This is a genomic window from Antarctobacter albus, from assembly GCF_900101505.1.
Taxonomy (GTDB): domain Bacteria; phylum Pseudomonadota; class Alphaproteobacteria; order Rhodobacterales; family Rhodobacteraceae; genus Antarctobacter; species Antarctobacter albus.
The window spans coordinates 223460-333058 of record NZ_FMZI01000003.1 but is presented as its reverse complement, the minus strand read 5'-3'; the positions used below and the strand labels follow the sequence as shown (position 1 = coordinate 333058).

Below are 109599 nucleotides of genomic sequence, written 5' to 3'. Positions count from 1 at the left end.
CCAGGATGTGCAGCCCGTAGATCTCGGCCGCGAGGTCCGATGCCAGCACGCCCTCATCGCGCAGTTCCGCCTTGGCCAGCTCGGCGGCTGCCCCGGCGCTGTCCGCCGCGGCGATTCCCTGGATGCCGTATTTCGACAGGAAACTCTGCGCCTGCGGCAAGAGCACCAGGTGCGCGCGCACCCGCTCCAGCTCCTCGATCTGCACGCCGGGCAGTGCCATTAGGCTGATGTGCACGCGCACAAAGGCCTCGTCGACAATGCGCAGGCCCGATTCCGGCAGCAGCCGGTGAATGTCCGCGACGCGCCCGTAGGTGGAATTCTCGACCGGCAACATGGCAAGGTCCGCCCGGCCCTCGCGCACCGCGGAAATTACGTCCTCGAAGTTCCGGCAGGGCAGCACCTCGGCGCCCGGACGGGCCTCGGTGCAGGCCTGGTGGGAATAGGCGCCAAGCTCTCCCTGGAAGGCGATCCGCTGTGTCATCTGTGGCCCTCGTCGCAAATCCCGCCGCACGCGGGCGATTGGTCGCGCCTTCTACCGCTTGCCCAAGGGGATGGAAAGCAATAGATACGCGCCCGACAGAGATCCAAGCAGACAGGGCTTCCCATGTTCGATACCATGACCTTTACCAAGATCGTCGGCGGCCTGTGCGGCGCCTTGCTGATCTTCCTGATGGGCAAATGGGCTGCGGAGAGCCTGTACCACACCGGCGGCGGCCACGGCGGCGAGGAACATGCCGCAGGCTTTGCGATCCAGGTGGAAGACGGCGAACCCGTCGAAGAGGAAGAGGTTGATTTCGCCGCGCTGATGGCCTCGGCCGATGCCGGCAAGGGCGAACGCGTCTGGGGCAAGTGCCGCGCCTGCCACAAGCTGGACGGCTCCGACGCCGTCGGCCCGCACCTCGACGGTGTGGTTGGACGCGCTGTGGATGCCGTGGAAGGCTTTGGCTATTCGGGCGCCCTGGAACAGGCGGCGGACGTGTGGACGCCGGAAAACCTGTTCCACTTCCTCGAAAACCCGCGCGGCTTCGCACCCGGCACCGCGATGGGTTTTGCCGGCCTGCCCAAGGCCGAGGATCGCGTGAACCTGATCGCCTACCTGCAGACGACCGGCGGCTGATCCGACCGCATCGCGCGCTTTCAAAGGGCCGCCCCGACCGGGCGGCCTTTTTCATGCGCAATTGCCGCGCAGGCTGCCGCAGACACGGTGGCGGAGCCCCCTTAAGGCGTTGACGTTTCCGTAATCTCGTCTTGAATGTGGTCGCGCGGAAAACTTAGCTTAGAATTAACAAAGAATACCGCTCAATTACCGGGCCGAACCGCCGGTTGACAGGGAGATGACCATGACGATCCAGGCCAAACGACCACATCGCCGCAGCACGACCCGGGCCCGCGCCCTGCCGGACCTTCGGTTCGTCGCCACCGGGGCCCTTGCCATCGGCGTGGCGTTGCTGGGCGTGGCCGCTCTGGCTCAGGACGGAGACGAAAAGATCGTCACCTCGCATGGCTATTCCTATTTCGGCAACCTGGACTACCCGGCGGACTATGCGCATTTCGATTTCGTCAACCCGGACGCCCCCAAGGGCGGCGAACTGGTGATCGGCGCCACCGGCACCTTCGACAGCCTCAACCCCTATTCGCGCAAGGGCCGCCCCGGCACCCTGACCACGGTGATGTATGACCAGCTGATCGAGTCGGTCGAGGATTCGGTTGGCCAGTACTACTGCATCCTCTGCGAGAGCATCGAATACCCCGAAAGCCGCGACTGGGTGATCTTTCACATGCGTGAGGACGCCAAGTTTTGGGACGGCACCCCTGTCACAGCCGAGGACGTGGTCTATTCGCACAAGCTGTTCATCACCCAGGGCCTGCCGTCCTACGCGCAGGCGGTCGGTCGCATGGTCACCAGCGCCGAGGCGCTGGACACTTACACAGTGAAATTCACCTTCAACCCCGAGCTGACCAAACGGTCGCGGATCGAGACCGTGGGCTCGACCCCGGTGTTTTCAAAGGCATGGTTCGAAGCCGACCCGGAAAACCGCCGCCTGGACGAGCCGCGGCTGGAGGTGGCGCTGGGGTCCGGCCCCTACAAGCTGGAAACCTACGAGGTGAACCGTCACATCGTCTATGAACGCGATACCGAGTACTGGGGCAAGGACCTGCCCTACAACGCCGGCCGCTACAATTACGACAGCATCCGGGTCGAGTATTTCGCCGACCAGACCGCGTCTTTCGAGGCGTTCAAGGCCGGGACCTATACCTTCAAGGTGGAAAGCGATCCCAAGCAATGGGCGACCGCCTATAACTTCCCCAAGGTCGATGAAGGCGTCGTCAAGCTGGAGGAAATCCCCGACGGCAGCCCGCCGAACCCGACCGGGTTCGTCTTCAACCTGGCCAAGCCGCAGTTGCAGGACAAGCGCGTGCGCGAGGCGATTGCCCTTGCCTACAACTTCGAGTGGTCGAACGAGTCGCTGCTCTACGGGCTGTATTCCCCGCGCAGCTCATTCGTCGAGGGCACCCCGGTCGAGGCCAAGGACGTGCCCGAGGGCGCGGAACTGAAATTCCTCAAGAGCCTGGGTGACATCGTGCCCGCGGACCTTCTGGAAGAACCGGTGCGGGTGATGCACTCTTCCGACCCTGCCCGCCTGCCCGACCGTGGCAACCTGCGCGCGGCCTCGCGGCTCTTGTCCGAGGCCGGCTGGGAAGTGGGCGACGACGGCATCCGCCGCAATGCGGATGGCGACACGCTGAAGGTCAACATGCTGATCCCGACCAATATCGAACCCTCGGTCGAGGCGATGCACGAGTCCTTTGTCCGCAACCTCGTCCAGATCGGTGTCGATGCAACCTTTGAACGGATCGACCCCTCGCAATACACGCTGCGCCGCCGTGAACGCGATTACGACGTGCTTTACTCCACCCGCTATGGCGCCTTCCTGTCCACCGGCGGCGGGTTGACGCAGATGTACGGATCGCGCGAGGCCGAGTTCAGCCTGTTCAACCCCGCGGGCCTTGCCAGCCCGCTGGTCGACGCGATCATCGAGGCCAGTTTCGACGCCCAGAGCCAGGCGGATACCGACGTCGCGCTGATGGCGCTGGACCGCGCGCTGCGCTACGAGTTCTTCGTGATCCCGACCGGGTATATCGCCGACCACTGGGTCGCCTACTACGACATGTACGAACGCCCCGAACAGATCCCGCCCTACGGACTGGGCTATCTGAGCTTCTGGTGGGTGAACCCCGAGAAGGAAGCGGCGCTCAAGGCGGAAGGTCAGCTGGACTGACATGGGAGCCTACATTCTCCGACGCATACTGCTGATCATCCCCACGCTGCTGGGGATCATGATCATCAACTTCGTGCTGGTCCAATTCGTGCCAGGCGGCCCGATCGAGCAGATCATTGCCCAGATCGAGGGCCAGGGCGACGTGTTCGGCGGCTTTGCCGGCGGCTCGGACTCCCCCGATGCTGGCAGCATGACCCCGGGCGATGAAACCTATGCGGGCGCCCGGGGCCTGCCACCGGAATACATCGCAGACCTGGAACGGCAGTTCGGCTTCGACAAACCGCCGCTGGAACGCTTCCTGAACATGATGTGGAATTACATCCGCCTCGATTTCGGCGAGAGCTATTTCCGTTCGATCGGCGTGATCGACCTGGTGCTGGAAAAGATGCCGGTCTCGATCTCGCTGGGGCTGTGGTCGACCCTGCTGGCCTACCTGATCTCGATCCCGCTGGGCATCCGCAAGGCCGTCCGCGACGGCACCAGCTTTGACACCTGGACCTCCAGCATCATCATCGTCGCCTATGCCATTCCCGGGTTTCTCTTTGCGATCCTGCTGCTGGTGCTTTTTGCCGGGGGCTCCTACTGGCAGATCTTCCCGATCCGCGGGCTGGTCTCCGACAACTGGGAAGACCTGAACATCTTCATGAAGGTCGCGGACTACTTCTGGCACATCGCCCTGCCGATCACCGCCTCGACCATCTCTGCCTTTGCGACGCTGACTCTGCTGACCAAGAACAGCTTTCTGGACGAGATCAAGAAGCACTATGTCATGACCGCCCGCGCCAAGGGCCTGTCGGAGGATCGCGTTCTGTATGGCCATGTCTTCCGCAACGCCATGCTGATCGTCATTGCCGGTCTGCCGGGCGTCTTCATCGGCGTCTTCTTCGGCGGCTCCATCATCATCGAGACGATCTTTTCGCTCGACGGCCTTGGGCGCCTTGGCTTCGAGGCGGCGGTGGCACGCGATTACCCGGTGATCTTCGGCACGCTTTTCATCACCTCGATGATCGGGCTTGTCGTCGGGCTGATCTCTGACCTGATGTACGTGGTCGTCGATCCGCGCATCGACTTTGAAAAGCGGGAGGGCTGAGACATGGTCGCGAATCCCCAGCCCGAGACCACCCCGGACACGCAGCTCGCCGTCACCGTGCCGCCGGAGCCGAAAAAGGGCTTGTTTTCCCTGTCGCCGCTGAACCAGCGGCGCTGGAACAACTTCAAGCGCAACCGCCGCGCCCTCTGGTCGCTGTGGATCTTCGTGATCCTCTTCGGCCTGTCGCTCTTTGCCGAGTTCATCGCCAACGACAAGCCGATCATGGTGCGCTATCGCGGTGAGACCTTTACCCCGATCTTCAACTTCTACCCCGAAACCCAGTTCGGCGGCGATTTCCGGACAGAGGCCGCCTATCGCGACCCCGAGGTGCGCTGCCTCATTATCACCGGCGGGCTGGATGCCTGTTTCGACGATCCCGACGGGTTGATCGAGAACGCCGAGGCCGGCGTGCTGACGGATGACAATTTCCACAAGGGGATGATCCTCTGGCCGCTGATTCCCTACAGCTATGACACGCCCGTGGACCGGCGCGGCGCCGCGCCTCTGCCGCCGAACGAGCAGAACTGGCTGGGCACCGACAAGGGCAAGCGCGACCTGCTGGCACGGGTCATCTACGGGTTCCGCCTGTCGATCCTGTTCACGCTGATCGTCACCGCTTGCGCCTCTGTCATCGGCATCGTGGCCGGGGCGCTACAGGGCTATTTCGGCGGCTGGCTGGACCTGATCTTTCAGCGGGTGATCGAGATATGGGGGGCGACACCGTCGCTTTATATCATCATCATCCTCTTCGCGATCCTGGGGCGAAGTTTCTGGTTGCTGGTCTTTCTCACCATCCTCTTTGGCTGGACGGCGCTGGTGGGCGTGGTGCGGGCGGAATTCCTGCGTGCGCGCAACCTGGAATACGTCCGCGCGGCCAAGGCCCTGGGAGTCTCTAACTGGACCATCATGTTCCGGCACATGCTGCCCAACGCGATGGTGGCGACGCTGACCTTCATGCCCTTCATCGTCACCGGCACGATCTCGACGCTGGCGGGGCTCGACTTCCTCGGCTTCGGCCTGCCCTCCTCGGCGCCGTCGCTGGGCGAAATGACCCTGCAGGCGAAACAGAACCTGCAGGCGCCCTGGCTGGCCTTCACCGCCTTCACGGTCTTCGCGATCATGCTGTCACTGCTGGTCTTCATCTTCGAAGGTGTCCGCGACGCATTCGACCCCAGGAAAACCTTCTCATGAGCGCATTGCTTCAGATCAGCGACCTCAAGGTCAGCTTCCGCCAGGATGGGCAGACCATCCCGGCGGTCAAGGGCGTGTCCTTCGACATCCAGAAGGGCGAAACCGTCGCGCTGGTGGGCGAATCCGGTTCTGGCAAGTCGGTCACCGCCTTGTCGACCGTCTCCCTGCTGGGGGACTCCGCCCGTGTCGAAGGCTCGGTCCTTTACAACGGGGCCGAGATGATCGGCGCCGCGGACAAACGCCTTCGCGACGTGCGCGGCAATGACATCAGCTTTATCTTCCAGGAGCCGATGACCTCGCTCAACCCGCTGCACACGCTGGAAAAGCAGATCCGCGAGAGCCTGGAACTGCACCAGGGGCTGACCGGCGCCAAGGCCCGCGAACGGATCATCGAACTCTTGACCAAAGTCGGCATCCGAGACCCCGAAAGCCGGCTGGGGTCCTACCCGCACCAGTTGTCGGGCGGGCAACGGCAGAGGGTCATGATCGCGATGGCGCTGGCCAACGGGCCGGAACTCTTGATCGCGGACGAGCCGACCACCGCGCTCGACGTGACGATCCAGGCGCAGATCCTCGACCTCTTGGGGAACCTCAAGACCGAGGAGGACATGAGCCTGCTGTTCATCACCCATGACCTTGGCATCGTGCGGCGCATCGCCGACCGGGTCTGCGTGATGAAGGATGGCGAGATCGTCGAACAGGGCCTGACGTCCGAGATCTTCGCCGCGCCGAAACATCCCTATACACAGATGCTGCTGTCGGCGGAAAGCACCGGCAAACCGGACCCCGTGGACGAAGGCGCCGAGGAAATCGCCCGCACCGACAACCTCAAGATCTGGTTCCCGATCCAGCGCGGGCTGATGAAACGCACCGTGGGCTACGTCAAGGCAGTCAACGACGCGACCATCGCCGTGCGTGCGGGTGAAACCGTGGGCATCGTGGGCGAAAGCGGCTCGGGCAAGACGACGCTGGCGCTGGCGATCATGCGGCTGATCAAGTCCGAGGGCGGCATCACCTATCGCGGCCAGGACGTGAACGCCTGGTCGACCAAGCGGCTGCGCAAGCTGCGCTCGGAAATGCAGATCGTGTTCCAGGACCCCTACGGCTCGCTGAGCCCGCGGATGACCTGCGAACAGATCATCGCCGAGGGGCTTGAGGTGCATGGCGCCCCTGACGGGCGCCCCCACCGCGAACTGGTGGCCGAGGTCATGACCGAGGTCGGCCTGGACCCGATGACCATGCACCGCTACCCGCACGAGTTCTCGGGCGGCCAGCGCCAGCGCATCGCGATCGCCCGCGCCATGGTGCTGCGGCCCCGTCTGGTGGTGCTGGACGAACCGACCTCGGCGCTGGACATGACGGTGCAGGTGCAGATCGTGAACCTGCTTCGCAACCTTCAGCGCAAGTATGACCTCGCCTATCTGTTCATTTCGCATGACCTGAAGGTGGTGCGCGCGATGAGCCACAAGGTCATCGTGATGAAACAGGGCGACGTGGTGGAATATGGCCCCGCCGAGGCGATCTTCGAGGCGCCGCAGACAGACTACACCCGGGAGTTGCTGGCCGCAGCCTTCGACGCGGCCTGAGCCGCGTCAGATCGCGCTGGAATGGCCTGCCTTTGACAGGTCATAGGCGTCAAAGGCGCGCGCGATGATACGGGTGAGCGGCCGCACTTCCTGCGGGATGAACAGCCCGTCGTCGCTGATGACCAGCATGTTCTCGAACCGGGCGTTGGCCTCACGGAACAGGGTGAACAGCGCCTCGCGCGAGATGGCGAAATCGCGCAGGATCTCGGCGGCATTGATGCGGAAATCGCACATCAACGCCTCGATCAGGCGGGCGCGCAGACGGTCGTCGCCCTTGAAGGTATGGCCGCGCGCGGTGGCGAATTGGCCGTCCCTCACCGCGGCGATGTATTTCGACGTACCAGGCGCGTTCTGGGCGAACCCCTGCGGAAACTTCGAGATCGACGACGCCCCCAGCCCGATCAGCACATCCGAGGTGTCATCGGTGTAGCCTTGGAAATTCCGCCGCAGGTTGCCGTTGCGCTGTGCCACGGCCAGCCCGTCGTCGCGGGTGGCGAAATGGTCGATGCCGATCTCGGCATAGCCATCCCAGACGAAAAGCCGCCGCGCCGTATCGAAAAGCTCCAGCCGCTCTTGTGGCGTGGGCAGCGCGTCCGAGGGCAGCATCTGCTGCCGCTTGGCCATCCAGGGCACATGCGCATAGCCGTAAAGCGCCACGCGGTCCGGCGCGAAGCTGAGCAGCTTTTGCACGGTTTCGGTGATGCGGGCACGGGTCTGGTGCGGCAGGCCGAACAGGATGTCGGCATTCAGGCTTGCAACGCCACGCGCACGGATCAGCTCGACCGCCGCACGGGTCACGTCATAGCCCTGTTCGCGACCGATCGCGCCCTGGATCTGCGGGTCGAAATCCTGCACCCCGATCGAGGCGCGGTTCATGCCGCCTTCGGCAAGGGCGTCCAGCCGCGCCGCGTCGATCTCGTTCGGGTCGATTTCGACGGAAAACTCGTAGCCCTCCGCAAAATCGGCGACCCGTCGGGTCGCCGCGATCAGGCGTTTCATCAGGTCAGGTGACAGCAGGGTCGGCGTGCCACCACCCCAGTGCAGTCGCGACAGGCGCACCCCCTGCGGCAAGGCACCGCGCAAGAGCCCCAGCTCCTGTTCCAGAACGGTCACATAGCTTTCGACTGGGCCTAATGTCGACGTTCCCTGCGTTCGACAGGCGCAGAACCAGCACAACCTGCGGCAAAAAGGTACATGCAAATATAGGGATATGTTACCATCTACAGGAACAGAGCGAATCCACTCTTCGAATCGCGCCGGCCCCACGTCGCCATCGAAATGCGGTGAGGTCGGATAAGACGTGTATCGCGGCACTTTGGCGTCAAAGAGTCCAAGCCGCGCGAGTTGAGTTCGGTTCGCCATAAGCGTACGGTTAGGGCACGGAAAAGCGCCGGGCTTTGACGCAGATCAACATAAGGCAAGCGATATGCTGAATGAACGAAGCTTGAGTGTCGCGCCCGACTGTGGCGATTGCCCGATCCGCCACCGGGCGGTCTGTGCACGATGCGAAAGCGACGAACTCGAGCGCCTTGAGCAGATCAAGTATTACCGCAAGTTCGAGGCCGGACAGTCGATCATCTGGGCCGGCGACCGCATGGATTTCGTGGGGTCCGTCGTGTCCGGAATCGCAACCCTGAGCCAGGCGATGGAAGACGGTCGCACGCAGATGGTGGGCCTACTGCTGCCCAGCGATTTCGTTGGCCGCCCCGGGCGCAACACCGCCGCCTACGACGTGGTGGCCACGACCGATGTCGTCATGTGCTGTTTCCGCCGGTCCCCTTTCGAGGACCTGATGACACGCACGCCGCATATCGCCCAGCGCCTGTTGGAGATGACGCTGGACGAACTGGATGCCGCGCGCGAATGGATGCTGGTTCTGGGGCGCAAGACCGCGCGCGAGAAGATCGCCTCGCTGTTGTCGATCATTGCCCGCCGCGACGCCACCCTGAACAAGCGCGGTGCCGCCGCCGGCCCGATCGTCTTTGACCTGCCGCTGACCCGTGAGGCGATGGCCGACTACCTGGGCCTGACGCTGGAAACCGTGAGCCGGCAGATCTCGGCCCTGAAAAAGGACGGCGTGATCCACCTGGAAGGCAAGCGCCACGTCACCGTGCCGGACATGTCCCGCCTGATGGACGAAGCCGGGGATGACGCGGACGGGGGTCTGCTTGTCTGAGGGACTGCCCTTTTTCACCTGCGACGTCTTCACGGAAACCGCCTATGCCGGCAATCCGCTGGCCATTGTCGAGGATGCGGATGGGTTGAGCGATGCCGCGATGCAGACCATCGCGCGCGAGTTCAACCTGTCCGAGACGATCTTTGTCCGGTCTCCCGCCGATCCGGCGCACACCGCCAGCGTCCGGATCTTCTTTCCCACGGCAGAGATCCCCTTTGCGGGGCATCCGACCATTGGCTGTGCCATCCACCTTGCACTGAAGGATGCACCCGAAGGCGATTTCGAGATCCGCATCACGCTGCAAGAAGTGGCCGGGCTGGTTCCGGTCCAAGTCTGGCGCCGGGACGGACGCCTGGGCGCAGAGTTCCGCGCGCCGGTCCTGCCACACGCGGCCAACACCGGCGAGATGCCCAGCAGGAAAGCGATCGCCGCCGCGCTTGGCCTCTCGGCAGAGCAGATTGGATTTGAAGGGCACCGCCCCGCCCTTTGGCAGGGTGGACCGGCCTTTGGGTACGTCCCGGTGCGCGACCGCGCCGCCCTGGCCGCCGCGCGGCCCAATGGCGCCGCATGGGAGGCGCTATGCGCCGCGACCGGCCTTGGCTCGCATTACCTTTATGCGCCGGGGCAAGAGACGGATTTCTCCGCACGCATGTTCGCCCCCGGAGAAGGCATCCCGGAGGACCCGGCCACCGGATCGGCCTCTGCCATCCTCGCGGCACAACTGCTGGCTTCGGGCGCGCTGTCGGAAGGCGAAACACGGTTGGTGCTGGAACAGGGGGTCGACATGGGCCGCCCCAGCCGAATCGGGTTGCGTATCCAGGCCACCGGCGGCGCCCTGGACAGCATCCATGTCCAGGGCTCTGCGGTGCCGGTCAGTTCGGGACGACTTGTGTCGCCCGCCGCCTGAGCCCCCTCACGAAAAGGGGCCGCCCGTGCTCCCGACACGAACGGCCCCGATCCGGTCATGGCATCCGCATCAATGGGCCATGAAGACCGACACACCCGCCTGTTCCAGCATGTTGCGTGTGGCGCCGCCCAGGATGGCCTCGCGGAAGCGCGAGTGGCCATAGGCGCCCATCACGACCATGTCGGCGCTGATGTCCGACACATGCCGCAGCAGGACATCGGACACGCGCGGCATCGTCTTGGCCAGCACGTCGACCTCTGCCTTGACGCCGTGGCGGGCAAGGAATTCCGACACCATCCCCCCCGGGTCCGACCGGTTCGGACCGTGTTTCGGCGGGTCAATCACCACCACATGCACCGTATCTGCCTGCTTCAGCAGGGGCATGGCGGACCGTACCGCGCGCAGGGCCTCGTTGCTTTCGTTCCAGCCGAGCACGATACGCTTGGGCTTGGCCGCTGGCTCGACATCCTCGGGCACGACCATGACCGGCACCTGGCCCTCGAACAGCGCGCCTTCGAGGACGGGTTCCAGTTCCACGCCCTTGCCCTCGCCATAGGGCTGCGGCAGCACCACGAGGTCGGTGAAGCGTGCCCGCGAGGCCACATGCCGGCCGATGTCGGCCAGCTGTGCCACGCCGTGATCGACGCTCCACAGCGTGTCGGTTTTTTCCAGCTCGCCGCGGGCAGCTTTTGCCAGCGCCTCGGCCTCGGCGGTGGCCCGTTCCAGGGTTTCCTGCAGGACCATCGCGTTGGCCCCGGCGTAGTAGTACCCCGTCTGGGTGCGATCCACGCCAAGACACAAGGCGCCAAGATGCGCGTCATGGATCTTGGCCACCGTGGCGGCATGGGAAAGGGTCGAGGTCATGAGATCATGGTCGGTGACCACGGTCAGTATGGATTTGAAGGACATTTGCGTCTCCGTCGCTGCGTGGCCCGAGGCTAACCCCGCGCCTTTCGTCGCACCTTGACCCGCGTCAAGGTTAGCGTGGCCATCCATTGATGCAGATCAAGGATGCCTTTCGGCGAACATAGCTAACACGTCCCCAGTCTAAAACCGCCCCTGCGGACAACGAATCGCGCGGGTCAGACGAAGGGACGAAAAATGTTGAATTATCTCAAGCTCATCGTGCTTGGATTGATTGCGATATTCTCGATGATCGCAATCAACTACGCACGAGATGTGGCTTACCTGATCCATGCGATCATTGTCCTGGCGGTCTCCGCCGGGCTGTTTCTGTGGGTCCTGCGCCACACCGACGAGCCGGCGGCACCGGCTCCGCAAAACGAATACATGGACGATGTCGTCCGCTTCGGCGTCATCGCGACCGCCTTCTGGGGCGTGATCGGTTTCATCGCCGGGACCTTCATCGCCTCTCAGCTGGCCTTTCCCGCGCTGAACTTTGACTGGGCGCAGGGCTACCTCAACTTCGGCCGCCTGCGCCCGCTGCACACCAGCGCGGTGATCTTTGCCTTTGGCGGCAACGCGCTGATCGCGACGTCCTTCTACGTCGTGCAGCGCACCAGCGCCGCGCGCCTCTGGGGCGGCAACCTGGCCTGGTTCGTGTTCTGGGGCTATCAGCTGGTGATCGTTCTGGCCGCGACCGGCTATGTGCTGGGGTCGACCCACGCCAAGGAATACGCCGAGCCGGAATGGTACGTCGACTGGCTGCTGACCATCGTCTGGCTTGCCTACCTTGCGGTTTTCGTCGGCACCATCGTCCGCCGCAAAGAGCCGCACATCTACGTGGCCAACTGGTTCTACCTGTCCTTCATCCTGACCGTCGCGATGCTCCACGTCTTCAACAACCTGGCTATCCCGGTCTCGATCTGGGGATCGAAGTCGGTGCAGGTCTTCTCGGGCGTGCAAGACGCGATGACGCAGTGGTGGTACGGCCACAACGCCGTGGGCTTCTTCCTGACCGCCGGCTTCCTGGGCATGATGTATTACTTCATCCCGAAACAGGCCGAACGTCCGGTGTTCAGCTACAAGCTGTCGATCATCCACTTCTGGGCGCTGATCTTCATCTACATCTGGGCCGGTCCGCACCACCTGCACTACACCGCGCTGCCTGACTGGGCCTCGACCCTGGGCATGGTGTTCTCGGTCGTGCTGTGGATGCCGTCCTGGGGTGGCATGATCAACGGCCTGATGACCCTGTCGGGCGCTTGGGACAAATTGCGCACCGACCCGGTGATCCGGATGATGGTGATCTCGGTCGGCTTCTACGGCATGTCCACCTTCGAAGGCCCGATGATGTCGATCCGCGCGGTGAACTCGCTGTCGCACTACACCGACTGGACCATCGGTCACGTCCACTCCGGCGCGCTTGGCTGGAACGGCATGATCACCTTCGGCGCGCTCTACTTCCTGGTGCCCAAGCTGTGGAACCGCGAGCGTCTGTATTCGCTCAGCATGGTCTCCTGGCACTTCTGGCTCGCCACCATCGGCATCGTGCTCTACGCCGCCTCGATGTGGGTGACCGGCATCATGGAAGGCCTGATGTGGCGAGAAGTCGATGCGAACGGCTTCCTCGTGAACTCCTTCGCCGACACCGTGGGCGCCAAGTTCCCGATGTATGTCGTGCGTGCCCTTGGTGGCCTGCTCTACGTCGCCGGTGGCCTCATCATGTGCTACAACCTGTGGATGACCGTGAAACGCGCACCGGCTGTCGAAGCCAGCGCCGCCACGGCCCATGCCACTCCGGCCGAATAAGGAGGACCGGACATGAGCATTCTTCAGAAACACGCCGTCCTTGAAAAGAACGTCACCCTGCTGGCCATCTTCGCCTTTCTCGTGGTGACGATCGGGGGCCTGGTGCAGATCGTGCCGCTCTTCTACCTCGAAAACACCATCGAGGACGTCGAAGGCATGCGCCCCTACACGCCGCTCGAACTGGCGGGCCGCGAGGTCTACCTGCGTGAGGGTTGCTACGTCTGTCACAGCCAGATGATCCGCCCGATGCGGGACGAGGTCGAACGCTATGGCCACTACAGCCTTGCGGTCGAGAGCAAGTACGACCACCCGTTCCAGTGGGGATCGAAGCGGACCGGGCCCGACCTGGCGCGCGTCGGTGGCCGCTACTCGGACGAGTGGCACGTCGACCACCTGCGCAACCCGCAGTCGGTGGTGCCGGAATCGGTCATGCCCAAGTACGGCTTCCTCGAGGCCAAGCTGATCGAAGGAACCTATATCGGCGACCTGATGAGCACCAACCGCATGGTGGGCGTGCCCTACAGCGACGAGATGATCGAAGCTGCGCAGGCCGACTTCCTGGCGCAGGCCGATCCGGACAGCGACTACGATGGCCTGCTGGAGCGCTACGGCGAGAACGTGAACGTGCGGAACTTTGACGGCGCCCCAGGCGTCTCGGAGGCGGACGCGCTGATCGCCTATCTCCAGATGCTGGGCACGCTGGTCGACTTCTCGACCTTCACGCCCGACGCAAGCCGCTGAGGAGGAACCTACATGGAAACCTATTCCTTCCTTCGGCAACTGGCCGACAGCTGGGCACTTCTGGCGATGTTCGCCTTCTTCGTGGGGATCGTGATCTGGGCCTTCCGGCCCGGATCGGGAAAGGTCCACTCGGACACGGCCAACATCCCGTTCCGCCACGAGAACCGCCCCGCGCCCGCTTCGGGCGACGACACACCCGCCGCAAACTGAGGAGGCCGGGAAAATGAGCAACAACAAGAAGAACGACGATCTCGACTACGAGACGACGGGCCACGAGTGGGACGGCATCCAGGAATACAACAAGCCCCTTCCCAAGTGGTGGCTGTGGACCTTCTATGCCTGCATCGTCTGGGCGATCGGCTATACCATCGCTTACCCCGCCTGGCCCGGCATTTCGGGGGCGACCCCGGGGCTCTTGGGCTTCTCGACGCGGGGCAACGTGGAAAAGGCCATCACCGACCACGAGGCGGAACTGGGTCCGATCAACGACAAGCTCGCCTCGGTCGAGTTGACCGCCATCGCGGATGACCAGGAACTGCTGCAATACGCCAACAACGCCGGCGGCGCGGTCTTCCGCACCTGGTGCGCACAGTGCCACGGCTCTGGCGCAGCGGGCGCCAAGGGCTATCCCAACCTGCTGGACGACGACTGGCTTTGGGGCGGCTCCATCGAGGCGATCCACGAGACCGTCAGCCACGGCATCCGCAACGAGGTGGACGACATGGCCCGCTGGTCGCAGATGCCCGCCTTTGGCCGGGACGAACTGCTGGTCGAGGAAGAGGTCGTGCAGGTCGTCAACTACGTCATGCAGCTGTCGGGGCAGGAGCCGCGTGATCCCGCTGCCGCAGAAGCGGGCGCCGAGGTCTACGACATCAACTGCTCGGGCTGCCACATGGAAGACGGCACTGGCGACCGGTTCCAGGGTGCGCCCAACCTGACCGACCGGATCTGGCTCTACGGCGGCGACTTCGACTCGCTTTACCAGACGGTCTACAACTCGCGGTTCGGCGTGATGCCCCCGATGGGTGGCGCCGACCTGACCGAGGCAGAAATCCGCGCCGTGTCGGTCTATGTGCACGGCCTGGGCGGGGGCGAAGCCTCGGAAGAGTGATCGCCCGCACAAGGTGAAACAAAGCGATCCCCTCGCCGAAAGGCGGGGGGATTTTTTCATGCACAGGGTCTGGCTATTCCGCCCTCGCCGCATGTCGAAAAAACATTGTTGGACATCAAAAAAACCGCGCGGAGGCCCGGCGGTTTGATGCAAGTCAAGGCTGCCGTGCGACGGCCTGTTATTGTCGGGTCAAGGTCGTCGGGAACACCAACCCGACGCAGTCTTCCCGGCCTGATAGGTCGGGCATGGCGCTGGTGTCCTGTCCTGTTCGCGCGTTTCCTGGGACACCAGCGCCCTTTTCATTCCCCTCACCGACGATCCACCGGCAAGGTTCCCGCAGGCGCTCCACCAGCCGGGCGCGGTGCGCTGCATCCGGTCGGCAATGTGACCACCCGCCAAAGGTCGGGGCGATAGACGATCGGGTCAATCATCGCGCCCGCTCCGGCGTCCGGCATGATTGCGGAAGGGCATGTCCTCGTCGAGCCAGCCCAGCTTGGGCAGGTCCTGCGCGTTGCGGTGCGGTGCCCGCGGCTCGTTCCGGGTGGCGGTGAGAAAACTCTTGGCGAAAATTCCGAACATCTCGGTCTCCTTTGCGTGTCCTGTTCTGCCCTCAACTTGACGGAAGGGACCGCCTCATGCGACTCAGGAATAAATCCGCAGTGTAATCCTGGCTTACATATGAACTGGTCCTCCCTGCCCCCGCTGGCCGCCCTGCGCGCCTTTGCAGCCTACACGGAAACGCGATCTGTCAACGCGGCCGGGGGTTTGCTAAATGTTAGCCACGCTGCCATAAGCCAGCAGATGCGGGCGCTGGAAAGCCACCTGGGCGTTGCCTTGCTGGACCGGTCCGGGCGCAAGCTGGCCCTGACCCACGAGGGAGAGACCCTGGGCCGCAGCCTGATCGAGGCCTTCGGGTCGATCACCCAGACCGTCGAGGCACTGACCGGCGCCGATGCCTCGCGTCCCTTGCAGATCTCGGTCACGCCGACCTTTGCCGCCGCCTGGCTGATGCCGCGGCTGAACGGGTTCCGGGAAAAGCACCCGGACATCAACCTGATGATCGACCCTTCGGCGCTGGTGCAACCGCTGGAACCCGGCGGCATCGACATGGCGCTGCGCTATGGCGACGGCAACTGGCCCGGGCTGGAATCGGATCTGCTGATCCGGTCGCCCATCGTGGTGGTCGCCGCGCCCGACCTTGTCGGCACCCGCGACATCACGTCACCCGCCGACCTGCGCGATTATCACTGGCTCCAGGAGCTCGGTACCAACGAGGCGACGGAGTGGTTTGCCCAGCACGGCGTCGACCGCGACGCCGGGCGCGGTTTCACCGCCCTTCCGGGCAACCACATGCTGGAGGCCGCCCGCGCAGGACAGGGCGTCGCCATTGTCGCAGGGGTTTTCGTGGAAAACGACGTCCGCGCCGGGCGTCTGCGCAAGCTCTTCGAAGACAAGCGAAAAAAGGGGTATCACATCGTCACGCGCCCCGGCGTGCCGCGTCCCCCGCTCAAGGCCTTCCTGACCTGGCTGCGCCGCGAGGCGGGCAAAAGCTGAGTCACAAACTCAAAAATTGATACAGGTCAAAGCTGTTGTCCTGCCGCACTGGGTAAACCCCTCGCGAACCCGAGTCCAACGGAGCGATTCCCCGTGTCCGACAGTACCCCACCGTCCCTTTACGCAGCGCGCGAACCGATCTTCCCCAGGCGGGTCAGCGGCAAGTTCCGCAACCTCAAGTGGGTGATCATGATCATCACGCTGGGCATCTATTACATCACGCCCTGGCTTCGTTGGGACCGCGGACCGCAGCTGCCGGACCAGGCGGTGCTGATCGACCTTGCCAACCGCCGTTTCTTCTTCTTCTGGATCGAGATCTGGCCGCATGAGTTCTACTTTGTCGCGGGCCTGTTGATCATGGCCGGGCTGGGACTGTTCCTGTTCACCTCGGCGCTGGGCCGGGTCTGGTGCGGCTATGCCTGCCCGCAGACCGTCTGGACCGATCTCTATATCCTCGTGGAACGCTGGGTCGAGGGCGACCGCAACGCGCGCCTGCGCCTGCACCGCCAGGAAAAGCTGGATTTTCGCAAGGTGCGGCTGCGGCTGACGAAATGGACGATCTGGTTCCTGATCGGCCTCGCCACCGGCGGCGCCTGGGTGTTCTACTTTACCGACGCGCCAACGCTGCTTGTCGACCTCGTGACCGGGCAGGCGCATCCCGTGGCCTACACCACCATGCTGATCCTGACGGCGACCACCTTTTTCTTTGGCGGCTTCGCACGCGAACAGATCTGCATCTATGCCTGCCCCTGGCCGCGCATCCAGGCCGCCATGATGGACGAGGACACGCTGACCGTCGGCTATCGCGAATGGCGCGGTGAACCGCGCGGCAAGCACCGCAAGGCCGAGGGCGCCGAGAACCTGGGCGACTGCATCGACTGCATGGCCTGCGTCAACGTCTGTCCGATGGGGATCGACATCCGCGACGGGCAACAGCTGGAATGCATCACCTGCGCGCTTTGTATCGACGCCTGCGACGACATGATGGCCAAGATCGGCAAGCCCCGCGGTCTGATCGACTACCTCGCCCTGTCGGACGAGCCGCGCGAGCGCGAGGGCAACACGCCGCGCCCGGTCTGGCAGCACGTCTTTCGCGTCCGGACGATGATGTACACGGCGCTGTGGTCTCTCGTCGGCATCGGGCTTGTCTTTGCGCTCTTCATCCGGCCGGACATCGAGATGACGGTCGCACCGGTCCGCAACCCGACATTCGTGACCCTGTCGGACGGCTCGATCCGGAACACCTACGACGTGCGTCTCCTGAACAAGCACGGCGAGGACCGTCCGTTCCGGATCTCCCTGATCGGAAACGAATACCTGCGGGTCCAGCTGGAAGGCACGCCCTATGAAACCGTGGACGTGCCCGCCAACGAGACCTACCTCCAAAGGGTCTACGTCATCGCGCCGCCCGACTCCGGGCCGGCAGAGGCAGAACGCACCGAATTCCGGTTCTGGGTCGAGGATCTGACCAACGGCGACCGGGCCCATAGCGACACGATCTTCAACGGAGCGGCGAACTGATGGCCAGGAAAGAGTTCAAGCTGACCGGCTGGCATGTGCTGGGCATCTTCGGCGGCGCCTTCGGCATCATCATCGGGGTGAACATCGCGCTGGCCGTCAATGCCGTCAGCACCTTCCCCGGGCTCGAGGTGGCGAACTCCTACGTGGCCAGCCAGACCTTCGACAAGCGCCGCGAGGCGCAGGAGGCCTTGGGCTGGACCGTCGAGGCCCGGCTGGAAGAAGACATGCTGATCCTCTCGATCACCGACGAGGACGGGCGCCCGGTCCAGGCGGGCAAGCTGACCGCGACGGTTGGCCGCCCGACCAACGTCAGCGAGGACCGCGAGCCCGAATTCGCCTTCAACGGCCACGCCTACATCGCCTACGAGGACCTGCGCCCCGGCAACTGGGACGTCTGGCTGAAGGCCACCGCGCTCGATGGCACGCCTTTCGAACAGCGGCTGGAAATGACGGTGACAAACTGAGATGACCGCCACCCTGCGCCCCCCCGCCTCGGCCTGCCCGGCCTGCGCCGCCGCCCCGGCGGCAGAGGCGCTTGCACACCATGAGGCGCCGCAGGAGGCGCATATCGTCCTGTCCCTGCCGACGATCCATTGCGCCGCCTGCATGTCCGCCGTGGAACGCGCGCTGGACAAGGTACCCCAGGTCCGTTCGGCCCGTGTCAACCTGACCCTGAAACGGGTCAGCATCGAGGCCGACCCGGACCTGACCGCCGCCGACGTGATCCCGGTGGTCCAGGGCGCGGGCTACGAGGCGCATGAACTCGACAACACGGCGATTTCGGCCACGGCCACGGACAAGGCCGGGCGAGACCTCCTCATGCGGTTGGCGGTGGCCGGCTTCGCGGCGATGAACGTCATGCTGCTGTCGATCGCGGTCTGGTCCGGGGCAGAGGGGCCGACGCGCGACCTGTTCCACTGGATCTCGGCGGCGATTGTCCTGCCGGCGGTCGGTTTCTCGGCCATGCCATTCTTCCGCAACGCCTGGACGGCGCTGTCCGCGCGCAGCCTGAACATGGACGTGCCGATTTCGCTGGCCATCCTGCTGGCGGTTGGCACCTCGCTCTGGGAAACCTCGCTGTCGGGCGAGCACGCCTATTTCGATGCCGCCATCGCGCTGACCTTCTTTTTGCTGACAGGCCGTTATCTCGATCACCGCACGCGCTCGGTGGCCCGGTCGGCGGCCGAGGAACTGGCCGCGCTCGAGGTGCCCCGCGCCTGGCGCGTCACCGACGCGGGCGAAACGCAGGTCCCGGTGGGCGAACTGGCCGTCGGTGACCTGATCCGCGTGCGCCCCGGCGGGCGGATGCCGGTGGATGGCGAAATCGTCTCGGGCACCTCCGAGCTGGACCGTTCCCTGCTGACCGGCGAGACGCTGCCCGTCTTCGCGGAACCGGGACGGACGGTCAGTGCCGGTGAGGTCAACCTGACCGGTCCGCTGACCATCCGTGCCAGCGCCGTGGGCCGCGACACCTCGTTGCACCGCATGGCCGATCTGGTCGCCGTGGCCGAGTCCGGCCGCTCGCGCTATACCTCGCTGGCCGACCGGGCCGCGAAACTCTACGCCCCCGGCGTGCACATCCTCTCTGCGCTGGCTTTCGTCGGCTGGCTGATCTACGCAGGCGACCTGCGCGTGGCCCTGAACATCGCCGCCGCCGTGCTGATCATCACCTGCCCCTGCGCCCTTGGCCTTGCCGTGCCCGCGGTCACAACCGCCGCCTCTGGAAGGTTGTTCAAGCGCGGGCTGCTGATCAAGGATTCGACCGCCCTGGAACGGCTGGCGCAGGTCGACACGGTCGTCTTTGACAAGACGGGCACGCTGACCTCCGGCACGCCGGAACTGACCAACCTAGGCGATTTCACCCGTCGCGACCTGGAACTCGCGCTGGCGCTGGCCGAAGGCTCCAGTCACCCACTGTCGCAATCCTTGGCCGCCGCCGCGCGCGAGGCCGGGATTAAACCCGAGCCCCTGACCGACGTGACCGAGATCCCGGGCCACGGCACCACGGGCATCTGGCGCGGGCAGGAGGTCCGGCTGGGCCGGGCAACCTGGGTCGGCGGCGGCCAGACCGACAAGACCGCCGCCTGGCTGCGGGTGGGGGACGGACCGGCACAGGCCTTCCTCTTTACCGACCGCCTGCGCGAGGGGGCCGAAGAGGCCGTCACCGCCCTGCGGGAGGCCGGACTCAAGGTCATCCTGATTTCCGGCGACACCACCCCGGCGGTCGAGTCGCTGGCGGAACGGCTGGGCATCACGCAGTGGATGGCAGAGGCCCTGCCGCAGGACAAATCCACCCGCATCGCCATGATGAGCCGCGACGGCGCGCATGTGCTGATGGTGGGTGACGGGCTGAACGACACGGCGGCGCTGACCGCCGCCCATGCCTCGATCTCGCCCGCCTCGGCGCTGGATGCCGCGCGCGTCGCCTCGGACATCGTCCTTCTGGGCGGTTCGCTGGCGCCGATCCCCGAGGCGGTGCAGACCGCCCGCAAGGCCACTCGCCGCATCCGAGAGAATTTCACCGTGGCAACCTGGTACAACATCATCGCGGTCCCCCTGGCAGTAGCCGGGCTCTGCTCGCCGCTGATTGCCGCATTGGCCATGTCGGCCAGCTCGATTACCGTGTCGCTGAACGCGCTGAGACTGCGATAGGAGGCCCGTCATGAACATCCTGACCTACCTGATTCCGATCTCGTTGGTGCTGGGCGGCGCGGGTCTGGCCTTTTTCGTCTTTACCCTGCGCTCGAACCAGTACGACGACCCCGAGGGCGACGCTCAGCGCATCCTGTCGGGCGAATACGACGACCGGCCAAAGCAAGACTGACAGGTCCAGTCCGCGCGCGGACAGCCTGGCGGATCGGAACAGACCTCTTGGGACACGGACGCTCCAGTCCTCTCCAGCCCCATTCCGGCTTCTTCTTGGCCAAAATACACCCGGGGGAGTCGACCGGAGGGAGACGGGGGCAGCGCCCCCTGCCCCCTCACACCGGCAGGGCCGTGGTCCGGAACACGGTGCGCAGGGCAAATGAGCTTTGCATCTGCGCCACGCCCGGCAGCCGGCTGAGATATTGGCGATGGATGCGGGCGAAATCCTCGGTATCCTCGGCCACGACCTTGAGAATATAGTCCGCCGTCCCGGCCATCAGGTGGCATTCCAGGATCGCCGGCACCCGTGACACCGCCTTTTCAAAGGCCTCCAGCACCTCGTCGGCCTGGGCGGTCAGGGTGATTTCCACGAAGACGGTCGACGGAAACCCCATCCGTCGCGCATCCAGCAGCGCCACGTAGTCGCGCACGTAACCTTCGGTTTCCAGGCGCTGGACCCTTCGGTGACAGGCCGAGGCCGACAGATGTACCTCTTCGGAAAGGTCGGCGTTCGAGATGCGCCCCTTGCGCTGCAATACGCGCAGGATGCGCCTGTCTGTCTCATCCAGCGTCATATACGCAAGATCCTCCACCCCAAACGATCATTCATCGAAAATTCGTGCGCCATGCCCCGCCAGAATGCGCGAGCTTGCGACCCCTTTGCAAGGCTTCGCTGGCATACTGTTGTGCACACCCGAGGAGGAGAACACATGAAGATCGGTTGCCCCACCGAGATCAAACCCCAGGAATTCCGCGTCGGCCTGACCCCGAATGCCGCCCGCGAGGCGGTGGGACATGGTCACGAGGTCATCGTGCAGAAAGGCGCCGGCACCGGCGCCGGATTTGTCGACGAGGATTACACCGCAGCAGGCGCAAGGCTGGCCGAGACCGCGGCCGAGATCTTTGCCGAGGCCGAGATGATCGTGAAGGTCAAAGAGCCCCAGGCCGTCGAACGCGCCATGCTGCGCGAGGGGCAGTTGCTGTTCACCTATCTCCACCTGGCGCCCGACCCGGCGCAGACGCAGGACCTGCTGGCCTCCGGCTGCACCGCCATCGCCTATGAGACCGTCACCGACGAACGCGGCGGGCTGCCGCTGCTGGCCCCGATGTCCGAGGTCGCCGGACGGCTTGCACCGCAGATGGGCGCCTGGACGCTGCAAAAGGCCAATGGCGGGCGTGGCGTGCTGATGGGCGGTGTGCCCGGCGTCGGTCCGGCCCGCGTGCTGGTGATCGGCGGCGGCGTCGTCGGCACCCACGCGGCGCGCATTGCCGCCGGCATGGGCGCGGATGTCACCGTGCTGGACCGCTCGCTGCCCCGGTTGCGCTATCTCGACGATGTCTTTGGCGGCACCTTCGGCACCGGCTATTCCAGCGCCGGCCTCCTGGCCGAACACCTGGAACAGGCCGACATGGTGATCGGCGCGGTTCTGATCCCCGGCGCCGAGGCGCCCAAACTGGTGAAACGTGCCGATTTCGGATCCATGAAACCGGGTGCGGCCCTGGTCGACGTGGCCATCGACCAGGGCGGTTGCTTCGAGACCTCGCGCGCCACGACCCATGCGGATCCGATCTACGATGTGGACGGCATCATGCACTACTGCGTCGCCAACATGCCCGGCGCCGTGGCGCGCACCTCGACCATCGCGCTTGGCAATGCCACCATGCCCTACATGCTGGCGCTGGCGGACAAGGGGTGGAAACAGGCCTGCGCGGACGATCCGCACCTGCTGAACGGGCTGAACGTGCACGCGGGCAAGCTGACCTATTTCGCGGTCGGCCAGGCGCAGGGGATCGACGTGACCTCTCCGCAACTGGTCATCAAGGGCTGACCAGGCGCCGCTGCTAGAGAACCACGATCCCGCTGTGCTTGGCCTTGTGTTCGGGCTCGACGTGGATCGTGACGCGGCACCCGTCGAAGGCGGCCATCATGGCCGCCTCGATCCGGTCGCAGATGTCATGCGCCGTATCGACCGACATCTCCCCCGGCACCACCAGGTGAAACTCGACAAATGTCGCCTGCCCCGCGTGGCGGGCCCGCAGGTCATGCGCCTCGACCGCGCCATCGGCATTGGCCGAGATCAGTTCGCGCATGGCCTCGAGGTCGTCCTCGGGCACGCTTTCGTCCATCAGCCCGCCGACGGAACCGCGCAACACCTGCCAGCCCGACCACAGGATGTTGACCGCCACCAGCGCCGCCAGCAGGGCATCCAGCCAGAGCGCCCCGGTCAACACGGCGGCCACCACGCCGATCGCGACCCCGGCAGAGGAGACCACGTCGGTCATAAGATGACGCCCGTCCGCTTCCAGCGCGGGTGAGCGCAGGCTGCGCCCCTCGCGCATCAGGACAACGGCCCAGATCCCGTTGATGACACTGGCAAGGCCGATCAGAACCAGCCCGGTAAAGGGCGCGTCGATGTCGCGCGGGGCATTCCAGGCGCCCCAGGCCTCGTTCAGGATGAGAATCGCCGCCACGACGATCATCACGCCTTCCATGACGGCGCTGAAATACTCGGCCTTGTGATGGCCGAAGGGGTGATCCGCATCGGCCGGTTGCACCGCGATGCGCACCGCCACGAAGGCGGCGATGGCCGTGGCCACGTTGACGATGCTTTCCAGCGCGTCCGACAGCAGCGCGACAGAGCCGGTAAGCCACCAGGCCAGCAGCTTGATCGCCAGCACGGCAACCCCGACAGCGATACTGCCCAGGGCGATTTTCACGGCTCTTGGCATGACATCTCCTGGCAGGCGCGTCGCACCGGCCTGATAGCCAAGCCTCCCGGGCTGCGCAACCCGGGGGCGCCGGTCAGTCCCGCTTCAACGCGTCGCGGATTTCCAGCAGGACCTCCAGCTCGGTCGGCCCCTTGGGTGCCTCGGCAACGGGTTCTTCCTCCTTGGCGGCGGCATCCTTGATTCGGTTGACCATCTTGACCAGCAGGAAGACCACGAAGGCCACGATCAGGAAGTTGATGACGGCCATGACGAACTTGCCGAAGGCAAAAACAGGCGCCCCGGCCTCTTTGGCGGCTTCGAGCGAGGCATAGTCATTGCCGTCCAGCGCGTAGAACCAGCCGGAGAAGTCGATGCCGCCGGTAAAGAGCGCGATCACCGGATTAATGATGTCGCCGACCAGAGAGGTCACGATGGCAGTAAAAGCCGCACCGACGATGATGCCCACGGCCATGTCCATGACATTGCCCTTGGCGATGAAGTTCCTGAATTCCTGAAACATACCCTTGTCCCTGTTCCGACGTATCCGCCTGTCCACATGCGTTCTGCGCCATTGCACAGCCCGGCCCCTGTGAAACCGGGAAAAACATACCTAGCTTTCCCCCAAACCGGAAAAAGGCCAAGCAAATGTTCGATCTCGCCACCCATCCCATCGCGGCCCGCTGGCCCGCGCAGCATCCCGAGCGCATCCAGCTGTACTCGTTTCCCACGCCGAACGGGGTCAAGGCCTCGATCATGCTGGAGGAGACCGGCCTGCCCTACGAGCCGCACCTGGTCACGCTGGCGGATGCGGACGTCAAGAGCGAGGCCTTCCTGAGCCTCAACCCCAACAACAAGATCCCCGCGATCATCGACCCGGACGGACCGGACGGCGCCCCGCTGGCATTGTTCGAGTCCGGCGCGATCCTGCTGTACCTGGCGGAAAAGAGCGGCAAGCTTCTTGGGAACTCTGCCCGTGAAAAGCACCAGATCACCCAATGGCTGATGTTCCAGATGGGAGGGGTGGGCCCGATGCTGGGCCAGCTTGGTTTCTTCCACAAGTTCGCGGGCTCCGAGATAGAGGATCCGCGCCCGCGCGAGCGCTACATCAACGAGGCCAAGCGCCTGCTGAACGTGATCGAAGGCCAACTGGCGGACAAGGACTGGATTGCCGGCGACTATTCCATCGCCGACATCGCCATCGCGCCGTGGCTGAACATCCTCGACTTCTACGGTGCGCGTGACGTGGTCGGCTGGAGCTCGTTTCCCCGCACCAATGCCTATCTCGAACGCTTCCTTGAACGCCCGGCCGTGCAGCGCGGCATGAAGATCCCGGCGCGCGAGGGCTGATCTGACCGGCTTCGGGGCGGGGTCTCCCCCGCCCCGAGACTCAGCCCGGCAGAGCGCCGGTCAGGACGTAACGCAGGACCTGCACCACCTCCTGCGGCGTCCGCGCCACCGCCAAGGCGGCGGCATCGACCTCTTTCAGGGCGTGATCGTGTTCCGGCGGCTGCAGGATGATCAGCGACTTGCCCAGCGCGCTGGCATAGCCCGCGTCAAACGCCGCATTCCACTGCTTGTACTTATCGCCAAAGCGCACGACGACCACATCCGCGTCGGCGATGCCCTTGCGGGTGCGGATGGCATTGACCATCGCGCCCTTGTGGTCGTGCCAGTACTTGTTGTCCTCGGCGCCCAGGATCTCGACACCGCAGTCGTCGCTGGCAGCGTGGTCGGTGACCGGCGCATTGAAGGTGATGTCCAGCCCCTGCGCGCCGTCGATGATCTGGTCGCGCCAGTCGGTGTGAATCTCGCCCGAAAGATAGACGTTCAGTCCCATTCCGCGTTCCTTTCGATGAAAAAGGGCGCATTGGGCGCCCTGTTTCCTGTCAACATATCGGTGGCAGCGCCCGTTGCAAGGCGGCGGCGGCGCGGCCGCCGGGTATTTCCGCCGCCCTGACATGCAATGGCCGGGCGGCCCCGGTAGGGGCGCCCGGCCAGAGAGCGGAGGCCGATTTCCGGCCTCCGTCCGGAGTGTCAGTGTCAGCCGTCGACGCGGATGACCTCGTTCTTCGGGTCATAGGGGCTGTCCTGGGTGATCGTCGCGTCCCAGAGCTGGTCCAGCATCTTGACCTTCAGCTGGGTGCCCTCGACCGCCAGCTCCGGCTTGACGTAGCCCATGCCGATGGACTTGCCGAAGGCGACCGAATAGCCGCCCGAGGTCAGGCGCCCGACGCGGGTGCCATCCGGCGCATAAAGCGCCTCACGGCCCCAGGGATCGGCATCCGCCGGCCCGTCGATCAGCAGCGTCACGCATTTGGAACGCACGCCGGTTTCCTCCAGCTTGGCCTTGCCGTGGAAATCCTTGGACAGATCGACAAAGCGCGGCAGGTCGGCCTCCAGCGGGGTGGCGTCGCGGCCCAGCTCGTTGCCGAAGGCACGGTAGGATTTCTCCTGCCGCAGCCAGTTCTGGGCGCGCGCGCCGACCAGCTTCATCCCGTGCTTTTCGCCGGCGGTGGTCAGCTGGTCCCACAGGTTGTTCTGCATCTCGATCGGGTGATGCAGTTCCCAGCCCAGTTCGCCGGTATAGGCCACGCGGATCGCCATGACCGGCACCATGCCCAGTTCGATGTTGCGCATTGTCAGCCAGGGGAAACGCTTGTTGCCCAGCACCGTCGACGGATCGGCATCCTTGACGATCTCTTTCAGAACGTCGCGCGATTTCGGCCCGGCGATGGCAAAGACGCCCCACTGGGTGGTCACGTCATGGCAGGAAATCCAGCCGAATTCGTCGCGCTTGTCCTCGATCGCCTTGCGCAGGTAGTCGCTGTCATAGGAGGTCCAGGCACCGGCGGAGACCAGGTAGTACTTGTCTTCGGCCAGGCGCACGATGGTGTATTCCGTGCGGGTGGTGCCGTGGCTGGTCAGCGCGTAGGTCAGGTTGATGCGGCCGACCTTGGGCAGCTTGTTGCAGGTGAACCAGTCCAGGAACTGCGTCGCGCCGGGGCCCTCGACGATGTGCTTGGTAAAGGCGGTCGCGTCGATCAGGCCCACGCCTTCGCGCACGGCCTTGGCCTCGTCCACGGCATATTGCCACCAGCCGCCGCGGCGGAAGCTGCGCGCGTCGTGGTCGAAGTTTTCCGGTGCATCCAGCGGACCGTAGTAGTTGGGACGTTCCCAGCCGTTCACGAACCCGAACTGCGCGCCCTTGGCCTTTTGCCGGTCATAGGCCGGCGCGGTGCGCAGCGGGCGGCACGCCGGGCGTTCCTCGTCCGGGTGGTGCAGGATGTAGACGTGGTCGTAGCACTCTTCGTTCTTGCGTGCCGCGAACTCGGTGGTCATCCAGCCCTGGCCATAGCGTTTCGGGTCGAGCGAGGCCATGTCGATCTCGGCCTCGCCGTCCACCATCATCTGGGCAAGGTAGTAGCCGGTGCCGCCCGCAGCGGTGATGCCGAAGGAAAAGCCCTCTGCCAGCCACATGTTGCGCAGGCCCGGGGCCGGGCCGACCAGCGGGTTGCCGTCCGGGGTGTAGCAGATCGGACCGTTGAAATCGTCCTTGAGGCCGGATTCCTCGCAGGAGGGCATCCGGTGGATCATCGCCATGTACTGATCTTCGATCCGCTCGAGGTCGAGCGGGAAGAGGTCGGCGCGGAAGCTGTCCGGCACGCCGTATTCAAAGCAGGCGGGCGCGTGCTTTTCGTAGACGCCCAGGATCCAGCCGCCACGCTCTTCGCGGACGTAGGATTGCGCGTCGGCGTCGCGGATGACCGGGTGCTCGGGGTTGCCCTCGGCGCGCCAGGCCTGCAGCGCGGGGTCCACGTCGGTGACGATGAACTGGTGTTCGACCGGGATCGCGGGGATCTTGATGCCCAGCAGTTTGGCGGTGCGCTGCGCGTGGTTGCCGGACGCCGTCACAACATGCTCGGCGGTGATGGTGACGGTCTCGTCGCTCTCGACCAGGTTGCCGCCCTTTTCCACCATCTTGGTGCAGGTGACTTCCCAGTGCGTGCCGGTCCAGTTGTAGCTGTCGGCCTGCAGCTTGCGCACGATCTCGACGCCGCGCTGACGCGCGCCCTTGGCCATTGCCTGGGTCACGTCCGCCGGGTTGATGTAGCCATCGGTGTGGTGGTACAGCGCGCCCTTCAGATCCTCGGTGTTGATCAGCGGCCAGCGTTCCTTGATTTCGTCCGGGGTCAGCCAGACATAGGGCACGCCGCAGGTCTCGGCGGTCGAGGCATAGAGCCGGTATTCGTCCATGCGCTCGTCGGTCTGCGCCATGCGCAGGTTGCCCACCACGGCGAAACCGGCGTTCAGCCCGGTCTCTTCCTCGAGAGTCTTGTAGAAATCGACCGAGTATTTGTGGATGTGGGTCGTCGCATAGGACATGTTGAACAACGGCAACAGGCCGGCTGCGTGCCAGGTCGAGCCGGAGGTGAGTTCGTCACGCTCGACGAGCATGACGTCTTCCCAGCCGGCCTTGGCCAGGTGATAGGCAATCGAGGTGCCGACGGCGCCACCGCCGACGACCAAAGCTTTGACATGGGTTTTCATGACGCGACTCTCCGGGTTCATTTTCCCCTCAATACCGCGCCGCACATCCCGGCGCCGCGCGCGCCCGACACGTCATGCGGGGAAAACGACGCGCAAGAAGATCGCTGGGCATGCAAAAAGCCGCGGGACGGCGCCGCGGCTTTTCCCCTGCGTCAGGCGCCCGAGTCTAGCACTGGTATCGGTAGGTAAAGACCAGCGTATCCCTACGCCATTCGCCGGTCGGCTGGCAGTTCTGCTGGACCTGGTATTGCCCTGTGAGCTGAACGCGCAGCGGGTTCTGCAGGACCGGCCCCTCGACATGGTATTCCAGCGGAGTGCCGGGACAGTACTTGGAAAACCGCCGCGCCGTGCCGCTGTACCACTCACCGTTCTTCCAGCCGTTGAACAGCAACACGCCGGGCGTCACGCCCGCCGGGTATTGCCAGCTGTGCGGCGTGGTTTCGTACCAGAACCAGCGGTTGTTGCCCTGATCCGTCAGGCGCATGATGGATCCGTTGTGATCCCAGCAGGAGTCCGCGAATGCCGGGCTGGCCGCCAGGCAGGCAAGGATCATGGAAATCAGTCGCTTCATTGAAATGCCTCTCACGTTGACGCTTGGTCATTTTAGTTTCCGCTCATGCTCTGGAACCTGTCAAACCTTTTCGTCCGCATGATTTTCCCGCTTTCGACGTCGCGACGCCAAACTCGTGCCCCGATTGGAGGCCAGTTGATCCCCTGTGGGTTGCACAGGAGTTGGGAATGTCACGCGCCAGAGGTTTCGGCATCCTCGCCCTTGCCGGGCTGGCCGGGCTTGGCCCTCTCGGTACTGACTTTGCCGTACAGTGGTCGCGGGCCGGGGCCGACTTCGGCAAGGCGCACTACATCACCACCCTGATCGAGCGGTTCGGCGACCGCGACGGCGTCATGGGCCGGGTTCTGCGCCGGTCCTCGCTTGTCAGCGACGCCATGCCGCCGGCTCCTCCGGGCTGGACGGAGGAACCCGACACCGTTGGACAGACAGCTTTTCTCTTCAGTCCCGCGCAGGCGGCGGCCCGCGACCGCGAGTTGGGCCGCGCCACACTGGGCCTGCCCCCCGCAGATGGCTTGCCCCGCCGGGAGGTCGCCGCGCTGGAGCGCTACCGCGCAGACACCACGCGCGCCTATCGCAGCGAGGGCGGCCTGATCGTCCTGTCGGTCGAGGACCCGGACCGCAGCATTCCGCACCCGGTCTGGCGGGCGCATCTCCGCGCCATCGACTCGCATTTCGACCGTATCGACACGCTGATCGAACACAGCAGCGCCCAGGACCTGACCTGGTTCGAGGTCCTGGGACCGGTCCAGATCGCGGACGACGGGCAGCGCCCGCACCGCCTGCGCGGCTTTGTCGCCCGGATTGGCGCCATAGACCTGCGCCTGACCACCCGCGCGCCGGATTCGGCGATCCTGGGCTTTCTGGACACCGTCGATCTTGGCGCTTTGCGCGCGCTTGCAGCAAAAAGCGGGCGCCCGGCCCGGCCCGAATCCGAGAAACCCCGGGACATGCCGCATGTCCCGCCCGCGACAGAGGCGGCACAGGTCCGGCTAAACGGCCCGCCACACTGATCGCGCCTGCCTGACAAGGCGGCATGCGGCGATTCCCCGCTGATTTGCCCCCCTGCCCCCCTTCCGCATCCAGTGGCTCAGCCCTATAACGGCGCAGGTCCGGGCTCGCAGAGTCGCGGGCCAATGAGGCAATGGGGCAAGAGCAATATGTTTGGCATGGATGGCATCCTGGGCCTGTTTTCTTCGGACATGGCCATTGACCTGGGAACGGCGAACACGCTGGTCTACGTCAAGGGCAAGGGGGTTATCCTGTCGGAGCCCTCGGTGGTCGCCTACCATGTGAAGGATGGCCAGAAGAAAGTCCTGGCCGTGGGCGAAGACGCCAAGCTGATGCTGGGCCGGACCCCCGGCAGCATCGAGGCGATCCGCCCGATGCGCGAAGGCGTGATCGCGGATTTCGACACCGCCGAGGCGATGATCAAGGAATTCATCCGCAAGGTTCACCGCCGCTCGACCTTCTCCAAGCCCAAGATCATCGTCTGCGTCCCGCACGGCGCGACCCCGGTCGAGAAACGCGCCATTCGCCAGTCGGTGCTGTCGGCAGGCGCGCGCAAGGCGGGCCTGATCGCGGAACCCATCGCGGCAGCCATCGGCGCCGGCATGCCGATCACCGACCCGACCGGCAACATGGTCGTCGACATCGGCGGCGGCACGACCGAGGTCGCGGTGCTGTCACTGGGCGACATCGTCTACGCGCGCTCCGTGCGCGTCGGGGGTGACCGCATGGACGAGGCGATCATCAACTACCTGCGCCGCCAGCAGAACCTGCTGGTGGGCGAATCCACCGCCGAACGCATCAAAACCTCGATCGGCACGGCGCGGATGCCCGACGACGGACGCGGCTCGTCCATGCAGATCCGGGGCCGCGACCTGCTGAACGGCGTGCCCAAGGAAACCGAGATCAGCCAGGCCCAGGTGGCCGAGGCGCTGAGCGAACCCGTGCAGGCGATCTGCGAGGCGGTGATGACCGCGCTGGAAGCGACGCCGCCGGACCTTGCCGCCGACATCGTCGACCGGGGCGTGATGCTGACCGGCGGCGGCGCACTGCTGGGGGATCTGGACCTCGCCCTGCGTGAACAGACCGGCCTCGCCGTGTCCATCGCGGACGAAAGCCTCAACTGCGTGGCCCTGGGCACCGGCAAGGCGCTGGAATACGAAAAACAACTGCGCCACGCCATCGACTACGACAGCTGAACGCGCGGCACGATTGCCAGAGCTTGCCCTCTGCCCGTTTCGGCAAGCTTTGGTCGTGTTCTACTTGGCCAACTGCCAAACGCCCCGGCTACCGTTCTTGCAACTGACGGAGGCGTTTTTGCGGAACGTACAGGTAGTTGAGGTCCCCCGCGCAACGATCTTGTTGCCCGTGTGTGATAGGATGCTGGCTGGACCGAGAGTGTTTGACGATTTGCGATAGGTAAAGCCTACCTTCCCTGTACCATATCGACCCTGAAAACTTGAAAAGGGTCCTTTCGAAATCGTTGCGACAATTTCCTGCCCGTCGGACAGCATCTGTTGCGCCGCGGCAAAACTGGGCAATGTCGCAAAAGAAAGGCTTGCGGCGAAAAGGGCCGACAAAAAGAATGGTGTCATAGCGAGCTCCATGTACTCGAAACGGGATCGGTAGACAGCCGCACCTTCAAGACAGAGGAGGCGACTTCCCGCACATGCAGCCTATGCCACCGTCGCGGGTCGGCAAAGTTGTGCTGGCTCTGGGTCAAGCGTGACTGTAGTAACCGGGCACCAATCTATACAGAATAGGCTAAACGAACCCGACGAGTCTCATGGCCAGCGACCGCAATGCATCCGACGACTTTACCGGCCCGCTCAAGCGCCTGTTGCTTGTCGTCCTTGCGCTGGTGCTCTTCGGGATCTTCCTGCTGTGGCGCATCGACAGTCCGCGCGTGGAACGGTTCCGCGCGCAGGTCGTGGACGCGGTGGTGCCGCGCATGGACTGGGCGATGGCGCCGGTGACGGCCACCATCCGGCTGGTGCGCGATTTCCAGAGCTATCAGCAGCTGTATGAACAGAACGAGGAGCTGCGCCGCGAGCTGCGCAAGATGACCGCCTGGAAAGAGGCGGCGCTGCAGCTGGAACAGGAAAACGCCCGCCTGCGCGACCTCAACAACGTCCGTCTGGACCCGCGTCTGACCTATATCACCGCCGTGGTGCTGGCGGATTCCGGCTCTCCGTTCCGGCAGTCGGTGCTGATCAACGTGGGCGGGCGCGACGGCATCGTGGACGGCTGGGCGACGATGGACGGCATCGGGCTGGTGGGCCGGGTCTCCGGCGTGGGCGCCAATACCAGCCGCGTGATCCTGCTGACCGATGCGACATCGCGCATCCCGGCGGAAATCCAGCCTTCGGGCCAGCGTGCCATCATCGCGGGTGACAACACCTCTGCCCCGCCCATCGACTTCCTGGAAAACCCCGACCTGGTGCGCCCCGGTGACCGGATCGTGACCACCGGCGACGGCGAGGTCTTTCCGCCCGGCCTGCTGATCGGCCAAGTGGCGCAGGACCCCGGCGGGCGGTTGCGGGTGCGCCTGGCCGCCGATTACGAACAACTGGAATTCCTGCGCGTCCTGCGTGACCACGGCGCACGCCGGGTCGAGGCACCCTCTTCGCTGATCCTGCCGGAGGCCCTGCCCGACGCCGGTGCGCCGCCGCCCCCCGCAGCACCGGGAACGCCCGGCGATGGCTGAGAACAGCCCGGCGCGGCTCTGGACGATGCGGGCCACCTACGTGGCGCTCGCCCTGGCGATATTCTTCGTCCACCTGCTGCCGCTGCAGATCATGCCCTCGCGCATCGCGGGGCCGGACGTCCTGACGGCACTGACCTTTGCCTGGGCACTGCGGCGGCCCGACTACGTTCCGATGATGTCCATCGCCGGGGTCATGCTGCTGGCGGACTTCCTTTTTCATCGGCCCCCCGGACTTTGGGCGCTGCTGGTGCTGCTGACCTCGGAATGGCTCAAGGTGCGGGGCCGCCACGTGCGCGAGAACACCTTTGCCGCCGAATGGCTGACCGCCGCGACCGGCCTTCTGGTCATCACCGTGATCTACCGCGTCACTCTCGCACTCTTGATCGTAACGCCGGGAATGCTTTCTCTATGGGTGATGCAATATGGTATGACGGTCGCGATCTACCCCCTGGTGGCCGCGATCAGCTACCTTGCACTTGGCGTGCGGCGCAGCACGCCCGGCGAATACGATCACACGGGACGCCCGCTATGAGACGAAGCCCACGCGAAACCGCCGACAGTGCCCGTCGCATCACGCGACGCGGGCTGATGCTGGGCGGACTGCAACTTGGCTTTGCCAGCGTGCTGGCCCTGCGGATGCGTCACATGCAGGTCGACCAGGCAGATGAATTCCGCCTCCTGGCCGAGGAAAACCGCATCAACATCCGGCTGATTCCTCCCGCCCGTGGCCGCATCTTCGACCGCGAAGGCCGGGTGATCGCCGAGAACGAACAGACATACCGCATCACGCTGACGCGTGAGGACGCGGGCGACGTGACCACGGTGATCCGCCGCCTGGGCCAACTGGTGGAACTGGACGAGGATGACCTGAACCGCGCCCTGGCCGAGATGGAGCGGACGGCCCCCTTCTTTCCCGTCACCATCGCCGATCGCGTCCGGTGGGAGGACATCAGCCGTGTCGCGGTCAACGCCCCTGCCCTGCCCGGCGTCACGCCCGAGGTGGGCCTGAGCCGGGTCTACCCGAGCCGCGAGCTCTATGCCCATGTGGCGGGCTACGTCGGGCCGGTCTCGGAACGCGACCTGTCGCGCTACGAGGATCCGCCGCCCGTGCTGCGCATCCCCCGGTTCCAGATCGGCAAGGTGGGCGTCGAGGCCAAGTACGAGGAACAGCTGCGCGGCAATGCCGGCGCCAAACGGGTCGAGGTCAACGCCGTGGGCCGCGTCATGCGCGAACTCGACCGGCGCGAGGGCGAGGCCGGCGCCGACCTGCAATTGACCGTGGATACGGCGCTGCAGGAATACGTCCAGGCCCGCCTTGGACAGGAAAGTGCCTCTGTCGTGGTGATGGACGTCAACCGCGGAGACCTTCTGGCCATTGCCTCGGCCCCGTCCTACGACCCCAACAAGTTCGTGCGCGGGATTTCGGTGGCCGACTACGGCAAGTTGCGCGACAATGACCACCGCCCGCTGGCCTCGAAAACCGTGCAGGACGCCTATCCGCCCGGCTCGACCTTCAAGATGGTCACGGCGCTGGCGGCAATGGACGCGGGCCTGATGACGCCCGACGACACGGTCTGGTGCCCCGGCCACCTGGAGGTCGGCGGGCGCAAGTTCCACTGCTGGAAACGCGTCGGCCACGGCCACATGACCTTGGAACAGAGCCTGCGCGAAAGCTGCGACGTCTATTACTATGAAATGGCGCTGAAGGTGGGCATCGAACGCATCGCCGACATGGCGCGCCGTCTGGGCATGGGAGAGTCGCATGACATCCCGATGTCGGCCGTCACCAGCGGCCTGATCCCCGACAAGGACTGGAAGCGGCGCAACCGTGGCGCGGACTGGGTGATCGGGGACTCCGTCAACGCCTCCATCGGCCAGGGCTTCGTCCTGTCGTCGCCGCTGCAACTGGCGGTGATGACGGCACGCATCGCCACCGGCAAGGCGGTGACGCCGCGCCTCGTCAAGAGCGTCGACGGCATCGAGACCGTGCACCTGGAGGGGGCAGATCTCGGGATCAACCCCAACCACCTGCGCCAGATCCGCCGCGCCATGTTCGCGGTGTCGAACCATCGCCACGGCACCGCCTACCGGTCGCGCATCGACGCGGCCGAGATGCGCATGGCCGGCAAGACCGGCACCAGCCAGGTCCGCAACATCACCGCCGCCGAGCGTGCGCGCGGCGTCACCTCGAACGACGACCTGCCCTGGGAACGGCGTGACCACGCATTGTTCGTGAACTTTGCCCCGGCAGAGGCGCCCCAGATCGCCGTCTCGGTAGTGGTCGAACACGGCGGCGGCGGCAGTACCGCGGCGGCGCCGATCGCCCGCGACGTCACGCTGCAGGCGCTCTACAAGGGCGATCCCCCGCTCGAGGCCTATCCCAAGGCTGACCGGCGCCGCATCAAGGCCCAGCAGGAACGGCTGGCGCGCGAACGTGCCGAACGTCGCGCGCAGGGGAGCGACAGCGCGTGACGTATCTTGAATACAACGTCAAGACGGTCCCCACCGGCTGGCGCAAGATCCTGCACCTGAACTGGCCGCTGATCGTCCTGCTGACGGCGGTGGCGGGCATCGGGTTCCTGATGCTCTACTCGGTCGCGGGCGGGTCGTTCAGCCCCTGGGCGGAACCCCAGATGAAACGCTTTGGCCTGGGCCTGGCGCTGATGTTCATCGTCGCGATGGTGCCGATCTGGTTCTGGCGCAACATGGCGCTGGTCGCCTATTTCGGCTCGCTCGGCCTTCTGGTGATGGTCGAGCTGTTCGGCGCCGTCGGCATGGGCGCCCAGCGCTGGATCGACCTGGGCTTCATGCGGTTGCAGCCCTCCGAGGTGATGAAGATCGCGATGGTCATGCTGCTGGCCGCCTATTATGACCGGCTGCCGCTGTCGCGCACCTCACGCCCGCTCTGGGTGCTGGTCCCCATCCTCATCATCCTTGTGCCCACGGGCCTGGTGCTGACCCAGCCGGACCTGGGGACCGCGATCCTGTTGATGACGGCGGGCGGGCTGATGATGTTCCTTGCCGGGGTGCACTGGCTGTATTTTGCCACCGTGATCAGCGCCGGCATCGGCACCATCTGGGCCGTGTTCCAGAGCCGCGGCACCGATTGGCAGCTGTTGGCGGACTACCAGTTCCGTCGCATCGACACGTTCCTGGACCCGTCGCAGGATCCGCTGGGGGCGGGCTATCACATCACCCAGGCCAAGATCGCGATGGGATCGGGCGGCTGGACTGGGCGCGGGTTCATGCAGGGCACGCAATCGCGGCTGAACTTCCTGCCCGAGAAACACACCGACTTCATCTTCAACACGCTGGCCGAGGAATTCGGCTTTGTCGGCGGGGTGTCCCTGCTGGCGCTCTATGTCCTGATCCTTCTGTTCTGCATCGTGGCGGCCCTTCAGAACCGTGACCGGTTCTCTTCGCTGCTGATCCTTGGGATCGGGCTGACCTTCTTCCTGTTCTTCGCCGTGAACATGTCGATGGTCATGGGGCTGGCCCCGGTCGTCGGGGTGCCGCTGCCGATGGTCAGCTATGGCGGGTCGGCCATGCTGGTCCTGATGCTGGCCTTTGGCCTGGTGCAAAGCGCGCATATCCACCGGCCAAGGTGATCCGGGCCGGACCTGGCCCCGGGGCACCGGCTTTCCCTCTGCCGGTGCCCGTGGTCTAAGGGGCAAAACCCAGACCGGAGCCCCGACCATGACCAATATCCTCTTCGCCGCCCGCTCCGAGAAATGGGAAGACTACGAAGGCCCGTTGCGCAGCGCGCTTGACGCCGCCGGGCTGGACTATCGGCTGGACACCGAGCTGCCCGCTGCCGAGGTAGATTACATCGTCTATGCGCCGAATTCGGACGTGCAGGATTTCACGCCGTTTACCCGGCTCAAGGCCGTGTTGAACCTCTGGGCCGGTGTCGAGGGCATCACCGGGAACGAGACCCTAACCGTGCCGCTGGCCCGCATGGTCGATGAGGACGGTCTGACCCAGGGCATGGTGGAATGGGTCACCGGCCATACGCTGCGCCACCACCTTGGCATGGACGCCCATATCGTGAACCCGGACCGCGAATGGGACGCGACCCCGCCGCCGCTGTCGGCTGACCGCCCCGTGACGATCCTGGGGATGGGCGCGCTGGGGCAGGCCTGTGCCAAGGCTCTGACTGCGCTGGGTTTCCCGGTCACGGGGTGGAGCCGCACGCAAAAGGAACTGCCCGGTGTCATCTGCCATGCAGGGGAGGACGGATTGCGCAAGGCCCTGACCGATGCGCAGATCGTCATCCTGCTGCTGCCGGATACGCCCGCCACCCTGAACCTGATCGACGCCGAGACGCTGGCCCTGCCGGCGCGCGGCGCTTTCCTCATCAACCCGGGGCGCGGGCCGCTGATCGACGATGGCGCGCTGATCGACGCGCTGGACGCGGGGCAGATCGCGCATGCCACGCTCGACGTCTTTCGCGTCGAGCCACTGCCGGAAGATCATCCTTTCTGGTCCCACCCCCATGTTACCGTCACCCCGCATATCGCCTCCACGACACGCCCCGGGACGGCGGCCCGCGTCATCGCCGAAAACATCCGCCGTGGCGAAGCCGGTGAGTCCCTGTTGCACCTCGTGGACCGCGACGCCGGGTACTGACCCCGTCCCGGACTTGACCCGGCGCCCTTCAGCGGCCAAATCCCTGTTCAACCGCCTTGCTTTCAGGAAAACCCATGCCCTTCGACCGCACCGTCAAGATCGCCCCCTCCATCCTGTCCGCCGATTTCGCCGATTTCGGGCGTGAGATCCGCGCCGTCGAGGATCAGGGCGCCGACTGGATCCATGTCGACGTGATGGACGGGCACTTTGTCCCGAACCTCACCTTTGGCCCGCCCGCGGTCAAAGCCTTCCGCAAACATGTCAAGACGGTCATGGACGTGCACCTGATGATTGCCCCCGTCGATCCCTATATCGAGGCCTACGCCGAAGCGGGCGCCGACATCCTGACCGCCCATGTCGAGGCCGGGGCGCATACCCATCGCACCCTGCAGGCAATCCGCGCCGCCGGAATGAAGGCGGGTGTGGCGCTGAACCCGGGCACCCCGGCGCAGGCCATCGAACACCTGCTGGACCTGACCGATCTGGTCTGCGTCATGACCGTGAACCCCGGCTTCGGCGGGCAGAAATTCATCGACATGACCAGCAAGGTCCGCACCCTGCGCCAGATGATCGGGGACCGCCCGGTGCATATCGAGATCGACGGCGGCGTCGATCCGACCACCGCGCCGCTTGTGGTCGAGGCTGGCGCCGACGTTCTTGTGGCCGGATCTGCCGTGTTCCGCGGCGGATCGGTCGAGAACCCGGCGCCCTATGGCGAGAACATCCGCGCGATCCGCACTGCGGCCACCACGCTCGCCGCATGAGCCTGACCATCGCCTTCGACCTGGACGGCACACTGATCGACAGCGTGCCGCATATCCATCACGGCGTGGCCTCGGCACTGGCGGAAATGTCCCTGCCCGGGATCGACCGCCACACGACGCAAGGCTTTGTCGGACGGGGCTTGCCGATCCTGCTGGAACGGGTGCTGGATCACGTCGGCGTTTCGCAGGACCATCACGCCGAGCTGACGCGCCGCACCATGCATCACTACGTCAACACGCCCAGCGACCCGGACTCGGTCTATCCCGGCGCGCGCGAGGCACTGACCGCACTGCAAGAGGCAGGCCATCGGCTGACCCTTTGCACCAACAAGCCACATGAGGCCACGCTGTCCGCGCTGCGCGACACCGGGCTGGCGCCCTTCTTCGAGGTTGTCATCGGCGGGGACAGCCTGCCCACGCGCAAGCCCGACCCGGCCATGCTGCACGCCGCGCTCGACGGCGCCTCTCGCGCGCTTTACGTGGGCGACAGCGAAACAGACGTCGAGACCGCACAGAACGCGGGCATCCCGTTCCTGCTGTTCACGGAGGGCTATCGCAAGACGCCGGTCGGGGACCTGCCGCACAGGGCCAGTTTCGCGGATCACGCAGATCTGCCCGCGCTGGTCGCGGACCTTGCGTAGGGCGGGGTTCAGCCCGCCACGCCGTCAAGACCGGTACTTGAACACGCCCGTGCCCTTGGCAATCAGCTCGCCGGTTTCATCCGCGATCTGCGCCTCGGCAAAGAAGGAAGACCGCCCGCCGCCGGTCTTCCAGCCCTCGCCCTTCAGCAATTGCCCTTTGGGTCGCGAGAGGTACTGCACGTTCAGGCTCAGCGTCAGGCACAGCTGCTTGCGCTCGGGATCGCCGGTCCAGCAGCCAGCGTAACCCATGACCGTGTCCAGCAGAGAGGCATGGACACCGCCATGCGGATTACCGTGACGGTTCATCAGGAAATCTTCCAGCGGCAGCTCGAAGGCGGCATAGCCCTCGTGCCAGTCGGTCATCTTCATCCCGATGTGCCGGGAATAGGCATAGGGTGCCTCGCGGAAAGCCTCATCCATATCCGTGCCGGGCCTCCAGCCCCATAGCTGCAAATTTTGGCACATAAGCGCCCAGTTTCAAACCCTTTTCCGGGTTCGCGGCAGTGCCGTCAAGGGCACGTTTCCTGACCCCCTGCAGGATCGCCGCCATGCGGAAGAAGGCGAAGGCCACACAAAAGCCAAGGTTGCCGATCCCGTCGATCCCGCGTCGCACGCAATAGCTGGTGACGAATGCCTGGTCCGAGGGCAGGCCCAGTGCTGCCCGGTCCACCCCGGCCAGTCCGCGCGTCTCCGGCCCCGGCGGCAACTGCCATTGCATCAGGACCCCGGCGAAGTCCGCATGGGGATGGCCCAGCGTGGACAGCTCCCAGTCCAGCACCGCCCTGCACTCTGCCCCCTCTGGCGCGAACAACAGGTTGTCCAGGCGGAAATCGCCATGCACGAGCGTCCGCTGCCCGTCATCGGCAGGCACGGCCCGTTCCAGCCAGGTGATCAGGGCCTCCATGTCAGGCTGCCGTTCGGTTTCCGAGGCGCGGTACTGCCCCGTCCACCGCGCCAGCTGTCGTTCATAGTAGTTTCCTGGCGCACCGTAATCAGACAGGCCCAGTCGGGCCGGGTCGAGGGAGTGGATCGCAGCCAGAACGCGGTTCACCTCGTCCATGATCGCGGCCCGCCCCGTCGGCGCCTCCCCCGGCAGGTCGGGTTTGACAAGGGTGCGGCCGGCGACATGCTCCATGATGTAGAACGCACTGCCCAGCACCGCGTCGTCCTGGCAAAATGCCAACATCCTCGGCACGGGCACGCCAGTCCCGGCCAGCGCAGACTGGACGCGAAACTCCCGGTCCACCGCATGCGCGGATTTCAACAGCTTCCCCGGAGGCTTGCGCCGCAAGACATAGCGACCCGAGGGACTGTCCAGCCGGAAGGTGGGGTTGGACTGGCCCTGTTCGAATTGCTCGGCCTGCAGCGGCCCGTAAAACCCCGGCACATGGTCCTGCATCCATTCCGCCACGCGCGCCAGGTCCACCGCCTGCATCCCGCCCCCCTGTTTCTTTTCTCTTCAAATACTCACCTGCAACAGAACCCGTCAGTGGTTCTCGCTGGCATATTTTCGCAGTTCCGCCCGCGCCACCTGTCGCCGGTGGACGGCATCGGGTCCGTCGGCAAAGCGCAACGTGCGGATATGCGTCCACATCGCGGCAAGATCATGGTCCTGGCTGATCCCGCCCGCGCCGTGCATCTGCATCGCCTCGTCCACCACCCGGGCCGCCATCAGCGGCGCCACCACCTTGATCTTGGAAATCCAGGGCTGCGCCGCGCGCACACCGGCCGTGTCCATCATCCAGGCCGCCTTGAGACACAACAGGCGCGCCATCTCGATCTCCATCCGGGCATTGGCGATGATGTCGTGATTGGCGCCCAGATCGGCGATGCGCTTGCCGAAAGCCTCGCGCGACAGGCCCCGGCGGCACATCAATTCCAATGCTTTCTCCGCCTGGCCGATGGCCCGCATGCAATGGTGTATGCGCCCCGGACCCAGCCGTCCCTGCGCCACCTCAAAGCCGCGCCCCTCGCCCAGAACGACATTCCGGGCGGGCAGGCGCACATCGGTGAATCTCAGGTGCATGTGCCCATGCGGCGCATCATCCTGGCCAAAGACGGTCATCGGCCGCAACACCTCGATTCCGGGGGTCCCCGGATCCATGACGAACATCGTGTGCCGGGCATGTCGTGCCGCACCGGGGTCGGTACAGGCCATCAGGATATACAGCCCACAGCGCGGATCGCCGGCGCCGCTGATCCACCATTTCTCTCCGTTCAGCACGTAGTCATCGCCATCCCGCCGCGCCTCGAAGGCCAGTTGCGCCGCATCCGAAGAGGCGACATCCGGTTCCGTCATGACATAGGCAGACCGGATTTCTCCCTCCAGCAGGGGCGCCAGCCAGCGCGCCTTCATCCAGTCTTCGCCGTAACGCTCCAGCACCTCCATGTTTCCGGTGTCCGGCGCGCTGCAGTTGAAGACCTCCGCCGCCAAACCGACCTTGCCCATTTCCTCGGCCAGGTAGGCATATTCCACCGTGGTCAGCCCATAGCCCCTGTCGGAGTCAGTCAGCCAGAAATTCCACAACCCCCGCGCCCTGGCCTCGGCCTTCAGCCCGTCCAGGATGTCCAGTTGCCGCGGCACCAGGGCAAAGCGGTTGCCCGAGGGATGCGTGCCGACAAGCGCATGAAACTCGGCATCCAGCGGCGCGATCTCCTCGTCGATCATCTCTCGCACCTGCGTCACCAGTAGGCGCACACGCTCCGTCATCCCCAGGTCCATGTCCCCTCCTCTCGACAGCCCCTCGCCGCCCGCGCATGGAGCGGCGCGCACGGGTGGGCGGATGGGCGTCGCGCCGTTCCATGTGTGGTCGTCGCTACCCGTCCAAGTACAACCGCGTGATCCAGTTGGCGGCCAGCGCCGGCCGCTCGGCGCCCTCGATCTCGACCTCCACGTCCCAATGCACGTCAAGACAGCCGTCGCGTTCGTCGACACTGGCCACGGTAAAACGCCCCCGGATCCGACGCCCCACCCGGACCGGCGAGACGAAGCGGATGCGGTCGAAGCCGTAGTTGATGCTGGACCTGACGCCCTCGAGCCCCTCCATCACCTCGTAGGACATCTTGGACAGCATCGACAGCGTCAGGAACCCGTGCGCGACACAGCCGCCAAAGGGCGTTTCGGCCGCCGACCGTTCCTCGTCCAGGTGGATGAACTGCCAGTCCTCCGTGGCATCGGCGAACAGCCTGACCCGTGCCGCGTCCAGCGTCACCCAGCCGCTCGCGCGCGGCGCCATGTCCCTCAGGTCGTCAGCCAGCATCGGGCAGCACGTAGTCCGAAAAACGCTTGCGCAGGGTCAGTTTCGATACCTTGCCCGTCGCTGTCAGCGGCAGGTCTTCGACGCATTCCATCGCGTCCGGCAACTGCCATTTCGCCAGATGCTCCAGCATCATCTCGTGAATCTCCTCCAGGTCCGGCGGATCATCGGCCTGGCGCGGGACCACCACCAGCAAGGGACGTTCCTCCCACTTGGGATGCGACACCGCGATAACCGCGCAACTGGCAACCTTGGGATGCCCCATCGCGATGTTCTCGAGGTCCAGCGAACTGATCCATTCGCCCCCCGACTTGATCAGGTCCTTGGCCCTGTCCTGGATGGCCAGGAAACCAAGTTCGTCGATCACTGCCACGTCACCGGTCCCGAACCAGCCGTCGGCATCGAAGGCCCCCTCTGTCGCGTCTTCATCGCCGAAATAACCGGATATGATCGTGTTCCCCCGCACGTGCAGCTCTCCGGAGGATGTGCCGTCATGAGGCAGAGGCTTGCCGTCCTCGCCGTCGATCCGCAATTCGACCCCAAAGACCCGCCGTCCCTGTTTTGCCTTCAACGCCATGCGCTCATCGAAGGGCAACTCGTGCATCGGTTTGGACAATTGTCCATGCGTGCCCACCGGGCTCATTTCTGTCATGCCCCAGGCGTGGCAGACATCCACCCCGCGTTTCTCGAAGAACTCGATCATCGCCCGCGGCGCCGCAGACCCGCCGATCACCAGCTGGTCCAGCGCCGAGGGCACCGCCTCGCGCTGTTCCACCTCGGCCCGAAGCCCCAGCCAGACGGTTGGCACGCCCCAGGAGGCCGTCACCTTTTCCTCTTCCATCAGGTCGAAGACAGAGGCACCGTCCAGCTTGCCCCCCGGCATGATCAGCGAGGCCCCCACCAGTGGCGCCGCATAGGGCAGGCCCCAGGAATTGACGTGGAACATGGGAACCACCGGCAGGATACGCGCGCCCTCATGCAGCGACCGCGGCACCGTCACCGCCAGGTAAAGCGCATGCAGCACGGTCGAGCGATGCGAATACAGCGCCCCCTTTGGGTTCCCCGTGGTGCCCGAGGTGTAACAAAGCCCCGCCGCGCTGTCCTCGGACATCACTGGCCAGTCATAGGCACTGGGTTGCCCTTCCAACAGGTCCTCGTAGCACAGCCAGTCCAGCTTGCTGTCCGGCATATGCGCCCGGTCCGTCATCGCCACCAGCGTCAGCCCCTCGGGCAAATGGTCCGCCAGCGCCTCGACGATCGGCACAAAGGTTAGATCCACGCAAATCACCCGGTCCGAGGCGTGCCCGATGATGTACAACATCTGCTCGGCAGAGAGACGCGGGTTGATCGTGTGGCAGACCGCGCCCATTCCGCTGATCGCATAATACAGCTCGAAGTGGCGGTAGCCGTTCCAGGCCAGTGTCGCCACGCGGTCGCCGTCGCTGACCCCCAGGGCGGCCAGCCCATGCGCCAACTGCCCGGCGCGGGCAAAGGCCTCGGCATAGGTTTCGCGGTGAATGTCCCCCTCGGTCCGGACCGAGACGATCTCTCCTCCCGGGTGCGCCTGTGCCGCGTAGTCGAGAATCTCGATGATCCTCAACGGCATATGCATCATCATGCCTTGCATCTGGCCCTCCCTTGCCGTCTGCCTGCGTCCGGTTAGACTGCGCGCGAGCATTGCCACCGTGCAACCGTTTTTCCAGAAAGTGACGCAAGGAGTGCCCATGTCCAGCCAGATGCGCCGCATCGCCCTCGCCCGCCGCCCGTCCGGCCTGCCCGTGCCCGAAGATTTTGCGCTGAAAGAGGCGCCGATGCCGGCCCCGGGCGCGGGCGAGGTGTTTGTCGAGGTCACGCACCTGTCGCTTGACCCTTACATGCGGGGGCGGATGGACGATGCGGGCAGCTATGCCGCCTCGGTCGACATAGACGGCACGATGGTCGGACAGGGCGTTGGCCGCGTCATTGCCTCGCGCGACGAGGCCTTCGCCGAAGGCGATCTGGTGACGGGCATGACCGGCTGGGCCAGCCACGCGGTCGTTCCCGCACAGGGGTTGCGCAAGCTCGACGACCGCCTGCCGCCCACCACGGCGCTTGGCGTTCTCGGCATGCCGGGCTTCACCGCCTGGACGGGCCTGCGGGACTTCGGTCGTCCAAAGGCAGGCGAAACCCTGGCCGTCGCCGCTGCGACCGGGCCGGTCGGCTCACTGGTCGGCCAGTTGGCCAAGGCCGCAGGCCTGCGGACCGTCGCCATCGCGGGCGGGGCCGAGAAATGCCGGCTGGCGACAGAACGCTTCGGCTTCGACGCCGCCATCGACCACCGCGCCTGCGCCCTGCGCGAGGCGATTGCCGCCGAGGTCCCGGATGGCATCGACATCTACTGGGAGAATACCGGCGGCAAGGTGCTGGAGGCGGTCATGCCGCTGATGAACACGCATGGCCGTATCCCGATCTGCGGCACAATCGCCTGGTACGGCGGCGCCGACGGCACAGAGGACCGGTTGCCAAAGGTCTGGCGATCGATCCTGGTCAAGCGCCTCTCGGTCAACGGGTTCATCATCTTCGACCATTGGGACGGCTATCCGGCGTTCCTGGAGGAAATGACACCCAGGGTCGCCGCCGGCGACATCAGCTTTCTCGAGGACGTGGCGCAGGGGTTGGAAAACGCGCCGGCGGCCTTCATCTCGATGCTGACGGGCGGCAATACCGGCAAGCAGATCGTGCAACTGGCCTGATCTGCATCCCGGCGTCCGGCCCTTGCACAGGGACGCGGCACATCGAAAACAGGCGGAGCCTGTTCAACGGGTCGGCGGGCGGGCGCCTTTGCGGCACAGCCGCAAACAGTCCCGGCCCGGCGACACCCTCGGGTTTTCGATCTGTCAGAGTGCCGGATCTTCAGCCGTTAGTTCCAGCGGGGCCGCCGGCGCGCTCAGGTCATCGACACGCAACGCCCCCGACGGGCGTGACAGCCTATTACGCACAACCCAGTACAGCCGCGATTGCGCGCGGGTGATCGCCACATAGGCCAGCCGCTTCCACAGCGGTTGCCCGGCTTCGTTCCGACCGGTCCGCGCCGCCGCGTAGAGATCCGGCGCAAAGACCTGCACCTCCTCCCACTGCGAGCCCTGGGCCTTGTGGATCGTCACCGCCGCACCATGCAGAAAGGTGGCCCCCATCCGCGCCGCGAAGGGAATGAAGGGCTCCTCCTCCTCGGGCTTCTCGATCTTGACGATCGAAGCGGCCGAGACCTGCGGCTCGATCGCGCCCACGACATGCAACCGCGAGAACCCCGGCTTTTTGCCCGGGCCGAGGTAAATCACCTGGGCGCCCTTGATCAGCCCCCGCGCCTCCAGGTCCAGCCGCTTGCGCCGATGTTTCAGCGGCAGCTCGATCCCGTCGCAAATCAGCGGCTCTCCGGGCAGAAGGCTGTCCTCGGGTGCGTCATGCACCCGGCGAAATGCATTGATCAGCCGGATCCGAGTGGCATTGCGCCAGACCAGCACCGGCGAACGCGCCATCAGGTCCACCTCGACCCGGTTGGCGTAGACCACGCGATCATCCTTGCGGGCGGCCTCTTCGATCATGCGCTCGAAGTCTCCGAACCCCAGTGCCGGATCCGCCAGGGCATGGGCGAGGTCCAGGATCGGGTTGTCCGCCTCCTGCCGGTGGATGCGGTGCAGCTCGCGTTTCTGGCTGTCCTTCATCCCGTCGAAGACCATCTTGCCCGACTGGTTCACAGGTGCCAGCTGTGCGGGATCGCCAAAGAGGACGAGGTTGGGAAATATCTCGCAGAGGTCGTCGAACTGTCGTTCGTCCAGCATCGAGGATTCGTCGACAAAACCGATGTCTAGCGGTTCTTCCCGTCGCTTCCAGCCGGTGATGAAATCGCTGCCGCGCAGTCCCGCCGCCGCCAGCGCCGCCGGGATAGACTTGTGTTGTTCGTAGACGGCAAGCGCCCGATCCAGGGCGATATCGGCCAGCCCCTCGATCTCGGGCCGTTCGTCCTCGTTGCCCATCAGCCATTCGGCGACGCGTTCATATTCGGGGTCATAGACCGGGGTATAGATGATGCGGTGAATGGTGGTCGCGGGCACGCCGCGCATCCGCAACACGCTGGCCGCCTTGTTGGTGGGCGCCAGCACTGCCAGCGTCCGCTTCTCGCGGGCACGGCGGCTTTCGTAGTCGCCCGAAACGGTCTCGACCCCGACCGCTTCCAGTGCCTTGACCAGTTCGGCCAGAAGCAATGTCTTGCCGCTACCCGCCTTTCCCATCAGTGCCATGACGCGCGACCGGCCTTCCTGCGCGGGCAGGCACAGCCCTTCATCAAGATCGACACCCGCGCCGCGCAAAAGCTCGGTCACGCTGTCATAGGCGGCGGCCTGATCATCGGAGAATACAAGGGCGGGAACTGTCATGCGGCGCACCCTATCCCGCGCCAAGCGCGGCCACCAGAACCCTTTGCCACATCTTCCCGGTGAAAACTTAAGAGGCCGCTCTTGCCAACCGCACTCACCGTCCGGACAAGAAAAAGCGCGCGCGGGCGTCTGCCCACGCGCGCCTGTCGGCTGCCCTGTCCGGTCGCTCTCAGGCGGCCGCAAGTTCCTTGGGCTGGACGATCTGACCAAAGGACAGCGCGAACCAGCGCTTGGACATTTCCGGTGTGATGCCCGCGCTCTTCGACACCTGGGCCTGGCCCTCGGGCGTGAACTCCCACAGGCCGACACTGATCTGTTCGCGGCCCTGGCCCTGGCTGCCCAGAACCTCGGGAGAGGACCCGATGCGGCGATAGATCCGCACCATGCGGGCATCGAAAACGCCGACGTAATGTTCCACACCGAATTCCTGCATGACCTCGCCGCCAGCCAGCATCAGGGCCGCCGCGACACCCGGTGTCGCACCTCGGGACAGGCAAAAACGCGTGCACTCCCAGATTAGAGGCGACTGGATGCGCACGCCGTCGGTCAGGTGGACGAAATGATCGTTCACCATCGTGCGGCCCGTGGTAGGCAACAGGCGCATGGAGCCCCCATGCGTGCCGTCGGCGTTTTCCCAAATGACGTAAAGCGGGTTCTCGTCATCGTATTCGTCACGCTCGTAACCGGTCTCTTCGTCGACGCTGACTTCCCAGCCCAGGCGCGTCTTGAACTGGTCCGCGCGGTCGCGGAACATGGATTCAGCCAGCTTCGGGAACTTGTGCAGGTCGGTGCCGTAGATGTAGCGGATCATTTCGTTTTCCCCTCGGAATGTGTATTCGATGGGGAAAGATTGCCGCTGGAATGGTTAACGGGATTCAACCTGAGCGCGCGCTGCTAGAACGCAGGCTTTACCAAAGCGCGTCCTCAGACCACGATCACCCCCCGGCTGAGCGCCCGGGCGACCGCGTGAGTAGTGTTCAGCGCACCCAGTTTATGGCGGGCGCTTTCGACGTAGACCCGAAGGGTATGCTCGGAAATCGAAAGGGTATCAGCGGCTTGCGCCCGGCTATAGCCCACGGCGAGGAGGGTCATGGCTTCGATCTCGCGCGGGGACAAGGGCTGAGCTGGGTCAGGTGTGCGTCCCGGTTCGAATTCCAGTGCCTTCTGGTTGAAGTAATGCGCCACCAGGATCAGGTCGCGCCGGTTGCTTATCGTGAAGTCCTCCCATTCTTCGTCGCTGCAATTGTGCGAGAGAGAGAACAGGGCGAACTGGCCGTTCGGTCCGCGCAGCGGAATCGAATAGCCCTGGTTGCCGATTCCATAGGCGATGGCATCCTGCATGAGGGCTCGCGCCGCCTTGCTGGACCAGTCCAGCCGCTTCCAGTCGACCGGGTGGAATCTCTGGTAACACCCTGCCACCACCGGATCGACACGCAGATAGCCCTTATCGAGGTAGCGGTTGACCCATTCCAGGTCATATGTCCCGCACCCGTATTGTTCGCCATTGCTGTTGACCCAATGATAGACAATGTGATCGACCCCGTACCTGTCGCGCAGTTCCTCTATGAGGATCTGCAGATCCTCGAGTCCTTCAGCGGATTCGAGCCGCTCGATCAGCCCGTCCAGTCGCGGTGCGTTTCCCGACAAAAAGCCCAATGCCATTACCCTCGGCCTGGGACGTGATCTCCGCCTGTGCCACGAATGCGGCATCATCCAGTTGCGCGGCCAGCGACGGCATGCCGTTGGCGCGTGCGAATGTTTTCAGGTCGGTGAGAACGTCCAAAATCCAGTCATGTCCCATGATCAGCCTCGTGCATAGATGGTTAACGCTTCATTAAGACAACTCTAGCATGCGCCGGGAGAGCGCAAAATTCACGGAATCTAACTCCCCAGAAATAGCGAGGGGGCGTCTCGCCAAGTGACTGAAAGCTTTGAGGTGACCGCGGGAACGTAAAACGCCCGCGATGCCGGGGGGCGATTCGCGGGCGTCGGAAGGTCTGTCAGACCGATGAGATTCTTACTTGCGCGCGTCCAGGCAGTCCTCGAGCGTGCGCAGCCCGGTCTTGGGCGCCTGCACCAGGACCGACATGTTGCCGGGCTTGTGCTCGTTGTTCATCATCTTGGTGTGCGCGGCCGGGATCTCGTTCCAGGGGAAAACCTCGGACATGCAGGGATCAAGACGGCGCTCGATCATCAGGCGGTTGGCCGAGGCGGCCTGCTTGAGGTTGGCGAAGTGCGAGCCCTGCAGGCGCTTCTGATGCATCCACATGTAGCGCACGTCAAAGGTACAGTTGTAGCCCGAAGTACCGGCACAGATCACCACGATGCCGCCCTTCTTGACCACCAGGGTGGAGACCGGGAAGGTCGCCTCGCCGGGGTGTTCAAAGACCATGTCGACGCTCACACCCTTGCCGGTGATGTCCCAGATCGCCTTGCCGAACTTGCGCGCCTCTTTCAGCCACGCATTGTATTCCGGCGTGTTGACTGTGGGCAGCTGGCCCCAGCAGTTGAAGTCCTTGCGGTTGATGACGCCCTTGGCGCCCTGGTCCATCACGAACTGGCGCTTGCTCTCGTCCGAGATCACGCCGATCGCATTGGCACCGGCGGTGTTCGCCAGCTGGATCGCGTAGGAGCCGAGACCGCCCGATGCGCCCCAGACCAGGACGTTCTGGCCGGGCTTGAGCTCATGCGGGTGGTGGCCGAAGAGCATCCGGTAGGCAGTGGCCAGCGTCAGCGTGTAGCAGGCGCTTTCTTCCCAGGTCAGGTGCTTGGGGCGCGGCATCAGCTGCTGGGCCTGCACCTTGGTGAACTGAGCGAAAGACCCGTCGCCGGTCTCGTAGCCCCAGATCCGCTGGCTGGGCGAGAACATCGGGTCGCCGCCGTTGCATTCCTCGTCGTCGCCGTCGTCCTGGTTGCAGTGGATGACAACCTCGTCGCCCACTTTCCAGTTCTTCACCTTGTCACCGACTTTCCAGACGATGCCCGAGGCGTCGGAGCCCGCAACGTGGAAGTCCTGGCCATGCACGTCGAAGGGAGAGATCGGAACGCCCTTGCCGGCCCAGACGCCGTTGTAGTTGACGCCGGCGGCCATGACGAGAACCAGCACCTCGTGGCTGTCGATGTCCCAGACGTCGACCACTTCCTGCTGAAAGCTCTGCTCCGGGTCGCCATGACGGTCACGGCGGATCGCCCAAGCGTACATCTTCTTGGGGACGTAGCCCATCGGGGGCATTTCGCCGACTTCGTAGAGGTCTTTTTCCGGTGCATCGTACTGGGCGATGCCTGTTTGCGTGTCCAGAGCCATGACGGCCTCCTGTTAAGCCAGTGTTGATGTTCGGACCGGTTCTGCGGCGCAGAATCGCGGGGCTGACCCTTGGAATATTCGTCGCTGCGCAACATTGCAACATCATTTGTCCAGATTTTGTAATTTTATGACCCAGCAACTGCAGAAATCCCAATGCGCCTGCAGCATGACACGCCTGCAGAACCCGCAGGCCAGAACCTGCGAGCAGCCAAAAGAGGGTGGCATGAGATCGGATTAGAACAGGTGTTCGATGGAACGCGCGTAATAGTTGGCCAGCGCGGCCTGGTCGGGGACGATGGCAAGACGGCCATCCTGCTCGTGCACGATGCCGCGTTCGATCAGGGCTCGCAGGCCCACTTCGACGGCATAGTCCCTGCTGTTGCGCGGCAGGTGGACATGCGCATCCGGCAGCGCATCGAGCGCGGCGGAAAAGGCCGCTGCCAGATCCGCACGGCTTTGCGGACCCCGCATCAGCAGGTAGGCGACCAGTGGCACCGGCAGCACAGGGACGATGCGGGCGATCCGGGACATCAGGTCGCGCGCGAGGTCCGTCGCGTCCCCCGCCAGCGGAACATTGGCCCTCAGCGACAGCGGCGCACCAAAGCTGACCGCCGCATAGCCAAAGCGGTGGAAGCGCCCCGTCATACGCAGCCAGAACTGGTGGAACACCCCCCGGATCACGCGACTGACAGAGGCATCGAAACGCCGCGTCCCGCTTTGATCGGCTTTCGTCAGGACCTTGTCCTCGAGCACCCGGTCATAGTTCAGACCCACGGGAACAAAAACCACGTCCCGCGCGGCAAGGTCGAGATCGTCGAGGATATAGGACAGCAAGCCGACCTTCGGCTCGGCCAGAGCACCGTCGAGACTTAGCCCGCCTTCAGGGAAAATCGCCTGGGTAACACCGCCGCTTGTGGCCATCTGCACATAGCGCCGCAAGACCTTGCGATAGAGCGCGTCCCTCGACTTGCGCCGGATGAAATAGGCCCCCATCGCGCGGATCAGTTGCGACAATGGCCAAACCTGCGCCCACTCTCCCACCGCGTAGGACAGGGCCGACCGGTTGGCCGCAAGGTGGGTGACCAGGACATAGTCCATGTTCGAGCGGTGATTCATGACGAAGATCACCGTCGCCTCGGGGTCGATTGTGCTCAGGGCGTCGGCCTCGTGGTGACCCAGTCGCACGCGGTACAGCGTGTTCGACAGCCAGCGCGCCCCACGCAGACCCAGCCCGAAATAGGTGAAGGCAGAGAAGGACGGAACGATTTCACGGGCATAGCGGCGGGCCTTTTCAAAGGCCACGTCTTCGCGCACCCCGTTCTTGGCGGCGTACTCGACAATCGCCTGCGTCACCTCAGGGTGATAGAGCAGGCGCTGGATCAGGTCATAGCGACGCAAAAGGCGGAAGGGTTCGATGGGCCGTTCCAGCCGTTCGTTCAGCCGCGCCACGGCCTTTTCCAGCCGTCTGCGCAGGAACCAGCGCACGGAAGGAAACAGGAAATGGGTCGCGAAACTCACCGCGGCAAAGGCGAAGATCAGGGCAAACAGCCAGAGCGGAAGGGTGACGGGTGCGGTCATTCCGAGGGACTTTTGCAGGCCATGAGGCCCACGACAAGCCCGACCGGAGCTTTGTACGTTTTGTACAAAACGTACGCCGTTTCCAGCATTTTGTACAAAACCCGTCAGCCCGCCCCTTCCGGCCTCCGGCAAGGCAGGGCCTGCGCGACCAACGTGCTTTCCCGCGCCCTGGCACCTCGCCTATGCTGCATCTGCTCGCGCTGCGACGCGGCGAATTGACAGCGACATAATCTTTCGCGTATCCCAATCCGGACGCAACAAGATTGCGAACAACGATTCACGCCACGGAGGCCCCGATGACCGAGACCCAGATGCCGCCCCGCGACAAGCCCTGGTTGATCCGCACCTATGCGGGCCACTCCACGGCACAGGCCTCGAACGCGCTATACCGCAACAATCTTGCCAAGGGGCAGACCGGGCTTTCCGTGGCTTTCGACCTGCCGACGCAGACGGGCTACGACAGCGACCACATCCTGGCCAAGGGTGAGGTCGGCAAGGTGGGTGTGCCTGTCTGCCACCTGGGCGACATGCGCACGCTGTTCGACGAGATCCCGCTGGAACAGATGAACACCTCGATGACGATCAACGCGACGGCACCCTGGCTCTTGTCGCTTTACATCGCGGTGGCCGAGGAACAGGGCGCGGATGTGTCCAAGCTGCAGGGCACGGTGCAGAACGACCTGATCAAGGAATACCTGAGCCGCGGCACCTACATCTGCCCGCCGAAACCCAGCCTGAAGCTGATCGGAGACGTGGCAGAGTACTGCTATACCAACGTGCCCAAGTGGAACCCGATGAACGTCTGTTCCTACCACCTGCAAGAGGCGGGGGCGACACCTGAGCAGGAACTGGCATTTGCGCTGGCCACGGCCACGGCGGTTCTGGACGAGCTGAAGACCCGCGTCCCCGCAGAGGATTTCCCCCGGCTGGTCGGGCGGATCAGCTTTTTCGTGAACGCGGGCATCCGTTTCGTGACCGAGATGTGCAAGATGCGCGCCTTCGTCGACCTCTGGGACGAGATCTGCGCCACGCGCTATGGCGTTGAAGACCCGAAATACCGCCGGTTCCGCTATGGCGTGCAGGTCAACAGCCTTGGCCTGACCGAGCAGCAGCCGGAAAACAACGTCTACCGCATCCTGATCGAGATGCTGGCCGTCACCCTGTCGAAAAAGGCCCGTGCCCGCGCAGTGCAGCTGCCGGCCTGGAACGAGGCGCTTGGCCTGCCCCGCCCCTGGGATCAGCAATGGTCGATGCGGATGCAGCAGATCATGGCCTATGAAACCGACCTGCTGGAGTTCGACGACCTCTTTGACGGCAACCCGGCGGTGGATGCCAAGGTCGAGGCGCTCAAAGAGGGCGCGCGGCACGAGCTGTCCCTGATCGACGGCATGGGCGGCGCCGTCGAGGCGATCGAATACATGAAGGGCCGCCTGGTCGACAGTAACGCCGAACGCCTGAACCGGATCGAGCGCGGCGAGACCACGGTCGTGGGGGTCAACAAGTTCCAGCAGGGCGAACCCAGCCCGCTGATGGACGAGGACGGCGGCATCATGACCGTCGACCCGGCGGTGGAACAGGACCAGATCGGGCGACTCAACGCCTGGCGGGCGGAACGCGACGACACGGCGGTCAAGGCCGCCCTGGCCGACCTGCGCGCGGCGGCAGCCGCGGGCGAGAACGTCATGCCGGCCTCGATCGCCTGCGCCAAGGCGGGTGTCACAACGGGGGAATGGGCGGCGCAGATGCGCAGCGTCTTTGGCGAGTATCGCGGCCCGACAGGCGTGTCGCGGTCGGTGTCGAACAAGACCGAGGGGCTGGACGACCTGCGCGACGCCGTGGACGCGGTCAGCGACAAGCTGGGCAAGCGGCTGCGCTTCCTTGTGGGCAAGCCGGGACTGGACGGACATTCCAACGGCGCCGAGCAGATCGCCTTTCGCGCCCGGGATTGCGGCATGGAGATCGACTACGAGGGCATCCGCCTGACCCCGGAACAGATCGTCGAGGCCGCCAAGGACGGCGCGCATGTGGTCGGCCTGTCGATCCTGTCGGGCAGCCATATCCCGCTGGTCGAGGACCTGATGACCCGGATGCGCACCGAGGGGCTGGGCCATGTGCCGGTGATCGTCGGTGGGATCATTCCCGACGAGGACGCCCGGCGCCTGAAAGGCATGGGCGTGGCGCAGGTCTATACCCCCAAGGACTTCGAGTTGAACACGATCATGCGCGATATCGTGACCCTGGTCGATCCGGCCTCTGTCGCCGCCGAATAGGCAGATATTCCGAAAATCGGACATGATCCTTTGAAAAGGCCCCGCGCTACTGGCGGGGCCTTTTCCATTTACATCTGCCGCCATATCGCGTCAGGTCTTTGACAGCTTTCGAAATAGGAAGAAAACCGCCGCCCGGCATATCGAAAATTCGTTACGCTACGGCGCGCGCTTGACTCACCATATTTTGACACAAAATAGCAGTTGAAAGCTGTCAAAATCGGGTGGAGAACCCGCCAATCTTGAAAAACGGAGAAAAGACATGGATATCGATCTGGAAGCTCTTTCGCGTGATGAACTTCAGAAATTGATTTCCGACGCTCAAAAAGCCCTGAAATCGGTCGATGCGCGCCGCCGCGCAGAGGCGAAACGCGCGGCGGAAAAGGCCGCGAAAGAATTCGGTTTCTCGCTGGACGAGGTTCTGGATGCCGGACCCAAAGGCAGCAAGGGCGCGCCGAAATACGCGAATCCGGCCGATCCCTCGCAAACCTGGACGGGCCGTGGCCGCAAACCCAACTGGGTGATCGCGGCGCTCGAAGAAGGCAAGACGCTCGACGATCTCGCACTTTGAGATGACGATCCATATCGGGGCCGCGCCCGGAGACATCGCGGAAACGGTACTGATGCCCGGAGACCCCCGCCGCGCGAAATGGGCGGCGGAAAACTTTCTGCAAAACGCCACCTGCATAAACGATGTCCGCGGCATGTCGGGATTCACCGGCACATGGCAAGGACACCGGGTCACGATACAGGGATCGGGCATGGGAATGCCCAGCCTGTCGATCTATGCCAATGAACTGATCCGCGACTACGGCGCGAAAACGCTGATCCGCATCGGGTCATGTGGCGGGATGCAGGATCATGTCGGGCTGCGCGATATCGTGATCGCTATGACTTCGACCACGCTTTCCACTCCATCCAGTGGCTTTTTCCGGGAATTGAATTTCGCGCCCTGCGCGGATTTCGGATTGCTGGAACGGGCGGTTGCGGCGGCGCGCGGACATGGAGTCACGACCCATGTCGGCGGGATCTATTCCTCGGACGTGTTCTACGACGAGCGTCAGGACCTGAACGACCAGATGGTGCGCCACGGCGTCCTGGCGGTCGAGATGGAGGCGGCGGAACTATACACGGTGGCCGCACGGTTCGGGGCGCGGGCGCTGGCGGTGCTGACGGTCTCGGACCACCTGCCGACGGGCGCGGCCCTGTCGTCGGACGAACGCGAAAGCTCGTTTGGCGAGATGGTGGAAATCGCGCTGGAAGCCGCCTTTGCATGACGGCTTGGCGGGGGGACGCCGCCCTGCCCGGCGCGGATGACCAAAAGGAAATGCGAGGGGCCAGCCCCTCGCGCTCCCCGAGGTATTTTCAGCCCAAAGAAACAGGCAGCCGGTCAGTCCGTGCCATGTGTGCGGTTATAGCCGTTGACCTGCGGGCTCTGCCAACCGCCCAATGCGCCCGCCGCAGGCGTCAGAACCTCGACCTTGAGCGGGTAGCAGGCGGCTGCATCGGAGCTGTGCTCTGACGAGCAGTCCCCGCCCGGGCAGGCGCTGAGCGCGCCCAGGAGGTCGATCTCGGCGAAGAAGGTCAGATGATCGCCGGGGCGGACCGGGCTGGCCTTCATGAAATATTGCCCGGTGTCGCGGGTGAACCCGGTGCACATGAAGACGTTGAGAACGTCGTGGACGTGGCGCTCTGCCTCGTGCAGCGGCAGATCCCGGGCCTCGGCCAGCGCGCGGGTCAGGTTGGAGTGGCAACAGTGGTGGTACTGTGTGCCCGACAACAGGTTGCCGGTGTAGGGATCGCAGCGGGTGCCGATCACGTCATGGACCGAGCCGCCGAATGCGTCGATGCCGTACCAGTCAAGGCTGTCCTCGACCACGGTGGCAAGCGGGCGCAACGTGGGAAAGCTGGACCAGAGCCGGTCGCCGGTGGTGACATGGGTGCCGTGCAGGGCGCGGGTCTTGCCGGAGTAGAAACGCTCGGTCAGGTCATGGGCGTTCCAGAGGTTCAGGTCCCCGACCTGGGGCCCATCGACCGAACTGATGCGGAAGAAATGCCCGGCAGGAACGGAAAAGCTGCAGGCGTCGCGGGGCGGAGCCAGGGTGGTGTCCGTGACCTCCGCGCCGGACAGTGCGGCGCGGTAGAGCGGAAGGTCAGGCTGCGGCAGTGTTTCCGTGGGATAGCAGATCACCGGGGGTATGGCACGGCGGGCCTGGGCATCGGCGGGGGGCTGGGTCATCATGTGGCTCCTTTCGGGGCGGAGTGAAGACGCGGGAAGCCGGATTGGCAAGCGCGTTCAGCCCCGGGGCGGCGCCCGGTCCCTGTGGCAGTCTTTCGGCGGCACACCGCGCAGGCCCTGTACCTGCGCCCCGCAATGGATGCAGCTCCATGTGCTGCTCGCGGCGCCGCGCCGTTCGCGCCAGCGGCAATACCGCGTGGCGCGGTTGGAAAAGACCGCGATCAGGACAAAGGCGATGATGAGGCCGATGACGACGAACATGGCCTCCGTGTAACCCCAGGACGAGCGGGCGAAAAGCCCGCCCCTGCCAAGCCGTCTGCCAACGTCGAAGCCCCGCCGGAAAGGTCCGAATAATGCAACGCGCGGCCCGCTGTCTCCCCGACCGGAAAAAATGAGTCCGAGCCGAATTTATGTCTTGATCGACTCGAGCCCCTGCCCCATATGCGCGGCCATAGACGCCAACGCACGCACCTCTGTCGAGGTGGGCAACAGCACCCACGCGGTTACGTAGCGACGGTAACGTCTCCCTTGGAACTGAGCGGTCTGCGCCGGGAAACCGGAATGGCCGGGTCTGATTGGAGATGACCATGAACGCTTTTGCCGCCGGGCTGTCCGCCCGCGATACTCTGTCCCGTGCCGAGCGCCACATCCTCGCACATCGTTTCAACCGTCCGACGCTGGTCCTGGACACCGAAGTGGTCGCCCGTCAGTACGCAGCCCTGGCACAGGGCCTGGGTCGCGCGCGCATCCACTACGCCGTCAAGGCAAACCCGGCGCCGGAAATCCTGTCGACGCTCGTGGCCGCCGGATCGCGTTTCGACGCGGCCAGCCGCCCCGAGATCGAGATGTGCCTTGCCGCCGGTGCAGAGCCGCATGAGATCAGCTTTGGCAACACCGTGAAGCGCCCGGCGGATATCGCCTGGGCCTTTGAGGCCGGTGTCGATCTCTTTGCCGCGGATGCCGAGGAAGAGCTGGTCAAGATCGCGCGCAACGCCCCCGGCGCGCAGGTCTACATCCGCCTTCTCGTCATGGCGACCGAAGCCGACTGGCCGCTGTCGCGGAAGTTCGGCTGCGCACCGGAAATGGCGCTGGACCTGATGGGCCGCGCGGTCATGCTTGGCCTGCGTCCGGTGGGCCTGTCCTTCCACGTCGGGTCGCAGACCCGACGGGCCGCGATGTGGGCGCCGGTCCTGGACGAGGTCGCAAAGGTCTGGCACGCGGCGCAGGAGGCCGGTTTCGAACTGGACCTGCTGAACATCGGCGGCGGCTTCCCGGCCTATTACGGCCAGTCGGTGCAGGGTCCCGAGGCCTATGCGGGTGAGGTCATGAGGCTGGTGCGCGCGCGTTTCGGCGATGTGCCGCGGATCATGGCAGAGCCCGGCCGCGGGCTGGTGGCGGAATGCGGCGCGATTTCCGCCGAGGTGCTGCTGGTGTCGCGCAAGACCGAGAACGACCTGCACCGCTGGGTCTACCTGGACATCGGCAAGTTCTCGGGCCTGGCCGAGACGATGGACGAGGCGATCCGCTACCAGTTCGTGACCGACAAGGATTTCGAGCCGATGGGTTCCTGCATCCTGGCGGGTCCGAGCTGCGACAGCGCGGACGTTCTTTATGAAAAGCAACCGGTGCAACTGCCCGTCGGCCTGGCGGCAGGCGACCGGATCGTGATCCGCAATTGCGGCGCCTATACCTCGACCTATGCGTCGATCGGGTTCAACGGGTTCCCGCCGCTGGACGTGGTGGTGATCTGACACGGCGGGGCACCCCCAGGCACTGACGCGCCCGGTCGAAAGGCCGGGCGTTATTCGTGGCTGAACCGCATCCTAAAACGCGAAACGCCCGGCCTGACGGTCGGGCGTTTGGTCATCCGGGTGATGGGGAGGATCCCCGGTCACGCGGGGTCAAGCGGCCAGCGGCAGGTCCTCGTAGACCGGAGCCTTGCTCTCGACACGTTTTTCGGGCGTGAAGTAGGCCCAGGCTTGGTCGAGGGCTTCGAGGGCACGTTGGGCGGTGGTTTTCTGCTGCTCTTGCATCGGGGTTGCCTTTCGGGTTCGACAAATCCCCTCCCTGACCCGCTACATAGTCGCGGACGCCGACGATGACCTCAGCCAAGGTCGCAAGGTTGGATTGCGCCCGCTGCAAGGGAAGTTGCGTCAAGCAAGGAAAAACCCCGGCTGCGCGGGCAACCGGGGCAAACTCTTGCGATGGGTGGTGGATCAGACCGCGCGGTCGACCATCATCTTCTTGATCTCGGCAATCGCCAGCGCCGGGTTCAACCCCTTGGGGCAGGTCTTGGCGCAGTTCATGATCGTGTGGCAGCGGTACAGCTTGAAGGGGTCTTCGAGCTGGTCCAGGCGCTCGCCGGTGGCCTCGTCGCGGCTGTCGATGATCCAGCGGTAAGCGTGCAGCAGGGCCGCCGGTCCGAGGTAGCGGTCGCCGTTCCACCAGTACGACGGGCAGGAGGTCGAGCAGGACGCGCACATCACGCATTCATACAGCCCGTCGAGCTTCTTGCGGTCCTCGATGGACTGTTTCCACTCTTTCGCCGGGCGGTTGGTCTTGGTTTCCAGCCAGGGCATGATGGAGGCGTGCTGGGCGTAGAAATGGGTCAGGTCGGGGATCAGGTCCTTGACCACGGGCATGTGCGGCAGCGGGTAGATCTTCACGTCACCCGAAATCTCATCCAGGCCGTAGATGCAGGCCAGCGTGTTGATCCCGTCGATGTTCATCGCGCAGGACCCGCAGATCCCCTCGCGGCAGGAGCGGCGGAAGGTCAGCGTCGGGTCGACCTCGTTCTTGATCTTGATCAGCGCGTCCAGGACCATCGGACCGCAGGCGTCCATGTCGAGGAAATAGGTATCGACCTGCGGGTTCTTTCCGTCATCGGGGTTCCAGCGGTAGATCTGGAACTTGCGGACGTTCTTGGCGCCCTCGGGCTTGGGCCAGGTCTTGCCGGTCTTGATCTGCGAGTTCTTGGGGAGCGTGAATTGGACCATCTCTCTCTCCTTAGCGAAGCAGGGCTGGCAGGCCGTTCACGGCCAGGCAGCGGAGGGTTTCGGGTTTGGACGCGATGTCCTGTGCGATCTGGGCGGTGCTTTCGGTTGGGCCGATCACCGCGTCCGCCGCCAGCGCGCGGATCTGCTGCGCGTTGGCGTTGTCGATGAGGCAGTCCAGCGTGGGTTCCAGCGGCACGCCGGGGAAGGTATCGGCCACCACGGGCGTCAGGGCCGAGCGCGCGGCGCTGCGCGCGATCTCGTCCTGGGCCTGCGGCGAGCAGGCGGCCAGCATCCCGGCCAGGGCCAGGGCGGCGATGTGCCCGCTCAGTCGATACAATAGAGCGTGCCCCGGTACATGGTCGGCGCCCCCGGGTAACATCCCACGGGCGCAACCGGCGCCAGCGTGCCGATCCCCGGCAACTGGGCCTGTTGATGGCTGGGCCGATAGGCGGTCATGCAGGCATCCAGCGCCATGTCATAGCGCGTGTTGTAGCCGTAATGTCCGCCCTGCGCGGCGATGCGTTCCGCCTCGGGTTTGCAGAGCCTGTAGGCCTCTGCCTGGTTGGCCGCAGCGGCCGATCCCAGGGCAATGCCCGCGATGACGGGGAGAATTGGCAGCACTCCCCGCATCAGAACGTCCTTGCCTTGGGCGCGATCTTTTTCAGGCTGATGCCGCCTTCGTCCTCGGTGGTCAGCGGATCGACGATGACCGGGCGATAGCTGAGGTCGACCTTGTTGCCTTCGACGCGGGCAACGCTGTGGACGCGCCAGTTTTCGTCGTCACGCTCGGAGAAGTCCTCGTGCGCATGGGCGCCGCGGCTTTCCTTGCGGGCCTCTGCGCCGACGATGGTGGCCAGCGCGTTGGGCATCAGGTTGGTCAGCTCAAGTGTCTCCATCAGGTCCGAGTTCCAGACCAGGCTGCGATCGGTAACCTTGAGGTCGTCCATCTTGGCGGCGATGGCTGTCATTGCCTCGACACCTTCGGCCATCGTCTTGGCGGTGCGGAAGACGGCGGCGTCACGCTGCATGGTCTTCTGCATCTCCAGTCGCAGCTCGGCGGTGGGCACCGTGCCGCTGGCGTTGCGGATGCCGTCGAACCGGTCGAAGGCCTTGTCGATCTCGGAGACCGGCGCCGCGGGAACGGCGGTTTCGGGGTTCACGACCTTGCCGGCACGGATCGCGGCGGCGCGGCCAAACACCACGAGGTCGATGAGCGAGTTGGAGCCGAGACGGTTTGCACCGTGCACCGAGGCACAGCCCGCCTCGCCCACGGCCATGAGGCCCGGCACGACGGCGGTCGGATCATCGGCACTCGGGTTCAGCACCTCGCCCCAGTAGTTCGTCGGGATGCCGCCCATGTTGTAGTGCACGGTCGGCAGGACCGGGATCGGTTCCTTGGTGACATCGACACCGGCAAAGATCTTGGCCGATTCCGAAATGCCGGGCAGACGTTCGGCGAGGGCCTCGGCGGGCAGGTGGCTGAGGTTGAGGTGGATGTGATCGCCCTCGGCGCCCACGCCCCGTCCCTCGCGGATCTCCATCGTCATCGAGCGGCTGACATAGTCGCGCGGGGCGAGGTCCTTGTAGGTGGGGGCGTAACGTTCCATGAACCGCTCACCCTCGGAGTTGGTGAGGTAGCCGCCTTCGCCCCGCGCCCCTTCGGTGATGAGGCAGCCCGAGCCGTAGATGCCGGTCGGGTGGAACTGGACGAATTCCATGTCCTGGAGCGGCAGGCCCGCGCGGGCCACCATGCCGCCGCCGTCGCCGGTGCAGGTATGGGCCGAGGTGGCCGAGAAATAGGCGCGACCGTACCCGCCGGTGGCCAGCACGACCATCTTGGCGTTGAAGACGTGGAAGGTGCCGTCGTCGAGCTTCCAGCAGAGGACGCCCTTGCACTCGCCGTTTTCCATCAGCAGGTCGATGGCGAAATACTCGATGTAGAACTCGGCGTTGTTCTTCAGCGACTGGCCATAGAGCGTGTGAAGGATGGCGTGGCCGGTGCGGTCCGCGGCGGCGCAGGTGCGTTGCACCGGCGGGCCTTCACCGAATTCGGTGGTGTGGCCGCCAAAGGGACGCTGGTAGATCTTGCCTTCCTCGGTGCGGCTGAAGGGCACGCCGTAGTGTTCAAGCTCGTAGACCGCCTTGGGCGCCTCGCGGGCGAGGTATTCCATCGCGTCCGTGTCGCCCAGCCAGTCCGAGCCCTTGACGGTGTCGTACATGTGCCACTGCCAGTTGTCGGGCCCCATGTTCGACAGCGAGGCGGCGATGCCGCCCTGGGCTGCGACGGTGTGCGAGCGGGTCGGGAAAACCTTGGTCACGCAGGCCGTGCGCAGGCCCTGTTCGGCCATGCCGAGCGTGGCGCGCAGACCCGCGCCGCCAGCCCCGACAACCACGACGTCATAATCATGCGTCTCGTATTCGTATGCTGCCATTGGTGTTTACCTGTTCATCTGTGCGGGGGACGGCGATCCGTGCGAGCGCCGTCTCTGGCGATAGGGGGCTGCCGGCGCTTCAGAGCGCGAGGCGCGCGATGGCAAAGAGGCCGACGGCGGCGGCGCCGTAGCTGAGGCAGGTCATGACGAGGATCAGGATCTTTTCCATCGCGCCATGAACGTAGTCCTCGATCAGCACCTGCACACCCATGTTGAAGTGGTGAAAGCCCACCAGGATGGTCAGTGCCGCGATGATCGCCGGGAAGGGACGCGCGAAATAGGCGGTCACCTCTTCGTAGGTGCCCCCAAGGGCGCCGCCGAAGGTAAAGACGAAGAGCGGCACCAGGATCAGCAGCGCGACAGAGCTTTTCTTCATCGCCCAGTGGTGCGCTGTGCCGGACTTGGCCGCGCCCCAGCCAACGGCGCGCTTGCGGTCGGTCAGAAATGCCATTTCGGGGGCCTCCTCAGACGACGATGATGGTGAAAAGGGTCAGGACGACAGAGCCGATGATGACGGCCCAGCCCAGCATCTCTGCCTGGTCCATCTGCAGCATCTTGGCCTCGTCCCAGATCAGGTGACGCACGCCGGCCAGCGTGTGATACCAGATGGCCCAGACCGAGCCGAGCATGACGAGGTCGCCGAACCAAGAGGTCAGGACCGCGTTGGCGGTGTCAAAGTAGGCTTCGGAAGTGGCGGCGGCCAGGAACCACCAGACCACCAGCAGCGCGCCAAGCAACAGGGCATTGCCGGTGATGCGCGTGAGGATCGAACTGATCGATGTCAGCTGGGGGCGGTAGACCTGCAGGTGCGGTGAGAGCGGGCGGTTGCCCCGGTTCACGTCGGCCATGAATGATGTCCTTTCGGTTCCGTCGCTCTCTGTTTAATGCTTTCAAGGGCCGTGTCACGAGGCCCTGTATGGGATTTCTGCGGTTTTTTGGCGCAATCAGGCGGATTTGCGCAGTTTGTGATCACGCAATCGCGGGCTGTGATCACATATTTGCGCTAACGTGACACGCCTTCCCCTGCCGATTGTTTGGTCGGCTCCCGAAAGAGTTTTTGACGGATTCGGTCGGGATAGTCGGCGCAGACAATGGCGATGACGACAAGGTGCCCGCCAGCACGCGAACAAACTGACCGCCAGTCAGAGACCGCGCACCAGGAAAGAGGCGCCGCCCCTCGTTCGGCATGAGAAAGCAGACCGGATTGGCGCGCAAGGCAGGACGGGATGAAGACCCGTCCTGCCCTTGTACGGCCAGGGCGGGTTACTCGGGGAAGCCCAGCCGGTCCAGGGCCATCCGCGCCTGACGGCGCAGGCCGGGATCTTCCGAGGCAAGTTCGCCATGAATGGTGCGGACCAGCGCCGACAAGCTGCGGCGCCCGATCAGATCATGCACCACCGCCGGGATGTCCTGACGCGGAATCTCGAGCAGATCATGCGAGGCTTCGGGCAGTTTGAATGACGACATGGACAGGCTCTCCGGATCGGGCGGCACAGCAGCCGCAATGTCGCAAAGCTTTATTCCAGGTGTCACATTTCCTTCCATTGGCCTTTGGTCTGTATGGTCTTCCCCCCGCCACCGGCGTGACCGGGGGAGGCAGACTCAGACCGGCATCAGCGCCCAGTAATCGAGGTCAAGCAGCACGTCGGGCAGGTATTTGCCATCTGGCCCCTTGAGTTCGAACGGGGCGCCGCCCTTGGTCGCCACCAGCCGCAGCCGGATTGCGCCGACACCGGGGGCAGAGGTCTCAGCCTTGTCCAGCACCTCGGACCAGGCCTTGACAGTATTGCCCGCAAGGCAGGGGTTGGCATGGGCGCCGCCGTTCAGGCCTGCGATGACCTGCGCATTGGCCAGACCGTTGAAGGACAATGCCCGCGCCATCGAGATGACGTGCCCGCCATAGATCAGCCGCTGGTCGGGCCGTGCGGTGACGTCAAAATGCACCTTGGAGGTGTTCTGCCACAGGCGCGTGGCCATCATGTGTTCGGCTTCTTCGATGGTGACACCGTCGACGTGGTCGATGGTCTCGCCGATCTCGTAGTCGGACAGCCGGTGCTTTTCACCCGCAAGGGTGAAGTCGTAGCTGGTGAAATCCAGACCTTCGGGGATCACCAGATCCTCTGGTGCGAGGCTGTTCTTGAGGTCGGGGATCACCGCCTCGGGCGCGGGCGCGTCGAGGTTGCGTTTGCGCAGCATGACCCAGCGGGCATATTCCATGACCGTTTCGCCGCGCTGGTTCAGCCCGCGCGAGCGGACGTAGACCACACCGGTGCGCCCGTTCGAGTTCTGCTTGAGGCCGATCACCTCGGACTGCGACCGGATTGTGTCACCCGGCCAGACCGGCTTCAGCCAGCGGCCCTCGGCATAGCCGAGGTTCGCCACGGCGTTCAGCGAGACATCCGGGACCGTCTTGCCGAAGACGATGTGGAAAGCGGCCAGATCGTCGATCGGCGCCGCCGGCAGACCGCACGACCGCGCGAATTCATCCGAGGAATAGAGCGCGTGGCGCATCGGGTAGAGCGCGTGATACAGCGCCCGCTCTCCCCCGGACACGGTGCGCGGCACGGCGTGATCGATGACCTCGCCCACGGTGTAGTCTTCGAAGAAGCGGCCCGGATTGGTCTTGGCCATGTGTCAGTGATCTCCCAGCTTGGTGTCAGGGGTATAGGTGCCGTCGACCTCCTTCACGACCGCCTGACCGCAGCGCATGACGCCGTTGGCGGCGTCAAAGGCATAGGTGGGCGCCCCGTGAAGTTCCCAGCCCTTGTTCAGGGCGGCGGTGACCTTGTGGCAAAAGGCCGAGGTGTCGTCCTCGGAGAGAAAGCGATAGAGTTTCATGAGCTTATCCGAAGGGGTTGTAGCCAAGCCACTTGTGGACATAGCCGATCACCACCAGGAGGATGATCGAGGCGACAAGGAAGATCACGTCTTTCTTGATCGGTCCCGGCTTGGGCGGCGTCCAGTTCGGGGCGGCGCGGTTGATGACGATCATCTCGACGATGGCCCAGACGGCCAGGCCGCCGAAGAGGACAAGGCTGGGCACGTCGCCGTTCACCAGGATGTGTGCAACGGCCCAGAGGAAAAAGCCCGTCAGCATCGGGTGACGCATCCCGGCCAGCAGCTTCCCCTTTTTCGGCGCCGGGCTCATCATGAAGATGGCGACGAGGATCAGCAGGTTGTTGATGCCCACGGTCGCCGGGTGACGGCCCCAAAAGAAGGCACCATCGGCCATTCGATAGCCGAAGATCATCAGGACAACGCTGACAAGCAGTGCCAGCGCGACAAGGCCCTTGCCCTTTTCGCCCATCGGGTCGCGGAGGCCGGGGGCAATCCGCTTGAAGAGATGCGCCGCCCACCATAGCGCGACACCGAGAATCAATAGAAGCATGGCTGGTCTCCCTAGCTGTTCGCCGGGACCCTGCTGTTAATCGGCCAGGGCCGCAATGGCCTCGGCCTTGGCGAGGGTCTTGCGGGCGGTCTCGACATGCAGGTTCTCGACGATCTTGCCATCGACCACGGCAACGCCCTGCCCTGCCTTCTCGGCCTCCTCAAAGGCGTCGATCTGGCGGCGGGCCAGGTCGATTTCCTCTGTGCCGGGGGCAAAGGCAGCATTGGCGATGTCGACCTGGGCGGGGTGGATCAGCGTCTTGCCGTCCATGCCCATGTCGCGACCCTGGGCGCATTCCTCCTGCAGCCCCGCGTCGTCCTTGAAGGCATTGTAGACGCCATCGACGATGACCTTGCCATGCGCCTTGGCGGCCAAAACGCAAAGGCCAAGCCCGGTCAGCATCGGCAGACGGTCCGCGCGGAAGCGCGAGTTCAACTCCTTGGCGAGATCGTTGGTGCCCATGACCATGCCCTGCAGGCGGGGATGGGCGGCAATCTCGTTCGCGGCCAACATGCCGGCGGGCGTTTCCATCATCGCCCAGAGCGGCTTGTCCGTCAGCTCTGCCAGGGCGTCCAGCTGGGCAGTGGATTCGACCTTGGGCAAGAGGATGGCGTCGCAGTCCATCGCCGCGGCAGCCTTGGCGTCGGCCTTGCCCCATTCCGTGTCGAACCCGTTGATGCGCACAATGCGGGTACGGTTGCCGTAGGGGCGGGTCAGCGCCTCGGCCAGGATCGCGCGGGCAGCAGGTTTCTCGGCCGGCGCGACAGCATCTTCGAGGTCGAAGATGATGGCGTCGATGGGCATGGCGCGGGCCTTTTCCAGCGCCCGCTCCTTGGAGCCGGGGATGTACAGAACGGAGCGGTAAGGGCGTGCGCGCAGGTCCATCTGAGTCTCCTCGAGAAATAATGTTGCGCGGTAATGCGCATTTTTGGAGGGATTATTCAAGGCCGAAGTCGCCGCATTGCAGCAATTCGGTATATTTTGGTGCACAATGGCGCCGAAAGCGGGGCGGAATCGACGCAACGCACGCTGCGTTAACCTGATTGTAGCGGGTCCGGGTGGACGATCATCCCCATGCCGTCAAAGCGGCAAGGCGCGCCGGGCCACAGGGACGGCACGCCGGGATCGAGGGGACCTACCCTGTGCCGGGCGCGCGGCAAAGCCGCGTCATCATCCGCCCGGCGCGCAGCCGAAAGGTGACACTATGACTGAGAAATACATCAAGCTCGCGATGCTCTCGGCAGGTCTTGTGCTGGGCGCGGCCTCTTACGTCGAGGCGCAGGACCTCCGCCATTGCGCCCCGCGCGACCAGGTGATCGACCGACTGGCCACGAAATACGGCGAAACCCGGCAGAGCATGGGTCTGGGCGCCAACAACGCGGTGATGGAGGTCTTTGCCTCGATCGAGTCCGGCTCCTGGACGATCACGGTGACGATGGCCAACGGCATCACCTGCCTCGTGGCCAGCGGGCAATCCTTCGAGGAACTGGCCGAGGCGCTGCCGCCCAAGGGCGACGATGCGTGACGCCACGGGGAACCGGGGGCCAGCGGGACGTTCCGGTTCCATGACCGTTCAGGTCAGCGCATCGAAGACCAGCTTTGCCCCGGTCAGGGTCAGCGCGACGTAAGCGATGCCGAAGAACAGGCGTTCAGGCACCATGTGATGCGCCTTGACCCCCAGCCATGTGCCAAACAGCGCAAAAGGGATCAGGACCAAATCCAGTTTCAGCGTTTCCCAGGTGAAGATGCCCATGCCGGCATAGATGCCGGATTTCGACAGGTTCACCGCCCAAAAGATCAGGACAGTCGTCGACTGGAAGGCGGTCTTGCCCAGTTTTTGCCCTAGCAGGTAAACCGAGGCCGCCGGCCCGCCCGCGTGGCTGACGAAACTGGTGAAACCAAGCACGACACCCGAGACCAGGCCCACGCCCGGACCGAATTTCGTTTCGCCCAGGCGAACCAACCCCGTGGCCTGCGCCATCTGCCAGGCCACGAACAACAAGGCCACCAGCCCGATCAGCAGGCGGATCGCATCCGGGTCGGTCCAGGCATAGAAGAGCGCGCCAAGGATGGTGCCGGGGATCGACCCGATCAGCAGCACCCGCGCCGCCGCCCAGTCCCACTTGCGCCAATAGGCCGGCAGGCTGGCCACGTCGATCAGCATCAGCAGCGGCAACATCAGCCCCAGCGCGACGCCCGGGTCCAGCACGATCGCCAGAATCGAGGCGCTGGCAAAGGCCACGCCAGAGCCGAAACCGCCCTTGGAAATGCCCGCGAAGATCACCGCCGGGATCGCCACCGCGAAGACGGACGGCGTGAAGAGTTCCATGCTTGCCTCCGCGAAATTTTCCCCGGTGACAGGTTCTTATCGTGCCTTTAGCGCTATCTACAAGGGCTCCGGACCAAGCGCCGCAGCGCAGCACCCTTGCGAAGCGGCGCGTCTGCGCGTACGCAAAGCGCCAAATTCACGCAAGGCGGAGATGAATTCATGGCCAGACCCAAGATTGCCCTGATCGGCGCGGGACAGATCGGTGGCACGCTTGCCCACCTCGCAGCAATGAAGGAACTGGGCGACGTCGTCCTGTTCGACATCGCCGAGGGCACGCCCGAGGGCAAGGCGCTCGATATCGCCGAGTCCGGCCCCTCGGAAGGCTTCGACGCCGCGCTGAAAGGCACGCAGGACTACGCCGACATCGCTGGCGCCGACGTCTGCATCGTGACCGCCGGTGTGCCGCGCAAGCCCGGCATGAGCCGCGACGACCTGCTGGGCATCAACCTCAAGGTCATGAAGTCGGTCGGCGAAGGCATCGCCGAACACGCACCCAACGCCTTTGTGATCTGCATCACCAACCCGCTGGACGCGATGGTCTGGGCTCTGCAGCAGTTCTCGGGCCTGCCCGCGAACAAGGTCTGCGGCATGGCAGGCGTGCTGGATTCGGCCCGCTTCCGCCACTTCCTGAGCCTGGAATTCGGCGTCTCGATGAAGGACGTCACCGCCTTCGTTCTGGGTGGCCACGGCGACACGATGGTGCCCTCGGTCCGCTATTCGACCGTTGCCGGCATCCCCCTGCCCGACCTGATCGACATGGGCTGGACCACCAAGGACAAGCTGGACGCCATCGTGCAGCGCACCCGTGACGGCGGCGCCGAGATCGTCGGCCTGCTGAAGACCGGCTCGGCCTTCTACGCGCCGGCCACTTCGGCCATCGAAATGGCCGAAGCCTATCTCAAGGACCAGAAGCGCGTCCTGCCCTGCGCGGCATACTGCGATGGCGATTTCGGCCTGAACGGCATGTATGTCGGCGTGCCCACCGTGATCGGTGCCGGCGGCATCGAGAAAATCGTCAACATCAAGCTGACCAAGGAAGAGCAGGAAATGTTCGACACCTCGGTCAAGGCAGTCCAGGGCCTGGTCGAGGCCTGCAAGGGCATCGACAGCTCGCTGGCATAAGCCAGGTCCGAACAGAAAAACCAAACGCCCGGGCCAAGCACCCGGGCGTTTTGCTTTTGCGGACGGCCCCCTGGACGGTCGCCCGGGGCTGGTAGCGCTCGCTGCGAATCACCTTTCCCATAAGGGCTTGCGAATATGTGATCACAGCTTTCGGGGCTGTGATCACAAATGTCGGAAAACCGGCCCAATCTCGCCGATGCGGCAAAATATCGGTTCTAACCGACCCCGTAGACTGCCTAGGTAGGGAAAATCCGCAGCAACACGGGGACAGACGACCCATGAACATCCACGAATACCAGGCCAAGGCCCTCCTGCGCAGCTACGGGGCGCCTGTCTCGGACGGCCGCGTTGTCCTGAAAGCCGAAGAAGCCAAGACCGCCGCCGGCGCGCTGGACGGTCCGCTCTGGGTCGTCAAGGCACAGATCCACGCAGGCGGCCGCGGCAAGGGCTCCTTCAAGGAGGCCGACGCAGGCGAGAAGGGCGGCGTCCGCCTGGCCAAATCCGTGGAAGAGGCCGAGATGGAGGCCAAGCGGATGCTGGGCCGCACCCTGGTGACCAAGCAGACCGGCGACGCCGGCAAGCAGGTCAACCGTATCTACATCGAGGACGGCTCGGGCATCGAGACCGAGATGTACCTGGCCCTGCTCGTCGACCGCCAGACCAGCCGCGTCTCCTTTGTCGCCTCGACCGAGGGTGGCATGGACATCGAGGAAGTGGCCGAGAGCACCCCGGAAAAGATCCTGTCCTTCTCCGTCGACCCGGCCACCGGCTACCAGGCCTTCCACGGCCGCCGCATCGCCTTCAACCTGGGCCTGACCGGCAAGCAGGTAAAGCAGTGCGTGGCGCTGATGGGCACGCTCTACAAGCTGTTCATCGAGAAGGACATGGAGATGCTGGAGATCAACCCGCTGATCGTGACCGACGCGGGTGATCTGAAATGCCTCGACGCCAAGATGGGTTTTGACGGCAACGCGGTCTACCGCCACGCCGACATCGCCGAACTGCGCGACACCACCGAGGAGGATCCCAAGGAACTGGAAGCCTCCAAGTACGACCTGAACTACATCGCGCTGGACGGCGAGATCGGCTGCATGGTCAACGGCGCGGGCCTTGCGATGGCCACGATGGACATCATCAAGCTGTATGGCGCGGAACCGGCCAACTTCCTCGACGTCGGTGGCGGCGCCACCAAGGAGAAAGTGACCGAGGCGTTCAAGATCATCACCAGCGACCCGAACGTGAAGGGCATCCTGGTCAACATCTTCGGCGGCATCATGCGCTGTGACGTGATCGCCGAGGGCGTGATCGCCGCGGTGAAGGAAGTGGGCCTGCAAGTCCCGCTGGTCGTGCGCCTGGAAGGCACCAACGTCGAGAAGGGCAAGGAGATCATCTCGAACTCCGGCCTCGACGTGATCGCCGCGGATGACCTCAAGGACGGCGCCGAGAAGATCGTGAAAGCGGTCAAGGGCTGATCCTCCGGTCATGGAAACGAAGATCATCAAGACCTCCGGTATCGGCATTCATGTGCTGTTGTTCGGCCTTGTTCTCTTGGCTATCGGCTTGGGCCTTGCCCTGAACATCCTGAGCCTGCGCGGCAGAAGCGACCGGGAGGCCCTGCAGATCGTGGGGCTGGTCTTCATGGTTGTCGGCGCGGTTCCGTTCCTGATGGGGCTGCGCCTGCTCCTGGCCGGGCCGAAAGGCCTGCACCTGACGCCCACCGGCTTTCGGGACGCCCGGATGTTTCGCAACGAGATCCCCTGGTCCGCCCTGCAGTCCGTCACCATCGGAAAGTCCAACAACGGGCGCTGGGATGCCGTCCTGCTGCAGGTCTCTCCGGACGCCTACAAGGCAGCCGGGGTGCGGTTCTTCAGCAAGATGGTGACGTCCCGACCGGACGCCGGCATCGGCTACACCAGGAACATGTTGAGCACGTCCCTGGACGACTTCGGCAACGAGGTGCTCGACTACGCGAACAAGGCCCGGCAACGGGCCGCGTGACACTGGCTGCGGGCGGACCACCCGCCCGCAGCCCCCGAACACATGGCAGGCCCCCCTGCCGAACCTGAGCAAGGAGACCGCCGCAATGGTCGTCCTCTGGAACGTCAACAGCGCAACCCGGGCATGGGGGATGTCCCCCGGTCCCAATTCGTAGATCCGTCCCCATGTCCCGCCCCGACGCCATCCTTCATATCGGCTTCAACAAATGCGGCTCGACCGCCCTGCAGCAATGGCTGGGCGATCAGGCCTCTGCATTGGCCGACCAGGGCATCTGGTATCGCCGGATGGACCCGCGTGACGACGTCGTCTGCACCAATCCGCAGTTGCAGGTCCTGGCCTGCACGCTGGCCGGTGAGGACGTGCCCGCGCGCCCGATGAATGCAGTTCTGGGCATCACCGATCGCGCCAGCCAGGACCGCGTGGCAGAGGACTTTCGCCGCGACTTCGAGGCAAGGGTGGCCAAGGGCGGTTTCGACACCTGGGTCGGATCGAGCGAGGCGCTGGTGGGGCGGAACATGACCCCCGCCGCAACGCAGGCCCTGGCCGACTGGCTGTCATCGCTGTTCGGCCGCGTCCGCTATGTCGCCTATATCCGCCGCCCCGAACCCTGGCTGGTGAGCCTTTATGGCCATCACAAGCGCAGAAGCGGCCGGGACGAATCGCTGGCGGAATTCGCCAAGCGCGTCGGTCAGGCCCCCTTCGCCCGGCTCCTGGGCATGTGGCAACAGGCCGTGGGCCCCGAGGCACTGGACGTGCGGCTGTTCCGCGAAGACTGGCTGCGCGGCAGTGGCCTGGTCGAGGACTTCGCGAGCGTCCTGGGCCTGCCGCGCGGCGTGGTGGAAACGCGCGCCAAGCGGCTCAACACCTCGTTCCGGGACGGGCTGCGCGGGCTGATGCCGATGGCCCGCGCCCCGAAACGGCCCAGCCTTTCCGCCGAAACCCGCAGCGCCATTGCCACCCGCAATGCCGTGACAATGGCCTGGATCGAAGGTCACTGCTTTGCCGACCGGCGCGCCGAGTTCCGGACCTGGGCGGCAGAATAGACCCGATAACAGACACGACACAGAACGAGAGCCTGCCAGCAAGATGACCGAAACCGCCGCACAGAGCCCCTTCGCCCCCCGTTCCGACGGGACCCGGCGCTGTGTCGTGCATATCGGCCTGTCCAAGACGGGCACGACCGCGATCCAATCCGTGCTGCATGCCAACTGGGGCCTGCTCAAGACGCGCGGCCTGTTCTTTCCCAACCTCTACGGCGAGCGCTACGCGCAGATTTCATTGTCGGCCTATGTGCAGCTCGCCTCGGGCGATGACCTGCCGCAATACATTGCGCGCCGCCTGCCGCTGGAGACGCCCGAGAAACGGGCCGCCTTCGTGCAGGGCTTCCCGGCGCGGCTGCACAACGCGATCAACGAGGTCGCCAACCTGCAAGGCCCCGGCACGGTGCTGTTGTCCTGCGAGGACCTGTCGCTGAGCGTGCGCACGGATGAACAGTTCCGCATCCTGCGCGAGCTGATCGAACCGCGGTTCGACGAAGTGACCTATCTCGTCTACATCCGCCGCCAGGAAGACCGCATCCTGAGCCGCTATTCCCAGACCCTGCGCGGGGGCGTGTCGCACACGCTGGACGAATTCATGACCAACCCGGCGCTCTACGACACCCGCACGGTGCTGGACCGCTGGGCCGCCCATGTCGGGCGCGACCGCCTGCACGTGCGCCTGTTCGACCGCAGCACCCTGGACGGCGGCGACCTGATGCAGGATTTCTTCGGCCTCTTCGGGGTGAACCCTTCCGAGCTGTCTATCTCGGAGCGCAGCAACGAAGCCTACTGGCCCGAGGCCGTGCCCTTCCTTGTCCGGATGAACCAATTGCTGCCGGAACTTGGGGATCGCCTGCCTGCCGGGTTCCGCGCGCGCCTGGTGCAGGCGCTGGACGGGGCCGCCGCCGGCCGCGAGAAACTGCGCCTGACGCCGGAACAGGCGCAGGAAATCCGCCGCCGCAACGCCCCGCATGAGAAGGCGATCCTGGAAACCTATTTCCCCGAGCGCGAGACGCTGTTCCCCGAGCGCCCGCTGCCCGCGCCACAGGCGCAGGAGGCGGACGACGAGGCCGATGCCGTCGCCCGTGTCGCCATCGAGGTCCTGCTGGACTGGTGGGACGAAATGACGGTGGCGAAACGCACCGAAGCCGCCGCAAGACAGGAGGTCGACCACATTGAGACCTTCTGACCAGCGGCCCCTTTCATCGCCTGCTTGCAGGCCCAACCCGACGCCGCGCAGCCGCGCTGCTTGATCATCACCCAAAGACAGGAAAGCACATGGCCGTCCTCATCGATGAAAACACCAAAGTGATCTGCCAGGGCCTCACCGGCTCGCAAGGCACCTTCCACACCGAGCAGGCGATTGCCTACGGCACCAAGATGGTCGGCGGCGTGACCCCGGGCAAAGGCGGACAGACGCACCTGGACCTGCCGGTCTTCAACTCGGTCCACGAGGCCAAGCATGTGACCGAGGCCAATGCCTCTGTGATCTATGTCCCGCCGCCCTTCGCCGCGGATTCGATCCTCGAAGCCATCGACGCCGAAATGGAACTGATCGTCTGCATCACCGAGGGCATCCCGGTGCTGGACATGATGAAGGTCAAGCGCGCGCTGGAAACTTCGCAATCCGTCCTGATCGGCCCGAACTGCCCCGGTGTCATCACGCCCGACGCCTGCAAGATCGGCATCATGCCCGGCCACATCCACAAACGCGGCAAGGTCGGGGTCGTGTCGCGTTCCGGCACGCTGACTTACGAGGCGGTCAAGCAGACCACCGACGTGGGCCTGGGCCAGTCGACCTGCGTCGGCATCGGCGGCGACCCGATCAAGGGCACCGAGCATATCGACGTGCTGGAATGGTTCCTGGCTGACGATGAGACCGAGGCGATCATCATGATCGGCGAGATCGGCGGCTCCGCCGAGGAGGAAGCGGCACAGTTCCTGGCCGACGAAAAGAAGAAGGGCCGCTGGAAGCCCACCGCCGGTTTCATTGCCGGCCGCACGGCGCCTCCGGGCCGCCGCATGGGCCACGCGGGCGCGATCGTCGCCGGCGGCAAGGGCGGCGCCGAGGACAAGATCGAGGCGATGAACGCCGCCGGCATCGTGGTGGCCGACAGCCCCGCGACGCTGGGAGAGGCCGTGCTGAAGGCCATCGGCTGAACGCGGCGCCGGGCGCCCTGCCCGGCATGACCTGACCCAACGGCCCGGCCCGGAGAGATCCGGACCGGGCGCCACATCAGGAGGCCCCGGGGAAGGCCCGGGGCACGGAGAGGACAGATGGCACGCGGTGTCACGGATCGGCGGAAGAACGGCAGCGCGGCCAGCGCATTGCCGGAGGCTGTCGTACCGACAACCGGTGCTGCCGCCCTGTCGCCGGATTTCCCCCCAGACATGCACCATGCGGCGCCCCAACTTCTGGCGCAGGTCCGGACGCACTTCCGTAGCCCGGTCTTCCATCGTCTCATGCCCGCGGCTCCCCTGTCCGGTCCGTCAAGCCTTCACGGGAACGCCCGCCGTGACATACTGGGACCGGAATTGAAGAGCGCAGAGATTGTTATGAGTCGGGCAAGCATGCAGCCGAAGCGGGAGACCTCCGGGCACTGGCGGCTGGTGAACCTTGCGACCGGTGCGCTGCTGCTCAGCTGCTGTCTTGCCGGATGGGCAGCGGGCGCGCCGCTGTGCCTGTCGTGCAATGCCGCCCCGCTAGACGAGGTGCATCCATGACAGCCGCCACGACGAACATGCCTACGTCACCGGGCCATGCAACAAGGACCTGTTTCCTCACTGAACGGACCTTGTCGTGGCGCGCCGGTCGGCAGCATTTCCCGATGGCCCTTCCTTTCATGTTCATCGGTTACCTGGAGACATTGGTCGCCATCCTCCGATGGCTTGCCAAACCCTCTCACCCCGGTCCCAACGAATACGGTCCCAACCCCAACGAGGTGCCTCAATGACCGACCAAAGCCCCAACGACCTCTTCCATGCCTCCAGCTTCATGCAGGGGCACAACGCGGAGTACCTCGAACAGATGTACGCCCGCTATGCCGCCGATCCGAACGCGGTCGACGATGCCTGGGCCGAGTTCTTTCGCCAGTTGGGCGATGCCGAGGCGGACGTGCGCAAGGAGGCCAGCGGCCCCAGCTGGGCCCGCGCCGACTGGCCGCCTGCGCTCGAGGATGACCTGACCGGGGCGCTGACCGGTGAATGGCCGATGCCCGCCGTTCCGGCCGAGGCCAAGGGCGCCGGCAAGAAGATCAAGGACAAGGCCGCCGAAAAAGGCGTCGAGGTCACGGACGACCAGGTGCAACGTGCCGTGCTGGACAGCATCCGCGCCCTGATGATCATCCGCGCCTACCGGATCCGGGGCCACCTGGCCGCCGATCTTGACCCGCTGGGCCTGCGCGACACCTCGAACCACCCCGAGCTTGATCCCAAGTCCTATGGCTTCACCGAGGGCGACATGGATCGCCCGATCTTCATCGACAACGTGCTGGGCCTGCAGATCGCATCGCTGCGCGAGATCCTGTCGATCATCAAGCGCACCTATTGCGGCACCTTCGCCCTGCAGTACATGCACATCTCGGACCCCGAACAGGCCAGCTGGCTGAAGGAGCGGATCGAGGGCTTTGGCAAGGAGGTCAAGTTCACCCGCGAAGGCCGCAAAGCGATCCTGAACAAGATGGTCGAGGCCGAGGGCTTCGAGAAGTTCCTGCACGTCAAGTACATGGGCACCAAGCGGTTCGGCCTCGACGGTGGCGAAAGCCTGATCCCCGCGATGGAGCAGATCATCAAGCGCGGCGGCAACCTGGGCGTCAAGGAGATCGTCATCGGCATGCCGCACCGCGGCCGCCTGTCGGTGCTGGCGAACGTGATGAACAAGCCCTACAAGGCGATCTTCAACGAATTCCAGGGCGGCAGCTTCAAGCCCGAGGACGTGGACGGTTCGGGCGACGTGAAATACCACCTCGGCGCCTCTTCCGACCGCACCTTTGACGGCCATCCGGTCCACCTGTCGCTGACCGCCAACCCCAGCCACCTCGAGGCGGTGAACCCGGTGGTCCTGGGCAAGGTCCGCGCCAAGCAGGACCAGTACCACGACCATGACCGCATCCAGGTCATGCCGATCCTTCTGCACGGCGACGCGGCCTTTGCCGGCCAGGGCGTGGTGGCGGAATGTTTCGCCCTGTCGGGCCTGCGCGGGCACCGCACCGGCGGCACGATCCACATCGTCGTGAACAACCAGATCGGCTTTACCACCGCGCCGCACTTCTCGCGCTCGTCGCCCTATCCCACCGACAACGCGCTGGTGGTCGAGGCGCCGATCTTCCACGTCAACGGCGACGACCCCGAGGCCGTGGTGCATGCCGCCAAGGTCGCAACCGAGTTCCGCCAGAAATTCGGCAAGGACGTGGTCATCGACATCTTCTGCTATCGCCGGTTCGGTCACAACGAGGGCGACGAGCCCATGTTCACCAACCCGATCATGTACAACAAGATCAAGAAGCAGAAGACGACGCTGACTCTCTACACGGAACGGCTGGTCAAGGACGGTCTGATCCCCGAGGGCGAGATCGAGGACATGAAGGCCGCCTTCCAGGCGCTGCTGAACGAGGAATTCGAGGCCGGCAAGGTCTATCGCCCGAACAAGGCGGACTGGCTGGATGGCCGGTGGAGCCACCTCGACAAGCAGAAAGAGGGCAAGTACCAGCGCGGCAAGACCTCGATTTCCGAAAAGGCCCTGGCCGACGTCGGCAGCGCCCTGACCCATCTGCCCGATGGTTTCCCGGTACACCGCACCGTGGGACGTCTGCTGGAAAGCCGCGCCAAGATGTTCGAGACCGGCGAAGGCTTTGACTGGGCCACGGCCGAGGCACTGGCCTTCGGCTCGTTGCAACTGGAGGGCTACCCGGTGCGCCTTGCGGGCCAGGACTCGACCCGCGGCACCTTCTCGCAGCGCCATTCGGGCATCGTGAACCAGGAGACCGAAGAGCGTTACTACCCGCTCAACAACATCCGCGAAGGACAGGCCCGGTTCGAGGTGATCGACAGCGCCCTGTCGGAATACGCGGTGCTGGGGTTCGAATACGGTTATTCGCTGGCGGAACCCAATGCGCTGACCCTCTGGGAGGCGCAGTTCGGCGATTTCGCCAACGGCGCGCAGATCATGTTCGACCAGTTCATCAGCTCGGGTGAATCGAAATGGCTGCGGATGTCGGGCCTTGTCTGCCTGCTGCCGCACGGCTTCGAGGGCCAGGGGCCAGAACACTCGTCGGCGCGTCTGGAACGCTTCCTGCAGATGTGCGGGCAGGACAACTGGATCGTGGCGAACTGTTCGACGCCCGCGAACTATTTCCACATCCTGCGCCGTCAGCTGCACCGGACCTTCCGCAAGCCGCTGATCCTGATGACGCCGAAATCGCTGCTGCGGCACAAACTCTGCGTGTCGAGCGCCGACATGTTCACCACCAATTCCTCGTTCCACCGGGTTCTCTGGGACAGCGCGGAATCCGGCGAGAGCGAAACCAAGCTGGTGGCCGACGACAAGATCAAGCGCGTGGTGATGTGTTCGGGCAAGGTCTACTACGACCTGCTCGAGGAACGCGACGCGCGCGGCATCGACGATGTCTACCTGCTCCGGGTCGAACAGTTCTATCCCTTCCCGGCGATTTCGCTGGTCAAGGAACTGGAACGCTTCAAGGGGGCCGAGATGCTCTGGTGCCAGGAAGAGCCCAAGAACCAGGGCGCCTGGGGCTTTATCGAACCCAATATCGAATGGGTGCTGGGCCGTATCGGCGCCACGCATCCGCGCCCGCGCTACGTGGGCCGCGCCACATCGGCCAGCCCCGCAACGGGCCTGGCCAGCCAGCACAAAGCACAGCAAGAGGCGCTTGTTGACGAAGCGCTGACAGTGGAAGGAAAGTAAGACCATGACCGAAGTGCGTGTTCCCACACTTGGGGAATCGGTGACCGAAGCAACGGTCGCAACCTGGTTCAAGAAGCCCGGCGATGCCGTGGCGGTGGACGAAATGCTCTGCGAGCTTGAAACCGACAAGGTCACGGTCGAGGTTCCCTCGCCCGTCGCCGGAACGCTGAGCGACATCGTTGCCGCCGAAGGTGAGACCGTGGGCGTCGATGCCCTGCTGGCCAATATCTCGGAAGGGGCCGCTGGCGCCGAAAGCGCGCCCGCGGCCAAACCCGAACCGACGGCCGAGGCCAAGGAAAGCAGCGGCGGCGGCGAGAGCGTCGACGTCATGGTGCCGACGCTGGGCGAAAGCGTATCCGAGGCGACCGTTTCGACCTGGTTCAAGAAGGTCGGCGACACGGTCGCGCAGGATGAGATGCTCTGCGAACTGGAAACCGACAAGGTGTCCGTCGAGGTGCCCGCCCCCGCCGCCGGCACGCTGACAGAGATCGTCGCCGAGGAAGGCACCACCGTGCAGGCGGACGCCAAGCTGGCGGTCCTGTCCTCGGGCGGGGCCGCCGTGGCCGCCGCTCCGGCGCCGGACGAGGCCGCGCAGGGGAAGCAGTACCAGACCCCGCCCGCCGGCGACGGCGGTCCGGGCAAGGACATCAAGGACGGCCCCGCCGCCGAGAAGGCAATCGCCGAGGCCGGGATCAAGCGCGAGCAGGTGCAGGGCACCGGCCGTGACGGTCGTGCCACCAAGGCCGATGTAGCCGCCGCCGTGGCTGCCGCATCCGCCGCGCCTGCCGCATCGGCCCCCGCCTCCGCGCCGCGCGCGCCGGTCCCGGCCGAGGACGCGGGCCGCGAGGAGCGGGTCAAGATGACCCGCCTGCGCCAGACCATCGCCCGCCGTCTCAAGGACGCGCAGAACACCGCCGCGATCCTGACCACCTACAACGAGGTGGACATGACCGAGACGATGGCCCTGCGGAAGGAGTACAAGGACCTCTTCGAGAAGAAGCACGGCGCACGGCTCGGCTTCATGTCCTTCTTCACCAAGGCCTGCTGCCACGCCCTGAAGGAGGTGCCCGAGGTCAACGCGGAGATCGACGGAAACGAGATCGTCTACAAGAACTTCGTGCACATGGGCATCGCTGCGGGCACGCCTCAGGGCCTCGTGGTTCCGGTGATCCGCGACGCGGACAAGATGAGCTTTGCCGAAATCGAGAAGGCGATCGCCGAGAAAGGCAAGCGCGCCCGTGACGGCAAGCTGTCGATGGCGGAAATGCAGGGCGGCACCTTCACCATCTCCAACGGCGGTGTCTATGGCTCGCTGATGTCCTCACCGATCCTGAACCCCCCGCAGTCGGGTATTCTTGGCATGCACAAGATCCAGGACCGTCCGATGGTCATCAACGGCGAGATCAAGATCCGCCCGATGATGTACCTGGCGCTGAGCTACGATCACCGCATCGTCGACGGCAAAGGCGCAGTGACCTTCCTTGTCCGCGTCAAGGAAGCACTGGAAGACCCGCGCCGGTTGCTGATGGATCTGTGATCGGTGGGGGGAAACCCCACCCTACGGCCGGGCGAACATGCGCCCGGCCAAACCCGGCCTTGTATGGATCGATGTCGCCTCTTTCGTTCAAAATCGCCTTCGGGTTTTGCGTTTTGATCGCAGCCTTGAACCTGGCTATGGTCAGTGTCGGTCTTGCGACGCAGCCAATCGAAATTGTCCTGAATTCTCACATTCCATCTTTTGCCCTAAACGCACTCCTATGGGGCGGTTTGGCCGTTTGTATCTTTTACTTGCATGTATGGGCTTTGGGGTTCGCCGCCGCGCTGTGTGCGAAAGTCGCACTTTCGATTTGGCAGGCGGCCACCTTTGACGGTACGCCACTTCGCGACGAGTATCTTGCGGGGTACTCAATGACGATCCTGATCCAATTGGCCTCGGTGGCCTTCGTCACAGAGTTCGTGACAAGGGCCTGGCGCAAGGGGTACTTGGTATGACGCCTGCCCTCGCCGCCTGCATGCGCAACGAAGGAATCTTCGTGCTGGAATGGCTGGCGCATCATCGCGCGCTCGGCTTTGAGCAGGTCATCGTCGTGACGAACGATTGCACCGACGGGTCGGATACGCTGCTGGATGCGCTCTCGGCGCGTGGTCTCGTCACTCATATCCGGCAAGACGTCCCCAAGGGCTCGGCGCCGCAGGACAGTGGCATGGACCTTGTCCTGGCTCATGCGCGCGATCAGGGCATCACCCATGTCCTGCACATCGACAGCGACGAGTTCCTCGCGCTGCTGGACGGCACGCTGGCGGACCTGCTGGCCCGCACGGATCAGGCCGATTGCGTCGCGATCCCCTGGCGGGCGTTCGGCGACAGTGGTGTGACCGACTGGACGCCCGGCGACCTGGTGACAGAGCGCAATACCCGCGCCGAACCGCGCCCCGTCCCGCGAGAGACCAAGACCAAGTGCCTGTTCAAACTGGCCAGTTTTGCCCGCGCCACGGATCACAACCCGCTCGACCCGCAGGTGCCAGAGCCCGTGGTGATGACGCCGGATGGAGAAAGGCTGGACAATCGCACGCTCTACAATGCGAAAAGCGCCCGGTTCCGCCCGCATTACATCGCCGCCCGCGCCAGGACCGCGCAATTGTTTCACTATGCGATCCGGTCCGAGGACTGTTTCCTGATGAAGAACAATCGCGGCGACGGCCAGGGTAAGCTGGGCGAGGGGAAATACCACCTGAACAGCGCATGGCACCGCGCCGCCAACCGCAACGAGGTCGAGGAAAGGCGCCTTGCCGACTGCGCCCCGGCCCTGCGCGCAACCCTGGCAGAGTGGCGACGTGATCCGGCCAATACACAGGCCGAGGCCGCCTGCCAGGCGTGGTTCGGGAACACCCGTGCCCAGTTGCTGACCCCTGTGAACCGCGCGGCCTGGACGCGCAGAAAGGCCCCGGCATGACCGAAACGGCCCGCCACTCGAAGGTGCCGGGGCAAGCCCGGGACGGAGGGACACGATGACGCCCGAGCTGACCGCCCTCACCCTCGCCGCGCTGTTGCAGGTGGTGCAATACGTCCTGATGTCCGTGCCCGCCAACCTCGAACTGGGCATGGGCAAGACCATGAGCCCGCGCGACCGCGACCGGCTGGGCGGGTCGCTGGAGGACCAGCTGTCGGTGAAAACCGCCCGTCTGAAACGCGCGCTCGACAACCATTTCGAAGGGCTGATCCTTTTCGCCATCGCCGTTTTCGTCATCACCTGGTCGGACCAGGGCAACGGGATCACGGCGGCACTTTCGGGCCTCTACCTGCTGGCGCGCATCCTCTACGTGCCGGCCTACTACTTCGGCTGGGCGCCCTGGCGGTCCCTGATCTGGCTGGCGGGCTTCGCCGCCACCGTCCTCATGCTGCTGCTGGCAGTGCTGTGACACTTCCAGATCGGACATATCCGCTGTGGACAAAACACAGGCCCGACCCTTCTTTGAGAAAAATCATCCCGGGGAGCCTGCCACCGGCAGCCGGGGCGCCACGCGCCAACGCCTCCCCTGAACAACGACAGTGAAAGGAAAACGACATGGCACAATACGACGTCATCGTGATCGGCGCGGGCCCCGGCGGCTACGTCGCCGCGATCCGCTGCGCGCAACTGGGGCTGAAAACCGCCTGCGTCGAGGGACGCGAGACCCTGGGCGGCACCTGCCTGAACGTGGGCTGCATCCCCTCCAAGGCGCTCTTGCACGCCAGCCACCAGCTGCACGAGGCCGAGCACAACTTTGCTAAGATGGGCCTCAAGGGCAAGGCGCCCTCGGTCGACTGGAAACAGATGCTGGCCTACAAGGACGACGTGATCGGCCAGAACACCAAGGGCATCGAGTTCCTGTTCAAGAAGAACAAGATCGACTGGCTCAAGGGCTGGGGCTCGATCCCCGAGGCGGGCAAGGTCAAGGTCGGTGACGAGGTCCACGAGGCCAAGAACATCATCATCGCATCGGGGTCCGAGGCCTCGCCCGTGCCCGGCGCGGACGTGACCGTCGACGAAAAGGTTGTCGTGACCTCGACCGGCGCGCTGGAGCTGGGCAAAGTGCCGAAAAAGATGATCGTCATCGGCGCCGGAGTCATCGGTTTGGAAATGGGCTCGGTCTATGCGCGCCTCGGCACCGAGGTGCAGGTGATCGAATTCCTCGACGCGATCACGCCCGGCATGGACGCCGAAGTGCAGCGCCAGTTCAAGAAGATCCTCGAAAAACAGGGCATGAGCTTTGTCATGGGGGCGGCGGTGCAAAAGGTCGAAGCGACCAAGACCAAGGCCAAGGTGACCTACAAGCTGCGCAAGGACGACAGCGAGGAAACCGTGGACGCGGACGTGGTGCTCTGCGCCACCGGGCGGCGCCCCTTCACCGAAGGGCTGGGCCTGGACAAGCTGGGCATCGAGATGAGCGAGCGCGGCCAGATCAAGACCGACGGCCAGTGGCGCACCAACGTGCCGGGCGTCTATGCCATCGGCGACGTGATCGACGGCCCGATGCTGGCACACAAGGCCGAGGACGAGGGCATGGCCTGCGCCGAGGTGATCGCCGGCAAACACGGCCACGTCAACTATGGCGTGATCCCGGGCGTGATCTATACCGCCCCCGAGGTGGCCAGTGTCGGCCAGACCGAGCAGGAGCTGAAGGATGCGGGCCGCGCCTACAAGGTCGGCAAGTTTTCCTTCATGGGCAATGCGCGGGCCAAGGCCGTGTTCCAGGGTGAGGGCTTCGTCAAGCTGCTGGCCGACAAGGAAACCGACCGCGTGCTGGGCTGCCATATCATCGGACCGGGCGCGGGCGACCTGATCCACGAGATCTGCGTGGCGATGGAGTTTGGCGCCTCCGCCGAGGACGTGGCCCTGACCTGCCACGCGCACCCGACCTTCTCCGAGGCGGTGCGCGAAGCGGCGCTGGCCTGTGGCGACGGTCCGATCCACATGTGATCGACACAACACAAACGGACGTCCCCCGGGGCGTCCGATCCCCAGACCCGCGCCCCCTTGGTCGCGGGTCTTTTCTTTGGGCGGCGTCCCTCATCCCCGAAATACAACCAAAATAATGCTTTCGGCAAATTCAACTCTCCCCTAACGTTAAGAGACGCGAGGGAAAGCACATGTCCGAAAATGATCTCGACTCTGCCGAGGCCGTGGCCCTGGCCGGTTTGCGTACCGCCGAAAACATCTCACGGATGATGTTTGAAGCCGTCGAAGCTCAACAGGCGCGCCAACAGGCCCAATTGCAGGAAACGGCAGAGGCCATCGCGAAGATTCTGAACCCAGGAAAAGATTGAAAAGGAATGCCATCATGGTCGAAACCGTCAATCCACAAGTCACCGACGCGGTGACGCAGTCCAACGTCAAGGTTGTCAGCGAAGCGCCCGCAATGGCCCTTGGGTCGCTCTACCAGGCGATGTCGCACAGCACCGGCATCCTTTTCGAAAACGCCGTGAACGCCCAGCAGCAGGCCAATATCCTGGCCCAGGCCGCGGCGAACCAGGGCGTCATGCAGATGTACAGCCTCAAGTCCGGCACTCACAGCCTGCAGGATGCCGTGGACGCATCCGAACCGACCAAAGGCAAGCCCGCCTCCGGAGGGTCCTGAGCATGCCCGAAACCGAAAACCCCCAGGTCACGGATGCCGTCAGCCAGAGCAATCTGTCCGTCCTGGGCCAGGCGGCCGCCCACGCCGTCGCCACCAGCCTTCAGGCCTCGTCCAGTGCGGCGGGCTTGCGGGTGGCTGCTCTGCAGAGCGGCTCTACCAACATGACGCTCTTGCGGCAGGCCGTGATCGTGCGGGCCGCTGCCGGGCTGACACCGTAAGGGGGATCATCATGCCAAACATGGCAAACAGCCAGGTCACCGATACAGTCAGCCAGACGACGCTGATGACGCTGGGGACCGCCGGCTCCGTGGCGCAGGCGCTGTTGTCACAGGGGTTGGTGGCCGCCCTGGCAACAAGCACACAGGCCGCAGCCGCACAGCAGGAGGCCACGCAGGTCTTGGCCGACGCGGCGCTTGCCGCGGCGTTGAAACGGATGGGGCTGGCTTCGGGATCGGGGGACACGCATGGCGGATAAATCCGACACGGCCGCGCCCGGCGGCGCCGAAGTCAACAGCCAGATCGCGGACACCGTCACCAAGCTCCGCCAGATGGCCCCGGCAGAGGCTGCGAACCTGGCCAAGAGCGCCGAGGCAGAGGCCCGCGCCCTGGCGCTCAGCATGGCGCTGCAGGACGCCGTGGCGCATCTGCGCCGGATGCAGGTCCTGAGTGAGGCCGCCATGTCACTGGCGGTATCGAAACAGGCAGAGGGCAATGTCGAAGCGGGCCAGGCAATCATGGACACGGCCAATTCAGCCGTGGACCGCGCCCGCTCGATGCTGGCCGAGGCCGAAAAGGCCCTGGCCTGAGCCTCTGCGCCCGGCGCGGTGCTCCCCCCGCGCCGGGCTTGATCCGGTCACGCGTTGCCCGGGTCGATCCCGACAACCAGCGCCGCGTCATATCCCGACGCCTGTTCGCGGATCGCGGCAAAGGCGCCCTCGCCCGCACGTTGCGCGATCCAGTCGTCCCGGTTCATCGTGTCGCGCGGGTCCTCGCGCTCGTTGTAGGGGACGACTGCCTGGAACAGGTATTCGCTGAGCGCATCGGGAAAGAAGATCTGGCTGGTCAGAACGCTGCGCTCATCCAGGAAGACCTTGTAGTGGATATGCGTCGTGCGGCCCGGATACCAGCCGGGATAGATCGTGTCGAACGTCGCCACGCCCCGGTCGCCGGTGGTCTGCGTTCCGCGCAGGAATGTCTCGCCCCGCGCGTCGAAGTCGGTGCCCCGGTTCCTGTAGCCCGAGTAGATCCCGCGCGCATCGCAATGCCAGATGTCCACGCGGGCCCCTTCGATCGGTTGGCAATCCGCGTCGACCACCTGCAATTGCAGGCGCATCGCCTCGCCCTCGCGCCCCTCGGTGATGTCGCGGCGGACAAGCTCGGGATCGAAGTAGTAGGGCCCTTCGGTCGTCTCCGGCAGGACCATGCAGACATTGGGCGTGATCAGCCCGGCTGCCTCGGCCTGCGCGCGCGCCGCTCGGGGAAAGGCGCCCACCCCAGCCACGGCGATGGGAGAGGCGGCAAATCCGGCCAGAAGGGCGCGGCGCGTCGTCGAAGCTGTGCTCATGCGGATGTCCTTTCGATCCTGTTCACAGGATGAAACGGATCAGGACGCGGTTTCGCTCTCCGTGCTGGTGAACATGGCCTGTGCAGCGGCGCACCATCCGGCGCGCTCCGTCACCACAGCCGGGGCTTGGCGTACTCCGGATAGGTCCGGTCATAGTCCTTGCCGCCATGTTCGCCCTCCGACATGTCGGCCAGGATCTCTCCGGTGGTGGGCAGTCCGTCCGACAGATCCCCGCAGGTCCAGAGGCGTGAGCGCATCAGTGCCTTGGCGCATTGGGTATAGACTTCTGCCACCTCCAGCACGATCACCGTGGCGGGCAGGCGGTCGCCCTTGGCAAAGCTGCGGCGCAGGTCCTCGTCATCGGTCAGGTATGCCCGCCCGTTGACCCGCACGGTGGTGTTTGTCCCCGGCACCAGAAACAGCAGCGCGGCGCGCCCGTCCTGCACGATGTCCCGCAGGCAATCGAGCCGGTTGTTCCCCCACCAGTCCGGCATCAACACCGTCCGTTCATCCGCCACCCGCACCACAGGCCCGTCGTCGCCACGCGGCGAGCCATGCACGCCCTCCGGTCCTACGGTCGACAGGACGGCGAACCGCGCGCCTTCGATCCAGCGGCGATAAAGCGGCGTCAGGTGCTGCGCCACCTTTTTGATCGACGAGGGCACGGGCGCTTCGTAATGCGCGTGCAACTCCTCAAGCGTGGTGATTTTCGGCATCGAACCCGGCCTCCTTCATGAGCGCGTTAGAGGCGGTCTCCACCTCTGTCTCGAGCCTTTCGAGAAAAGCGTATTTTTCCAGCCCCGGCTGGATCACCGGCAGGAATTCCACAACCGCCAGCCCGGGCTTGCGGTAGATGCCCTTGCGTGGCCAGAACAGGCCGACGTTTGTCGCCGCAGGCACGCAGGGCTGGCCCGTCTGTTCGTAGAGGATCGCGGTGCCGACCTTGAAGGGCGCCTTTACCCCCGGCGCGATGCGGGTGCCCTGCGGGTAGATGATGAGCTGGCCGGGAACGGCGGCACCGCGCGCCACATCCTTGATCATGCGTGCGATGGCCTGCCCGCGCTTGCCGCGCTCGACCGGGACACAGCCGATGCGCAGGGCGTACTGGCCGATCACCGGCGCCCACATCAACTCTCGTTTCATGATGAACTTGCCCGCCGGAACGGCGCCGAAGATCAGGATGATGTCCAGGAAACTCTGGTGCTTGGAGGCGATCAGAACCTCGCCCTGCGGGACCTCACCGCGCACCTCCGTGCGCAGCCCGACCATAAGGCGCGCAGTCAGGCGGACCCAGCGGCAATAGGTGCGGCAGGCCGTGCGGGCCCCGTGGCGCGACACCAGCGCCCAAGGCAGAAAGACGATCCCCATGATCGCCATCATGGCGTACATCTGGATCACGAACAGGAACGACATCACCCATCGCATCAGGCCAATTCTCCCAGGACACGGCGCGCGGCCAGTTCGGTTGCGAAAAAGGCCACCACGGCAGCCAGCGGCGGCACGAACAGCGGCCAGAGCCATTGCAGCCCGGCAAAGCGCAGCCCGGTCAGGATGCCCCCCGTATCCCCGCCCGCCGGCATGACCAGCAGGGCCAGCAGGCCGATCAGGGTGCCCGCCGCCGCCCCCGCCAGCGTCCGCAGGGTAAAGCGGCGCACAAAGGCCCCCGCGATATAACCGTCGGTGGCGCCGACCAGCCGCAGCACCGCGATGACCTGCGCGTTCGCCGCCAGTGCCGCGTTGGCGGCCAGCGTCACCATCGCCCCGGTGGCCGCGCCGATCAGCAGGATCGCCACCCAGCCCAGAAGGCGCAGCCGTCCCGCCGCCGTCACCAGCGGCCGCCGCCAGCGGCTGTGTTCGTCCAAGACCGCGCCAGGCGCCTCGGCCTGCAACCGCAGGCGGAGGCCGTCGGCGTCGTAGCCGTCGCCGGTTTCCTGCACCTCGACAAGCTGCGGCATGGGAAGGCTCTCGACCGGCAGGTCGGGGCCGAACCAGGGTTCCAGCAGCGCGCGCTGCTCCTCGGGCGACAGCGCCCGGGCCGAGGCGACGCCGGGCGTCTGTTCCAGCACCCGAAGGACGGCGGCGGTCTGCGCCGCAAGCTGTCCCTCGGGCGCCGAAATACGGATGGTCGAGGCGCGGGCCAGGTCCTCTCCCCAGCTGGTCGCCAGGCGCCCCGCCGCCAGCGACAGCGCCAGGGCAAAGACCGTCAGAAAGGCCATCGCGGCGGCGGTGAACAGTGTCAGCCGCACGGTAAAGCCCGCCGGGGGCACCACCCGGTCGGCGCCCGCGTCCCGGGCCGCCAGGGTCTTGATCCGGTCCAGCGCGCTCATAGATCCACCCCCGCCGCCTGCAGCGTGCCGCCGGCTATACGCAGGTTGCGCGCGTTCACAAGGCTCTTGGCCGCGCGGATCAGCATGAGGTCATGGGTGGCGATCATCACGGTCTTGCCCATCCGGTTGAGCTCGACCAGCAGGCGCAGCAGGCGCTGGGACATTTCCCAGTCGACGTTGCCGGTGGGTTCATCGGCCAGGATCACATCCGGCGACAGGATCAGCGCCCGGGCCAGCGCGGCGCGCTGGCGTTCGCCCCCCGACAATTCCGGCGGCAGGGCCTCGAACTTCTCGGTCAGGCCGACCCATGTCATCAGCTCGCGCAGGTTGTCGGCCTGGTCGGGCGAGGCCTGCCCCGAGACCGTCAGCGGCAGGGCCACGTTCTCGGCCACCGGCAGGTGGTCGAGGAACTGGCAATCCTGGTGCACGACGCCGATCCGACGCCGGGCCATCGCCACCGCGTCGCGGTCCATCGCGGCCAGGTCCTCGTCAAAGATCGACACCTGCCCTTCGGTCGGGCGCAGCGCTCCGTAGCAGAGTTTCAGGAAGGTTGTCTTGCCCGAGCCGGACGGCCCGGTCAGGAAATGGAACGACCCCGGAGCAAGCTGCAGGCTGACCCCGGAGAGGATCGCCGCGCCGCTGTAGGAATAGGCCACGTTGTCCAGCTCGATCACGGGCGGTTCTGCCTCTGCCTTGTCAGTTTCGCCGGCAGTTTTGCCCGAGCCATCGGGCCGTTGCAACGCAAGCCGCGCAGAATTGGACTTTTCCCGCCGATACGGGCAGCTTAAGGTTCACGCGGGGCGGTGACGCACCGCAAGGGACGGAAAAGACGGGGACAAGACGGAATGCGGCTGGTTTGCCCAAATTGCGGCGCTCAATACGACGTGCCCCTCGAGGTGATCCCCGAGGCGGGCCGCGACGTGCAGTGCTCGAACTGCGGGCATACCTGGTTCCAGAAGCGCGTGACGCAGCCTCCTGCCGCCCGCCCCGAGCGTCCGCCCGAACCCGCGCCGGACCCGACCCCGCCCACCGTAGAGGACCCTGACCTCGACCCGGACGATGACGGCACCAGCGCACCGATCCCGGCGGACACCGCACCGCGCAGCAGCATCGACCCGGAAATGGCCGAGCTGTTCCGCGAGGAACGCGAATTCGAAGCGCGCCAGCGGGCCACCGAAGGGCTGGAAACCCAGCCCGACCTTGGGTTGGAGCCGCCCGCGGAATCCGAACAGGCCCGCCGCGCCCGCGAAAGCCGCGAGCGCATGGCACGGCTCAAGGGCGAGGACGTCCAAGAGCCGCCCAAGCGCCCCGAGCCAAAGGCGGAACCGGAACAGGACGATGCCGCGTTGCACGCCGCCGCAGCGGCTGCGGCGGCCGCCTCGCGGCGCGACATGTTGCCGGATGTCGAAGAGATCAACCAGACCCTCCGCTCGGCCTCGGAACCCCGTGTGGTCGACCGCGACGCCGGTCGCCCGTCACAGACCTCGCCGCGCCAGACCGGCAGCCCCTTTGCCCGCGGCTTCATGCTGGTGGTGATGGTGGCAGCGCTTGGCGTGGGCCTTTACGTTGCGACACCGCGACTCTCGGCGCAGTTCCCGCAGATCGCCCCCTACCTGCAAAGCTATGTCGAAACGGTCAACAAGGGCCGGACATGGCTGGATGCCCGGGTCACGGCCCTGATGCAGCAGCTTGACCAGATGAGCTCCGAGACGGCGGAACCCGCCGATCCCCCGGCGGGCGACTGACACCAGTCCCGATGGGACCGTTCGCTGGCAGGTCCGACGGTGCCCTTTGGCGCCGATGGCGGGACGGCGGGCGGCGCGACGTTGGGGCCAAAGGCCCCGACAAGCGCAGGACGCCGCCGCCGCTGCGCTTCAGACCCGCCCTTTCCAGGGCACCAACGCCTTTTCGGCCATGCGCATCAGGATATCGATGCCAAAGCCGATGATACCGATCAGGATGATCCCCATGAGGACGATATCGGTGAGCTGAAATTTCGACGCCACCATGATCATCATTCCTGTACCCTTTTCGGCGGCCACCAGCTCGGCGGCGACCACCGTGCCCCAGCAGACCCCCATGGCCACCCGCGCGCCGGTGAAGATCTCGGGCAGCGAATTCGGCACGATCACATGGCGCATGATCTGGAACTTGCTGGCGCCCAGCGAATAGGCCGCATGCACCTTGGAAATCGCCACGCCCGAGACCCCTGCCCGCGCGGCAATGGCCATGATCCAGAGCGCTGCCAGGAACAGCAAAATAACTTTTCCCTTTTCACCGATGCCGGCCCAGATGATGACCAGCGGGATCAGTGCAAGGGGCGGCACCGGCCGCATGAACTCCACGATTGGATCGAACCAGCCCCGGAACCAGTTGCTGAGTCCCATCGCATAGCCCAGCGGGATGCCCACCAATGCGCCAAGGAAAAAACCCTGGATGACGCGTTTGAGCGAAAACCAAAGATGTGCGGCCAAGGTCGAGTCGCGATACCCGTCCCGCGCAGTTTCTTTTAGACGTTGCCAGACTGCCTCGGGGGGCGGCAGCCAGATCGGCTCCATCTGCCAGCCCTTCGCCGGTTCGAAGTTCAGCGTGCCCTTGGGTGACATGCCGACACGACCGAATTCGGTCTGGACCGACTGGCCCGGCGCGATCGGCTGGCCATTCACGGCAACGATCTTGTGCCCGTCACTGCGTCCGAACTCGTCGTTTCGGTCGACGCGGATCAGCCCCGAACGCCAGGCGCCCACGGTATCGACGTCGTTCTTGGCCCAGCCTTCCCCCGGCGCGACCTTGGGGTCGTCCACGTCCGTTCCCACTTCGAAGACACGCACCGTCACGGTGGCATCATCGGGGGCCTGGCCCTCGGCCTCGGCGGTATAGGTAAAGACCGCGTCGCCGATGAAGGGCCCCGGCGCGTGCAGGAAACGGGGCACATAGGATGACCCGGTGAAGGCCCCCCAGAGCAGGAAGATCGACAACACCGAGATGACGCTGGCGATGCGGTTCGGGGTCACGGCGCTTTCGTCGCCGAAGGTCACCGTCTTGAGAGAGGTGTAATCCGTCGCCGTCTTGTGGACGACGAATTTCACGACGAAGAACGAGACGACGAAGATCGCGATGTAGATTGCGAATACGATCATTGCACCTGCCCTGCCCGGATCATGCGCTTTCCTCCGCCCGTCCCATGATTTCCTCTTCCATGTCCCAGATCATGCCCAGGATCTCTTCGCGTCTTTGCCCGAAATCGGGGTGTTTCTTGACCTCGCGCAGGTCGGCGTTCACCCCCATGTCGGCAAAGGGCAACCGGTATTCACGGTGGATGCGGCCCGGGCGCGGCGCCATGACCAGCAGGCGTTCGCCCAGTAAAAGCGCCTCTTCGACCGAATGCGTGATCAGGATGATGGTCTTGCCGGTCTCCTTCCAGAGCTTCAGCACGAGGCCCTGCATCTTTTCCCGCGTCAGCGCGTCCAGCGCGCCCAGCGGTTCGTCCATCAGGATCACGTCCGGGTCGTTGGCAAGGCAGCGCGCCAGCGCGACGCGCTGCTGCATCCCGCCCGACAGTTCGTAGACCGCCTTTTCCTTGAAGTCGCGCAGGCCGACCACATCCAGCAGGTGATCGACGTGCTGCCCCCAGTCCCGTTTCCGCTTGCCGGCCATGCGGGGCCCGAAACTGACATTGTCGCGCACGTTCATCCATTCGAACAGCGCGCCCTGCTGGAACACCATGCCGCGTTCCGCGTCCGGCCCCTTGACGACATGGCCGTTCAGGGTGATCTGCCCCTCGGTCGGGGCCAGGAACCCCGCGACGATGTTCAATAGCGTGGTCTTGCCGCAGCCAGACGGGCCCAGCACACTCAACAGTTCGCCTTCGGCCAGTTGCAGTGAGACATCCTTGAGCGCCTGGACCGAGGTGCCGTTGGGCAGGTCAAAGCGCATGGACAGGTTGTCGATGGAGAGTCCGCTCATGGTGGGGCCTTCCGGTTGGATCCGGCTGCGGGACCGCAAGGGCGTGCCCGCCGTGCAAAATCTCTGTGGTGAGCGCGTGCCCGGGGGGCGACCGGTGCCGCCCCCCGAAGCCGGATCTTACATGCCGCCGGCGGCCGAGCTCAGCGGACCGGTGTTGACGTTGGCATCATAGCTGTCGAGCGCGGCGTCGATGGACCCCGCCTCGACAAAGACATCGGCCACGCCCTTCATGAACTCCTGCGCGCCGCCGCCCAGCCACTTGGCGGTCAGCTGATCATCCACCGAGGGAAAGACGAAGGTCGAGATCGTCGCCTCGGTCGCATCCACGTCCATGCCAGCGTCCTTGGCGATGACAGGCAGCATCATGTCGTGGTTGGCCGGGTCCGCCCACATGGCGTTGGCCTCGGCTGTTACGGCAAGGAAGCTGGCCACGATGTCCGAATTCTCGGCCACCCAGCCCGCCGGGCCCGAGGTCACGTCGAAGACGAGAATGCCCAGGTCTTCCTTTTCGGCGCCGGTGAGCAGCACGTTGCCGTGTTCCTTCATGCGGCGCAGCGAACCGCCCCAGCCACAGGCCATGTCGACCGAGCCTTGTGCCAGCGCGGCGGCCCCGTCCGGGGGCGCCATGTCGACCACTTCCATCGTGGTGATGTCGACGCCGAAATGGCTCATCTGCTTGAGGAAACCGTAATGCGCCGCGGTGCCCAGCGGCACGGCGACCTTCTTGCCTTCCAGCTCGATGGCCGAATCCTTGTCGATCTCCAGCGCCTCGAGCACGACGCAGTTGTCGTTGTCGGAATAGCTGACCGCCACGTCGAGGATCTGCAGGTCCTGCCCGGCCGAGGTCGCCACCACGAAGGGCGGCACGCCCTGGCTGACCGACAGTTGTACGTCGCCCGAGGCCATCGCCGCCGACATGGCAGTACCGGTGTCGAAGCTGACCCAGTTGATGGTCACGCCCATCGCCTCGTCGTACATGCCTTCGGCCTTGGCGTACTGGAAGGGCATCGGCCATTCCAGGAAATAGCCCACGGTGATCTCCTGCGCGGAAACAGCCGTGGTGCCCGCCATGACGGCCAGCGCAGCAGCGGCGCCCTTGAGGGTGTTCTTCAATGTCATTTCGCTTCTCCCGTGTTGTCTTGCCGCCACCTGGGCGGCGCGTCTTCACGCACGCAAATGTGCGCTCGGCAGCGCCTCGTGCCGGGCGCTCTGGTCAATTCGGAACGGAAAATGGGCAACGGATCAACGATTTTTCCCCGATGCCTGCCCGATTTGGCGCCAACAGCCTGCCCATTTCGGAAAGGCAAAACAATTCAACCCACTGGAAACCCCCACAAAACCCTGTAAACGCAGGCTTGGAACATCCGTTTTGCGCCTCAACTGGCCCTATATGCGCGCCAGATCTGGCCCTAACGGCTGCCCATTAATCTGGCTCATGTGCTAGCATTCCGCGCAAGACCGGCAAGATGACCCAAGGAGGGCAAGAGAATGGACGGAACCTATTCCCAGAACGACCTCAGCCATGTTGTCGAGGCCGACAAGGCGCATGTCTGGCACCACCTGGTGCAACACAAGGCCTTTGACAGCAAGGACCCGAACATCATCATCGAGGGCAAGGGCATGCGCGTCTGGAACCAGGCGGGCAAGGAACACCTCGACGCGGTGTCCGGCGGTGTCTGGACAGTCAACGTGGGCTACGGGCGCGAGCGCATCGCCAAGGCCGTCTACGACCAGCTGATGCGGGTGAACTACTTTGCCGGCGCCGCCGGTTCGGTGCCCGGCGCCCTGTTCGCCGAAAAGCTTATCGAGAAGATGCCGGGCCTGACCCGCGTCTACTACACGAACTCCGGCTCCGAGGCGAACGAGAAGGCCTTCAAGATGATCCGCCAGATCGCGCACAAGCGCTATGGCGGCAAGAAGCACAAGATCCTGTACCGGGACCGCGACTATCACGGCACCACGATCGCCTGCCTGTCAGCAGGCGGCCAGGATGAGCGCAACGCGCAATACGGCCCCTTCACGCCCGGTTTCGTGCGCGTGCCGCACTGCCTGGAATACCGCAAGCACGAGCAGGAAGGCGCCCCCGCCGCGAACTACGGCGAATGGGCTGCCGACCAGATCGAACAGGTGATCCTGGCCGAAGGACCCGATACCATCGGCGGGCTCTGCCTGGAGCCGGTGACAGCGGGCGGCGGCGTGATCCCCGCGCCCGAGGGCTATTGGCAGAAGGTGCAGGAAATCTGCCGCAAGTACGACATCCTGCTGCACATCGACGAGGTGGTCTGCGGTGTCGGCCGCACCGGCACCTGGTTCGGCTACCAGCACTACGGGATCGAACCGGACTTCGTGACGATGGCCAAGGGCGTGGCCTCTGGCTATGCGGCCATTGCCTGCTGCGTGACCTCGGAACGTGTCTTTGACATGTTCAAGGACGATGCCGACGACCCGATGAACTACTTCCGCGACATTTCCACCTTTGGCGGCTGCACGGCCGGGCCTGCCGCCGCGATCGAAAACATGGCCATCATCGAGGACGAGGGCCTGCTGGCCAATACCACGGCGATGGGCGACTACATGACCGACCAGCTGAACGCGCTGGCCGACCGCCACGCGGTGATCGGCGACGTGCGCGGCAAGGGCCTGTTCCTGGGGGCCGAACTGGTGGCTGACCGCACCAGCAAGGAACCGGTGCCCGAGGCGCAGGTACAGGCTGTCGTGGGCGACTGCATGGGCCAAGGCGTCATCATCGGTGCCACCAACCGCTCTGTCCCCGGGCGCAACAATACGCTGTGCTTCTCCCCGGCGCTGATCGCCACCAAGGACGACATCGACCAGATCGTCTCGGCGGTGGACGGCGCGCTTGGGCGCGTCTTTGGCTGAATGCACTATCGCCTGAACGGATACGGGCAGCCCATCGGGCTGCCCGTCGAGCTGGACCTGCCCCGCCCGCCGCCCCCGCACACCCCCTTGCGCGGCGAGGTTGCGACGCTGGTGCCGCTGTCGGCGGATCATGCCGACAGCTTTTTCGAGGTCTTCACCGATCCCGCCGGCTGGACCTACCTGGGCGACGAGACGCCCTTTGCCGACCGTGACGCGGCCCGTGCCTGGACAGCGACCAAGGCCAACAGCCGCGATCCGCTTTTCTACACGGTCCTGGTCGATGATCGTCCCGTCGGGTTCCTGTCGCTCTTGCGGATCAACCCGCAGGCCGCCTCCATCGAGGTCGGCTTCATCCACTTTTCGCCCGCGTTGCAGGGCACCCGCGCGGCAACAGAGGTGCAGTACCTGCTAATGCGCCATGTCTTCGAGGACCTCGGCTATCGCCGCTACGAATGGAAATGCGACGCCTTGAACGCGCCGTCGCGCCGGGCCGCGCTGCGGCTGGGCTTTACTTTCGAGGGCATTTTCCGGCAGGCCCTGGTCTACAAGGGCCGCAACCGCGACACCGCCTGGTATTCGGTGATCGATTGCGAATGGCCCGCGCGGCGCACCGCCTTTGAGACATGGCTGGCCCCGGCGAATTTCGACGCCGACGGGCGGCAGCGGCAATCGCTGAGCGACTGCGCCACGGGCTGATACCCGGAAAGAACCTGCAATCTTATGGGACTGCGCCCCTCTTGAGGGTTTGGAAACCCTTTGCGTGACAGAACTCCGCAACCTGGCCGATGAACCCGAAGATTTGCCCTAGCGGAGGCTGCCATGCCGTCCAGATACCCATCCTATGCCTATGTCGAGCCGATGGCGACCGGCGTCACCGATGCCGAGATCGAGGACCTGATAAACGACATGATGTCCCAGACACCCGGCCTGACCCTGCGCGACGGCGGGCCGCTGGATCCCTTGTGCCGGGCCCTGAACGTCGACCTGGAATATTCAGGACCCCCGCACGAAATCCTGCTGGACGTGCCGCTGGACCGAAAGGCCTGTATCTGGCTGCCCAGGAAAAGCAAGCCGCGCCAGGACAGGTTCATCGCCGCGATGGGGGTCGGCTACTGGCTCATGCATGTCCCCACCACGCGCGAGGCACACCCGCGCTGCGGGATACAGGCGCTGCATCGCCCCGCCAACCGTGCCGCCCAGAAAGAGGCGATGCGCTTTGCCCGGATGCTGCTAATGCCGCGCGAGGAGTTCTGCAGCCTCTGGTACGAGGGGCGCGCGAACCTGGTCGCCGATACGCTGAACGTGCCGACGCAGGTCGTCTATGAACGCGCCGCCATGCTGGACATCCCGATGGAGGGCCCGGGTGGTCACAAGTACGAGTGGACGCCGCGCACCGATACGCCGACCGGCCCCTGACATGACCCGCACATCGCCGAACACAGGGAAGCCGCCAAAAAAGACAAAGGGCCGCCGCAGCGACCCCTTGTAGATTTCTGCCGGGACCTTGGTCCCGATGGCGCGCCGCAAAGGCGCGCGCCGGGATCAGGCGTTCACGCTGTCCTTGAGAGCCTTGGCAATGGTCACCTTGACCTGCTTGTCGGCTTCTTTCTTGAACTGCTCGCCCGTCGCGGGATTGCGCACCATGCGCTCGGGGCGCTCACGGCAATAGATCTTGCCCACGCCGGGCAGGGTCACGGCGCCGCCGCCGGCCACTTCGGCCGTGATGATCTCGCCGATTGCGTCCAGTGCCGCACCAGCCGTCTTCTTGTCCGCGTCCATCTTTTCAGCCAGTGCTGCCACCAGCTGCGTCTTGGTCATCGGTTTCGCCATTTCATGGTCTCCTTCACCGCCCGTCTCTACATTGGGCCTCTGATCCGACATAAAACCGGATATGGGGGTAAAACACAACGATTAGGGGCACGTCAGGCCCTTATATTGTGCATTTTGTGCCCGTTTCCGCTACGTCACAAGAACGCAGTTTCTTCGAAACTGCGCAGTTTCCGGCTGTGGATACGTTCCAGCGGCATGTCGCGCAAGGCTTCCATTGCACGAATCCCAATGCGAAGGTGCCGACTGACCTGTGATCTATAGAAATCCGAGGCCATACCGGGCAGCTTCAGCTCCCCGTGCAGAGGCCGGTCAGAGACGCAGAGCAGGGTGCCATAGGGCACCCGGAACCGGAATCCATTGGCCGCGATCGTGGCGCTTTCCATGTCCAGCGCGATGGCCCGCGACTGGCTGAGCCGTTTCACCGGCCCTGCGTTCTCGCGCAACTCCCAGTTGCGGTTGTCCAGCGAGGCAACAGTGCCGGTCCGCATTACGCGCTTGAGGTCGAAACCGCTCAATTGCGTCTCGGCCTCGACCGCGTCTTCCAGCGCGATCTGGATCTCGGCCAGCGCCGGGATCGGCACCCAGACCGGCAGGTCGTCGTCCAGCACCTTGTCCTCTCGCAGGTAGGCATGGGCCAGGACGTAATCCCCCAGAGATTGCGAGTTCCGCAGCCCCGCGCAATGCCCCACCATCAGCCATGCGTGCGGACGCAGCACGGCGATGTGGTCCGTCGCGGTCTTGGCGTTCGACGGCCCCACCCCGATGTTGACCAGCGTAATGCCCTGCTGCTTGCCCCGCTTGAGGTGATAGGTGGGCATCTGCGGCATCCGCTCGGGCGACAACAGCGGCGCCTCCGGGTCGGTGATCTCGGCATTGCCGGTGCTGACAAAGCTGGTGTAGCCGCTGTTGGGATCGGCCAACATGGCACGGGCGTAGGCCTCGAATTCGTCGACGTAGAACTGGTAGTTGGTGAACAGGACGTGGTTCTGGAAATGCTCGGGGCCGGTCGCGGTGTAATGGGCCAGCCGCGCCAGCGAGTAATCCACCCGCTGCGCGGTGAAGGGCGCCAGGGGCAAGGTCCCATCCGCGGCGGGCTGCGCCTGGCCATTGACGATGTCGTCGTTGGTGGTGGTCAGGTCCGGCACATCAAAGACATCGCGCAGCGCGAAATTGGCCGCGCCTTCCTGCGGGACGGTCACGTCCGGAAAATTGGCCACGGCGAAATGCACCGGCATGGGCGTCGCCGACAGGCCGATGCGGATCTTGACGCCGTGGTTGCCCAGCAACAGGCCGATCTGCTGCGACAGGTAGTTGCGGAACAGATGCGGGCGCGTGACCGTGGTGGCATAGGTGCCCGGCTGCGTCACGTGCCCAAAGCTGAGCCGGCTGTCGATCTTGTCAAAGCGCGTCGTGGTCAGCCGGATCTCGGGGTAATAGGCCCGCAGGCGCACGCCCGGGTGCCCGTCCGACATCGCCTTGAGGAACCCGTCACGCAGGAAAATCGCCGCTGCGTCGTAGAGTTCGCACAGCCGCTCGACCGCCTGATCGGCGTCATCGTAGCTTTCCTGCCCCGGCACATCGGGCGTGACGATCTCTAGATTTTCCGCCGTGTCCTGCATCACCACCCCCTGATTTTGGCCGGAGGTTGACAGGTAAGTTCGCCGGGTTCAAGTTGGCGAAAAAGGTCATAGGTGCTGACATGGATTACGAGACTGTTTCGGCCGAGGATTTCGGCGGCTCCCTGCGCGGGATGGGCATCAACCTGCTGGTGCGCGACGTGCGCCGTCAATCCGCCATGCTGGAGGCCGTCTTTGGCATGACCGCACTTCGGGTCAGCGCGGATTTCGCCATCATCCGCTATGGCGCAACCGTGTTCCAGTTGCACTCGGACGGGACATATTCGGCCAATCCCTACCTGTCCTTCCTGCCCGAGGCAGGGCCACGTGGCGCCGGGGCGGAACTGCGCCTGTACGACAGCGACCCGGACAGGGCAGCGGAAAAGGCAGAGGCCAACGGGATGCTGATCCTGCAACCGCCCACGGACAAACCCCACGGCTTGCGCGAGGCCTTTCTCATCTGTCCCAACGGCTATGCCTGGGTGCCGTCGCGTCCCCTCTGAGGCGTTGCGCGGGCAGGCCGGACAGCTATGATCGACATACGGCCCGACCATTGGCCAAGGGGATCCGACTGATGCTCGACCGTTTGATCATCGCCCTGACGGGCCTCGCCACCGCGGCCCTGCCCGCACTGGCCCAGCAAGAGATCACGCGCCATGAGCGTATCGCAAACTGGGCGCTCTTCGAGGACCGCGGTTATTGCTGGATGGCCACGAACACGCGCCTGCCCGGCAACGACCGCCTGATGCTGACCGTGGACCTGGACGAAAGCGTGTCGATGTTCATCGATTTCGCTGATGGCACAATTTTCGACGACGCGGCCGATCACGCGCTGTTTCTGGGTCCGCGCAAGGTCCTGTTCCGCTCACGCGGGGAATGGGCCTGGACCTATCGCGATTCCCCCGAACGCCTGGTCGAAACCATCCTTGAAAGCGCCGAGATCGGATTCGAGGTCCACCTCGCCGATGCGGGCGACATGGACGTCCTGAAAGGACATTGGGAGACCCGGGACGCGCAGCTGGCCTACGACACGTTGCGTGCAAGCTGCGGGCGCTGATAGGGTCGCCCGGTAACGCTAACCGGGGGACCCTCATGAACGCACCGCAGAACATCGCCAACATCGACCATTGGCAGGAACGCGTGGATCTGGCCGCCGCCTTTCGCTGGACCGTCCGGCTGAACATGCACGAGGCCGTGGCCAATCATTTCAGCCTGTCGATCAACGAGGACGGCACCAAGTTCCTGATGAACCCCGACCGCAAGCATTTCTCGCGCATCAAGGCCTCGGACATGCTGGTGGTGGATGCCAACGATCCCGAAACCCTGAACCGCCCCGGCGCGCCGGACCCCACCGCCTGGGGCCTGCATGGCGGGCTGCACCGCGCCTGCCCGCACGCGCGTTGCGCGATGCACGTCCATTCGATCAACGCCACGGTGCTGGCCTGTCTCAAGGACAAGCGCCTGCCGCCGCTGGACCAGAACGCGGCGATGTTCTTCAACCGGCAGGCGGTGGATGACCAGTACGGCGGACTGGCCTTCGAGGAAGAGGGCAAGCGCTGCGCCGAACTGATGGCAGACCCCAAGGTCAAGACGCTGGTCATGGGCAACCACGGCATCATGGTGATCGGCGACACGGTGGCCGAGACCTTCAACCGGATGTACATGTTCGAACGCGCGGCCCAGGTCTATGTCACCGCGCTGCAGACGGGACAGCCGCTGGACATCCTCAGCGACGAAGTGGCCGAAAAGACCGCCCGCGAGATCGAGGAATACCCCGGTGGCGATCATCACCACCTTGAGGAACTCAAGGCGATCCTCGATGAGGAAGGCTCGGACTACGCGACCTGAACGTCAGGCTTCGAGTGTCAGGCCCGGGTGAATGTCACCACCCGGCTGAGATCCCTGGCATGCGGGCCGGAGGCTTCCGGCCCGAAAATACGGACCTCGCGCACGGCCAGATCGGCGATGCGCGGGCCCAGCTCCGCCAGGCGGGCGTCATAGCCCTTGGCCTCCCAGTGTTCCGCATTGATCGACAGCGCCACTACGCCGCCCGGCCGCACCACGCGCAGCACCTCGTCCAGAGCCTCGGGTCCGACATGGCCGTGTGTGAATGTGCCTGAACTGGCCGCACCCGCGTAGGCGCCGTCCTCGACCGGCAGAGTTTCCAGCAGGTTTCCGGTGAACAGATGCGCATACAGCCCCTTGGTTCCGGCCACGTCCAGCATCTCTTGCGAGAGATCGGTGGCATCCACCGGGCCGATGCCGCAGGTCTTTAGGGCCGCCCCCAGAAGGCCGGTTCCGGCGCCAAGGTCCAGCACGGGCCCCTGTCCACCCACAGAGGCAAAGGCCTCTGCCACGTGCAGCGGCAGCATGTAGTCCATGTCGACGGCAAATTCGTCGTCATAGGTCGCGGCCCAGTCGGCATAGAGCCTGCGGTTGTCGTCGGGGGTTTGCAGCGCATAGGCCGCTTCCAGATCGGGATCATCCTGCATGGGACCGCAGACTAAGCGCAGCCCGGCCCGCCTGTCTAGCGCGTCCGGAGACCGGTTTCGTAGAGCAGGCCCTTGCGCTTGGCCTCGTAGTAATAGCCCCGCGCATACCACTTGATCGAATTGTCCCAGTCCCCGTCCGCCACGATATAGGCGCCCTTGAGGTACTTCAGTCCGTATTTCAGGTTGGTGTCCGCATCCAGCAGATCGCTGTTCTTGCCCTGGAACCCCATCGTGCGGGCGGTTTGCGGCAGGATCTGTAACAGGCCCCAATAAGGCCCGGCCCGCGCGGCGGGGTTGTGGGTGCTCTCACGGATGGCCAGCCGGTGGACCAGCCCACGGGGCAGTTCGTAGTGGTCGGCCCAGCGGTTGATCTTGGCGCGCAGTTCCGGCGTCTCGTTCGGGTGCAGCGGGATCGCGCGCGGCGCGGGATCGGCTGCGACGGGGTCACGCCGTCCGGTCGAACAGGCGGCGACGGTGGCAAGAGCCGACAAAAGGAACAGGCGACGGGCCAGCATGCGAGTCTCTCCGAAAGGTGCGCGCTGTCGTAGCGCGCGGACCCGGCCCGCGCGAGTCCGCTGACGTCGTGTCGGCGAAAGCCCGCCGCGCAACCGCGGATCGGCGGCGCTGTGCCGACCACCTCACAGGCCGCGACATCGCGTCAAGACTTGCATCTTGACGCGTGCGGCGCCACCTAGGGCGCATGACAAAGACCCTGCTTTCTCTTGGCCACGGATTTTCCGCACGGGCGCTGGCGCCGCTTCTCCTGTCCGAGGGGTGGGAGGTGATCGGCACGACACGCGACCCGGCCAAGCTGGAGGCCATGCGCGCAACCGGCGTGACACCGATCCTCTGGCAAGAGGACAGCGTGACCAAGGCCCTGGGCCGCGCGACGCACCTGTTGATGTCCGCCGCCCCCGACGCCGAGGGCGACCCGGCGCTGCGGCTGGTGGGCCCCGCCATCGCCGCGAGCGCGCCACGCATCGAATGGGCGGGCTACCTGTCGACCACCGGGGTTTACGGCGACCACCAGGGCGGATGGGTGACTGAGGACACGCCTCTCGACCCGGCCACGCGGCGCGGACAACTCCGGGTCGAGGCAGAGGCCGCCTGGGCCGCCGTCCCCGGCCTGCCTCTGCACATCTTCCGCCTTGCCGGCATCTATGGCCCCGGGCGCGGCCCCTTCGCCAAGCTGCGCAAGGGCACCGCGCGCCGCATCATCAAGCCGAACCAGGTCTTTTCGCGGATCCACGTCGAGGACATCGCGCAGGTTCTGCGGGCCTCCATCGCGCGGCCCAATCCGGGTGCGGCCTACAACCTGTGCGACGATGCCCCGGCCCCGCCGCAGGACGTGATCGCCTGTGCCGCCGAGATGCTGGGAATGCCGATCCCGCCCGAAGTGCCCTTCGAAGAGGCGGAACTCAGCCCGATGGCACGCAGTTTCTACGGCGAAAGCAAGCGCGTCTGCAACGCGCGCATCAAGGAGGAACTGGGCGTGACCCTGCGCTATCCCGACTACCAGAGCGCGCTGGCGGCCATTCTTGCCGCCGAACAGGCGTCCGGAGGATGAAGGACGCCCAAGAGGCGCCGGACACCGAAACTGTGCGCAATCCGCAAAGTCTGGGCGACCTGCTCGAGGCGATGCGCCCCGAAGACGGCGCCGAGCGGATCTCTGTCGAAACGGTTCTCAGCCGCGTCGGGGACCAGTCGTTTGTGGCCGTGATCCTTGTCGTGGCCATCGTGCTGGTCTCGCCCGTGTCCGGCATCCCCGGCACGCCGACCATCGGCGCGTTGATCACCATCCTTGTGTCGACACAGGCGCTCTTGGGGCGACGGCACCTCTGGCTGCCGAAATTCCTCTGCCGCCGCAGCATCAGCGCGCGGAAGATGAACCGCGCCATCAACTGGCTCAGCAAGCCCGCCGGTTGGATGGACCGGCACAGCAGCGGCCGCCTGCGGCTGCTCAGCTCGCGCGCGCTGCGTCCCTTCGCCTTTGCCTCGGTGACGCTGATCGCGATTTCCTGGCCGATCCTGGAACTCCTGCCCTTCGTGACCTCGTTCTTTGCCGGGGCGGTGTCGATGATGATGTTCGGAGTGATGACCCGCGACGGCATCTACCTTCTGGCGGGCTATGTGCAAGCCGGCGTACTGGTTCTGATCCTCGGCTCGATCTGGTCGGGCCTGATATGAAAACGGCGCCCCGGTGGGGCGCCGCATGTTCCTGTCCGGAATGGCTGGCTCAGCTGCGGACCAGCTTCTCATAATCTTCCGAGATCTCGCGCGTCATCGCGCCAACCTCGAAGTTGAAGTCGCCGATCTGGCCCACGGGCGTGACCTCGGCGGCGGTGCCGGTCAGCCAGCACTGTTCAAAGCCTTCCATCTCTTCGGGCATGATGTGACGCTCATGCACCTTGATCTGCTTGTCCTGCAGCATGCCGATGACGGTCTGGCGGGTCAGCCCGTTCAGGAAGCAATCGGGCTTGGGCGTGTGCACCTCTCCGTCCTTGACGAAGAAGATGTTGGCCCCGGTCGCCTCGGCCACGTAGCCGCGGTAGTCCATGAACAGCGCGTCGGAACAGCCCTTGGCCTCTGCCGCGTGTTTCGACGTGGTGCAGATCATGTAAAGGCCAGCCGCCTTGGCGTGGACCGGGATGGTTTCGGGCGAGGGGCGCTTCCACTTGGAAATGTCGAGCTTGGCGCCCTTCATCTTGGCGTCGCCATAGTAGTTGCCCCAGGACCAGGCCGCGATGGCCAGGCGAACCGGGTTGCGCGCCGAGGCGACACCCATGTCCGGTCCCGCGCCGCGCCATGCGACGGCGCGAACATAGGCGTCGGTCAGACCGTTGGCAGCAAGGACGGCCACCTTGGCGGCCTCGATCTCATCGACGGTATAAGGGATCTCGAAGTCCAGCTCGCGGGCCGAGAAATGCAACCGTTCCGAATGCTTGCGCGAAAGGAAGATCTTGCCGTTGTAGCACCGCTCGCCCTCGAAGACAGAGCTGGCGTAGTGCAGCCCGTGGGTCAGTACGTGCACATTTGCCGCCCGCCAGTCCACCATCTGACCATCCAGCCAGATCTTGCCGTCGCGATCGTCATATGCTCCATCTGCCATCTTCTCTCTCCTCATGTGCAGCGGGCCAAATTTTTCGATTGTTGCGCGATATGCGTCCGGATCGGACATAAAGTTGCGCTAAATCTGCGACTCGCTACCAGTTGACTCTTGGAATGTCAACAAGGCTGACTTAAAATGGCGCAAAACCAGCAAGGGGCAGAGGGAACCATGTCAGAGGGGCGCAGCCCGCAGGGCGAGACCCTGCTTTTCCTTACCGACGAGCAGTTGCGACAGGGTGCAGAGGCGATGTTCTTTGCCTACCGGGGCTTTACCGCCGATCCAGACCGGATCCTGGACGGGCTCAGCTATGGCCGTGCACATCACCGGGCATTGCATTTCATCCATACCGCGCCCGGCACCACGGTGAACAACCTGCTGACGATCCTGGGCGTGACGAAACAATCGCTCAACCGCGTGCTGCGTACCCTGATCGAGGACGGCCTGGTGCAAAGCCAGGTCGGGCGGACCGATAAGCGGGAACGGCACCTTTACCTGACAGAGGCGGGCGAGACGCTGGAACGCGAACTGTCAGATGCCCAGAGGAGCCGCATGCGCGCCGCCTTTCGCGATGCCGGCCCCGAGGCGGTCGCCGGATTTCGCCGGGTCCTGGAGGCAATGATGGACCCGGAACTGCGACGGCAGTACCACAAGCTGAGGGGAGGCAGGGGATGACCGAGAACGACGCGCATCTGCTGATCGTGGACGATGACGAACGCATCCGGGGGCTGTTGCAGAAATTCCTGGTACGCAACGGTTTCCTGGTGACGGCGGCCCGCGACGCGGCGCATGCCCGGCGGCTGCTGTCGGGACTGGATTTCGACATGATCATCCTGGACGTGATGATGCCTGGCGAAGACGGCGTGAGCCTGACCCAGAGCATCCGCGAAACCTCTCAGACGCCGATCCTGCTGCTGACCGCCCGGTCCGAGACCGAGGACCGCATCAAGGGGCTGGAAGCCGGCGCCGACGATTACCTCGCCAAGCCGTTCGAGCCCAAGGAGCTCTTGCTCCGGATCAACGCGATCCTTCGGAGGATGCCGGAACCCAGCGCCGAGGATAGCGCGCCCAAACTGCTGACCCTGGGCGATTTCCGCTATGACATCGAGCGCGGCGAGATGTGGCAGGGGGAGGAGATGGTCCGCCTCACCGCCACCGAAAGCCAGCTGATGCGCATCTTTTCCGCCCGCCCGGGCGAGGCGCTGAGCCGCGCGAAACTGGTCGAGGAACTGGGCCGCGACAAGGGACAGGCCCAGGAACGCGCGGTCGACGTCCAGATCACGCGGTTGCGGCGCAAGCTGGAGGCCGACCCGAAACAGCCGCGCTACCTGCAGACGGTGCGCGGGGCGGGATACATGCTGGCGCCCGACTGACGGGTTGCGGCCCCGGGCGTTTCGCGGTTTGGTCGGGCGGAGTCGCGCCCTCCGGGCGCGTTTCTGAGTAATTTTAGAGAGAAGAATCAGGGGGGCGCGATGACAACGGCACTTTTCACCCATGCGGATGCGCTGGATCATGTGACGCCCGAGGGGCACCCGGAGCGCGTGGCCCGGATCGAGCACCTGCTGCATGCGCTGGCAGGTTTGGACCTTGATCGTCGCAGCGCACCCGAGGTCGAGGAGGCGCAGCTGCGGCTGAGCCACCCGCAGCGGTATATCGACCGCATCCGCGGCGGCGTGCCGGACAGCGGGAATACCCAGCTGGATGCCGATACCTGGATGTCGCCGGGATCCTTCCGTGCAGCCTCGCGGGCGGCGGGAGCCGCCGTTGCGGCGGTGGACGCGGTGCTGGCGGGCGAGGTGGACAATGCCTTTTGCGCCATGCGCCCGCCCGGGCACCATGCCGAGACGGAGACGCCGATGGGCTTCTGTTTCTTCGGCAACGTGGCCATTGCCGCGAAACATGCGCTGGAGACGCATGGGCTGAGCCGGGTTGCCGTGGTCGATTTCGACGTGCACCACGGCAATGGCACGCAGGACCTTCTGTGGGATGAGGCGCGCACACTGTTCATCGGCTCGCACCAGATGCCGCTCTGGCCAGGCACCGGCAGCGCGGAGGAACGCGGCGCCCATGACAACGTGCAGAACCTGCCCTTGCCGCCGGGATCGGGGGGCGCCGAGATGCGCGCGGCCTGGACCCCTGCCCTGTCGCGGATGCGCGCCTTCCGGCCCGAACTGTTGATCATCTCGGCCGGGTTCGACGCCCACCAGGACGATCCGCTGGCGCAACTGGAATGGACGGTCGAGGACTTCCGCTGGATCACCCGCGAATTGTGCGCGCTGGCGGCAGATGAATGCGGCGGACGCGTGGTGTCCTGCCTCGAAGGCGGCTATGACCTTGGCGCGCTCAGCGACAGCGGAAAGGCGCATGTGGAACTACTGATGGAGGCGGGCAGATGAGCGAAACCCCGGTCGAGGAAATGAGTTTCGAGCAGGCGATGGCCGAGCTGGAAAAGGTCGTGGGCCTGCTGGAACGCGGCGACGTGGCGCTGGAAGAGTCCATTTCGCTTTATGAACGCGGCGCCAAGCTGAAGAAGCGCTGCGAGGACAAGCTGAAGGACGCCGAGGAAAAGGTGGCGGCCATCACGCTGGACGGCGATGGCAACCCGGTGGGGACGAAGCCGGTCGAGGGGCTCTGATGGGCTTTCAGGACGGGCTGGCAGAGGCGGCCCGCACGATCGAGGATCACCTCCGGCACGTTCTGTCGGATTTGGGCGGCCTGCCGGTGGTGCAGGCGATGGGCTATGCTGCCGCGGGCGGGAAACGCCTGCGCGGCTATCTGGTGCTGGAAGGCGCGCGCATTCACGGCATAGCGCCTGCGCAGGCGATCTGGCCCGCCTGTGCCATCGAGGCGATCCATGCCTACAGTCTGGTGCATGACGACCTGCCCTGCATGGATGACGACGACATGCGGCGTGGGATGCCGACCGTCCACCGCAAGTGGGACGAGGCGACCGCCGTGCTGGCGGGCGATGCGCTGCAGACCCTTGGGTTCGAGCTGGTGGCCTGCCCAGACTGTCACCCGGACGCCGTGGTGCGCGCCGATCTCGCGCTCAGCCTGGCCCGGGCGGCGGGCGCGCGCGGGATGGTGCTGGGACAGGCGCTGGACATGGCGGCGGAACAGTCGGACACGCCCCTGAGTCTGGACCAGATCACCGCGCTCCAGGCGGGCAAGACCGGCGCGCTGTTCGGCTGGTCGGCCGAGGCCGGTGCGCGCATGGCGCGGGCCGACATCACCCCGCTGACGGGATACGCCCGCGCGCTTGGCCTCGCCTTCCAGATCGCCGACGACATCCTGGACGTCGAGGGCGATGCCGCCCAGATGGGCAAGGCCGTGGGCAAGGACGCCGGCCGGGGCAAGGCGACATTCGTCAGCCTGCTGGGGATGGACGGGGCGAAACGCCGCGCCGAATCCCTTGTGACAGAGGCCTGCGACTGCCTATCTGTATACGGCAGCGAAGCTGGAAACTTGCAGGACGCCGCGCGCTTCGTTATTTCGCGCCGGACCTGACCAGACGGAGGGCGCCATGAGCGACCGGCCCCAGACCCCATTGCTCGACCGCGTTCAAGGCCCGGCCGATCTCAAGCATTTCTCAGATGCCGAGCTGGAGCAGCTGGCCGAGGAACTGCGCGCCGAGACGATTGCCGCCGTGTCGGAAACCGGCGGCCACCTGGGCGCGGGCCTGGGGGTGATCGAACTGACGGTCGCCCTGCACGCGATTTTCGATACACCCCGGGACAAGATCATCTGGGACGTCAGCCACCAGTGTTACCCGCACAAGATTCTGACCGGGCGGCGCGATCGCATGAACACGCTGCGCCAGAAGGACGGGCTGTCAGGGTTCACCAAGCGATCCGAGTCACCCTACGATCCTTTTGGTGCGGCCCATAGCTCGACCTCGATTTCCGCTGCACTCGGCTTTGCCGTGGCCCGCGACCTGGGCGGTGTTTGCGACACCGGTCACGGCGATGCGATCGCGGTGATCGGTGATGGCGCCATGAGCGCCGGCATGGCCTTCGAGGCGATGAACAACGCCGGCCACCTGGGCAAGCGGCTGATCGTGATCCTGAACGACAACGAGATGAGCATCGCGCCGCCCACCGGCGCGCTGTCGTCCTATCTCAGCCGGCTTTATGCCGAGGCGCCGTTCCAGGACCTCAAGGCTGCCGCCAAGGGCGCCGTCTCGATGCTGCCCGAACCGTTCCGCGAGGGGGCCAAGCGGGCCAAGGAGATGCTCAAGGGCATGACCGTCGGCGGCACGCTGTTCGAGGAACTGGGGTTTTCCTACCTCGGGCCGCTGGACGGGCATGACCTGCACCAGTTGCTGCCGGTCCTGCGCACCGTGCGGCAGCGGGCGACCGGGCCGATCCTGCTGCATGTGCTGACCAAGAAGGGAAAGGGCTATTCCCACGCCGAGCACGCCCCGGACAAGGGCCACGCACGGGCCAAGTTCGACGTGGTCACGGGCAAGCAGAAAAAGGCGCCCTCGAACGCGCCGTCCTATACCAAGGTCTTTGCCCAGGCGCTTTTGCAGGAGGCGGCCGAGGATCCGCGCATCTGCGCGGTGACGGCGGCGATGCCCGATGGCACCGGGCTGGACCTGTTCGCGGAACGCTACCCCTCGCGCTGCTTCGACGTGGGCATCGCGGAACAGCATGGTGTGACCTTTTCCGCGGGGCTTGCGGCGGGTGGCATGCGGCCCTTTTGCGCGATGTATTCGACCTTCCTGCAGCGCGGATATGACCAAGTGGTGCATGACGTTGCGATCCAGCGCCTGCCGGTGCGCTTTGCCATCGACCGTGCCGGGCTGGTCGGGGCCGACGGGGCGACCCACGCAGGATCCTACGACGTGGCCTACCTGGCGAACCTGCCGGGGTTCGTCGTCATGGCAGCCGCCGACGAGGCCGAGCTGAAACACATGGTCGCCACCGCCGCGGCGCATGACAGCGGCCCCATCGCCTTTCGCTATCCGCGCGGTGAGGGCATGGGCGTCGAGATGCCGGAGCGTGGCGAGGTTCTGGAAATCGGCAAGGGCCGGATGATCCGCGAGGGCAAGGGCGTGGCAATCCTGTCCTTCGGTACGCGGCTGAAAGAGGTACTCGAGGCCTGCGAGGCGCTGGAGGCGCGCGGCGTTTCCCCCACCGTTGCGGATGCGCGCTTTGCCAAGCCGCTGGACCGGGATCTGATCCTGGGCCTGGCGCGGGACCATGACGCGCTGATCACCATCGAGGAGGGCGCGGTGGGCGGCTTTGGCAGCCACGTCGCGCAGCTATTGGCCGAGGAAGGCGTCTTTGACACCGGGCTGAAGTACCGTTCGATGGTGCTGCCCGACATCTTCATCGACCAGGCCAGCCCGCGAGACATGTACGCCGTTGCCAAGCTGAACGCCGAGGACATCGAGGCCAAGGTGCTGGACACCCTGGGCGCTGCGGTTCTGGACAAACGCGCCTGACGATCAAGACCGGAAACCGGACCTGACGCGCGACGCTACAACATCGCGCGCAGCATTGCCGTGTTGGTCTGGATCACCGCGTTCAGTTCCGTCATGCGGGCAAGGCGTTGCTCGATGCCCTTCTGGCAGGCATCCAGTTGCTCGACGATCCCCTCCAGCTCCTTGCGCGACTCCGACAGGCTGGCGCTTTCGATCTTGCACATCATCCGGGTCGAGCTGAGGCCCGTGACATACCGCTTCATGTCCAGGACGCTGCGGGCGAAACGCTTGGCCTCGGCCTCTACCCGCACCAGAGATGCCACGGTTTCGTCCCGGAACTTCTGGCGATGGGCGGCCACTTCCGCCATCTCCACCTTGGCATCCATGCAGTCGGGATAAAGCGCCGCATTGGTGTCGAAACATTCGATCATCTCCTGTTCGACCGCAGTCGCGAAACTGAGGAACTGGCCGCACAGAATAGCGTCGCGCATCCGGGCAAATACGCATGCGTCGCCGTCGACAAAGGTCTTTACCCAGGTCGACATCTCTTCGAGCATCTGGCTGTAGTTCACCGATATCGCGCTGATCGCGCCGCCGGCGTTTTCCAGCCGCGAGGCGATGATCCGCATGTTCATCGGCACCGTGCGGATCACCTTGAACGACTCCGTGAGGTCTGCGGTTTCCACCCCGACCTGCGCAATCGCCCGCGACATTTCCAGAAACCGCCGCTGCAGCGGGTCGATCCCCTGCCCGGTCGCGGTGGCGCGCGCCTCGAACTCGGTCGCAAGCGCGTGGCTCTGGAAGGTGTCGTAACTGGAAAACCCCTGCGCCCTTATGACGGCCAGCAGCGCCTCGGCACTGTCTCGCGGGCTCAGCCCGTCTTCCTTTTCGCGGCTCAGCAGATCGGCATACAGGCCCGACACCGTGGCAAAAAGCTCCGAACTTGGCTTGATCCGGGTCGAGATATACCCACCGTCCGCGGGAGAGACGAGCGCGAAGACCCAGTAGTACCGGCCGGTCTTGCTGCGGTTCTTGACGTAGGCCCCGGTGGGTTTGCCCGCCTTGATCCGATCCCACAGCAGGTGAAAGACCCCCTTGGGCATGTCCGGATGCCGGATCAGCTTGTGCGGCGCGCCAAGCATCTCTTCCCAAGGATAGGCGGCGACACGCTGGAACACACAGTTGCCCGCCTTGATGATGCCGCGCTCATCGGTGCGGGAGTAGAACAGTTCCGTCAGGTGAAACTGGGCCTCGGCGGCGGCAAAATTCGACTCTGCGGCAAAGCGCGGGTTGTGTTCCGTCATTGGTCAATCCTGGGGCAACAGGGCGTCAGGCAGAACACCGGCACGACGCCATTGAAGTGGGGAAAGACGGGGCCGTCCTGGCACGTCCTGTCTAGATCATCGACCGCAACAGGGCGGTGTTGTTCTGGATCACGGCATTGAGGTCCATCACCCGGGCAAGGCGATCCTCGATTTCCTGCTGGCAGCTGTCCAGCTGTTCGACGATCCCGGCCAGAGAGCTGCCTGATTCCGACAGGCTGGCGCTTTCGATCTTGCACATCATCCGTGTCGAGCTGAGACCGGTGACATAGCGTTTCATGTCGAGGACGCTGTGGGCAAAGCGCCGCGCCTCGCGTTCCACAGACGACAGCCTGTCGATGGTCTGCTGCATGAACCGCTGTTCGTGCTCCGTCAGTTCGGCAATCTCGCGCGCGACGTCGATGGTGTCCGGATAGGCGTCCTGGCTGGTGCCGAAGCCGGTGATCATCTCGCGTTCGACGGCCGAGGCGAAACACAGGAACTGCCCCATGAAAATGGCACTGCGGATATGGGCAAAGACGCAATCGTCCCCTTCGACGAAGGTCTTGACCCAGGTCGACATCTCTTCGAGCATCTGGCTGTAGTTGACCGAAATCGCGCTGATCGGACCACCGACGTTTTCCAGCCGCGAGGCGATGATCCGCATGTTCATCGGCACTGTACGGATCGCCTTGAAGGCCTCGGTCATCCTGTCGGCCTCGTCCCAGACCTCGGCAATGGCACGCGACATGTCGACGAACCGCTGCAGCATCGGGTCCAGCGAACGCCCCATCTGGCGCGAACGGGCCTCGAACTCCGTCGCCAGTGCGTGGCTCTGGAAGTTGTCATAGGTTGCAAACCCCTGGTCGCGGATCC

117 protein-coding genes (2 of these 117 only partly in view) are annotated in these 109599 nt (G+C 64.9%); 66 read left to right on the top strand and 51 right to left on the bottom strand.

Annotated elements, in window-relative coordinates:
* Positions 1 to 481: the 5' portion of a prephenate dehydratase gene (locus BLQ71_RS07195; protein WP_043136480.1), read on the bottom strand. It extends 353 nt beyond the left edge of the window; the window shows 481 of its 834 coding nt (coding positions 1-481); the start codon lies at positions 479 to 481; its stop codon lies off the left edge, out of view.
* 123 nt (positions 482 to 604) lie between these two features.
* Here BLQ71_RS07195 and BLQ71_RS07190 point away from each other — a divergent pair, with 123 nt between their 5' ends.
* The 5 genes from BLQ71_RS07190 (at position 605) to BLQ71_RS07170 (ending at position 7148) form a co-directional block, all read left to right on the top strand.
* Positions 605 to 1117, top strand: a complete 513-nt coding sequence (locus tag BLQ71_RS07190) for a c-type cytochrome (protein ID WP_074621203.1) — start codon at positions 605 to 607, stop codon at positions 1115 to 1117.
* Between the two features lie 223 nt (positions 1118 to 1340).
* Positions 1341 to 3281, top strand: a complete 1941-nt coding sequence (locus tag BLQ71_RS07185; RefSeq protein WP_083342172.1) for an extracellular solute-binding protein — start codon at positions 1341 to 1343, stop codon at positions 3279 to 3281.
* A gap of 1 nt (position 3282) precedes the next feature.
* Positions 3283 to 4371 (top strand): microcin C ABC transporter permease YejB, encoded by a 1089-nt coding sequence (locus BLQ71_RS07180; RefSeq protein WP_043136473.1) that lies wholly within the window; start codon positions 3283 to 3285, stop codon positions 4369 to 4371.
* A gap of 3 nt (positions 4372 to 4374) precedes the next feature.
* Positions 4375 to 5562, top strand: coding sequence for an ABC transporter permease (locus BLQ71_RS07175; RefSeq protein WP_083342171.1), 1188 nt, complete (start codon positions 4375 to 4377; stop codon positions 5560 to 5562).
* Positions 5559 to 7148 carry an ABC transporter ATP-binding protein gene (locus tag BLQ71_RS07170; RefSeq protein ID WP_074621202.1) on the top strand — a complete coding sequence of 530 codons (1590 nt, stop codon included), beginning with the start codon at positions 5559 to 5561 and terminating at the stop codon, positions 7146 to 7148. Before BLQ71_RS07175 ends, BLQ71_RS07170 begins: the two co-directional genes overlap by 4 nt.
* A 6-nt stretch (positions 7149 to 7154) precedes the next feature.
* Here the strand turns inward: BLQ71_RS07170 and hemN are convergent, their stop codons facing one another.
* On the bottom strand, positions 7155 to 8510 hold the full coding sequence (hemN, locus tag BLQ71_RS07165; RefSeq protein ID WP_074621201.1) for an oxygen-independent coproporphyrinogen III oxidase: 1356 nt from the start codon (positions 8508 to 8510) through the stop codon (positions 7155 to 7157).
* A 64-nt stretch (positions 8511 to 8574) separates the two neighbouring features.
* On the opposite strand from hemN, the gene fnrL reads away from it, so the two are divergent.
* Together fnrL and BLQ71_RS07155 are read left to right on the top strand one after the other, a co-directional pair.
* Positions 8575 to 9324, top strand: a complete 750-nt coding sequence (fnrL, locus tag BLQ71_RS07160) for a transcriptional regulator FnrL (RefSeq protein WP_043136467.1) — start codon at positions 8575 to 8577, stop codon at positions 9322 to 9324.
* Positions 9317 to 10231 (top strand): PhzF family phenazine biosynthesis protein, encoded by a 915-nt coding sequence (locus BLQ71_RS07155; protein WP_229754781.1) that lies wholly within the window; start codon positions 9317 to 9319, stop codon positions 10229 to 10231. The genes fnrL and BLQ71_RS07155 overlap by 8 nt, the downstream gene beginning before the upstream one ends.
* A 69-nt stretch (positions 10232 to 10300) precedes the next feature.
* Here BLQ71_RS07155 and BLQ71_RS07150 read toward each other — a convergent pair whose 3' ends face one another.
* Positions 10301 to 11140 (bottom strand): universal stress protein, encoded by an 840-nt coding sequence (locus BLQ71_RS07150; protein ID WP_074621200.1) that lies wholly within the window; start codon positions 11138 to 11140, stop codon positions 10301 to 10303.
* A gap of 192 nt (positions 11141 to 11332) precedes the next feature.
* On the opposite strand from BLQ71_RS07150, the gene ccoN reads away from it, so the two are divergent.
* Genes ccoN through ccoP form a run of 4 tightly spaced genes read left to right on the top strand, consistent with a single transcriptional unit; the run spans position 11333 to position 14795 of the window.
* Positions 11333 to 12943, top strand: coding sequence for a cytochrome-c oxidase, cbb3-type subunit I (ccoN, locus tag BLQ71_RS07145; RefSeq protein WP_069209159.1), 1611 nt, complete (start codon positions 11333 to 11335; stop codon positions 12941 to 12943).
* A gap of 12 nt (positions 12944 to 12955) precedes the next feature.
* A complete protein-coding gene (gene ccoO, locus BLQ71_RS07140) occupies positions 12956 to 13684 on the top strand; it encodes a cytochrome-c oxidase, cbb3-type subunit II (RefSeq protein WP_069209160.1) in 729 nt (242 codons plus the stop codon).
* 12 nt (positions 13685 to 13696) lie between these two features.
* On the top strand, positions 13697 to 13894 hold the full coding sequence (locus BLQ71_RS07135; RefSeq protein WP_043136457.1) for a CcoQ/FixQ family Cbb3-type cytochrome c oxidase assembly chaperone: 198 nt from the start codon (positions 13697 to 13699) through the stop codon (positions 13892 to 13894).
* A gap of 13 nt (positions 13895 to 13907) precedes the next feature.
* On the top strand, positions 13908 to 14795 hold the full coding sequence (ccoP, locus tag BLQ71_RS07130; protein WP_043136454.1) for a cytochrome-c oxidase, cbb3-type subunit III: 888 nt from the start codon (positions 13908 to 13910) through the stop codon (positions 14793 to 14795).
* A gap of 423 nt (positions 14796 to 15218) precedes the next feature.
* Here ccoP and BLQ71_RS26345 read toward each other — a convergent pair whose 3' ends face one another.
* Positions 15219 to 15374, bottom strand: coding sequence for a hypothetical protein (locus BLQ71_RS26345; RefSeq protein ID WP_157923290.1), 156 nt, complete (start codon positions 15372 to 15374; stop codon positions 15219 to 15221).
* A gap of 99 nt (positions 15375 to 15473) precedes the next feature.
* On the opposite strand from BLQ71_RS26345, the gene BLQ71_RS07125 reads away from it, so the two are divergent.
* The 5 genes from BLQ71_RS07125 (at position 15474) to ccoS (ending at position 20694) form a co-directional block, all read left to right on the top strand.
* Positions 15474 to 16349 (top strand): LysR substrate-binding domain-containing protein, encoded by an 876-nt coding sequence (locus BLQ71_RS07125; RefSeq protein ID WP_074621199.1) that lies wholly within the window; start codon positions 15474 to 15476, stop codon positions 16347 to 16349.
* Between the two features lie 93 nt (positions 16350 to 16442).
* Complete coding sequence (gene ccoG / locus BLQ71_RS07120; RefSeq protein WP_043136448.1) at positions 16443 to 17870, top strand: cytochrome c oxidase accessory protein CcoG; 1428 nt, start codon at positions 16443 to 16445, stop codon at positions 17868 to 17870.
* A complete protein-coding gene (locus BLQ71_RS07115) occupies positions 17870 to 18334 on the top strand; it encodes a FixH family protein (RefSeq protein WP_043136444.1) in 465 nt (154 codons plus the stop codon). The genes ccoG and BLQ71_RS07115 overlap by 1 nt, the downstream gene beginning before the upstream one ends.
* 1 nt (position 18335) lies before the next feature.
* Positions 18336 to 20522: a heavy metal translocating P-type ATPase gene (locus tag BLQ71_RS07110; RefSeq protein ID WP_074621198.1), complete on the top strand. Its 2187-nt coding sequence runs from the start codon at positions 18336 to 18338 to the stop codon at positions 20520 to 20522.
* Between the two features lie 10 nt (positions 20523 to 20532).
* Positions 20533 to 20694, top strand: a complete 162-nt coding sequence (gene ccoS, locus BLQ71_RS07105) for a cbb3-type cytochrome oxidase assembly protein CcoS (RefSeq protein WP_043136439.1) — start codon at positions 20533 to 20535, stop codon at positions 20692 to 20694.
* A 157-nt stretch (positions 20695 to 20851) separates the two neighbouring features.
* Here the strand turns inward: ccoS and BLQ71_RS07100 are convergent, their stop codons facing one another.
* The gene (locus BLQ71_RS07100; RefSeq protein ID WP_043136437.1) at positions 20852 to 21310 is read right to left on the bottom strand and encodes an Lrp/AsnC family transcriptional regulator; all 459 of its coding nucleotides are present in this window, start codon (positions 21308 to 21310) and stop codon (positions 20852 to 20854) included.
* Between the two features lie 135 nt (positions 21311 to 21445).
* Here BLQ71_RS07100 and ald point away from each other — a divergent pair, with 135 nt between their 5' ends.
* Positions 21446 to 22564: an alanine dehydrogenase gene (gene ald / locus BLQ71_RS07095; protein WP_074621197.1), complete on the top strand. Its 1119-nt coding sequence runs from the start codon at positions 21446 to 21448 to the stop codon at positions 22562 to 22564.
* 13 nt (positions 22565 to 22577) lie between these two features.
* On the opposite strand, the gene BLQ71_RS07090 is transcribed toward ald, so the two are convergent.
* Positions 22578 to 23465 carry a cation diffusion facilitator family transporter gene (locus tag BLQ71_RS07090; RefSeq protein ID WP_043136431.1) on the bottom strand — a complete coding sequence of 296 codons (888 nt, stop codon included), beginning with the start codon at positions 23463 to 23465 and terminating at the stop codon, positions 22578 to 22580.
* A 73-nt stretch (positions 23466 to 23538) separates the two neighbouring features.
* Complete coding sequence (gene mscL / locus BLQ71_RS07085) at positions 23539 to 23964, bottom strand: large conductance mechanosensitive channel protein MscL (protein ID WP_074621196.1); 426 nt, start codon at positions 23962 to 23964, stop codon at positions 23539 to 23541.
* A 125-nt stretch (positions 23965 to 24089) separates the two neighbouring features.
* Here mscL and BLQ71_RS07080 point away from each other — a divergent pair, with 125 nt between their 5' ends.
* Positions 24090 to 24791, top strand: a complete 702-nt coding sequence (locus tag BLQ71_RS07080) for a glutathione S-transferase family protein (protein ID WP_074621195.1) — start codon at positions 24090 to 24092, stop codon at positions 24789 to 24791.
* Between the two features lie 40 nt (positions 24792 to 24831).
* Here BLQ71_RS07080 and BLQ71_RS07075 read toward each other — a convergent pair whose 3' ends face one another.
* The 3 genes from BLQ71_RS07075 to BLQ71_RS07065 all read right to left on the bottom strand — a co-directional run bounded on the left by BLQ71_RS07075 (position 24832) and on the right by BLQ71_RS07065 (position 28563).
* Positions 24832 to 25281: a YtoQ family protein gene (locus BLQ71_RS07075; RefSeq protein ID WP_043136422.1), complete on the bottom strand. Its 450-nt coding sequence runs from the start codon at positions 25279 to 25281 to the stop codon at positions 24832 to 24834.
* Between the two features lie 203 nt (positions 25282 to 25484).
* Positions 25485 to 27992 carry a GcvT family protein gene (locus tag BLQ71_RS07070; RefSeq protein ID WP_043136419.1) on the bottom strand — a complete coding sequence of 836 codons (2508 nt, stop codon included), beginning with the start codon at positions 27990 to 27992 and terminating at the stop codon, positions 25485 to 25487.
* Between the two features lie 166 nt (positions 27993 to 28158).
* On the bottom strand, positions 28159 to 28563 hold the full coding sequence (locus BLQ71_RS07065; RefSeq protein ID WP_074621194.1) for a hypothetical protein: 405 nt from the start codon (positions 28561 to 28563) through the stop codon (positions 28159 to 28161).
* A gap of 167 nt (positions 28564 to 28730) precedes the next feature.
* Here BLQ71_RS07065 and BLQ71_RS07060 point away from each other — a divergent pair, with 167 nt between their 5' ends.
* The 9 genes from BLQ71_RS07060 (at position 28731) to gph (ending at position 38309) form a co-directional block, all read left to right on the top strand.
* Positions 28731 to 29573: a hypothetical protein gene (locus BLQ71_RS07060; protein ID WP_074621193.1), complete on the top strand. Its 843-nt coding sequence runs from the start codon at positions 28731 to 28733 to the stop codon at positions 29571 to 29573.
* A 156-nt stretch (positions 29574 to 29729) separates the two neighbouring features.
* Positions 29730 to 30767: a rod shape-determining protein gene (locus BLQ71_RS07055; RefSeq protein ID WP_371931771.1), complete on the top strand. Its 1038-nt coding sequence runs from the start codon at positions 29730 to 29732 to the stop codon at positions 30765 to 30767.
* A gap of 587 nt (positions 30768 to 31354) precedes the next feature.
* Positions 31355 to 32275 (top strand): rod shape-determining protein MreC, encoded by a 921-nt coding sequence (gene mreC / locus BLQ71_RS07050; protein ID WP_043136409.1) that lies wholly within the window; start codon positions 31355 to 31357, stop codon positions 32273 to 32275.
* Positions 32268 to 32807: a hypothetical protein gene (locus tag BLQ71_RS07045; RefSeq protein WP_043136407.1), complete on the top strand. Its 540-nt coding sequence runs from the start codon at positions 32268 to 32270 to the stop codon at positions 32805 to 32807. The genes mreC and BLQ71_RS07045 overlap by 8 nt, the downstream gene beginning before the upstream one ends.
* On the top strand, positions 32804 to 34747 hold the full coding sequence (mrdA, locus tag BLQ71_RS07040; RefSeq protein ID WP_074621192.1) for a penicillin-binding protein 2: 1944 nt from the start codon (positions 32804 to 32806) through the stop codon (positions 34745 to 34747). The genes BLQ71_RS07045 and mrdA overlap by 4 nt, the downstream gene beginning before the upstream one ends.
* The gene (gene rodA / locus BLQ71_RS07035) at positions 34744 to 35883 is read left to right on the top strand and encodes a rod shape-determining protein RodA (RefSeq protein ID WP_074621191.1); all 1140 of its coding nucleotides are present in this window, start codon (positions 34744 to 34746) and stop codon (positions 35881 to 35883) included. The genes mrdA and rodA overlap by 4 nt, the downstream gene beginning before the upstream one ends.
* Positions 35884 to 35971: 88 nt before the next feature.
* Positions 35972 to 36904, top strand: coding sequence for a 2-hydroxyacid dehydrogenase (locus tag BLQ71_RS07030; RefSeq protein WP_074621190.1), 933 nt, complete (start codon positions 35972 to 35974; stop codon positions 36902 to 36904).
* A 74-nt stretch (positions 36905 to 36978) separates the two neighbouring features.
* On the top strand, positions 36979 to 37668 hold the full coding sequence (gene rpe / locus BLQ71_RS07025; RefSeq protein WP_043136392.1) for a ribulose-phosphate 3-epimerase: 690 nt from the start codon (positions 36979 to 36981) through the stop codon (positions 37666 to 37668).
* The gene (gene gph, locus BLQ71_RS07020; protein ID WP_074621189.1) at positions 37665 to 38309 is read left to right on the top strand and encodes a phosphoglycolate phosphatase; all 645 of its coding nucleotides are present in this window, start codon (positions 37665 to 37667) and stop codon (positions 38307 to 38309) included. The genes rpe and gph overlap by 4 nt, the downstream gene beginning before the upstream one ends.
* Positions 38310 to 38333: 24 nt before the next feature.
* Here gph and BLQ71_RS07015 read toward each other — a convergent pair whose 3' ends face one another.
* From BLQ71_RS07015 to BLQ71_RS06995, 5 genes are all read right to left on the bottom strand, one after another.
* Positions 38334 to 38729, bottom strand: a complete 396-nt coding sequence (locus BLQ71_RS07015; RefSeq protein ID WP_043136389.1) for a PaaI family thioesterase — start codon at positions 38727 to 38729, stop codon at positions 38334 to 38336.
* Positions 38722 to 39744 carry a phosphotransferase family protein gene (locus tag BLQ71_RS07010; RefSeq protein ID WP_074621188.1) on the bottom strand — a complete coding sequence of 341 codons (1023 nt, stop codon included), beginning with the start codon at positions 39742 to 39744 and terminating at the stop codon, positions 38722 to 38724. The genes BLQ71_RS07015 and BLQ71_RS07010 overlap by 8 nt, the downstream gene beginning before the upstream one ends.
* 51 nt (positions 39745 to 39795) lie before the next feature.
* The gene (locus BLQ71_RS07005) at positions 39796 to 41031 is read right to left on the bottom strand and encodes an acyl-CoA dehydrogenase family protein (protein WP_074621187.1); all 1236 of its coding nucleotides are present in this window, start codon (positions 41029 to 41031) and stop codon (positions 39796 to 39798) included.
* A 94-nt stretch (positions 41032 to 41125) separates the two neighbouring features.
* Positions 41126 to 41569, bottom strand: a complete 444-nt coding sequence (locus BLQ71_RS07000; protein ID WP_074621186.1) for a MaoC family dehydratase — start codon at positions 41567 to 41569, stop codon at positions 41126 to 41128.
* On the bottom strand, positions 41559 to 43193 hold the full coding sequence (locus BLQ71_RS06995; RefSeq protein ID WP_074621185.1) for a long-chain-fatty-acid--CoA ligase: 1635 nt from the start codon (positions 43191 to 43193) through the stop codon (positions 41559 to 41561). The genes BLQ71_RS07000 and BLQ71_RS06995 overlap by 11 nt, the downstream gene beginning before the upstream one ends.
* 97 nt (positions 43194 to 43290) lie before the next feature.
* On the opposite strand from BLQ71_RS06995, the gene BLQ71_RS06990 reads away from it, so the two are divergent.
* Entirely contained in the window at positions 43291 to 44298 is a 1008-nt protein-coding gene (locus BLQ71_RS06990) for an NADP-dependent oxidoreductase (protein ID WP_074621184.1), read from the top strand.
* 144 nt (positions 44299 to 44442) lie between these two features.
* Here BLQ71_RS06990 and BLQ71_RS06985 read toward each other — a convergent pair whose 3' ends face one another.
* The 6 genes from BLQ71_RS06985 to BLQ71_RS06960 all read right to left on the bottom strand — a co-directional run bounded on the left by BLQ71_RS06985 (position 44443) and on the right by BLQ71_RS06960 (position 50860).
* Complete coding sequence (locus tag BLQ71_RS06985; RefSeq protein WP_074621183.1) at positions 44443 to 45978, bottom strand: ATP-dependent DNA helicase; 1536 nt, start codon at positions 45976 to 45978, stop codon at positions 44443 to 44445.
* A gap of 169 nt (positions 45979 to 46147) precedes the next feature.
* Positions 46148 to 46789: an acyl-homoserine-lactone synthase gene (locus BLQ71_RS06980; RefSeq protein WP_074621182.1), complete on the bottom strand. Its 642-nt coding sequence runs from the start codon at positions 46787 to 46789 to the stop codon at positions 46148 to 46150.
* 113 nt (positions 46790 to 46902) lie between these two features.
* Entirely contained in the window at positions 46903 to 47640 is a 738-nt protein-coding gene (locus BLQ71_RS06975; protein WP_074621181.1) for a helix-turn-helix transcriptional regulator, read from the bottom strand.
* Complete coding sequence (locus BLQ71_RS06970; protein ID WP_074621180.1) at positions 47570 to 47779, bottom strand: hypothetical protein; 210 nt, start codon at positions 47777 to 47779, stop codon at positions 47570 to 47572. The genes BLQ71_RS06975 and BLQ71_RS06970 overlap by 71 nt, the downstream gene beginning before the upstream one ends.
* 216 nt (positions 47780 to 47995) lie before the next feature.
* Positions 47996 to 49282, bottom strand: coding sequence for a crotonyl-CoA carboxylase/reductase (gene ccrA, locus BLQ71_RS06965; RefSeq protein ID WP_043136379.1), 1287 nt, complete (start codon positions 49280 to 49282; stop codon positions 47996 to 47998).
* Positions 49283 to 49516: 234 nt separating this feature from the next.
* A complete protein-coding gene (locus tag BLQ71_RS06960; RefSeq protein ID WP_074621179.1) occupies positions 49517 to 50860 on the bottom strand; it encodes a 1-acyl-sn-glycerol-3-phosphate acyltransferase in 1344 nt (447 codons plus the stop codon).
* A gap of 296 nt (positions 50861 to 51156) precedes the next feature.
* On the opposite strand from BLQ71_RS06960, the gene BLQ71_RS06955 reads away from it, so the two are divergent.
* From BLQ71_RS06955 to deoD, 3 genes are all read left to right on the top strand, one after another.
* Positions 51157 to 53130: a protein meaA gene (locus BLQ71_RS06955; RefSeq protein ID WP_074621178.1), complete on the top strand. Its 1974-nt coding sequence runs from the start codon at positions 51157 to 51159 to the stop codon at positions 53128 to 53130.
* A 259-nt stretch (positions 53131 to 53389) separates the two neighbouring features.
* Positions 53390 to 53698 carry an H-NS histone family protein gene (locus tag BLQ71_RS06950; protein WP_074621177.1) on the top strand — a complete coding sequence of 103 codons (309 nt, stop codon included), beginning with the start codon at positions 53390 to 53392 and terminating at the stop codon, positions 53696 to 53698.
* Between the two features lies 1 nt (position 53699).
* Positions 53700 to 54404: a purine-nucleoside phosphorylase gene (gene deoD, locus BLQ71_RS06945; RefSeq protein WP_074621176.1), complete on the top strand. Its 705-nt coding sequence runs from the start codon at positions 53700 to 53702 to the stop codon at positions 54402 to 54404.
* A gap of 113 nt (positions 54405 to 54517) precedes the next feature.
* Here the strand turns inward: deoD and BLQ71_RS06940 are convergent, their stop codons facing one another.
* The gene (locus BLQ71_RS06940) at positions 54518 to 55366 is read right to left on the bottom strand and encodes an urea carboxylase-associated family protein (protein WP_074621283.1); all 849 of its coding nucleotides are present in this window, start codon (positions 55364 to 55366) and stop codon (positions 54518 to 54520) included.
* 57 nt (positions 55367 to 55423) lie between these two features.
* Positions 55424 to 55627, bottom strand: coding sequence for a hypothetical protein (locus tag BLQ71_RS06935; RefSeq protein ID WP_069209181.1), 204 nt, complete (start codon positions 55625 to 55627; stop codon positions 55424 to 55426).
* A 326-nt stretch (positions 55628 to 55953) separates the two neighbouring features.
* On the opposite strand from BLQ71_RS06935, the gene BLQ71_RS06930 reads away from it, so the two are divergent.
* Entirely contained in the window at positions 55954 to 57117 is a 1164-nt protein-coding gene (locus BLQ71_RS06930) for a type III PLP-dependent enzyme (RefSeq protein ID WP_074621282.1), read from the top strand.
* 150 nt (positions 57118 to 57267) lie between these two features.
* On the opposite strand, the gene BLQ71_RS26960 is transcribed toward BLQ71_RS06930, so the two are convergent.
* The 12 genes from BLQ71_RS26960 to BLQ71_RS06875 all read right to left on the bottom strand — a co-directional run bounded on the left by BLQ71_RS26960 (position 57268) and on the right by BLQ71_RS06875 (position 65067).
* A complete protein-coding gene (locus tag BLQ71_RS26960; RefSeq protein ID WP_268236799.1) occupies positions 57268 to 57399 on the bottom strand; it encodes a hypothetical protein in 132 nt (43 codons plus the stop codon).
* A gap of 183 nt (positions 57400 to 57582) precedes the next feature.
* The gene (locus tag BLQ71_RS06925) at positions 57583 to 58362 is read right to left on the bottom strand and encodes a succinate dehydrogenase iron-sulfur subunit (protein WP_043136370.1); all 780 of its coding nucleotides are present in this window, start codon (positions 58360 to 58362) and stop codon (positions 57583 to 57585) included.
* A 10-nt stretch (positions 58363 to 58372) separates the two neighbouring features.
* On the bottom strand, positions 58373 to 58699 hold the full coding sequence (locus BLQ71_RS06920) for a hypothetical protein (RefSeq protein ID WP_229754782.1): 327 nt from the start codon (positions 58697 to 58699) through the stop codon (positions 58373 to 58375).
* Complete coding sequence (locus tag BLQ71_RS06915) at positions 58687 to 58992, bottom strand: hypothetical protein (protein ID WP_074621175.1); 306 nt, start codon at positions 58990 to 58992, stop codon at positions 58687 to 58689. Before BLQ71_RS06915 ends, BLQ71_RS06920 begins: the two co-directional genes overlap by 13 nt.
* A complete protein-coding gene (gene sdhA, locus BLQ71_RS06910; RefSeq protein ID WP_069209183.1) occupies positions 58992 to 60794 on the bottom strand; it encodes a succinate dehydrogenase flavoprotein subunit in 1803 nt (600 codons plus the stop codon). The genes BLQ71_RS06915 and sdhA overlap by 1 nt, the downstream gene beginning before the upstream one ends.
* Positions 60795 to 60873: 79 nt before the next feature.
* The gene (sdhD, locus tag BLQ71_RS06905) at positions 60874 to 61245 is read right to left on the bottom strand and encodes a succinate dehydrogenase, hydrophobic membrane anchor protein (RefSeq protein WP_043136364.1); all 372 of its coding nucleotides are present in this window, start codon (positions 61243 to 61245) and stop codon (positions 60874 to 60876) included.
* 13 nt (positions 61246 to 61258) lie between these two features.
* Positions 61259 to 61642, bottom strand: coding sequence for a succinate dehydrogenase, cytochrome b556 subunit (sdhC, locus tag BLQ71_RS06900; protein ID WP_074621174.1), 384 nt, complete (start codon positions 61640 to 61642; stop codon positions 61259 to 61261).
* A gap of 415 nt (positions 61643 to 62057) precedes the next feature.
* Positions 62058 to 62261 (bottom strand): hypothetical protein, encoded by a 204-nt coding sequence (locus BLQ71_RS06895; RefSeq protein ID WP_043136359.1) that lies wholly within the window; start codon positions 62259 to 62261, stop codon positions 62058 to 62060.
* A gap of 135 nt (positions 62262 to 62396) precedes the next feature.
* Positions 62397 to 63425: a MaoC family dehydratase gene (locus BLQ71_RS06890; RefSeq protein WP_043136355.1), complete on the bottom strand. Its 1029-nt coding sequence runs from the start codon at positions 63423 to 63425 to the stop codon at positions 62397 to 62399.
* Between the two features lie 3 nt (positions 63426 to 63428).
* Entirely contained in the window at positions 63429 to 63632 is a 204-nt protein-coding gene (locus BLQ71_RS06885) for a DUF1737 domain-containing protein (protein ID WP_043136354.1), read from the bottom strand.
* 4 nt (positions 63633 to 63636) lie between these two features.
* Positions 63637 to 64182 (bottom strand): NnrU family protein, encoded by a 546-nt coding sequence (locus BLQ71_RS06880; protein WP_074621173.1) that lies wholly within the window; start codon positions 64180 to 64182, stop codon positions 63637 to 63639.
* Positions 64183 to 64218: 36 nt separating this feature from the next.
* Positions 64219 to 65067, bottom strand: coding sequence for an HpcH/HpaI aldolase/citrate lyase family protein (locus tag BLQ71_RS06875; protein ID WP_074621172.1), 849 nt, complete (start codon positions 65065 to 65067; stop codon positions 64219 to 64221).
* 346 nt (positions 65068 to 65413) lie between these two features.
* Here BLQ71_RS06875 and BLQ71_RS06870 point away from each other — a divergent pair, with 346 nt between their 5' ends.
* Positions 65414 to 65707 (top strand): hypothetical protein, encoded by a 294-nt coding sequence (locus BLQ71_RS06870; RefSeq protein ID WP_088669745.1) that lies wholly within the window; start codon positions 65414 to 65416, stop codon positions 65705 to 65707.
* 48 nt (positions 65708 to 65755) lie between these two features.
* On the opposite strand, the gene BLQ71_RS06865 is transcribed toward BLQ71_RS06870, so the two are convergent.
* Positions 65756 to 66511 (bottom strand): sulfite exporter TauE/SafE family protein, encoded by a 756-nt coding sequence (locus BLQ71_RS06865; RefSeq protein WP_074621171.1) that lies wholly within the window; start codon positions 66509 to 66511, stop codon positions 65756 to 65758.
* Positions 66512 to 66670: 159 nt separating this feature from the next.
* Between BLQ71_RS06865 and mdh the strand changes: the two genes are divergently transcribed.
* From mdh to BLQ71_RS06780, 18 genes are all read left to right on the top strand, one after another.
* The gene (mdh, locus tag BLQ71_RS06860) at positions 66671 to 67633 is read left to right on the top strand and encodes a malate dehydrogenase (protein WP_043136345.1); all 963 of its coding nucleotides are present in this window, start codon (positions 66671 to 66673) and stop codon (positions 67631 to 67633) included.
* Between the two features lie 278 nt (positions 67634 to 67911).
* Positions 67912 to 69105, top strand: a complete 1194-nt coding sequence (sucC, locus tag BLQ71_RS06855) for an ADP-forming succinate--CoA ligase subunit beta (protein WP_069209191.1) — start codon at positions 67912 to 67914, stop codon at positions 69103 to 69105.
* Positions 69106 to 69115: 10 nt separating this feature from the next.
* The gene (locus tag BLQ71_RS06850) at positions 69116 to 69631 is read left to right on the top strand and encodes a hypothetical protein (protein ID WP_043136342.1); all 516 of its coding nucleotides are present in this window, start codon (positions 69116 to 69118) and stop codon (positions 69629 to 69631) included.
* A gap of 164 nt (positions 69632 to 69795) precedes the next feature.
* The gene (locus BLQ71_RS06845) at positions 69796 to 70674 is read left to right on the top strand and encodes a hypothetical protein (protein WP_074621170.1); all 879 of its coding nucleotides are present in this window, start codon (positions 69796 to 69798) and stop codon (positions 70672 to 70674) included.
* Positions 70675 to 70717: 43 nt separating this feature from the next.
* Positions 70718 to 71860, top strand: a complete 1143-nt coding sequence (locus tag BLQ71_RS06840; protein WP_069209193.1) for a hypothetical protein — start codon at positions 70718 to 70720, stop codon at positions 71858 to 71860.
* 89 nt (positions 71861 to 71949) lie between these two features.
* Entirely contained in the window at positions 71950 to 72831 is an 882-nt protein-coding gene (sucD, locus tag BLQ71_RS06835; RefSeq protein ID WP_043136337.1) for a succinate--CoA ligase subunit alpha, read from the top strand.
* A 411-nt stretch (positions 72832 to 73242) separates the two neighbouring features.
* A complete protein-coding gene (locus BLQ71_RS26340; protein WP_157923289.1) occupies positions 73243 to 73395 on the top strand; it encodes a hypothetical protein in 153 nt (50 codons plus the stop codon).
* Between the two features lie 226 nt (positions 73396 to 73621).
* The gene (locus tag BLQ71_RS06825) at positions 73622 to 76594 is read left to right on the top strand and encodes a 2-oxoglutarate dehydrogenase E1 component (RefSeq protein WP_074621168.1); all 2973 of its coding nucleotides are present in this window, start codon (positions 73622 to 73624) and stop codon (positions 76592 to 76594) included.
* Positions 76595 to 76598: 4 nt separating this feature from the next.
* Positions 76599 to 78131, top strand: a complete 1533-nt coding sequence (odhB, locus tag BLQ71_RS06820) for a 2-oxoglutarate dehydrogenase complex dihydrolipoyllysine-residue succinyltransferase (RefSeq protein ID WP_074621167.1) — start codon at positions 76599 to 76601, stop codon at positions 78129 to 78131.
* A 71-nt stretch (positions 78132 to 78202) separates the two neighbouring features.
* Positions 78203 to 78586 carry a hypothetical protein gene (locus BLQ71_RS06815; RefSeq protein WP_043136333.1) on the top strand — a complete coding sequence of 128 codons (384 nt, stop codon included), beginning with the start codon at positions 78203 to 78205 and terminating at the stop codon, positions 78584 to 78586.
* Positions 78583 to 79548, top strand: coding sequence for a glycosyltransferase family 2 protein (locus BLQ71_RS06810; protein ID WP_074621166.1), 966 nt, complete (start codon positions 78583 to 78585; stop codon positions 79546 to 79548). Before BLQ71_RS06815 ends, BLQ71_RS06810 begins: the two co-directional genes overlap by 4 nt.
* A 55-nt stretch (positions 79549 to 79603) precedes the next feature.
* Positions 79604 to 80014: an MAPEG family protein gene (locus tag BLQ71_RS06805; RefSeq protein WP_043136332.1), complete on the top strand. Its 411-nt coding sequence runs from the start codon at positions 79604 to 79606 to the stop codon at positions 80012 to 80014.
* Positions 80015 to 80160: 146 nt separating this feature from the next.
* Positions 80161 to 81555 carry a dihydrolipoyl dehydrogenase gene (lpdA, locus tag BLQ71_RS06800; protein WP_043136331.1) on the top strand — a complete coding sequence of 465 codons (1395 nt, stop codon included), beginning with the start codon at positions 80161 to 80163 and terminating at the stop codon, positions 81553 to 81555.
* A 170-nt stretch (positions 81556 to 81725) separates the two neighbouring features.
* Positions 81726 to 81902, top strand: a complete 177-nt coding sequence (locus BLQ71_RS26335; RefSeq protein ID WP_157903829.1) for a hypothetical protein — start codon at positions 81726 to 81728, stop codon at positions 81900 to 81902.
* Positions 81903 to 81916: 14 nt separating this feature from the next.
* Positions 81917 to 82213, top strand: a complete 297-nt coding sequence (locus BLQ71_RS06795; RefSeq protein WP_052244209.1) for a RebB family R body protein — start codon at positions 81917 to 81919, stop codon at positions 82211 to 82213.
* A 2-nt stretch (positions 82214 to 82215) separates the two neighbouring features.
* On the top strand, positions 82216 to 82431 hold the full coding sequence (locus BLQ71_RS06790; RefSeq protein ID WP_069209199.1) for a RebB family R body protein: 216 nt from the start codon (positions 82216 to 82218) through the stop codon (positions 82429 to 82431).
* An 11-nt stretch (positions 82432 to 82442) separates the two neighbouring features.
* Positions 82443 to 82688, top strand: coding sequence for a RebB family R body protein (locus tag BLQ71_RS06785; protein ID WP_074621165.1), 246 nt, complete (start codon positions 82443 to 82445; stop codon positions 82686 to 82688).
* Entirely contained in the window at positions 82678 to 83019 is a 342-nt protein-coding gene (locus BLQ71_RS06780) for a hypothetical protein (protein WP_074621164.1), read from the top strand. The genes BLQ71_RS06785 and BLQ71_RS06780 overlap by 11 nt, the downstream gene beginning before the upstream one ends.
* Positions 83020 to 83066: 47 nt before the next feature.
* Here the strand turns inward: BLQ71_RS06780 and BLQ71_RS06775 are convergent, their stop codons facing one another.
* The 5 genes from BLQ71_RS06775 to BLQ71_RS06755 form a co-directional block, all read right to left on the bottom strand.
* Complete coding sequence (locus BLQ71_RS06775; RefSeq protein ID WP_074621163.1) at positions 83067 to 83777, bottom strand: intradiol ring-cleavage dioxygenase; 711 nt, start codon at positions 83775 to 83777, stop codon at positions 83067 to 83069.
* 110 nt (positions 83778 to 83887) lie between these two features.
* A complete protein-coding gene (locus BLQ71_RS06770) occupies positions 83888 to 84493 on the bottom strand; it encodes a pyridoxamine 5'-phosphate oxidase family protein (RefSeq protein ID WP_074621162.1) in 606 nt (201 codons plus the stop codon).
* Positions 84471 to 85202, bottom strand: coding sequence for a lysophospholipid acyltransferase family protein (locus BLQ71_RS06765; protein ID WP_043136323.1), 732 nt, complete (start codon positions 85200 to 85202; stop codon positions 84471 to 84473). Before BLQ71_RS06765 ends, BLQ71_RS06770 begins: the two co-directional genes overlap by 23 nt.
* Positions 85202 to 86104 (bottom strand): cell division protein FtsX, encoded by a 903-nt coding sequence (locus BLQ71_RS06760; RefSeq protein WP_069209204.1) that lies wholly within the window; start codon positions 86102 to 86104, stop codon positions 85202 to 85204. Before BLQ71_RS06760 ends, BLQ71_RS06765 begins: the two co-directional genes overlap by 1 nt.
* Positions 86101 to 86778, bottom strand: a complete 678-nt coding sequence (locus tag BLQ71_RS06755; protein WP_074621280.1) for a cell division ATP-binding protein FtsE — start codon at positions 86776 to 86778, stop codon at positions 86101 to 86103. The genes BLQ71_RS06760 and BLQ71_RS06755 overlap by 4 nt, the downstream gene beginning before the upstream one ends.
* A 171-nt stretch (positions 86779 to 86949) precedes the next feature.
* On the opposite strand from BLQ71_RS06755, the gene BLQ71_RS06750 reads away from it, so the two are divergent.
* On the top strand, positions 86950 to 87849 hold the full coding sequence (locus tag BLQ71_RS06750) for a zinc-ribbon domain-containing protein (RefSeq protein ID WP_074621161.1): 900 nt from the start codon (positions 86950 to 86952) through the stop codon (positions 87847 to 87849).
* A 129-nt stretch (positions 87850 to 87978) separates the two neighbouring features.
* On the opposite strand, the gene BLQ71_RS06745 is transcribed toward BLQ71_RS06750, so the two are convergent.
* The 3 genes from BLQ71_RS06745 to BLQ71_RS06735 all read right to left on the bottom strand — a co-directional run bounded on the left by BLQ71_RS06745 (position 87979) and on the right by BLQ71_RS06735 (position 91189).
* Positions 87979 to 89244: an ABC transporter permease gene (locus tag BLQ71_RS06745; protein ID WP_074621160.1), complete on the bottom strand. Its 1266-nt coding sequence runs from the start codon at positions 89242 to 89244 to the stop codon at positions 87979 to 87981.
* Positions 89245 to 89263: 19 nt separating this feature from the next.
* On the bottom strand, positions 89264 to 90070 hold the full coding sequence (locus BLQ71_RS06740; protein ID WP_043136316.1) for a taurine ABC transporter ATP-binding protein: 807 nt from the start codon (positions 90068 to 90070) through the stop codon (positions 89264 to 89266).
* Positions 90071 to 90187: 117 nt separating this feature from the next.
* Positions 90188 to 91189 (bottom strand): taurine ABC transporter substrate-binding protein, encoded by a 1002-nt coding sequence (locus BLQ71_RS06735; RefSeq protein ID WP_074621159.1) that lies wholly within the window; start codon positions 91187 to 91189, stop codon positions 90188 to 90190.
* Between the two features lie 369 nt (positions 91190 to 91558).
* On the opposite strand from BLQ71_RS06735, the gene BLQ71_RS06730 reads away from it, so the two are divergent.
* The 3 genes from BLQ71_RS06730 (at position 91559) to BLQ71_RS06720 (ending at position 94366) form a co-directional block, all read left to right on the top strand.
* On the top strand, positions 91559 to 92950 hold the full coding sequence (locus BLQ71_RS06730) for an aminotransferase family protein (RefSeq protein WP_074621158.1): 1392 nt from the start codon (positions 91559 to 91561) through the stop codon (positions 92948 to 92950).
* Positions 92951 to 93646, top strand: a complete 696-nt coding sequence (locus BLQ71_RS06725) for a GNAT family N-acetyltransferase (RefSeq protein WP_074621157.1) — start codon at positions 92951 to 92953, stop codon at positions 93644 to 93646.
* A 123-nt stretch (positions 93647 to 93769) separates the two neighbouring features.
* Positions 93770 to 94366 carry an ImmA/IrrE family metallo-endopeptidase gene (locus BLQ71_RS06720; RefSeq protein ID WP_074621156.1) on the top strand — a complete coding sequence of 199 codons (597 nt, stop codon included), beginning with the start codon at positions 93770 to 93772 and terminating at the stop codon, positions 94364 to 94366.
* 126 nt (positions 94367 to 94492) lie between these two features.
* On the opposite strand, the gene BLQ71_RS06715 is transcribed toward BLQ71_RS06720, so the two are convergent.
* Both BLQ71_RS06715 and BLQ71_RS06710 read right to left on the bottom strand, forming a co-directional pair.
* Complete coding sequence (locus tag BLQ71_RS06715) at positions 94493 to 94780, bottom strand: HU family DNA-binding protein (protein ID WP_043136303.1); 288 nt, start codon at positions 94778 to 94780, stop codon at positions 94493 to 94495.
* A gap of 134 nt (positions 94781 to 94914) precedes the next feature.
* A complete protein-coding gene (locus BLQ71_RS06710; RefSeq protein WP_043136300.1) occupies positions 94915 to 96399 on the bottom strand; it encodes an AMP nucleosidase in 1485 nt (494 codons plus the stop codon).
* Positions 96400 to 96479: 80 nt separating this feature from the next.
* Between BLQ71_RS06710 and BLQ71_RS06705 the strand changes: the two genes are divergently transcribed.
* The 3 genes from BLQ71_RS06705 to BLQ71_RS06695 all read left to right on the top strand — a co-directional run bounded on the left by BLQ71_RS06705 (position 96480) and on the right by BLQ71_RS06695 (position 98244).
* Positions 96480 to 96899 (top strand): VOC family protein, encoded by a 420-nt coding sequence (locus BLQ71_RS06705; RefSeq protein WP_074621155.1) that lies wholly within the window; start codon positions 96480 to 96482, stop codon positions 96897 to 96899.
* A gap of 71 nt (positions 96900 to 96970) precedes the next feature.
* A complete protein-coding gene (locus tag BLQ71_RS06700; RefSeq protein ID WP_074621154.1) occupies positions 96971 to 97453 on the top strand; it encodes a hypothetical protein in 483 nt (160 codons plus the stop codon).
* Between the two features lie 35 nt (positions 97454 to 97488).
* Complete coding sequence (locus tag BLQ71_RS06695) at positions 97489 to 98244, top strand: class II aldolase and adducin N-terminal domain-containing protein (RefSeq protein ID WP_043136291.1); 756 nt, start codon at positions 97489 to 97491, stop codon at positions 98242 to 98244.
* A 17-nt stretch (positions 98245 to 98261) separates the two neighbouring features.
* Here BLQ71_RS06695 and BLQ71_RS06690 read toward each other — a convergent pair whose 3' ends face one another.
* Complete coding sequence (locus BLQ71_RS06690; RefSeq protein WP_043136289.1) at positions 98262 to 98888, bottom strand: class I SAM-dependent DNA methyltransferase; 627 nt, start codon at positions 98886 to 98888, stop codon at positions 98262 to 98264.
* Between the two features lie 35 nt (positions 98889 to 98923).
* Positions 98924 to 99403 (bottom strand): transglycosylase SLT domain-containing protein, encoded by a 480-nt coding sequence (locus BLQ71_RS06685; protein WP_052244208.1) that lies wholly within the window; start codon positions 99401 to 99403, stop codon positions 98924 to 98926.
* Between the two features lie 185 nt (positions 99404 to 99588).
* Between BLQ71_RS06685 and BLQ71_RS06680 the strand changes: the two genes are divergently transcribed.
* On the top strand, positions 99589 to 100455 hold the full coding sequence (locus BLQ71_RS06680; RefSeq protein ID WP_074621153.1) for an SDR family oxidoreductase: 867 nt from the start codon (positions 99589 to 99591) through the stop codon (positions 100453 to 100455).
* Positions 100452 to 101075: an exopolysaccharide biosynthesis protein gene (locus tag BLQ71_RS06675; protein ID WP_074621152.1), complete on the top strand. Its 624-nt coding sequence runs from the start codon at positions 100452 to 100454 to the stop codon at positions 101073 to 101075. Before BLQ71_RS06680 ends, BLQ71_RS06675 begins: the two co-directional genes overlap by 4 nt.
* Before the next feature lie 49 nt (positions 101076 to 101124).
* On the opposite strand, the gene BLQ71_RS06670 is transcribed toward BLQ71_RS06675, so the two are convergent.
* The gene (locus tag BLQ71_RS06670; RefSeq protein ID WP_043136279.1) at positions 101125 to 101997 is read right to left on the bottom strand and encodes a branched-chain amino acid aminotransferase; all 873 of its coding nucleotides are present in this window, start codon (positions 101995 to 101997) and stop codon (positions 101125 to 101127) included.
* Positions 101998 to 102165: 168 nt separating this feature from the next.
* Between BLQ71_RS06670 and BLQ71_RS06665 the strand changes: the two genes are divergently transcribed.
* The 6 genes from BLQ71_RS06665 (at position 102166) to dxs (ending at position 107443) form a co-directional block, all read left to right on the top strand.
* A complete protein-coding gene (locus tag BLQ71_RS06665) occupies positions 102166 to 102669 on the top strand; it encodes a MarR family winged helix-turn-helix transcriptional regulator (RefSeq protein WP_043136758.1) in 504 nt (167 codons plus the stop codon).
* Positions 102666 to 103367, top strand: a complete 702-nt coding sequence (locus BLQ71_RS06660) for a response regulator (RefSeq protein WP_069209215.1) — start codon at positions 102666 to 102668, stop codon at positions 103365 to 103367. Before BLQ71_RS06665 ends, BLQ71_RS06660 begins: the two co-directional genes overlap by 4 nt.
* A gap of 99 nt (positions 103368 to 103466) precedes the next feature.
* Positions 103467 to 104390 (top strand): histone deacetylase family protein, encoded by a 924-nt coding sequence (locus BLQ71_RS06655; protein ID WP_074621151.1) that lies wholly within the window; start codon positions 103467 to 103469, stop codon positions 104388 to 104390.
* Positions 104387 to 104629: an exodeoxyribonuclease VII small subunit gene (locus tag BLQ71_RS06650; protein WP_043136271.1), complete on the top strand. Its 243-nt coding sequence runs from the start codon at positions 104387 to 104389 to the stop codon at positions 104627 to 104629. Before BLQ71_RS06655 ends, BLQ71_RS06650 begins: the two co-directional genes overlap by 4 nt.
* Complete coding sequence (locus tag BLQ71_RS06645) at positions 104629 to 105501, top strand: polyprenyl synthetase family protein (RefSeq protein WP_074621150.1); 873 nt, start codon at positions 104629 to 104631, stop codon at positions 105499 to 105501. Before BLQ71_RS06650 ends, BLQ71_RS06645 begins: the two co-directional genes overlap by 1 nt.
* Before the next feature lie 16 nt (positions 105502 to 105517).
* On the top strand, positions 105518 to 107443 hold the full coding sequence (dxs, locus tag BLQ71_RS06640; protein WP_069209218.1) for a 1-deoxy-D-xylulose-5-phosphate synthase: 1926 nt from the start codon (positions 105518 to 105520) through the stop codon (positions 107441 to 107443).
* A gap of 35 nt (positions 107444 to 107478) precedes the next feature.
* Here the strand turns inward: dxs and BLQ71_RS06635 are convergent, their stop codons facing one another.
* Together BLQ71_RS06635 and BLQ71_RS06630 are read right to left on the bottom strand one after the other, a co-directional pair.
* Positions 107479 to 108726, bottom strand: a complete 1248-nt coding sequence (locus BLQ71_RS06635) for a PAS domain-containing protein (RefSeq protein WP_074621149.1) — start codon at positions 108724 to 108726, stop codon at positions 107479 to 107481.
* A gap of 91 nt (positions 108727 to 108817) precedes the next feature.
* Positions 108818 to 109599, bottom strand: partial view of a PAS domain-containing protein gene (locus BLQ71_RS06630; protein WP_074621148.1) — the 3' portion only. It continues 457 nt past the right edge of the window; the window shows 782 of its 1239 coding nt (coding positions 458-1239); the start codon falls outside the window, past its right edge; it ends in the stop codon at positions 108818 to 108820.

Excerpts from the sequence above, each read along its gene's own strand:
- BLQ71_RS07190 (WP_074621203.1), top strand. The coding sequence starts at position 605 with ATGTTCGATACCATGACCTTTACCAAGATCGTCGGCGGCCTGTGCGGC.
- BLQ71_RS07185 (WP_083342172.1), top strand. The coding sequence starts at position 1,341 with ATGACGATCCAGGCCAAACGACCACATCGCCGCAGCACGACCCGGGCC.
- BLQ71_RS07180 (WP_043136473.1), top strand. The coding sequence starts at position 3,283 with ATGGGAGCCTACATTCTCCGACGCATACTGCTGATCATCCCCACGCTG.
- BLQ71_RS07175 (WP_083342171.1), top strand. The coding sequence starts at position 4,375 with ATGGTCGCGAATCCCCAGCCCGAGACCACCCCGGACACGCAGCTCGCC.
- BLQ71_RS07170 (WP_074621202.1), top strand. The coding sequence starts at position 5,559 with ATGAGCGCATTGCTTCAGATCAGCGACCTCAAGGTCAGCTTCCGCCAG.
- hemN (WP_074621201.1), bottom strand. The coding sequence starts at position 8,510 with ATGGCGAACCGAACTCAACTCGCGCGGCTTGGACTCTTTGACGCCAAA.
- fnrL (WP_043136467.1), top strand. The coding sequence starts at position 8,575 with ATGCTGAATGAACGAAGCTTGAGTGTCGCGCCCGACTGTGGCGATTGC.
- BLQ71_RS07150 (WP_074621200.1), bottom strand. The coding sequence starts at position 11,140 with ATGTCCTTCAAATCCATACTGACCGTGGTCACCGACCATGATCTCATG.
- ccoN (WP_069209159.1), top strand. The coding sequence starts at position 11,333 with ATGTTGAATTATCTCAAGCTCATCGTGCTTGGATTGATTGCGATATTC.
- ccoO (WP_069209160.1), top strand. The coding sequence starts at position 12,956 with ATGAGCATTCTTCAGAAACACGCCGTCCTTGAAAAGAACGTCACCCTG.
- BLQ71_RS07135 (WP_043136457.1), top strand. The coding sequence starts at position 13,697 with ATGGAAACCTATTCCTTCCTTCGGCAACTGGCCGACAGCTGGGCACTT.
- ccoP (WP_043136454.1), top strand. The coding sequence starts at position 13,908 with ATGAGCAACAACAAGAAGAACGACGATCTCGACTACGAGACGACGGGC.
- BLQ71_RS26345 (WP_157923290.1), bottom strand. The coding sequence starts at position 15,374 with ATGTTCGGAATTTTCGCCAAGAGTTTTCTCACCGCCACCCGGAACGAG.
- BLQ71_RS07125 (WP_074621199.1), top strand. The coding sequence starts at position 15,474 with ATGAACTGGTCCTCCCTGCCCCCGCTGGCCGCCCTGCGCGCCTTTGCA.
- BLQ71_RS07115 (WP_043136444.1), top strand. The coding sequence starts at position 17,870 with ATGGCCAGGAAAGAGTTCAAGCTGACCGGCTGGCATGTGCTGGGCATC.
- BLQ71_RS07110 (WP_074621198.1), top strand. The coding sequence starts at position 18,336 with ATGACCGCCACCCTGCGCCCCCCCGCCTCGGCCTGCCCGGCCTGCGCC.
- ccoS (WP_043136439.1), top strand. The coding sequence starts at position 20,533 with ATGAACATCCTGACCTACCTGATTCCGATCTCGTTGGTGCTGGGCGGC.
- BLQ71_RS07100 (WP_043136437.1), bottom strand. The coding sequence starts at position 21,310 with ATGACGCTGGATGAGACAGACAGGCGCATCCTGCGCGTATTGCAGCGC.
- ald (WP_074621197.1), top strand. The coding sequence starts at position 21,446 with ATGAAGATCGGTTGCCCCACCGAGATCAAACCCCAGGAATTCCGCGTC.
- BLQ71_RS07090 (WP_043136431.1), bottom strand. The coding sequence starts at position 23,465 with ATGCCAAGAGCCGTGAAAATCGCCCTGGGCAGTATCGCTGTCGGGGTT.
- mscL (WP_074621196.1), bottom strand. The coding sequence starts at position 23,964 with ATGTTTCAGGAATTCAGGAACTTCATCGCCAAGGGCAATGTCATGGAC.
- BLQ71_RS07080 (WP_074621195.1), top strand. The coding sequence starts at position 24,090 with ATGTTCGATCTCGCCACCCATCCCATCGCGGCCCGCTGGCCCGCGCAG.
- BLQ71_RS07075 (WP_043136422.1), bottom strand. The coding sequence starts at position 25,281 with ATGGGACTGAACGTCTATCTTTCGGGCGAGATTCACACCGACTGGCGC.
- BLQ71_RS07070 (WP_043136419.1), bottom strand. The coding sequence starts at position 27,992 with ATGAAAACCCATGTCAAAGCTTTGGTCGTCGGCGGTGGCGCCGTCGGC.
- BLQ71_RS07065 (WP_074621194.1), bottom strand. The coding sequence starts at position 28,563 with ATGAAGCGACTGATTTCCATGATCCTTGCCTGCCTGGCGGCCAGCCCG.
- BLQ71_RS07060 (WP_074621193.1), top strand. The coding sequence starts at position 28,731 with ATGTCACGCGCCAGAGGTTTCGGCATCCTCGCCCTTGCCGGGCTGGCC.
- BLQ71_RS07055 (WP_371931771.1), top strand. The coding sequence starts at position 29,730 with ATGGATGGCATCCTGGGCCTGTTTTCTTCGGACATGGCCATTGACCTG.
- mreC (WP_043136409.1), top strand. The coding sequence starts at position 31,355 with ATGGCCAGCGACCGCAATGCATCCGACGACTTTACCGGCCCGCTCAAG.
- BLQ71_RS07045 (WP_043136407.1), top strand. The coding sequence starts at position 32,268 with ATGGCTGAGAACAGCCCGGCGCGGCTCTGGACGATGCGGGCCACCTAC.
- mrdA (WP_074621192.1), top strand. The coding sequence starts at position 32,804 with ATGAGACGAAGCCCACGCGAAACCGCCGACAGTGCCCGTCGCATCACG.
- BLQ71_RS07030 (WP_074621190.1), top strand. The coding sequence starts at position 35,972 with ATGACCAATATCCTCTTCGCCGCCCGCTCCGAGAAATGGGAAGACTAC.
- rpe (WP_043136392.1), top strand. The coding sequence starts at position 36,979 with ATGCCCTTCGACCGCACCGTCAAGATCGCCCCCTCCATCCTGTCCGCC.
- gph (WP_074621189.1), top strand. The coding sequence starts at position 37,665 with ATGAGCCTGACCATCGCCTTCGACCTGGACGGCACACTGATCGACAGC.
- BLQ71_RS07015 (WP_043136389.1), bottom strand. The coding sequence starts at position 38,729 with ATGGATGAGGCTTTCCGCGAGGCACCCTATGCCTATTCCCGGCACATC.
- BLQ71_RS07010 (WP_074621188.1), bottom strand. The coding sequence starts at position 39,744 with ATGCAGGCGGTGGACCTGGCGCGCGTGGCGGAATGGATGCAGGACCAT.
- BLQ71_RS07005 (WP_074621187.1), bottom strand. The coding sequence starts at position 41,031 with ATGGACCTGGGGATGACGGAGCGTGTGCGCCTACTGGTGACGCAGGTG.
- BLQ71_RS07000 (WP_074621186.1), bottom strand. The coding sequence starts at position 41,569 with ATGCTGGCTGACGACCTGAGGGACATGGCGCCGCGCGCGAGCGGCTGG.
- BLQ71_RS06995 (WP_074621185.1), bottom strand. The coding sequence starts at position 43,193 with ATGCAAGGCATGATGATGCATATGCCGTTGAGGATCATCGAGATTCTC.
- BLQ71_RS06990 (WP_074621184.1), top strand. The coding sequence starts at position 43,291 with ATGTCCAGCCAGATGCGCCGCATCGCCCTCGCCCGCCGCCCGTCCGGC.
- BLQ71_RS06985 (WP_074621183.1), bottom strand. The coding sequence starts at position 45,978 with ATGACAGTTCCCGCCCTTGTATTCTCCGATGATCAGGCCGCCGCCTAT.
- BLQ71_RS06980 (WP_074621182.1), bottom strand. The coding sequence starts at position 46,789 with ATGATCCGCTACATCTACGGCACCGACCTGCACAAGTTCCCGAAGCTG.
- BLQ71_RS06975 (WP_074621181.1), bottom strand. The coding sequence starts at position 47,640 with ATGGCATTGGGCTTTTTGTCGGGAAACGCACCGCGACTGGACGGGCTG.
- BLQ71_RS06970 (WP_074621180.1), bottom strand. The coding sequence starts at position 47,779 with ATGGGACATGACTGGATTTTGGACGTTCTCACCGACCTGAAAACATTC.
- ccrA (WP_043136379.1), bottom strand. The coding sequence starts at position 49,282 with ATGGCTCTGGACACGCAAACAGGCATCGCCCAGTACGATGCACCGGAA.
- BLQ71_RS06960 (WP_074621179.1), bottom strand. The coding sequence starts at position 50,860 with ATGACCGCACCCGTCACCCTTCCGCTCTGGCTGTTTGCCCTGATCTTC.
- BLQ71_RS06955 (WP_074621178.1), top strand. The coding sequence starts at position 51,157 with ATGACCGAGACCCAGATGCCGCCCCGCGACAAGCCCTGGTTGATCCGC.
- BLQ71_RS06950 (WP_074621177.1), top strand. The coding sequence starts at position 53,390 with ATGGATATCGATCTGGAAGCTCTTTCGCGTGATGAACTTCAGAAATTG.
- deoD (WP_074621176.1), top strand. The coding sequence starts at position 53,700 with ATGACGATCCATATCGGGGCCGCGCCCGGAGACATCGCGGAAACGGTA.
- BLQ71_RS06940 (WP_074621283.1), bottom strand. The coding sequence starts at position 55,366 with ATGACCCAGCCCCCCGCCGATGCCCAGGCCCGCCGTGCCATACCCCCG.
- BLQ71_RS06935 (WP_069209181.1), bottom strand. The coding sequence starts at position 55,627 with ATGTTCGTCGTCATCGGCCTCATCATCGCCTTTGTCCTGATCGCGGTC.
- BLQ71_RS06930 (WP_074621282.1), top strand. The coding sequence starts at position 55,954 with ATGAACGCTTTTGCCGCCGGGCTGTCCGCCCGCGATACTCTGTCCCGT.
- BLQ71_RS26960 (WP_268236799.1), bottom strand. The coding sequence starts at position 57,399 with ATGCAAGAGCAGCAGAAAACCACCGCCCAACGTGCCCTCGAAGCCCTC.
- BLQ71_RS06925 (WP_043136370.1), bottom strand. The coding sequence starts at position 58,362 with ATGGTCCAATTCACGCTCCCCAAGAACTCGCAGATCAAGACCGGCAAG.
- BLQ71_RS06915 (WP_074621175.1), bottom strand. The coding sequence starts at position 58,992 with ATGCGGGGAGTGCTGCCAATTCTCCCCGTCATCGCGGGCATTGCCCTG.
- sdhA (WP_069209183.1), bottom strand. The coding sequence starts at position 60,794 with ATGGCAGCATACGAATACGAGACGCATGATTATGACGTCGTGGTTGTC.
- sdhD (WP_043136364.1), bottom strand. The coding sequence starts at position 61,245 with ATGGCATTTCTGACCGACCGCAAGCGCGCCGTTGGCTGGGGCGCGGCC.
- sdhC (WP_074621174.1), bottom strand. The coding sequence starts at position 61,642 with ATGGCCGACGTGAACCGGGGCAACCGCCCGCTCTCACCGCACCTGCAG.
- BLQ71_RS06895 (WP_043136359.1), bottom strand. The coding sequence starts at position 62,261 with ATGTCGTCATTCAAACTGCCCGAAGCCTCGCATGATCTGCTCGAGATT.
- BLQ71_RS06890 (WP_043136355.1), bottom strand. The coding sequence starts at position 63,425 with ATGGCCAAGACCAATCCGGGCCGCTTCTTCGAAGACTACACCGTGGGC.
- BLQ71_RS06885 (WP_043136354.1), bottom strand. The coding sequence starts at position 63,632 with ATGAAACTCTATCGCTTTCTCTCCGAGGACGACACCTCGGCCTTTTGC.
- BLQ71_RS06880 (WP_074621173.1), bottom strand. The coding sequence starts at position 64,182 with ATGCTTCTATTGATTCTCGGTGTCGCGCTATGGTGGGCGGCGCATCTC.
- BLQ71_RS06875 (WP_074621172.1), bottom strand. The coding sequence starts at position 65,067 with ATGGACCTGCGCGCACGCCCTTACCGCTCCGTTCTGTACATCCCCGGC.
- BLQ71_RS06870 (WP_088669745.1), top strand. The coding sequence starts at position 65,414 with ATGCTCTCGGCAGGTCTTGTGCTGGGCGCGGCCTCTTACGTCGAGGCG.
- BLQ71_RS06865 (WP_074621171.1), bottom strand. The coding sequence starts at position 66,511 with ATGGAACTCTTCACGCCGTCCGTCTTCGCGGTGGCGATCCCGGCGGTG.
- mdh (WP_043136345.1), top strand. The coding sequence starts at position 66,671 with ATGGCCAGACCCAAGATTGCCCTGATCGGCGCGGGACAGATCGGTGGC.
- sucC (WP_069209191.1), top strand. The coding sequence starts at position 67,912 with ATGAACATCCACGAATACCAGGCCAAGGCCCTCCTGCGCAGCTACGGG.
- BLQ71_RS06850 (WP_043136342.1), top strand. The coding sequence starts at position 69,116 with ATGGAAACGAAGATCATCAAGACCTCCGGTATCGGCATTCATGTGCTG.
- BLQ71_RS06845 (WP_074621170.1), top strand. The coding sequence starts at position 69,796 with ATGTCCCGCCCCGACGCCATCCTTCATATCGGCTTCAACAAATGCGGC.
- BLQ71_RS06840 (WP_069209193.1), top strand. The coding sequence starts at position 70,718 with ATGACCGAAACCGCCGCACAGAGCCCCTTCGCCCCCCGTTCCGACGGG.
- sucD (WP_043136337.1), top strand. The coding sequence starts at position 71,950 with ATGGCCGTCCTCATCGATGAAAACACCAAAGTGATCTGCCAGGGCCTC.
- BLQ71_RS26340 (WP_157923289.1), top strand. The coding sequence starts at position 73,243 with ATGCAGCCGAAGCGGGAGACCTCCGGGCACTGGCGGCTGGTGAACCTT.
- BLQ71_RS06825 (WP_074621168.1), top strand. The coding sequence starts at position 73,622 with ATGACCGACCAAAGCCCCAACGACCTCTTCCATGCCTCCAGCTTCATG.
- odhB (WP_074621167.1), top strand. The coding sequence starts at position 76,599 with ATGACCGAAGTGCGTGTTCCCACACTTGGGGAATCGGTGACCGAAGCA.
- BLQ71_RS06815 (WP_043136333.1), top strand. The coding sequence starts at position 78,203 with ATGTCGCCTCTTTCGTTCAAAATCGCCTTCGGGTTTTGCGTTTTGATC.
- BLQ71_RS06810 (WP_074621166.1), top strand. The coding sequence starts at position 78,583 with ATGACGCCTGCCCTCGCCGCCTGCATGCGCAACGAAGGAATCTTCGTG.
- BLQ71_RS06805 (WP_043136332.1), top strand. The coding sequence starts at position 79,604 with ATGACGCCCGAGCTGACCGCCCTCACCCTCGCCGCGCTGTTGCAGGTG.
- lpdA (WP_043136331.1), top strand. The coding sequence starts at position 80,161 with ATGGCACAATACGACGTCATCGTGATCGGCGCGGGCCCCGGCGGCTAC.
- BLQ71_RS26335 (WP_157903829.1), top strand. The coding sequence starts at position 81,726 with ATGTCCGAAAATGATCTCGACTCTGCCGAGGCCGTGGCCCTGGCCGGT.
- BLQ71_RS06795 (WP_052244209.1), top strand. The coding sequence starts at position 81,917 with ATGGTCGAAACCGTCAATCCACAAGTCACCGACGCGGTGACGCAGTCC.
- BLQ71_RS06790 (WP_069209199.1), top strand. The coding sequence starts at position 82,216 with ATGCCCGAAACCGAAAACCCCCAGGTCACGGATGCCGTCAGCCAGAGC.
- BLQ71_RS06785 (WP_074621165.1), top strand. The coding sequence starts at position 82,443 with ATGCCAAACATGGCAAACAGCCAGGTCACCGATACAGTCAGCCAGACG.
- BLQ71_RS06780 (WP_074621164.1), top strand. The coding sequence starts at position 82,678 with ATGGCGGATAAATCCGACACGGCCGCGCCCGGCGGCGCCGAAGTCAAC.
- BLQ71_RS06775 (WP_074621163.1), bottom strand. The coding sequence starts at position 83,777 with ATGAGCACAGCTTCGACGACGCGCCGCGCCCTTCTGGCCGGATTTGCC.
- BLQ71_RS06770 (WP_074621162.1), bottom strand. The coding sequence starts at position 84,493 with ATGCCGAAAATCACCACGCTTGAGGAGTTGCACGCGCATTACGAAGCG.
- BLQ71_RS06765 (WP_043136323.1), bottom strand. The coding sequence starts at position 85,202 with ATGCGATGGGTGATGTCGTTCCTGTTCGTGATCCAGATGTACGCCATG.
- BLQ71_RS06760 (WP_069209204.1), bottom strand. The coding sequence starts at position 86,104 with ATGAGCGCGCTGGACCGGATCAAGACCCTGGCGGCCCGGGACGCGGGC.
- BLQ71_RS06750 (WP_074621161.1), top strand. The coding sequence starts at position 86,950 with ATGCGGCTGGTTTGCCCAAATTGCGGCGCTCAATACGACGTGCCCCTC.
- BLQ71_RS06745 (WP_074621160.1), bottom strand. The coding sequence starts at position 89,244 with ATGATCGTATTCGCAATCTACATCGCGATCTTCGTCGTCTCGTTCTTC.
- BLQ71_RS06740 (WP_043136316.1), bottom strand. The coding sequence starts at position 90,070 with ATGAGCGGACTCTCCATCGACAACCTGTCCATGCGCTTTGACCTGCCC.
- BLQ71_RS06735 (WP_074621159.1), bottom strand. The coding sequence starts at position 91,189 with ATGACATTGAAGAACACCCTCAAGGGCGCCGCTGCTGCGCTGGCCGTC.
- BLQ71_RS06730 (WP_074621158.1), top strand. The coding sequence starts at position 91,559 with ATGGACGGAACCTATTCCCAGAACGACCTCAGCCATGTTGTCGAGGCC.
- BLQ71_RS06725 (WP_074621157.1), top strand. The coding sequence starts at position 92,951 with ATGCACTATCGCCTGAACGGATACGGGCAGCCCATCGGGCTGCCCGTC.
- BLQ71_RS06720 (WP_074621156.1), top strand. The coding sequence starts at position 93,770 with ATGCCGTCCAGATACCCATCCTATGCCTATGTCGAGCCGATGGCGACC.
- BLQ71_RS06715 (WP_043136303.1), bottom strand. The coding sequence starts at position 94,780 with ATGGCGAAACCGATGACCAAGACGCAGCTGGTGGCAGCACTGGCTGAA.
- BLQ71_RS06710 (WP_043136300.1), bottom strand. The coding sequence starts at position 96,399 with ATGCAGGACACGGCGGAAAATCTAGAGATCGTCACGCCCGATGTGCCG.
- BLQ71_RS06705 (WP_074621155.1), top strand. The coding sequence starts at position 96,480 with ATGGATTACGAGACTGTTTCGGCCGAGGATTTCGGCGGCTCCCTGCGC.
- BLQ71_RS06700 (WP_074621154.1), top strand. The coding sequence starts at position 96,971 with ATGCTCGACCGTTTGATCATCGCCCTGACGGGCCTCGCCACCGCGGCC.
- BLQ71_RS06695 (WP_043136291.1), top strand. The coding sequence starts at position 97,489 with ATGAACGCACCGCAGAACATCGCCAACATCGACCATTGGCAGGAACGC.
- BLQ71_RS06690 (WP_043136289.1), bottom strand. The coding sequence starts at position 98,888 with ATGCAGGATGATCCCGATCTGGAAGCGGCCTATGCGCTGCAAACCCCC.
- BLQ71_RS06685 (WP_052244208.1), bottom strand. The coding sequence starts at position 99,403 with ATGCTGGCCCGTCGCCTGTTCCTTTTGTCGGCTCTTGCCACCGTCGCC.
- BLQ71_RS06680 (WP_074621153.1), top strand. The coding sequence starts at position 99,589 with ATGACAAAGACCCTGCTTTCTCTTGGCCACGGATTTTCCGCACGGGCG.
- BLQ71_RS06675 (WP_074621152.1), top strand. The coding sequence starts at position 100,452 with ATGAAGGACGCCCAAGAGGCGCCGGACACCGAAACTGTGCGCAATCCG.
- BLQ71_RS06670 (WP_043136279.1), bottom strand. The coding sequence starts at position 101,997 with ATGGCAGATGGAGCATATGACGATCGCGACGGCAAGATCTGGCTGGAT.
- BLQ71_RS06665 (WP_043136758.1), top strand. The coding sequence starts at position 102,166 with ATGTCAGAGGGGCGCAGCCCGCAGGGCGAGACCCTGCTTTTCCTTACC.
- BLQ71_RS06660 (WP_069209215.1), top strand. The coding sequence starts at position 102,666 with ATGACCGAGAACGACGCGCATCTGCTGATCGTGGACGATGACGAACGC.
- BLQ71_RS06655 (WP_074621151.1), top strand. The coding sequence starts at position 103,467 with ATGACAACGGCACTTTTCACCCATGCGGATGCGCTGGATCATGTGACG.
- BLQ71_RS06650 (WP_043136271.1), top strand. The coding sequence starts at position 104,387 with ATGAGCGAAACCCCGGTCGAGGAAATGAGTTTCGAGCAGGCGATGGCC.
- BLQ71_RS06645 (WP_074621150.1), top strand. The coding sequence starts at position 104,629 with ATGGGCTTTCAGGACGGGCTGGCAGAGGCGGCCCGCACGATCGAGGAT.
- dxs (WP_069209218.1), top strand. The coding sequence starts at position 105,518 with ATGAGCGACCGGCCCCAGACCCCATTGCTCGACCGCGTTCAAGGCCCG.
- BLQ71_RS06635 (WP_074621149.1), bottom strand. The coding sequence starts at position 108,726 with ATGACGGAACACAACCCGCGCTTTGCCGCAGAGTCGAATTTTGCCGCC.